The organism is Vibrio sp. 1580 (assembly GCF_033340055.1).
In genome coordinates, this window is record NZ_JAWOVT010000003.1 from 1 (window position 1) to 115343 (window position 115343).

The window sequence follows — 115343 nt, forward strand, 5'->3', positions numbered from 1 at the left end:
GCCGCCAGCGTTCAATCTGAGCCATGATCAAACTCTTCAATTTAAGATTTTGTTCGGCTCAATGAATACTGAACATTCCTTTCGCTAATAAATAGCAGAAGTAATGTTTGAATTGACTGTGCAGAATCTTTCGATTCAATGGTCACTTCGTATCATTGAAACCTAATTTGAAGCCTAAGCTTCTAATTGGATTATCATCAACGAGTGCCCACACAGATTGATAGGTCTATATTGTTAAAGAGCTTGCTTCATAAGCTTTGCTATCGAAGCGGAGGCGTATTCTAAGGAATTAACTTTCAGTGTCAAACACTTTTTAAAATTAATTTTTAGAAGCTTTCTTTCGCCTTATTGCCAATTGCTTTTGCGTTTCCGCTTTGCCCTGACAACGGAGGCGCATTATAGGGAGATGATTTTTCTTGGCAACCCCTTTTTAGAAAAAAACTTAAAAAAAAGCATCGAGTGATTAAATCTCACTCAAACGCTTAATTTTAGCACTCAGTTGTTAACTTCAAGTAATAAATAGGCAATCAGTATGTGTCTACCCAGCTCTCTTTAAAGCTGGTGATATCAAGATCCAGTGATTGCGCCGCTTCGATTTGCTCGATAGCCTCCAATTCTTTATTTACACTGCTCATCGTCAGTGTGTTGTTGTCTAACTCAAACACTTGGCGTTGCGTGGTGTAATAGAACTTAAGCGTAGTGAGCGCTTTTACATTGTCATTGCTCGCGGCTGCTTTAATGCTTTTTAGTTTACGAAAGATTTTGTTGTGCAGTTGCTTGAGTTTCCAAACGTACAGCACTTCTTCCATGTATGGTCGAGTTTTAATTTGATTCAATAAAGAGAGGGAAGTTGCAACTGCGAGAACGACACCAATCAAATTCCAATGGAAATTGCCCGTTGATTGTTCTGGTACGACTTCAGTGTTGCCAAACAAAACAATCAGCAAGGTACTAAAGGCAAGAGAGGAGATGGCGAGCAACGCAACAAAACCGCCAATCACAAGGTTTACTTTCTTTTTATAAATGTCTTTATTTATCTGTTTGATTTCCATATACCGCTCCTAACAGGTTACCTCTATTTTAACCAGCGCACTCCGCACGACAATCGAAGCTTTGTAAGTAAGTTCACATTTGCTATTAAACTCGCATCCCTTCCCTGCTTGGGTATATACTTCCGCGCATTCACTCTTCCTATATAGAGGCTAAATTCATGCGCTCTTTTGTTTTACGAGCTCGCGCGGCGCCAACCACCAGCAAAGCACTGTTAGAAGGTGTTGGTAATGAAGCGCATACAGAGATTCTTGCTCATACCATGATGAACACTATGTTCGTTGCTCAATCACACCGTGAAGATGTGGTTGTTCACTTGGTTTTGGAAAGCACAAAAGACTTCTCACGCACCATTACTATTCGCTCCAACGACATCACCAACATTGGCGGCTTCCATGAGTCAACCTTGATTGCAGCAGTGGCTCGCGCTTTGGATGCTTCGGTTGGTATGGGTAAAGAGCAACTTCGTGAAGTCGAACCTGGTATTACCGTTCGTACAGTGAGCTTTGAACGCCTAGTGCAAGAACTGGCAGAAGATCACCAACTATATATGTTGGATAAGAAAGGCGAATTTGTTCGTGATGCAGAAATTGGTGAAAATCCATGTTTCTTGCTAACTGACCATATACCGATGCCGAAAAAGTCTTTTAACAGCTTAAAGCGCCTTGGCACAGAGAAGATCAGCTTAGGTCCTAAGATGCTTTTCGCTTCTCAGTGTGTGGTATTGATCCACAATGAGTTGGACATACGCGAATTCTAGTTATTCACGCACACGTTGCTAGACAATGAAAGAGGACTCCATTGAGTCCTCTTTTTTGTTTCTATAGGGATGCTAAGTTTACTTACCACCAATGCTCAAACGAGCAAAACGAACGTCTGGCGAGAAGAAAGTTCGGCTATCGTTAATTAACTGAGTATCACCCACTGCCTCAACTTCTTGCAGCATCTTGTAGAAGTTACCCGCTACCGTGATCCCACGAACTGGTTGAACGCGCTCTCCATCACGGCACAAGAAGCCACTCGCACCAAATGAGAAATCACCACTCACTGCATCCGCACCAGAATGGACACCTTGAAGCTCGACTAACTCTAGGTACTCTCCCGCTTTTACTTCTGATGCACTGCTGTTGCCTGTCGCAATCACTTTGTGATTCGCTGATACGTCTAAGCTCGATTTTGCACCGCGAGCGGCACTTGCCGTCGACACTGCACCCAAATAATTCGCTGTTTGGCTATTGTGCAATAGCGTATTCAGTTGGCCATTGGCGATCAACACATTATCTTGAGTAGCGAAGCCTTCACTATCAAAACTCGCGATTGCCATACCATTTGGCATGTAAGCCGTATCAGTAAAGGTAATTAAATCACTCGCAACACGTTGACCAAGCTTGTCACCCAGTGGCGTAATGCCTTTCATCGCGCTTACGCCAGAGAAAGCACTGCCGAAAGCACCGAATAAACTTGCTAGCGCATTAATGTGGAAAATAGCAGGGTAGTTACCTGTCGCAACCGGAGCACCTTCCAGAAGATCACGAGCAAGGTTGTAGCCACCTTCGATACAGTAAGCTGGATTCAACTCATCAAAACGGCGACCAAGTGACATTCTACCCGCCATTGACTGTTTGCCGTCTTTTTCAAACAAGGTATACGCGTAACAAGTGAACGAGCGCTCGAAGTGTTGACACAATGTGCCTTGAGTATTGGCAATGATCAGTTGTGTTTCGCCATCGCTGTAACCATTGTAAGGTGCGCTAGAAGCGTGAGGCAGAGCCACTACGCCTTGCTCAAGTGCGAGAGACAGTTCAATTTTTTCATCAACCGAAGTTGTGTCTTCTTGAGCAATCTCAGCCACGTCAGTCGTGATTTGGCTGTTCACACAACTAATGGTCTGATGTTCATCTTGCTTGGAAAAGCGAGCACTTTGCAGTGCATTAGTTAGCATTAAATCCAAGCTAGGTTGCTCTAACGACTCAGAGTAGCTTGTCGCAACGCGCGCATCTTTCACAACACGAACACCCAGAACTTGGCTTGAGCTTACTTTGTACTCATCCAGCTTTCCTTGGTTCGCTTTCAGAGAAAAGCTGCTGTTGCGGTTTACAATGACGTCCGCTTCTGCACCTTGGCGTTTTGCTTCTGATAGGACGTAATCAACCGCATTAAGAAGTTGTTGTTCTTGGCTCATTAGTTACCGCCTCCTACCAGAATATTATCGACTTTCAGCGTTGGCTGACCGACTGTTGTTGGCACTGAGCCACTCACGGAACCACACATGCCCGGCGCAAGCGCCATGTCCTTACCAACCATGCTGATTTCTTTCAACACTTTTGGACCTGTGCTGATCAGCGTTGCTGTTTTCAGAGGCTTGGTGATTTTGCCATTTTCAATGAGATAAGCTTCACGAACAGCAAAGTTAAACTCACCCGTGCCCGGTTGAACCGAGCCGCCGCCCATCTTCTTCGCATAGATGCCACGTTCGATGCCTGCCAGCATATCATCAAGTGAATGCTCGCCTTCTTCGATAAAGGTGTTACGCATACGCGAGGTTGGTGCGAACTTGTAGTTTTGACGACGACCAGAACCCGTTGGCTCGTAACCTGTCTTCATGCCACCCATTTTATCGACCATGAAGCTGGTTAGCTTACCGTCTTTGATCAATTGAGTGCGCTGAGTCTTCATACCTTCGTCATCAACATGAATCGAGCCCCATTCGTTGGTCATGGTGCCATCATCGACCGCATTCACTGCGGTGTGAGCAACCATTTCGCCCATCTTGTCGTGGAATACTGAAGCTTTCTTCGCAACTGAAGTGGTTTCTAGCAAGTGACCACATGCTTCATGGAAGATAACGCCGCCAAAGCCGTTACCAATCACCACCGGCATTTCACCCGATGGACAAGCATCTGCGCCAAGTTTTACTAACGCTTGCTGCGCGATAGTTTGACCTAGCTCTTTGGCATCAAGCTGTTCACTGAATTCCCAACCAGCAAGAGCGCCAGGACCTTCCATACCAGAAGACTGCTCATTACCTTTTTGCGCGACAGTGTTACCAGCAACACGAATGTAGTGGCGAGTATCGTCAACGTGTAGACCTTCTGAGTTGAAGATAGACACTTGTTGTTCACGCTGAAGCACGCTGCCAATAAACTGGCTGATATGCTCACTCTCAGCACGTGCGGCTTGGTCAACTTTCAATAGAAACGCGATTTTTGAATCTAGGTTAGCATCCTTACTTAGCGGCATGCGGCAACCATGTTGGATTGGGTAGCGGTTCAAATTCAAAGAACCCGCTGACGCGATTTGCTCACGCTTGTCTTTTGCAGCAAGCAGCGAGGTTACGCGCTTTAGTTCGGCTTCATCTGTGCTGTTGGTGTAACCGTAAAGCACCTTATGACCGAAAAAAAGACGAATACCGATACCAAAATCGATACCCGAGTTAACCTTATCCACTTCACCAGATGCGAGCTGGACAGTGTTGGTTTGGTGATGTTCAACGAATAGTTCAGCGAAATCAGCCCCCAAAAAGAGCGCATGATCGATCACTGACTTCGCTGTTACAGAATTAAGCATGAAGTCTCCTTGCTCGATGATCGTCTTAGCCATCCTAATTAACTGTGAAAAAGTTCAACAAAGTTAAATTGGCAACACGTTAAATTTTAACAGTTTTTTAACCTTGTTTTATGCTAATCCTTGCTTAACGAGACCACGATTATTTATTAAATATTCCAGGTTCTGCTCATTCACCAGAGCGTTGCACTAGTAAATTCCACCCAGCAAACCATTTAGGTGCTTACTTTATCACTCACCTCGCATAATTGAATACTCATTATAATTACGCTCAAAAAACGTATCCCTTCCGCAATGGTCCTGCTATCATCCGAACGAAATAGTCGGGGGGCCACACGACAAGTGTTGGCTGAGATCGAAATTCGAGACCCGTTGAACCTGATTCAGTTAGCACTGACGTAGGGAACTATGCACACTTTGCCTTTCGTCGCCCCTCTTAGGTAAGCGATAGCGATCGAAAAATCGATCTATCTGCAATGGTCAAGGTCAGTTCCTATACGTCTTGTAGTAGGAGCGACCATGACGCAGCAATCACAACCTCATTCACATCAAACGCCAGCCTTGCCTACCCCTATCGTATTGACCATCGCGGGCTCAGACAGTGGTGGCGGTGCAGGTATTCAAGCTGACATCAAAGCGATGTCCGCAACTGGTAGCTTTGCCTGCTCAGTGATTACCGCCATCACCTCACAAAACACTCAAGGCGTCTCTGCGATTTTCCCAATTCCTCTCGACCATGTAGAGAGTCAACTCGATGCGGTATTCACCGACCTCAACATCGTTGCAGTAAAAGTGGGCATGCTGGCCGATTCCAACATCATCAAAGTCGTTGCTGACAAAATTAAACAATACCAGCCAAAACACCTCGTGATTGACCCTGTAATGGTGGCCACCAGCGGCGATCTATTACTGGAACAGTCGGCAATCAGCACTTTAAAAGAAGAATTGATTCCGCTCGCAGACATCATTACCCCTAACCTACCCGAAGGCGCAGCATTGACGGGTAAGCCAATGCCTCAATCAGAATCTGAAATGAACGATATGATTACCGACCTTCGTGCGCTTGGCGCCAAAGCTATTCTGCTCAAAGGCGGTCACCTTGAAGAAAATGAAAACAGCAACGATCTGCTTATCATGCAAGACAGTGCCGAGTTAATTAGCGCCAAGCGATTTCCAACCAAAAACACCCATGGCACAGGCTGTACACTTTCTTCCGCCATTGCGTCTTATCTTGGCCAAGGCAACAACCTACACAAAGCGGTGCACCTGGGTAAGCAGTACATCAGCCAAGCTATCGCGCACGCTGATGAATTGGATGTAGGTAAAGGCCATGGCCCTGTGAACCACTTTTTTGCGGGTCATACTTATGTTCGCTAACGCGATTGGCATTCAGCTTTCCGATGCTAGTCTGCGATACAAAGACAGCCAAACACCAACGCTAGCAGGGTTGAGTATGACTATTCCTGCTAATCAATGGACAGTGTTACTTGGTCGCAGTGGCTGCGGAAAAACGACGATCCTTCGTTATCTAGCGGGTTTGTTAGACGACAAAGTCGAATGGCATGGCGAGTTAACGACCACGGATGGCATCACCTTACACAAGCGTATTGCCTACATGGCGCAGCAAGACTTGTTGCTGCCGTGGTTGAATGTGTTAGACAACGTCTGCCTCAGTTCTCGATTTTCTCAAGAGCAAGCACCAGAACAAAATAAACAACGTGCACTGACTTTACTCAGCCAAGTGGGACTCGCCGATTACCCGGATGCTAAGCCAGCTCAGCTCTCTGGCGGCATGAGACAACGTGTTGCCCTTGCTCGCACTCTGATGCAAGACAAGCCTCTGGTTCTGATGGATGAGCCTTTCTCTGCGTTGGACGCGGTTACTCGCCATAAGTTGCAAACCTTGTCTGCCGAGTTACTGAAAGATAAAACCGTTGTTCTTATTACCCACGACCCACAAGAAGCGGTGCGATTAGCTCACCAACTCTATGTACTGCAAGGCACGCCTGCGCAAGCTCAGCACTTGGTTGTTCCGGATTCCAAGCCACCACGAGTTCTCGATGGAGAGTGCGCCGCGCTTCAACAAGCGATTTTGGATCAATTGGAGAAAGACTATGAGTGATATGACTCAGTACAACTCCGTTTCGGCACGTATTGGTAAAAAAGAACGCGTGACCCATCCAGCTCTGCGCTTGGTAATCAGCACAGCGGTGATCTTGGGATTGTGGCAGTTGGTTGTGGTGGTATTCGACATGCCAGGCTTCATCTTACCTTCACCAATTGAAGTGCTGGATAGATTGGTCACTCGTTACGATGTCTTGCTCAAACATACTTGGGTTACCGCGCAAGAGATCTTACTTGGCTTGGCGCTTGGATTATCGATGGGTTTGCTGTTCGCATTGCAAATGCTGATGTTCGAGCCGCTGAAGCGTTGGTTATTGCCTATTCTGATTGCTAGCCAAGCGATCCCTGTGTTCGCCATCGCGCCAGTGCTCATGCTTTGGCTGGGTTACGGTATTGCATCGAAAGTCGTCATGGCAGCGATCATCATCTTTTTCCCCATCACGACATGTTGCTATGACGGCTTACGCAATACACCAACAGGTTACCTCGATCTTGCCAAGACCATGGGCGCGTCTAAATGGCAGCTACTTCGTCATATTCAATTGCCAGCCGCCCTACCAACTTTAGCCTCAGGTATTCGTGTTGCCGTCGTTATTGCGCCAATTGGAGCAGTGGTCGGTGAGTGGGTAGGTTCAAGTGAAGGCTTGGGTTATCTGATGCTCCAAGCCAACGCTCGCATGATCATTGATGAGATGTTTGCGGCGCTGTTTATCCTAGCCGTGCTGTCTATCTCACTCTACTTCATCACCGATAAATTATTGAAAAAAGCCATCCCTTGGGAAAGCAAATAATTACAGAAAATAACCAAAGAAAATTGGGAAAGAAAAGGAAGAACCCCGTGAATAAAAACAAACTTATGAGCGCTGCTGCTCTACTCGCTTCAGTGGTATCAACCAATGTGCTTGCAGCAGAAAAAGAGATGACACTGATGTTGGATTGGTTCGTCAACCCAAATCATGGTCCTATCGTGATTGCCAAAGAGCGTGGTTACTTCAAAGAACAAGGTTTGAAGGTCAACATTCAAGAGCCGGCAGATCCAAGCACGCCACCTAAGTTGGTCGCGGCGGGTAAAGTCGACATGGCGATTTCTTACCAACCAAGCCTAACTATCGATGTCGCGGCGGGTTTGCCACTAATCCGCTCTGCGACTTTGATTGCTACGCCACTCAACACGTTGATGGTGCTGGATAACGGTAAGAATGAAAACCTTGGCGACTTGAAAGGCAAGAAGATCGGTATTGCGATCGCAGGCAACGAAGAAGCGACAATCGGCACCATGCTAGCGCAAGAAAACGTGAAGTTTTCTGACGTACAAATCATCAACGTAGGTTGGGCGCTGTCTTCGTCTCTTGCGTCTGGCAAGGTGGATGCGATTTGGGGCGGTCTACGTAACTTCGAAACCAACCAACTGGCACTAGAAGGTTATAAAGCTAAGGCCTTCTTCCCTGAAGAACACGGCGTGCCAGCGTATGACGAGTTAGTCTTCGTAGCCAATGCAAAAAACTACGACAAAGAAGCCATCAAGGCATTCAACAAAGCACTAGAGCAAGCGACCACTTACATCGTTAACCATCCAAAAGAGTCGTGGAAAGAGTTCGTGGCTTATTCACCAGACACGCTCAACAACGAGCTTAACCAACGCGCTTGGAACGACACGCTAACTCGTTTCGCTCTTCGTCCATCCGCAGTAGATCTGAAACGCTACGATGATTATGCGCAGTTCATGTATTCACAAAACATCATCGAAACACTGCCAAAAGCGAAAGATTACGTACCGAGCTTTGACTAATTCTACTGACCTTAGGACCTAAGCCTAGGGTCTTTTGATAACGAGATACTCATAATGAAATACCAAGATTTGATCGACGCTTGCCGCCAAGATTGGCAAGAATACACTGAGCATGCTTTCGTGCAGCAATTGGCGCAAGGCACTCTGGCTCAGCCTTGTTTTCTGCATTACCTAAAGCAGGATTTTCTTTTCCTAAAGCAGTACGCACGAGCTTACGCATTAGCGATCTACAAAGCACGTACTTTGGATGACATGCGCCGTGCCCTACCAAGCGTACACGCATTGCTCGATTCTGAAATCGCCCACCACGTGACTTACTGTGAGCAATGGGGACTGACAGAATCCGACTTAGAAAACGAGCCAGAAGATTTCGGCACTGTGGCTTACACCCGTTACGTATTAGATGCTGGCATGACGAGCGATCTTGTTGATCTATACGCGGCACTAGCACCATGCTCTATCGGTTATGCCGTAATCGGTAAGATGCTGATTGAAGACGAAAGCACTGTGCTCGAAGGTAACCCATACGCAAGTTGGATCAACCTCTACGGTGGTGAGGAATTCCAATCTGGTGTCGCAAAAGGTGCAGAACACTTTAATCAGTTATTGGCGGAAATCGATATCAATAGTCAGCGTGGTCAAAACCTGATTCAGGTATTCAAAACTGCAACGCGTATGGAAGTGGCATTCTGGCAACAAGGTCTAAACGCTCAGCAAGATTAATCGGAGAGTCTCATGTTAATTGAACAAATCACCCAAGCATTAACCGCAGTACGCCAGCAAAAGCCGTTAGTCGTCAACATCACTAACTACGTGGTGATGAATAACACAGCAAACGCACTATTAGCGATCGGCGCTTCTCCAATCATGGCGCACTCCAAACAAGAGATGGCAGAGATGATGTCGTTCGCTGGCGCACTGGTTATCAACATCGGTACCCTAGACAGCGTTTGGACACCGCGCATGAGCTATGCCGTAGAGCAAGCCAATGCCAACGGTAAAATCGTTGTACTCGACCCTGTCGGTTGCGGAGCAAGCTCACTACGTACCGAGACATCACGTGAGATCGCACGCCTTGCCGACAAGTTGATCATTCGTGGTAACGCCTCAGAAATCATCGGTCTCGCTGGCGAACAAGCACAAAGCAAAGGCGTCGATGCGTTAGACAGCAGCGACGCAGCACTTGGCGCAGCGAACTTCTTAGTTTCAGAGTATGGTGCAAGTGTGGTGATTTCTGGCGAGACTGATTACATCATCACGAAAGAGCAAACTGTGCAGCTAAACAACGGTCACGAGATGATGCCATACGTAACCGGAATGGGCTGCACACTAACGGCACTGACGGGTGCTTTCGCTGCTGTTGGTGATCACTCCGGACTTGCTGCCGCGGCGGTACTGGGCGTTGTGGGTGAAATTGCGGCTGAGCAAGCGCGAGGGCCAGGCAGTCTGCAAATGAACCTGTTGGATGAGCTTTACCAACTGGATGAAGAAACACTGGCAAAACGCCTAAAACTCCAAGTGAGTTAAGCTTTCTCTAACAAATACCGGCCTCTCACTCCCTGTAGATGAGAGGCCCAAAGGAAACAAAATGAACGCCTATCGTTTATATTTGGTCACCGATGACCAACAAGATTTAGCCACACTAAAGCGTGTTGTGAGAAAAGCCGTGGAAGGTGGCGTGACCATGGTACAAGTCCGCGAAAAACACGGCGATGTGCGTGCGTTTATCGAACGTGCTCAAGCCGTGAAAGACATCCTTAAAGATACCAATGTGCCTTTGATCATCAATGACCGCGTTGATGTTGCACTGGCAGTTGATGCCGATGGGGTTCACCTCGGGCAATCAGACATGCCCGCAACTATCGCTCGTGAGTTGATTGGACCAAACAAAATCCTCGGCTTATCCATCGAAAATGAAGAGCAGCTTGCAGAAGCGGACTCTCTTCCGATTGATTACATCGGCTTGAGCGCAATCTTCGCGACGCCGACCAAAACCAACACCAAGAAGTTCTGGGGTATTGATGGCTTGAAGATGGCGTTAGAGACGACTTCACTGCCGATTGTTGCCATTGGCGGCATTAACGAAAGTAACATTCCGCAACTCAGCGCCACTGGTGTTCATGGCTTAGCTTTGGTTTCAGCGATTTGCCACGCAGAAGATCCAAAAGCCGCATCGGAATATTTATTAGGGTTGATGAGCTAACCTTGCTCACGCCTGAACAAAGCGCTTATGGATGAGCGCGTTTGCCTTTCAGTACTTTCAACAACCTCTCCTTTCACAACGAAGAGCTGCAATGTCACTTTCACGCTCGAATTGACAGAGCGTTGATAAGTTTTTCACGCCAGATAACGTAAGATAAGCCCCTTATTTTCACGTGGTTGAATAACCCTCAATAAAAACAAAACGCTCTCAATGAAAACCAAAAAATATGGATTGATGATGCTCGCCTTGTTTGTTCTTGGCATCATCCCAATGTCGCTGTTTGGCTCTTATCACAATCTCACTTCACAGGTGCCGGAAAGTCTGGGTATTACTTTTACTTTGCTCACAGATTCTGCTGGTAGCAAAGGCTTTTTAATTACGTTAACACTGCTACTGCTTTCTTTATTTCGCTTTAAACCAAGTCGCATTGAGTGGATACAAAAACTCTCAATGTTAGGGTTGTTACTGGTGATTGGTTTTGCCAGCAAAACGGGGCTAAAACTGATGACAGAAAGCCCGCGTCCCTACACGGAATTGCTCGCAGCAGAACAATTGATTGAGCACCCAGACGCGTTTTATCAGTTGGATACAAAGCAGCAAGCCAACGTAATTAACCAGATTTCTGAACACGTCAGTGATTGGCGAACGCGCCATTGGCAAGGCGAGAAAGACTATTCTTTCCCATCCGGCCATACGATTTTCGTTTCGATTTGTTTGGCTTTCTTTGGCGGGTTGTTCTTACAGAACAAGTGCTATATCTCTGCACTGTCATTATGGATGTGGGGAATGAGCGTCGCATATAGCCGCTTATGGCTGGGGATGCATCGCCCTGAAGATTTAATAGGCTCAGTCTTGTTTGTCGCGATTGTATTTACTTTACTCCCGACATTTCAAATTAAGAAACAGATGCCATTTGTTTCTCTCGCTTCGCGCTAATGTGAACGATTACTAGATAAAAAAGAAGCCAGCGATTCGCTGGCTTCTTGCTTTAAAACGCTACTTTTTTCTAACCATTTCTTGGTGGTTCAAACGCTGTTAGTTCTAATTCTGGGCCAGTGTATTTTTCAATACGAACCAGCGCCGAGTTCGCCGCACAGCCGTTTGCAAGTCGAGAGGTCGGAATATCCAACGTTAACACGTTACAACCGCCGTTCTTACAAATGCCGGTTTTCGGATCCAGATCCGGCCAGCCGCCTTCATGAATACACACTGAACCTTGCTTGATTCGGTCAGTCACTTCTGCACCAACCAATACTTGGCCACGGTTGTTAAACGCACGAACTAAATCGCCCGTTTTAATACCACGCGCTTTCGCATCTTCAGGGTGAATCCAAATAGGTTCACGGTTTGCAATTGCGTACTCTTCGCGAATCTTCGCGTAGTTAAACTGGCTGTGTAGACGATGCGCTGCGTGCGCGGTCATTAGCTGCAACTCGCCGTCTTTTGCATTGCCAGTGTACTCGGTTGGTGCCATCCACGTTGGGTGTGGAGGACAGTCTTCCAACTGATAACCTTCAATGGTTTTCGAGAAGATTTCGATCTTACCACTTGGTGTACCGAGTGGATTCATGATCGGGTCTTCACGGAAATCTGCGTAACGAACAAACTGTGCGTTCTTCTCGTTCCACTTCATCTCGATCAGTTGGTTATCTTCCCAGAACTTGCTGAAGTTCGGCATTGCTACGCGAGAGCCACGGCCACCTTGTTGCGCCGCCTTGTAGAAGCCGTACAGCCATTCCATTTCAGTTTTGCCTTCGGTGTATACGTCACGGCCACCCGGAGCTAGCATCTCGGCCATGTCCGCGAATACATCGAAGTCATTACGCGCTTCACCTTGCGGCTCAACCACTTGCTTCATTGGCACCAAGTGTTGGTTACTGTAGTCACCCGTCATCGTTAAGTCGTTACGCTCGAACGATGTGGTGATTGGCAGAACAATGTCCGCGTGCTTCGCAGCCGCCGTCCAGTAAGGCTCTGAAATCACGATCAGCTCAGGCTTTTGCCACGCTTTGATCAGACGGTTGGTGTCTTGGTGGTGAGTAAAGTTCGCACCACCTGCCCACCAAATCATCTTGATGTCCGGGAACGTCAGTTCATGACCGTTATGATGGTAGGATTGACCTGGGTTTTCCAACGCCTCGACAATACGCGCCACAGGGAAGCTTTGCACCGCGCCAGACACCGCCCAGTCGTTACCCGCAGAAGAGCCACCACCCAGTGATGCCGAAATCGCAGGAAGTACGCCAGCATCACGAGCAGGGTTACCACCGTTTGAGTAGTGATAAGAGAAACCAAAACCACCGCCCGGTAAACCGATTTGACCCAACATCGTTGCCAGTGTAACCAGCATCCAGTGACGCTGCTCACCGTATTGTTGGCGCTGCATGCCCCAACCCGCCATCAGCATGGTGCGGTTTTTACTGAAGATATCAGCCAGTAACTCAAGTTGCTTCGCAGGTACGCCACAGATTTTTGATGCCCATTCTGCTGATTTTTCTACGCCGTCTTCTTCGCCCATCAGGTACGCTTCAAACTTGTCGTAACCTGCGGTGTATTTATCGAGGAAGGCTTTATCGTGCTTACCTTGTTTCACTAAGGTGTGTGCGATACCCATCATCATTGCCACGTCGGTCATTGGGTGAGGAGCAATCCACTCCGCATTCTCGCCAAAGAATTCAATGGTTTCAGAACGAACAGGGTCAATCGCAATAACCGTCTTGCCTGATTTTTTCAATTGATGGAAGAATTCAAGACCAGCACAGTCTGTTGAGCTCCACGCGATTTTTAAGGTGTTGATTGGGTTTAAGCCCCAAAGCACAACCACATCACTGTGCTCTAGCACCACTGGGTACGTGGTTTGTTGCTCGTACACTTCGATAGAGCCCACAACGTGCGGCATGATGATCTGCGCAGCACCCGTTGAGTAGTCACCCAAGTGGCCTGAGTAGCCGCCTGCCATGCTCATGTAACGTTGCAGCAAGGTTTGTGCTTTGTGCAGCACGCCACTTGAACGCCAGCCGTAAGAACCAGCAAACACAGAAGCCGGGCCATATTCTTTACGAATGCGCATGTGCTGTTCGTGGATCAGCTTGTAAGCTTCATCCCAAGACACGCGTACAAATTCATCGCTGCCGCGAACACCTTCGGGAGCTGATGGGTTTGCCAAGTAACCTTTACGAACCATTGGGTACTTAACACGCGCTTTAGTGTGCACTTGGTCAGGACCGGTGCTTTGTAGGCTATTTGGTACAGTTTGAGGCAGAGCATTGGTGGTCGAAACCAACTTACCATCTTGTACTTCACACAACATTGGGCCCATGCGGCCCGCCGTTAGAATGCCTTTGCCGCGAGCATTAGAAGACGCAACAGACATAGGTGCAAATGAAGTGAATGCCATTGCACCAGCCGCCATACCAGTGCCTTTTAGAAATCCGCGACGGGTCATATTAGTCATAATCTTATCCTTCTATTTATCGTTAGTGACCAACCACATCTTTCGCGTGGTGCTGGAAGAACTTGGTTAGAATTTCTAGGTTCTCGGCTGAAATATCAGTTCGATCACCCATACTTTTCGCTACCGGTCCCCATGCATTCACTGTGAAGTGATTTGAAGGAATTTTCGCGTGACAAGTTGCACAGTAAACGTTGTCCAACTCTTCTGCGTATGACCATACTGGTTCAAGCGTGTCAACAACTGGAGAATCAATAGCACCTGTTAGAGAAACCGCGCGCCATTCGTTGCCGTAAACATCTGCCTCAAATTCACCAGTTTCAAGCGCTTGTTGGCCTTGCTCGGTTAGCGTTGCTACGATGGCACGTTGACCTTCTCCCATGTAAAGCACTTGCTCTGCGCCTTTCATTTGGAATGCGTTCAACTTAACAGTGCGGTTGTCGCCTTCAGAGCTGATTACTTCCAACTTCGTCGTTGGGTTAATTTTACCCATCTCACCCATTGCGATTTCAGTCACAGGGTAAACAACCTTGGCATTAGGTGATGTTTTTGTGGTGAAGCTCATCAACGTTTCAAATGCCTTGCTGTCTAGCTCTGCTTCTGGTGCAAAGTGCGCCACACCTTTGTGACAATCGATACACGTTTGATCGTTCGCTTTTGCGTACTCGTGCATCTTCGCCGCATCACGTGATTGCTCAAACTCTTCCATTGCATCGAAATCATGACACGAACGACACGTCGCTGAATCATTTTCACGGAACTGAGCCCATACCGTTTCAGCCATATCTTTACGATGTGCTTCATATTTCTCTGGCGTGTCGATCTTACCTGTCACAAATTCATGGTAGATGTCTTTCGACGCGCGAATTTTGGTGATCAGGTAATCCATTGGTTCTTGAGGAATATGACAGTCAGAACATTCCGCGCGAATGCCTTTCGCATTACTGAAGTGCACTGAGCCTTGGTACTCTTTGTAAGGGGTTTCCATAGAGTGGCACGAGAGACAAAATTCAGTATCTGAGGTGTAATGCATTACTGCCGCACTCCCCCCCAAAGTTAACCAGCCCACACCAATGCCGGCAGCAACCAGCAGTGCAACATATCGTTTTTTTATTGACATAATTAGCAACACTTCCAAATAAAATGTAATTATAGGTCGCAAATTACTACTTTATGGGTAGTCCTCTCTTGATCCACATCATTTCCGTGTTGCTCTGTATGCCTCAAGTATGAAATTTTGTTATTTACATCTCAAAGATGAATATATGGCAATAATCCATTGCCTAGCCAACTATTCACCACATAAATCACTTTTATGAATGCAACTATTTGATTAAACAGATAAGAGGATGAGAGACTGAATCTCCACATTGATGCAGTAAGGACACGCATGTCAGTTTATATCGAGACGCACAGAAGCCAATTAAGACCCATCAAAGCCAGTGACTGGGAACTCTTTCAACGATTACTTTCCGAACAAGAGGTTATTGCGCTCTGTTTCGATCGTCCCAGCGAAACAGAAATAAGAGAAAAATTTGCTTCGCGATTATTACCATGGACCCCAAATAGCCAGCATTGGCTTTGCCTTGTAATACTCAATAAGCAATCAGAACAACCCATCGGCATCACTGGCTTTGCTATTGAAAACGGTAAGGCAGAGGTAGGTTACTTACTTTTGCCGGAATTTCATGGCCAACAGTTTGGAACAGAAACTCTTCAAGCGCTTCTATACTGGGCAACCTCGACACATAACATCAACCACTTTTCCGCGACGGTCACTGAAGGCAATATTGCGTCAGAGCGTGTCCTGATAAAATGTGGTTTCGAACTCATTGAGGTCATTCCAGACGCATACCAAATTGGTGGCAAACCCTACGCCGATAAAATCTACTCACTACAAAAATAAGGACGTATTTTGAATAAAGTAGTCATCATTACCGGCGCAAGCCGAGGCATTGGAGCCGCAGCGGCGAAAAAGCTGGCCGAGCAAGGCTATCGCGTTTGCGTTAATTACCGCACTCAGCAAGAGGCCGCCGACCAAGTTGTGGCAGAAATACAAGCAAACGGTGGCAAAGCGATTGCCATCGCCGCAGACGTAGCCGATGAGAAGCAAGTGCTCTCCTTGTTTGATGAAACAGAACGTGAATTTGGTGCAGTGACGCACTTGGTCAACAACGTTGGCATCCTATTTACTCAATCGCCTTTGTCAGAAATCAGCTTGGAACGCTTTCAGAAAGTAATGAACACCAATGTGAATAGCTGTTTTCTCTGCTGTCGAGAAGCGGCGAAGCGATTCAGTGCAGGCGGTGCAATTGTGAATGTCTCCTCTGGAGCGTCGCGCTCAGGCGCGCCATTTGAGTATGTCGATTACGCCACATCAAAAGGCGCGATGGATACCTTAACTAAAGGGCTCTCGCTAGAGTTGGCAGAGCGCAATATTCGCGTCAATGGCGTTCGACCTGGTTTCATTTACACTGATATGCATGCCGACGGCGGAGAACCAAACCGAGTAGATAGACTCAGCCCTCAAATTCCTCTTAAACGCGGTGGCACGGTAGAAGAAGTGGCAAATGCGATCGCTTGGCTATTAAGTGACGAAGCCTCTTATGTCACAGGATCATTTATCGATATTGCAGGGGGCAGATAGAATGCAAGTCCATATCCGACAAGCGATTCCCGATGATTTAGACGGAATTTTTCAGCTTAATTTTCAAATTAATTCACTGCATTTTGCGAATGCGCCAGAAGCCTTTGTTGCGCCTTCAGAAGCTGACCGTGAATTTCTTGCACAAGCACTAGAGAACAAAGAGCGACTCTTTTTGATTGCCGAACGCGAACAGCAAATTCTCGGCTTCTTAACCGCGATGATCACCCAAAACGACACCATCAGTTTTCTGATCAAAGACCCAATTTGTCGCGTGGGAACAATTGTTGTCGATGAAGCGCAAAAGCAGCAAGGAATCGGCCGCCAACTGCTCCAAGCCTGTGAGCAATGGGCGCGCGATGCCAATGCCACACAAGTTCGATTGGAAGTGATGGAATTCAATCAGCCAGCACAGCGCTTTTACGATAATCAAGGTTTTAAAACTAACTCACGCATTATGCTGAAACATTTGTAACGATAACGACAATTAAGCGCTTTTCACGACTAAACCCACCTAAATCGCATTTATCGATGCAATTTACCCCCTGATTTTAGAAAAAGACGATATGATGTGCGGATAAGGAGATTCGAACATGATTTATCTTTTCGATTGGGGGAACACCTTGATGGTAGATTTCCCTCACGCACAAGGAAAAATGTGCGATTGGGAACACGTAGAAGCAGTTCCTCAAGCCAGAGAAACACTGGCAATACTTTCCCAAAATCATCCCATCTACATTGCGACCAGTGCATCTGATTCCAACATGGAAGAGATTCAGCGTGCATTTGTTCGCGTCGACTTAGACCAATACTTAAATGGCTATTTTTGTTTTGCCAACCTCGGTATCGCTAAAAACCAACCTGAGTTTTATCTCGCCATCGCAAAACAGTTAGGGGTTAACGTAAGTGGAATAACCATGGTTGGCGATTTACCTCACAAAGATATTTACCCTGCGATGAAAGCGGGCGTAAACACAATTTGGTTTAACCCAACGGGCGCTGATGCACCAGCCGAAGCCATTCCTAACCAAATTCGTTGTTTATCTGAGCTTATCCCCTAACCGTTACTAACCTGCACTAATCAAGGAAGATGAATGCAAATCAGATCCATCAAGGTGAGCGATATCGCGCGCTTCACCGCGCTGTGGAATCGAGTGTACTCCGAAGGGGAATTTTTGATTTCTCCGGCACCCGATAACGCAACGCTTCGCAGAATCCTGCAACGTGTGGAAAACGAGTCCATCCCTCAGTTTGTCGCGTTTGACCGCCAAAAACTTATCGGTAGTGTTGAAATCTACCCAGCTGAGATGTGCGGTTACGAAAGAGGGCAACGCCTTCGCGTCGGTATTCTTGGTATTCACATCGACAAAAACTACCGAGGCAAAGGATTGGGGCGGAAACTATTGGCAGTCGCGATCGCACGTGGTTGGGAATTTGGTTACGACCAAATCGCACTCTACGTATACACAACCAACACACCAGCGATTGCTTTGTATGAACGGTTTGGATTTGAACATCAGGGAGAACTTGGGGAAGTGACCTTGCCAAATGGTAAAGTCTTGATGAGTCAAAAAAATGATATTGTATAAAGCGCAAAGCCGTTCGAAAAGCCCAGATTTGTAGAGTCACGATAACCGTTGTTCGCAACACTTATTCGGGGTTAACACCCTTGCGTCACATGCCCTCGAACAATTGAATCGTTAGAGGCTTGATTCACGTAGTAGAAATAGCATGCTTCTTCTGCCAGTGTGTAACCTTGCGGCCAAATGTACACCACGCGATCAACACCCGATTTATCTAAGAACTGATAATCAGGAATAGCGACAAAATGAGCACTGTTTGGGTGCTGCTGACCGATGATGCAAAAATCACTGCCTTTGCACGGCACGTCAATTTTCGAATAACCTCTGGCTGGTAGATCGATTTCTAACAAAGCTCGAATACTATCGGCACTCGCTTCTGGCATGCCTTTGCGTGTTTTGACATGTCGGTCAATGTAGTGAACGTGCTCTTGGCCGTAAGCGTTATCAATCACAGCTTGAGCATGAAAGAATTTGAGAGCCGTACCCAAAGAAGACTGAGAACTGTGCAGCATCGCAGCGTATGCTTGGCGATGAATATCGAGTAGTACTGGTAAAGCAGCTAATGCGATGAAAGCCAAAGTGGTAAGCACTATGGTGATTTCCATCAGCGTAAATCCCTTTGATTTCACGTTTCTTATCTCAACTAGCCCAAGACAATAGCCCCACATCCATGTGAGACCGAGCCAATATATCGCCAATTTTTTACGATTAAAGACCCAAAGGGTAAGAAGAGACAAACACCACGCAAACTTGAGAACAGCACCCAAAGAGCAGTGTAACAAAACGACGCTATGTGTCAGATATTAGACGACTTTTACTCTCTAGTTACTGAGTAAAGGCACATTATTTCGCACCAGACCACGACGAACATTCGTGCACATTTTGCCAAAACGACGAATCTCATCGAACTGCGGAACAATGCCGCGCTCCATGGCTGACTCCCAATAAGTGACTTCTGAATCGACCATTTCCAACAATTTCTTCGGACAGCCAATGCACTGCCCTTCTGGTCCACATACAAACGTTTCTGGTTCATAAATTGGTAGTTCCGCTTTTACTTGCTCGATGATGCTACGCATGGCGGTCATTCGATCTGGCTTTACCTTCATCATTCTGCTCCACGGATTAAGATGAAGCAGATTGTACCCACTGGTACGCAAATGTCCCTACCCAATTTAGGTATATTCTGTTTGAATCGATTTCTTTATCGTCAGATCCGGCTTTTTAACCACCAAATACACCGCCGTAGCTGCCAGTACGAAACCAGAAATCCCCATCCAATCAAATGACTCTCCAAACGCGAGCCAAGCCTGAATCGCCGTCGTTGGCGGCACCAGGTAGAATACAGAAGCTACGCTCGATGCTGCACCGTTCTTAACCATGTACAACAGCAGTAGAATAGCTACACAAGAGAGCACGACGACCAACCACAACACAGTCAAAATAAACTCCAGTTCCCACTGCACTTGCATGGTTTCAAACTGCATCGCAACGGGCAGAAACATGATGAGCGCGGCCAAATATTGCACCGTCGCACCACCGACCATATCCACTTGTTGGCAATGTTTTTTCTGATAAAGCGTCCCTAGCGTGATACCAACCAAAGCCAATAAACACAAACCAATAGCCAGCACTTTATGCTGCTCGGATTGCCACTCCATTTTGCCCATCAACACCATAGCGATACCGACAAAACCAAGAGCCAAACCCAGCCATTGCGAGGGCTTAAACTCCTCACGAACAAACGCCACCAGCAAAGCCGCGGTTAAAATCGGTTGAATACCCACCAACAACGAACTCAACCCAGCAGGCATACCCAAGGCGATAGCGAAATAAGTACCGCCCAGATAGAAACCGTGGATCAACGCACCAACTACACAGCTGTGCCAAAAATCTTTTCCTGTCGGCAACCTTCTACGCAATACCGCCACAAGAACCAAAAACAGTAAGACATTGAATGCCATACGGATAGAAAGTAGTGTCGCTGGCTCGGCATATTGCAAACCAAAACGCGCACCAACGAATCCAGAAGCCCAAAGGATGACAAATACAAAAGGGATGGCTCGGATTAACATGATCGCCTCACTCACGCTTGTTTTATGTTTTGAGATACTGCTAATGTAATTAGGTACAGTGTTTTCAAAAAGTGACAGATGGAAGTGTTTTTATGGGTACAGATTTATTGGGAAGCGGTGAAGGGAATAAGTACCTCGTGGTGGAAAAACACCTCAAACAAGCCATCAATGGTGGCGTTTATCAGGCGGATGATCGACTGCCCTCCATTCGCTCGTTGAGCCAAGAATTAAACGTCAGTAAAAATACCGTGATTCGTGCGTATCAAGAGCTGGAAGCACAAAACTTGGTTTACTCGGTTCCCAAATCGGGTTATCGAGTTAAAGTCGCCTTGCCGACCTCTCGCTCAATTCCGGATCCGACTCGCGTGGATTTGCTCTCGATCTGCAAAGAAATCCTTACTTATCCTGAATACCAAGAGCGTTTGCCTACCGGTTCTGCCCACCCAAACATTGACTCCCCCGCGATCAAAAGCTTGTACGCCGAGATCGGCCGCCACAGCCGGCAGCAAACGCATGTACCGAGCCATTACCAATTACCACCCGGTGATCACCTCTTAATCAAACAACTAGCGAAAATCACACAAGATTTGGGCACGCCAGCCAAGTTGGATGAGATCATGGTGACGCACGGCGCGCAACAAGCCATTAGCCTAGCGCTGCGCGCAACGACACAAAAAGGCGATATCGTCGCGGTGGAGTCCCCTTGCTATTTTGGCAACTTATTGATGCTAGAATCACTCGGCCTCAAAGTGGTGGAAATTCCGAGTTGCCCACGCGACGGTATGTGCCCCGAAGCCTTAGCAAAAGCAATGGCGACATGGGACATAAAAGCGATCATCGTAACGCCAAACTTCACCAATCCAACTGGTGCCATGATGCCGCTAGAAAAGCGTCAACAATTACTATTGGCGTCCGGCAATATTCCTATTATCGAAGACGATGTGTTTGGCGGGTTAAGTTATGATAAGCCATTGCCAAGCTTGAGATTGCTCGATGACAAGCAACGCGTAATTTACGTGAATTCGTTATCCAAAACGCTCGATTCGCGTTTGAGAATTGGTTGGATGTTGGCGGGGCGATATCGAGACCAAATTGAACAATATCTACTGTGTGAGAACATGGGCAGTTTGAACCTGATGCAATCCGCCGTGGCAACGTTTCTAACGTCAGGCAAGTATCGAACGCATACTGCGCGAATGGGGCGGGTTTATCAAAACAACATGCGACGATTTATCCAGATGCTTCATCAATACTTGGATGAATACGAACCTCTAAAAAATCGATACCAGATCAACGCCGTACAAGGCTCGTTCTTACTTTGGTTGCGACTGCCCGAAGACACGGACAGCTATGCGTTGTATCAAGCATGCAATAAGCACAGAATCAGCCTACTTCCCGGCACCGTATTTGGCACTCAAGGGCAATATCGGCATTGCGTACGCCTCAGCGTGGCAAACTTTGGTCATGAAACCGATTGGAGTCAAGCGATGCAAACACTGGCAAAATTGATAGCAAAGCATGCCTGTTAACTCGCTCTTGCTAAATGAACTTATGCCTACACACGCAAACACGTAACAACAAAAAACTCCACGCAAAGGTGGAGTTTTTCATATCGTCATCGCCTTCAGTGCGACTTAATTTGCCACATTCTCGCGACGTTTTCGGCTAAGTTAGCAACGTTGACGTCGGCCTCTTTCATGGCCTCAGGTAAGCTCATCGCCCTTGGTACACAAGCAAACACCGCATCAATGCCGCACTCATAAACCGCCTGATAGTTGTCGCCCACACAGCCTGCTAATGCAATGACTGGTAAATTACACTGCTTGGCGACCTGAGCAACGCCCATCGGCGTTTTGCCATGTGCGGTTTGATGATCGATTCGACCCTCGCCTGTAAATACGATATCCGCATCCGCAACATGCTGAGCAAGTTTGACCGTTTCAAGCACAATCTCAATTCCCGGTTGCAAACGTGCTGGCGTGTACCCGAGCAAGGCCGCGCCCATACCACCAGCAGCACCCGCCCCTTCACGAGTCAGTACATGCTTACCCGTCGCTTGTTCCGTCAACTCGCCAAACTTGCGCAATGCGTTATCGAGCAGAGTGACGTCTGATACGGTCGCTCCCTTTTGCGGGCCAAAGATAGCCGACGCGCCTTTGTCACCACAGAGTGGGTTATCAACATCGCACGCTACCAACACTTCACAAGTTGCTAAACGAGGGTCAAGACCAGAAATATCGATGGACGCAAGCGCCGCTAACCCGCCTCCATTTGGGGTAATTGCATGACCAGACTCATCAAGAAACGCCACCCCCAACGCGGTCAACATGCCCACGCCACCATCATTGGTAGCGCTGCCGCCCAAACCAATGATTAAGCGTTGAATACCTCTATCTAGCGCGTGTTTGATCAGCTGTCCAGTACCAATGCTACTGGTCAGTTTTGGGTCGCGAGCATCACTCGGCACAAGGTGCAGACCACTGGCCTCCGCCATTTCAATAACCGCGGTTTCGCCGTCGCCGAGGATGCCATAAAACGCTTCAACATCATTCCCTAATGGCGCGGTCACCGTTGTGAAGACTTGTTCGCCTTGAGTTGCATCTATCAAAGACTGAACCGTGCCTTCGCCACCGTCTGCGACCGGAACCGTAACAAACTCGGCATCATGCCATACGCGAGCAAGACCCGTTTTGATCGCCTCGCTCACTTGTTTGGCGGTTAAGCTTTCTTTAAATGAATCAGGTGCAATTACCACTTTCATACGTATTTCCAGAGACTTATAAGAGAACGAGGCTCAAAATGTACACCAATGCCATTGCCGTGACACCTTGAACGAGCGTAGCCATGGTTTGCGCGCGGTACGCTAAGCCCACCGACATGCGGCTAAACTGCGAAACTACCCAGAAGAAACTGTCGTTTGCATGAGAAACCGTCATCGCACCAGCACCGATCGCCATCACCGTTAATACGCGGCCCATTTCTGAATCGAGCCCCAATTGCGTAAGCATAGGCGCAACCAAAGCCGATGTGGTCACCAGTGCAACCGTTGACGAACCTTGTGCCGATTTTAGCGCAGCCGCAACGATAAATGGCATGAAAATACCCACGCCCAGCGCCGATAGCGTCGTACCCAAGTATTCACCTAGCGGCGTGGCTTTTAATACCGCGCCAAATGCGCCACCCGCACCGGTAATCAAAAGAATAGGCGCAGCAGCCGTAATACCTTGGCTGATTCGCTCGCCAAATTCTTCAATCTTGTTGTCTGATTTGAGTAGGCGAACAGAAAGGAACAGGCCAATCACTAATGCCGTTAGTGGCTGTCCTAAGAAAGTCAGAACATCAAACACAAAACCTTCGCCCAGCGGTAGGCTTGGGAATTTCGCGATAGAGCCAAAACAGATCAATAAGATAGGAACAAAAATAGGAGCGAATGCTTGGCTCGCCGTTGGCAATTTGCCGTAAGACGCTTTGAGTGCTTGCCAGTCTTGCTGAATTTCTTCTACGGCTTCAATGCCATCTGGTTCAACATGTTGGAATCGGTTCGCCCACAACATACCCGCTAACGCCGCAACCGCTGCAACAAACACACCCACACCAATCACTAAACCAAGGTTAGATTCCAGGCCTAAGTTACCCGCAGCGGCAATCGGGCCAGGAGTTGGCGGCACAAACGTGTGCGTTGCGTATAAGCCAGTTGCCAACGCCACACTCATCGCAACGCTTGAGGTTTTTAAACGCTTCGCGAGTGATTCTTTGAGCGAGTTCAGAATGACAAAGCCTGAATCACAAAATACCGGAACAGAAACGATGTAACCTATGATGCTCATAGTCAATGTTGGGAAACGCTCACCCAACACTTTGATGACCGTATCGGCCATGGTGATCGCCGCACCACTTTTTTCCAAAATAACACCGATGATGGTACCTAAAACGATAACCAAACCAATGTAACCAAGGATGCCGCCAAAGCCAGAAGCAATGGTTTTGGCAATGCTATCTGCCGGTAAGCCGTAAGCAAATGCCGCAAGGAACGCCGCGATGATCAGCGCTAAAAAGGGATGTAATTTGAATTTGGTGGTCGTGAGCACAATAAATGCGATCACCCCAAGCAGGATTAATATAAGGTTCATGATAACTCCATTTATTCTTATTTTGCTGAGCGAGTCCGTGTTGGCTCACTCAACATGTAGGGACGCATGAATTATTAATCGTTTGCTTTCGAATTCCTTTAGGCGGAGTGACAAATGATGTGGTCAAAAAATAACGCGTATTGTGCAAATGCACAACATCACGACATTTTTGAGAGCCGAGTCGCAATATAAAGCTCCGCTAACCCCACAAAATTGGTTGTTGGTAGCCCTGTTATCTCGGTGATTTTCTCTAACCGATAGCGCAGAGTGTTCCGGTGAATAAACAGCATTTTAGAGCATTCTGTTACATTGCCATTGCATTCAAACAGTGCATCTAGGGTTTTCAGTAATTGCCCAGATTTGTCTTTCTCTTTCAACCGTTTCACACCATCAATAATTTGTTCACCTTGCCAAATATCCGCCAACGGCGCTAACAAAACAGGCAAACGAAGTTCATCGAACAGGTACTTACGTTTCTCTGGGTAGAACTGCTTGCCAATAGCTAATACCTGCTTCGCACTTTGGTATGACAACGCGACATCTTTAGGCTCATTAAACAGCTGCCCTAGCGCAATGTGAAACGTATGCGAATCGTGATCGCTTAAACGCGACATCAACTTATCAATGCGCTCACTTTCAACTTGGCTATCCCACTGCTTGGCGGAATGACACGGTTTCAACACCACAATTTCATTCACTGAGACAATCGCAACTAGGTTGTTACGCTCTGGGTATTCAAGCAGCTCAACAATATTGCGCACACTCTTCATGCTTTTCGAGGCCGACGGCGTCGAGACTTCAATCACCGTTGCCACCCGTGGTTGAGTAACATCGATAGAAAGACGCATCGCCCAATCTTTCAGCTCTTCATCGGTCAATTTGCCATTGATCCAAGCCAGAATAAACTCTTCACGATGACGTCTGTCCCACTGAAATTTTTCCACCAGCGCAGCTTGCTCGATTGTTAGTTCAGCGGTCATTTTAACCAGTTTTGCAAAATCTCGGATTTTCTCCGGCTCTCCTGTGACGCCAACAATACCGACCACGTCGCCATGTAATTTCAACAACATATTGATACCGGGTTTGACACCCTGCAACGTCAAACATTGCTGCTCATTAAGCTCTAGCGAATCGCCATGATTCAGCGCCAGTACCGCGCCATCATGCACTTGCCCAACACGTTTAGGGTCGCCACTGCCAATGATGATGCCTGCCGAGTTCATCACATTCACATTGTGACCAATGATGGACATGGTTCGATCAACAATTTGTTGTGCTAAAGCGTGGTCGAGAATCACCATTTCGAGTTTCCAAATTGACCGTTTAATCACTCAATAAATCACAAATGGCAAACTATCGCGATGCTGCGGTTCTAAATAACGGAAGCAGCTCAAAGCATTATCCAATTACCCATATTTAAAAAGTGGATTAAACCTTCATTTTTAGCAGCGGGTTATATACTTAGAACAAAGGTTACCAATGCATTCTTCACTGTGCATTGATGCCACTCGTCTACCTACAGAGGAGAGATCAACATGGAGTTACGGAATAAATCGGGGGAAGTTGCAAATATTGCTGATAACCTCACTTTGAAGGAAATCACAGAAATGGGCTACACCGTAGATTTATGCGATGAAGCATTTGCTCCTGGAGAGCATTGGAAAGCGGAAGGTAAAACGCAAGGTATGGGCGAGTATCCAGAGGAGTAAACGTCCTGACGAGCCAGCGCACAAAAGCGTTCCACAAACAGAAAAACCGAGCGACTTAACGCTCGGTTTTTTACTTTTGAACTTCTTGAATAAACAAGCTCATCTCTTCAAGATAATTGCCGTTTGAGCATCCCCAGTCGGTGACCTCAATCAACTCAGTAACTAACTGTCCAGACTCATCATCTTGCACTCTCTGCACAAACGCTTCAAAACGTTCCAGTTGTGCCTGACTCTTAACGCCATGCACGGCATATTCTACAAGCAAGCCGTTGTACGTCTGCCAGCGCTGGTCGCCAGCAACATCATTGCTTAAAATCACAGAACACTTTTGTTGAATGCTTTCAACCGCATCATTTCTTGGTGGCGCGACTGTGGAACATCCAACTAAAATCGTACCTACCGCCAATAACGTAACTGTTGTCTTATTTATCATATCGTTTCCAACTGTATCGCCACGATATGGAAATCTTATTACACCTGATAAGGATCATCGATAGCGCACCGCAGATTAATTACTTAATAAACTGTAAACTCCATACCAGTCTTAACACTGCAAGCTCATAACTCCTATTAACTCACCCAAATGTAAACAAATAGTAAAATCACCTTTACGCGATGCAAAATCGACAAATGAGATTAACATTCCTTTCTCGCGACCAAGCGTGCAATAATCAACTGTCTACATAACGAAACCATTTGAAGGATCAAAATGACCGCAACGGATTACCTCAACGACCTCAATCAACGTTACCTTGCGATTCACCGCACCAAAGAAGATTTCTTTTGGGAAACTTACATGGGGATCAGCGATGACCATAATGGCTCGACGCAAGCACAAACGGCATGGACAAGCTTTTTAAGCAACGCCGAGCAAATTACTGCCATCAAACAACAGCTTGAAGCCGCGGACTCAATTACCGACCCACAAGAGAAACAACAAACCATTACGGGTCTATCTGGTTGGCTGGCGATGTTTGAATCTCACGCTATCGAGGGCGAAAAAGCACAAGCGTTGAAAAATCAGCTCATTGCCTTTGAAGCTGAGCTCTTCGAGAAAAAACAGAACCACGTACAAACATTTACCGATGAGAACGGCGAGCAAGTAGAAGGTTCACTTCCAGTATTAAGCTCAACCATTCGCACCAGCAATCATGAAGAAGTTCGCCAATCGGCTCATCAAGCGTTGCTGAACCTTGAACAATGGCTACTGCAAAACGGCTTTATTGAACTGATCAAACTGCGCAACCAGTTCGCTCGCTCACTGGGTTATGCGACTTTCTTTGATTACTCCGTGCAAAAAACGGAAAAGATGAGCACTGAGCAGCTATTCGAGATTTTGGAAGATTTCGAACAACGCACGCGAGATGCGCACCTAAACAGCTTAGAAAACTTGGCGAAAGAGAAAGGCGCAAGCGCACTAGCAGGCTACAACTTTGTTTACTCATTCGCGGGTAACGTTATGCGTGACCTTGACCCATACGTGCCGTTCTCAAAATCTCTGAGACGCTGGGTAGAATCATTTGGTCGCCTAAATATTGATTACTCTGGCGCGACGCTAACGCTGGATTTACTAGATCGCAAAGGTAAGTACCCGAACGGGTTCTGCCACGGCCCTATCCCTTCTTTCTATAATCAAGGCGAATGGGTCGCAGCGCAGGTGAACTTCACCAGTAATGCCAAACCAGACCAAGTGGGCAGTGGCTACGATGGCATTAACACGCTGTTCCACGAAGGCGGCCACGCAGCACACTTTGCGAACGTAAAAATGAACGCGCCTTGTTTCTCGCAGGAGTTTTCGCCGACGTCAATGGCTTATGCAGAAACTCAGTCGATGTTCTGTGATAGCCTGTTAACCGATGCCGATTGGCTAAAACAGTACGCACTGGATGATGAAGGGAATTCTGTTCCTGATGAGATTATTCAAGCAATGATCAACAGCCGTCAGCCATTCAAAGCTTATGAAGAACGTAGCATCTTGGTTGTACCATATTTTGAGCGCGCGTTGTATCAATTGAGCGATGACGAGTTAACGCCAGAGCGCATCACTAAGCTCGCTCGCGATTGTGAAAAGCAGATCCTTGGTTTGGAATGCAGCCCTCGCCCACTGATGGCGATTCCACATTTGCTATCCGACGAAGCGGCTTGTGCGTATCAAGGTTATCTACTCGCGCACATGGCGGTGTATCAGACCCGTGCATACTTCCTTGAGAAGTTTGGTTACCTGACGGATAACCCAGAAATTGGCCCACTGCTGGCAAAACACTACTGGCACGCAGGCAATCACTTGTCGCACAACGAAACCATTGTCAGCCTGACTGGCGAAGGCTTCAATGCCAAATACCTTGCAGACGTGTGTAACCTGTCGCCAGAACAGGCATGGGAAGTGCAGCAGAAGAAAATCGACTCACTTGTGACGCGAGAGCGAGCATCAGTCGCTTCACTGAACGCCGCGATTAAAGTCGTCGACGGCAGTAAAGAGCTGGCAAGCAACGCCATCTCTGACGAACAAATGTGTGACAATTTTGAACGTTACATCGTAGAGACTTACGGTCGATAACACGCAGAAAGCCAGGAGCTTGCCTTCTGGCTTTTTATTCTTTAGCTAATGCAATAGGAAGGAAGATCCATGTACCAAGAAGTCATCAAATTTTGGTTCGAGGAGCTATCGCCCCAAAATTGGTTTGAAAACAACCCAGAACTGGACAAGCGTATTGCATCGCGATTTGCCTCGGTATTAGAACAAGCCGCTCGTTGTGAACTGTTTAATTGGCGTGACAGCGCACAAGGACGATTGGCCGAAATCATCGTCCTCGACCAGTTTTCACGTAATGTGTATCGCAACACCCCAAAAGCGTTTGCACAAGACCCACTCGCATTAGCATTGGCTCAAGAGGCAATTCGGTTAGGTCACGACAAAGAATTAGCGCCCGAGCAGCTAAGCTTTTTGTACATGCCGTTTATGCACAGCGAATCTCGCCTCATTCATGTCCAAGCTGAAAAATTGTTTCGCGCATCAGGGCTTGAAAATAACTACGATTTTGAGCTAAAACACAAAGCCATCATCGACCAGTTTGGGCGCTATCCTCATCGCAATGCGATACTGGGAAGAAAGAGCACTCCCGAAGAGTTAGCGTTTTTGCAACAACCTGGGTCAAGTTTCTAAATAACAATGAATAATGAGTTAACCATGAGAGACCACGCAGTATGTTGGCCATGCTTGCTAAAACTAGACGGCGACGATGAGCTGATCTACACGCATTCCCAGTCCGACTTAGACTCTGAATGCGAAGCCCTCATTTTTGGGCAAGATGATTACGTTATTGACTCAAATGGCAAAACGTTCGAATTGAAAAACAATGGTTCAAACACCACTCTTTTACACCCAAAAGAACGAACGCTGTCCGTAGAAGAGGTTACGTCATTAATCCAATCGCATGAATTCAGCCTCGCGCAACGGTGCATTATCAAGATTCATTTCACCTCGGTGAGGCAAGCTGTTGAGGCCTTAGCTCACTAACTCAATCCCAACATGCATAGCATTAAATAAAATTATCATTTTTATAATTTATGATAATTTCATGTAATCAACATCACACCATATACTCTCCCACATCGAAACAAGACAACGTTCAAACACACATGTTGGGAGCAAACAAATGAAAATGAATCATGTCGGTATTATGGTCGGAGATATGGACAAAGCGGTTGAGTTTTACACGCAAGCGCTAGGTCTAAAAGTCGTTATGGGCAACACGAAAGTAATTGAAGAACGCGAAACGGCAATTGGCAGAATGTGTATTGCGGTCTTTGGGGAAGGCTTTAAAGGCTTCAACATTGCGCACCTTGTGACAAGTGATGGCATCGGCCTTGAATTATTCGAAATGAAAGAGCGTCAAGAGCGCCATGAAGTGGATTTTTCTCGCATCGGTATCTTCCATTTCTGTTTGCAGACAGACGATTTTGAAGGTGCTATCAAACGCACCGAAGCACTAGGTGGCAAAGTGCGCATGGACATCATGCGTTACCACCCAGAAGACGATAATAAGCCTGCGAAAATGGTTTACCTAGAAGACCCATTCGGCAACCTATTCGAGCTTTACTCACATTCATACGAAGAAACTTACGCTTCTGATTACGAGTAATAGCCCCATCCATATTCCAAAAGGCTAGCAATACGCTAGCCTTTTTTGTTTGCTTTGAGTTGCAGTGTTTCTGCACTCGCTCTAGCAAAAAAACATCTGGAATTTGATCATTTCTCTCACCACTTTTAAGGTCACTTTATACTTACCTCAACACAATGCAAAAAGGAGTGAAGCATGCCCACCAAAAATCCAATCGCCATCAAAGCGCTTGATCATGTTGTTTTAAGGACCTGTAACCTCGATGCTATGTTGCATTTCTATCGAGACATTTTGGGCTGCCCTGTCGAACGCGAAGTAACGGAACTTGGTTTAACTCAACTTAGGGCAGGTAACGCATTGATTGATGTGGTGACGGTGGACAGCGAGTTAGGGCAACTTGGCGGTAAGCCACCAGTTCAAAATGGTCGTAATATTGACCATTTTTGCCTGCAATTGGCGCCTTTTTCCGAGGATGAATTACTGGAATATCTGCGTGCGCGCGGCATTGAAACCGAAGAGTTTGCGAAGCGGTATGGCGCACAAGGGTTCGGTAGATCACTCTATATACATGATCCGGAAGGAAATGTCGTCGAGTTAAAACCTCAAGTGATTGATGAGTAAGCGAGTAAAAAACCTTGTTATATTCTGAAAATAACAAGGTTAACTTCTAAAATAATTATTGAAGTAAGAACATATTATTAAGTCAAAATTCTAGCTGGCTCACCTATTTTTTTCTCGCCACCATTGTTTATTTATATGTTCTTGATGAACGTAAAAACTCTCCCCCGGCATTGGCGTCAGCAGCGTTATATGTTCTTTTTGACAATGGGTAAGCAAATCTAAAATCGGTTCGTCCCAACGGTGAGTAAATAGCTCGTATGTAGCCCAATGCACGGGCAACAGTTTTTTCGCATTTAAATCGTGAAACGCTTGCACGGTATGGTGAGCCTGCATGTGCCCCCAGTTTTCGACCGGATAACCTTGGCCTTTCACATCGGCAGCCACTTCCAAACAAGCAATGTCGATTGACCCACATCGCTTTGCGATCTCGGAAAAGTGCGAATCGTAAGCTGAATCGCCACTAAAATAGAGCGTCTCTTCTTTACCTTTGATGACCCAAGAAGCCCACAAGGTCGAGTTTTTATCGAAATAAGTACGACCAGAATTATGGTTAGCGGGCGTACAAATCAGTTCGATTCCGGCATAGTGCACGCTATCCCACCAATCGAATTCCACGATGTTGTCTGCGCAAACGCCCCACTTTATCAGATGCTTGCCAACCCCTAAGGGCACATAAAACGTCACGGATTTATCAGCGTAGAAACGTATGGTCGATGCTTCTAAGTGGTCGTAATGATCGTGCGAAATCACGATCATTTCAGGAATCGGCAAACAATCTCTGGCATGGGTATTGGGAATATTGCGTTCAAACCACGCTTTTGCGATGAACGGAGAAGCGTAATCAAATACCGGATCAGTCAGAATTCGAATGCCATCGACCTCCACCAGCATGGTGGAATGGCCCAGCCAAGTAACGCGCATCGATTCACTTCTCTGCGCAAACTGCGTAGGTTGAATTGGGAAATGTGGCAGATGTTCGTTAGGACTCAATGGCGTTCTACCACCAAGATAGCTCCAACACACCTGCCAGAATGATTGCGGGCTAGGGATATTTGGCATCTCGTTTTTAACGCGGCCGTTTTCAAATTGAGGCGAGTGGTGAACACGGTGCGCCAACTGCGCATGGTAGGTTTGAGGGGAAATCAGTGAACTTGGCTTTTGTGTCTTTTGTTCACTCGTTAGGTATGTGCGCTTAAGTATCGTTTCAGACATATCGTAGTTTTGTCTCGCTTGCGAACGCTCAACAGTAGGTTTATTAAAACGTGCGTGTATGTCTATTTCGTGACCAAAATGAGGTGTAAGATGAAGATTCAGTTTCAATCAAACGTTTTCTATATTAAGGAAGCGGTTCTCAAACCTTCTGAATACTGCGTCGGTTTGAAAGGAGAAAGCTATGGTGACTTGCAGCCAATACGATTTTATTGAAATCGCCTGTATGTTTAAGCTCCCTATCGAGATCACACTAAAAAATGGTGAAACTCATCAGGGCAACGCGTTCGACACAGGCTACGACATGCAGCGACAAGAGTGCTTGTTTTTAGATATGGATGGTGAGCACACCGCCTTCCCGACTGAACAATTAGTCGCAATGCGCGCGCTCAAAACCAATCCGCATTTTGACGAAGTGACATTTGAGTAAACGTCCTTCTTTCACTGGCACTGTCCAATAAAAAACGCCTCTCAAGCTGACACAACTTGAGAGGCGTTCTCTTACACTATTCACCGGAACTTCATGTTATTCACGCGACCGAATGAAAACCAGCATCGGCATCATGATCACGAACATCACTCCCACAAGCTGGAAGGTGTGCACAAACGCGACCATTTGCGATTGCTGCTGCAACATCTGTTGGTATTGGTCTAACGCAACCGGGTCGGTAATAGAAAGCCCCTGATTGGCCGCCCAGTCATGCAAGTTAGGATTATAAGGATTAATACCCTCTCCCAGCGCATGCCATTGCTGCTGACTATCACGATATTGGAACGTGGTTGCGATAGAGATACCAAACGAACTACCAATGGTACGGAACAGATTGTAAATACTCGCCGCCGCAACAGATTGCTCTTTCGGAATCGTTAAATACGCCAAGGTGGATAGCGTCGAGAAAGTTAAACCAAGCCCCATCCCCTGAATCATACTCGGCATCACAATCCAAAATGTATCGATCTGCAGTGAGTACTGCGTCATCAAATAGCTACCAATCCCGATGCAGCTCAAGCCAAAGACTATTTTGATTCTGGGATCGAATTGCGGATTGAGCTTAATCACCAAAATCAACATCGCCGCTGACGCCAACCCACGAGGTGCCATTAATAAGCCAGTGGTTGAGACCGGATAATCCAGCAAGCTTTCCAACAGCATTGGTTGTTGAGTCGTCAGACCAAACATCGCCATCGACACCACGGCAATCATCAATGACGAGACCATAAGGTTTCGGTCTTTCAGTAGCCATAATGGCGCTATTGGACTTTTGGTTTTCCAACTGCGATAGATCCACATCACCAATCCCATTACTGCGAGCAATATCGCCGTCTGGATCATGCGTGAGTTGAGCCAGTCTTCTTCGTTCCCTTTATCCAACACAAACTGCAACGCGCCCACACCTAACGCCATGTAACCGATGATCCACCAGTCAAAGTTAGGTTTGGATTTGTTGTCGATGTGGATATAACGATAAATCAAAGAGGTACAGATCAAACCGAATGGCAAGTTGATGTAAAAAATCCAGCGCCAGTTAATGTTGTCGGTGATCACACCACCCACGACTGGGCCCAAAATAGGACCAAGCAAAATGCCGATGGAGAAAATCGCCATCGCTTTGCCTTTTTGTTCGTACGGATAAATCTGCACTAACGTCGACTGCGCCAATGGAATCACCGACGCGCCGAAAGCGCCTTGGATAATGCGAAACAGCACCATCTCTTCAAGAGACTGTGCTTGCCCACAAAGCGCACTGGCAATCACAAAACCGACCACGGCAACCAGCATGACTTTGCGTTCACCAAAGCGCGACACCCAGAAACTGGTCATCGGAATGAAGATCGCTTCCGCCATGCTGTAACCCGTCAGCACCCAAGTAATTTGGTCTGCCGTTGCGCCCAACGCGCCCATCATGTGCGATAGCGACACGTTCGCAACGGTCATATCGATTAACACCATGATGGCAGAAAGCATCACGGCAACGGTGGCAATCCCCCGTTTGTCTGCCGTAATTTGATGGCTCATTGCACGCTACTTTGCAAATCAATGGTGACTTCTGAGCTCGCACCCACGCGAAGTTGCGGCGCATCGGCCGGTACTTCTAATGCCAAACGGACAGGGAAACGCTGTTTGATTTTAACCCAGTTACCCGTTGCGTTTTCTGGTGGCATCAAGGAGAACGATGTACCACTCGCAGGCGACAGCTGCTCTACCGTTGCTTTCCAAACCACGTCTGGGTACATATCAATCACCACATCCGCATGCATGCCAGGTTTAATATGAGTAAGATCGGTTTCTTTAAAGTTCGCGCGTACCCAATAGCTGTCTTTTAAAATCACAGGGAACAACGTTTGACCCACGCTAACGACCGAGCCTACGTGCGTATTGATTTCACCGGCAATGCCATCCACTGGTGACGTAATGTCGGTGTAGCTCAAGTTCAGCTCCGCTTGCGCTAACTGTGCTGCCGCTTGTTGAACGACCGCAGCCTCTGCGCCTTCTTCACCACGGTTCGCAATGGCTTTTTCTACCGTCGCACGTGCTTGCTCTAGGCTCGCTTGGGCATTGGCGAGTTTGTTTTTCGCCGTATCTAAATCTTGGTCCGACGCCAGTTTGCGTTTCACTAGGGAATCCGTACGTTTGTACTCTACTTGCGCTTCTATCAGGTTAGAGCGCGCCGCATCTAAGCCCGCAACAGCTTCAGTTACCTGCTTATCGGCAACGTCATGTTGCTGGACCGCCAATTGGTATGCCGCTTTTGCTTGCTTCACTGCCAACAAATATGGGCGTGAATCTATCTTCAGCAGTAGGTCACCTTTGTTAACAGATTGGAAGTCTTTGACATCCACAGAAACCACTTGGCCTTTTACCTGAGGCGCTACCGACAAAATTTTTGCCCTAACGTAGGCATCTTCCGTGCTTGGGTGACTGTCTGAATACTGCCAAGACCAATACATCGCACCAAATGCGATAACACAGAGAGTAAAGAAAAGAGTTTTTACCAGATTAGATCTGGAGGAGGAATGCTTTGCGATGTCGTCGCTCATTTATATTGTCCACTTGTTCAATTATGTGATCAGTGTAGGACTTTTCGATCTTCCGACAATAAAATGATCTGCAAGGTAAAGATCCAATTTTGCATGTTGCTAAGTGGAGTAAATGATGTGCAATCAAAACGAGGATAAAAAAGAGGGGCAGTCCCCGTAACCGCCCCCAAAGTCATGCCAATAATAGTAATGTGCGTGTAACTACTGGTTTTTCTTAGAACTTGTAACCGCCGCTGATCATAAATACCCAAGGGTTAATTTTGACGTCGGTTTTTTGCTTCACTCCACCTGCTTTATAAGTTGCTTCTGTCTCAATGTTTGCGTACCACGCAGCGGCGTTGAGGAACCATTGATCGTTGATCATATAATCCACACCAATATTCGCTGCTAGACCGAATGAATCATCTAATTTCAAATCTGACAGGTCAGCGCCTTTACCCGTACTATTGAAATCTTCATCAAAGAATATGGTGTAGTTCAGACCTGCACCAACGTATGGACGGAACTTACTTTGAGACTCGCCAAAATAGTACTGCACCATTAGCGTTGGTGGTAAATGTTTGGTTTTCGCGATATCACTACCAACCAAATCTGTCGAAATGTCGTGGCTGAATGGTGTTGCTGCTAGAAGCTCTAAACTGATGTTGTCTGTGAACATGTAGCCAAACGTCAAACCAAGCTGCGTATTTGAGTCAACTTCTAACTCTTCTTGAGAACCAAGAATCTTATCACTGCTGTCATTTGGAACGACAGACGCCGCACCAACACGAAGAACGAAGTCACCTTGTTTATGAGCGAAAACACTTGGTGACACGAGTGCAGCAACCACTGCTAGACTGCAGATTGTTTTTTTCATTTTTATTTCCTTTCGTAGGGCTTCGTTATGTCGTACCCAAAGGGGTGCCTGCTAACTGATCTGAGATTTCAAGTAAACTCAGCGCCTTGAAGCACACGGGTATCTATATCTTTTTGAGCTGTGCGCAATCTAGCACATAGAAACCCTACTATTTTGATGGAAATCAATTTGTGAAAAATATAGGTTTTTTGTATGGAGAAACGCCATACCGATCAACAAATTATGCAAATCGGATACAATTCTGTAATGCAAACTGTGCGTGTGAGTTGCCATGCATACCCATAAATGCGAATCCTCTCGTTAAGGCTCGTAGCCAGCAAAAACTTTCTTCTTCCTCTACGTCTTCTATTTTCAAAAAACAACCCACTTAAAACGCTCGTTTGACCCCTTAAAATCGCGATTTGAGGGGCTTGTAAAACACTGAAATACAAGAAGTTATTTTTCTGGAAAATCAGTCACTTGGAGTGCTAGTCTGCTCGCAGCTAAGGAGAAGACATGTTAAAAACCGATCTCATTTTTGAACGAGAAAACTTTTCTCATCACGATTTTCAGAATGCCACCTTTAAAAACTGCCACTTTTATATGTGCAGTTTCGACCATGCCGATCTGCGCGATGCTAAGTTCATCGACTTTCGCTTTATCGAATCCAAAGCGCTAGAAGGGTGTAGTTTTCGCTTCGCGAACTTAAAAGATGCCAGCTTCACGAACTGTATGTTGGCGATGAGCCTGTTTAACGGCGCAAATTGTATGGGCTTGGAGCTGCGTAAGTGCGATCTCAAAGGGGCAAACTTCCAAGGTGCGAACTTTGCTAATCGCGTCAGTAACACCATGTTTTTCTGTTCTGCTTTTATTACTGGCTGCAACCTCACCTACTGTAACTTCGAGCGAGTGTTACTAGAAAAATGTGACCTCTTTGAAAACCGTTGGAACGGTGCGAACCTCGCAGGGGCAACTCTCAAAGGCTCGGATTTATCTCGCTGCGAATTCTCGCCAGAACAATGGGGAACCTTTAACGTTGAGCAATGTGATCTGACTCATGTCGAACTAGACGGGCTGGATGTGCGCCGCGTTTCTCTGTTTGGTGTTAAGATTTGTGATTGGCAACAAGAGCAATTACTTGCGCCTTTTGGACTGATCATTCTCTAAGGAAAGGCCATGAATCTTTTTAAAGACTTACCGAATAACCTCGACGAGGAAGTGTTCGAAGACCTGCTGACCCACAAAAACCTGCGTATAGAACGCATTGTCTCTACGGGGCAAACCTCGCCCGAAAGTGGCTGGTACGATCAAGAAGAACATGAATGGGTCTTGGTTCTTAAAGGAGCTGGAGAGCTGACTTTTGAATCAGATGTAGTGCAACGACTTGAGGCAGGCGATCACGTTACGATTCCAGCTCATACCAAACACAAAGTGAGCTGGACTGACCCAACGCAAGAAACCATCTGGTTGGCGGTGTTTTATCAATAAACACAAAACGATCTTAAACCAAAAAATAGGCGCGAGTTTGCTCGATACTACTAAGCCGTCACTGGCACTGTTTGATTTTGATGGCACCATCACCCGAGAGGATATGTTTAGCCTTTTCCTCCACTATTCTGCTTATGGCCTGCGCAAACGAGTAGGAAAGGTCGCTATCATGCCATTTTATGCGCTGTACAAACTCGGAGTGTTACCCGCTCGTGTTATGCGCCCTCTCAGCAGTTTTATTGCATTTTCAGGGAAAGAAACGCAGAAAATTGAAGCGATTGGCACTCAGTTTGCCCATGAAGTGATCCCGCTGTACTTACGGCCAGAAGCGATGGAAAGGCTGGCTTGGCATCAACACCGAGGCGATACCATTGTAGTGGTGTCGGCATCACTCAATGCGTATCTCAAGCCTTGGTGTGAGGCGAACGGTTACCACTTGCTGTGCAGTGAACTGATCTCAGAACAGCCAAAACTGAGTGGCTTTTACCAGCAAGGTGATTGCAGTTTAGAAAGAAAAGTCTCGCGCGTTAAGGCCGCGTTTTCGCTCGACGAGTTTGCGTCTATTTATGCCTACGGTGATACGCACGAAGACATTCCGATGCTAAAACTGGCAGACTACGCGATGCTCAACTGGAGCGAGTGGAGAGCAAGCGAATAACGATATGTGCTCTGATTTTCAAGATAATCACTCGACCAAAATGGTCGTTTTAGACTGAAAAAACAAACCCTTCTCACATGAGAAGGGTTTTACTGTTCAGGGCCCGAATAACTGGCTTAACGCCATACACCCCATTGACCCGTAGTGCCAGGTTCCTCACCAGACGTCCACCACTGGGCAGTCCATTCTTTGCCGTTGTGCGTCACCACATCACCTTGGTTGTAAACGGCTGTCTTGTCCCACAAGTTGGTTGGTTCAACTGGTGGCGTGACATCCGCTTTGATCAGTGACAACGCATAACTGAAGTCTGCACTTGGCGCTAATACTTGGTTCGCATTCACGTTGTTACTGTCGAACATGTAGTGATTCATCTCTTGATGCCAAATACCCACATACCAATCGCCCGTTTGCTGCGCATTAAATTGATCCGCAATTTCTGCCGCCCAAGTCGCCGTATTGTTTGCACTGATTGGTAGTGAAATATCGACAATTTCATTGCCTGTCGCATTAAACGTACGAAAACGGATGGTGTCACCCGCTTCTACTGGTCCGAAACCTTGCTGAACAAAGTAGCCCAGAGATGTCAGATTATTGCCCGGTTCGGTTGGATCAACAGGGTCAGTCGGTGGCGTCGTGCCCGTTCCGTTTAACGTAATGTCACTACAGTTGTAGAAACCTTCACCGGCAACATCAATGCGCTGCCAACGAGTATAAAGCACCGCATCGCCGGAACGATCAGCAGGGAAAGTCACCTGAATACGGTAGCGTTTTTCCGCATCAACATACACATCACCTGCGGTGTCGATCAGCTCTAAATCACTCCAAGTAAGAGGTTTTGAATCATCATAAGTTGGCTTGGTGAGATAGAATTCCCAGTACGATGGGTTGTGCGGCGCTTTGCCGTAAAACACCAATTCAATCTGGTTATTTGCATCTGGCGTAACATTGGTGCGCTGCCAGTTTGGAGAAGGAATGTTCAAGCCTTTCTTAGCTGCATCGCCAGCAGAACATAGCTCACCGTCGCGAACCACGGCTTTCACATGCTCCATATCTCGGTAATTTGGTACGTTTGCTGCAATTTCGCTGCGTTGCACAAACGGGTACGCACCAGATTCTTCAAAAGCCGCTTTACACGCTTGGTTAGGGATCTCGTTGGTCCAAAAGCCACCGTCTAAATAACACGTATTTTGACGAGCACTTGGAAACTCTACCCAGCCGTGGGCGTTGACGTTAAATGAGCTCAATGCGGCAACAGCGCTTAAGCTCAAAAGAGGAAGTGTTACATGTGATTTCATCGTGCATCCTTAATTTTGCTGACTCGCCGCTCTGAAACACAAGCGGTTTAAGCAAAACTAGCAGGATGGGATTATTTAGAAGGTGAGAATAAATATGGAAATTGTCAGAGTGCCATCTGCTTTCCAGCATTTGTTGTGAACCATTCTCATACTCGACTGACTCTTTCGAGTCACTTCAAATTCATGTGCCACAAAAACTGTCACTCTCGTTTGGCTATCGCTCGTCTTTTGGTGTGTCCATCACCACCATCGTTGTGATCGACTTGACGTGTTCGCACTCACCCAACACATCAGCATGGAACGCTTTATAAGCGGCGAGATCTTGCGTCTCTACGCGTATGAGATATTCGTTAGATCCCGTAATGTTGTGACATTCCACCACCTCGTTTACAAAACGCACATGCTCTTCGAAACCCAGCTGTGCCTGCTTAGAGTGCGAGGCCAAACCAATCGACACATAAGCAACAAAACCCACGCCAAGTTGCTGATTATCCAGTACTGCTCGGTAGCCTTTGATCACGCCTTTACGCTCTAAATCTTGCACTCGGCGTAAGGTGGCAGATGGAGATAAACCAACACGTTCCGACAGCTCTACATTGGAGATTCTTCCGTCGCGCTTAAGCACTTGCAATATTCTTTCGTCAAATCTATCCATGATGATGTTTCATTGCTTATTTAGTTTCTAATCATCAAATAAAAGCACAATATTGACCTCAGTTCTACTTATAGTTGTTCTTTACTTATCGAGAACTGATTCAAGGAACAATCTATGGAATATCATCAACTGGGCGCTTTGGCGTTGTTCGCTTTTGTCTCCACTTTTACGCCGGGTCCCAATAACATTATGTTGATGACCTCAGGGGCAAATGTCGGCTTTAAACGCACTATCCCACATATGTTGGGCATTACCTTTGGCTTTGGTGCCATGCTAATTTTGGTGGGCATTGGCTTGATGAGCCTGTTCCACGCATATCCAATTACACACTCCATTTTGAAAGTGTTGAGCTTGAGTTATTTGCTGTACTTGACGTACAAAATCGCCACCAGCGACAAAACCGAAGCAAAACACGATTTTCGCCCAATGTCTTTTTTAGGGGCTGTCGCATTCCAATGGGTGAACCCAAAAGGTTGGTCGATGGCGTTGACGGCCATTACGGTATACAGCAGTGGCGGTGCATGGCTCGAACTGACTTTTATCGCCGGTATCTTCTGCTTAGCTAACTTGCCATCGGTAACATTTTGGACGGCGGCAGGTATGCAATTGCAGCGTTGGTTGACCACCGATAAACGCGTTAAGGGGTTCAACTACAGCATGGCTGCGCTGTTGCTTTTGTCTACGATTCCAATGATATAAGTCTATTTTGGGTTAAAAAACGACTCACTTTACGTAATTGGGAAAGGACAGATACTGCATTTTGCTTGAGGCTTTGGCGTTAATTCACAGTGTAAATTTGTTTAAAGACGCTACCCTCTTGTTAGGGAACTTGATAATCTTTAAATGAGAAAGAGAATAATTATCGAGTAAAGTAACAATGAAAAAGAAGCCTCAACCTAAAACGCTTGTTGTCACAGACACAGAAACCATCACTCCAAACATGCAGCGCATTACCTTGCAAGGTGAGGCGCTGAGCCACTTTCCTCGTGACTGCGAAGGCAGTTACATCAAATTACTGTTTAACGATATGGGCGGCGCGGATCTGAGCATCCTGCCAGAAGACGACCGACCAATCATGCGCACCTACACTATCCGACGCTTTCATCCAGAAACCAGTTCAATCGAAGTGGATTTCGTCCGACACGTAACGCAAGATCTGCAATGCGGATTTGCAGCGCGTTGGGCAATGGCCGCGCAAAAAGGCGACACGATAAGCATCGTAGGGCCGGGTAGCATCTCCAACTTAAATACTGAGGCGGATTGGTTCTTCATGGCTGCCGATATGACGGCACTTCCAGCACTTTCTGCGAAAATTCGCACGCTGCCAGAAGAGGCCAAAGGCTACGCTGTGATCAGCGTGATGTCTCCAGCCGACATTCAACCCCTACACGCGCCAGCAGGCATGGAGTTGATTTGGCTAACTGAACAGCAAACCTTGGCTGATAGCGTTCGCGAACTCGAGTGGTTAGATGGTAACGCTTCGGTATGGTGTGCGTGTGAGTTCGATTCAATGCGTGCGCTGCGCCAATATTTCCGCAACGAAAAAGAAGTCGATCGCGAGAATATCTACATCAGCAGCTATTGGAAGCAAGGCGTGTCTGAAGATGGGCACAAAGTGATTAAACGTGAAGACGCGGAATCCAACCAATAGTGATTCATGTCTTTTCGATTCCAGCTCTCATCCTAATAAAAACGCCCGGCATCACCGGGCGTTTTAGCGACTTCAGTTGTATTAAAGTTCATGAAAACTCTAATCCGCTAGTTCCTGCGCTAAAAAGTCGATTAACAACCTCACTTTGGGCGATAAATTTCGGCTTTGTGGATACAGTGCCCAAATGCCTTCACGGTCGTCTCGGTAATCGGTCAGCACCTCGACTAGCTCACCGTTATCTAGAGCTTCTTGAACGTAATAGTCCGGCAACTGCACTAAACCCAAACCACGTTTTGCGGCGCCCATTAGCGCAAAACCACTATTGCATTTAATTCTCCCCGATACGCGCAAAGACTTATCGCGTTTATTTTCCTTAAAATGCCAATAATCGACCGAACCAACTAGGCACTGATGTCGAGCCAGTTCGGATAATGTGTGAGGCTCGCCAAATCGCTCCAAATACATAGGGCTAGCACACACGTAATTTTGACGCGACGAAAGACGCTTTGCGATCATGCTGGAATCTTGCAGGCGGCCAAGACGAATCGCCACGTCTACCCCTTGCTCTATCAAATCCAGTTTTTGATTGGTCAGAACTAAATCGAGGTCCACACGCGGGTACTTCTCCAAAAACTGATGCAAGAGCGGTGCGAGGTTCATTTCCCCATAGGTCACAGGCGCTGTCACACGCAGCAAACCTCGCGGTTCGGTTTGCATTTGCGTTACAGCAAGCTCAGCTAGTTCTAGCCCTTCGACCAAGTGTTTGCACTGCTGATAATAAAGCTGTCCAGCTTCAGACAGAGAAACTTTTCGCGTCGTGCGATGCAGTAACTTAACCGCAAGACGCTCTTCAAGTGCCGATACGCGGCGACTGATTTGTGCCACTGACGTTTTCAGTTTAGCCGCGGCAGCTGTAAAGCTGTTAGTTTCCGCTACGGCAACAAACTCGCTGACTCCTTCCCAATTCGCCATGCTGTATTCCTGTCGACCTCTTCTAGACAAATAGTGATTACATTGTTCTCGTCGAGCTACGCTTTGAAAACGGGAAAACTTTACGCGTCAGGTAACGGACGAAGTTCGTCGTATTGCGCATCAAGCTCAATACCAAAATATTCTTTCAACGCATCCAGGTAGGCTTGACCTGGCTCTAGCTCTAGCTCTATTTCTGTTAGCTCTTCATGATTGGTGCATCTGAGTGTGTAGTTAAACAACGTCACCAACCCACTTTCTGTCGCTCTAGTAGCGACTCTTGCGCTAGTAAAACGTGAATTAGGCGAAGTCGAGGTAAAGAAGTTGCTACATGCAATGTCACCAGCAAACACAAACTCTAGGTCAAAGCTGTATAGATTGTTCCACGTGTCCGTTCCATCGGTTGAAAGCACTTGGAGGAAATAACCAAACTGAGCATCTTTGACAAAACGGAAGGTTTGTAAATCCGTCTGAATCACTTGGTCAAGGATAAATGGCAATGGCGCTCGAGGGGTATTGGAGCCAAAACCCACATCGACAATCCATGTTTGTTCCTCTAACGTCACTAACGTGATTTGATGACTACGACCTGTTGGTGTACCAGACACATGTACACGCCCTAGCAAACTTCGCGCTTCAAACCCAAGAGTGTTGAGCACATCAAGCATTAAACCATTTAATTCAAAGCAGTAACCACCGCGAGAGTGGTACACGGTTTTTTGAATAATATCTTCAATCTCAACAGAGACGCCTCGCTGCAATGCGATGTCAAAATTCTCAAACGGCAGGCAACGATGCTGCGCCACGTGAATTCTGTGCAATGACTCCAAATCGGCGGGCAATTCACTAGGCAAGCCTAGCTTGGTTAAATAGGCACTCAGATCCGTCTTATTCATAATCACTCTTACTTAGCTGATGGTTTGACAGTTTTCTACTTTAGCCCCTCTATCTAACTTCAGGTCAATCACCTTTTCCATTTCCCTTCCGCTTTAAGGAGGCATCGCACTCTTTTTACACGCTCACCTTATCATTATTACGCATATGTAAAAATCATTTTCAAAATGGACGGATTATCATTTTTACTGAAACACCTAAAATGAGCACCAACAAAACGACGAAGCGCGGTAAGCAAACCTTAACTACGCTTATTACGTCACTCCATATACTGAAAATATAAAGGAAACATCCAATGTCGCTTGAAATCAAACCTGGTCAAACTCACATAAAATCAAAAGCAATGGTCGCTTGGGCTGCAGGTGAGCCGCTTAAAATGGAAGAAGTTGATGTACAACTTCCAAAAGCCGGCGAAGTGCTAGTACGCATCGTAGCAACTGGTGTTTGTCACACTGACGCATTCACACTATCAGGTGACGATCCTGAAGGTATCTTCCCTTCAATCCTTGGTCACGAAGGTGGCGGTATCGTTGAAATGGTTGGCGAAGGCGTAACAAGCGTTGAAGTTGGCGACCACGTTATCCCACTTTACACTGCTGAATGTGGTGAGTGTAAGTTCTGTAAATCTGGCAAAACGAACCTATGTCAGGCCGTTCGTGAAACGCAAGGTAAAGGCCTAATGCCAGATGGCACAAGCCGATTCTCTATCAACGGCGAAACTATCTTCCACTACATGGGTTGTTCTACTTTCTCTGAGTACACGGTTCTTCCAGAAATCTCACTAGCGAAAGTAAACAAAGAAGCACCACTTGAAGAAGTTTGTCTTCTAGGTTGTGGCGTAACCACTGGTATGGGTGCGGTATTAAACACAGCTAAAGTTGAAAAAGGCGACACAGTGGCAATCTTTGGTCTCGGCGGTATCGGTCTTTCTGCAATCATCGGTGCTCGCATGGCTGGTGCCAGCCGCATCATCGGTGTAGACATCAACGAAAGCAAATTCGACCTAGCGAAACAACTTGGTGCAACTGACGTAATCAACCCACAAAAATTCGACAAGCCAATTCAAGAAGTGATTGTTGAAATGACAGACGGTGGTGTTGACTACTCATTCGAATGTATCGGTAACGTAAACGTGATGCGCCAAGCACTTGAGTGCTGTCACAAAGGTTGGGGTGAGTCAGTCATCATTGGTGTTGCTGGTGCAGGTCAAGAGATCTCAACTCGTCCATTCCAACTGGTAACTGGTCGTGTATGGCGTGGCAGCGCTTTCGGTGGCGTTAAAGGTCGCTCTGAGCTTCCAGAAATCGTAAACCGTTACATGGCTGGTGAATTCGGCTTACAGGAGTTCATTACCCACACAATGGGATTAGCAGACGTCAACAAAGCGTTTGATCTGATGCATGAAGGTAAGAGCATCCGAACAGTTATCCATATGGATCAATAATGCTGCCTCAGGCTCTCCTTTTGGGGAGCCTGAATTCCTTCTGCTAATTAGAGAGTTTATTCATGACCATTGAAAATGTAAGCCAAGCCAAAGTGTTTGGCGGTTGGCACAAGCAATATACACACGAATCCAATGCCCTAAACTGCACCATGCGCTTCGCGATATTCTTGCCACCTAACGCAACGAAATCAAATCCCGTACCCGCGCTATACTGGCTCTCTGGTTTAACGTGTACCGATGAGAACTTTATGCAGAAAGCGGGCGCATTTCGTATGGCGGCCGAGCTTGGCATTGCGATCATTGCACCAGACACAAGTCCGAGAGGCGAAGGTATCGCTGACGACGAAAGCTATGACCTAGGAAAAGGAGCTGGCTTTTACCTTAATGCGACGCAAGCACCTTGGTCACTGCATTACTGTATGTACGACTATGTGACTGAGGAGTTGCCTGCGATCATCGAAAGTAACTTCCCAGTCTCTGACGTGAAGTCAATTTCCGGTCACAGTATGGGCGGCCACGGAGCGCTCACCATTGGTCTGAAAAGTTCAGAACAGTACCGTTCTATTTCAGCGTTCAGTCCAATCAGTAACCCAATGCAATGCCCTTGGGGACAAAAAGCCTTTACTGCTTACTTAGGCAAGGAGCTTGAAAGCTGGAAGCAATACGATGCAAGTGAACTTCTAAAACAACAACAATCACCATTACCAATTTTGGTTGATCAAGGTGATGCTGATGGCTTCTTAAATGAGCAGCTTAGACCGGAAGCGCTGATTGCTGCGGCAAAAATACACGATTCAAACCTAACCTTGAGAATGCAACCAGGCTATGACCATAGCTATTACTTCATCTCAAGCTTTATTGAAGAGCACCTCAACTTCCATGCAAAATATTTGTTTGCATAGTTAATTTAAGTAAGCTCATGAAATAAAAAATAAAGTCACCAAAACTAGGTGACTTTATTTTCTTTACGTACTAACAAATACATATCTGAATATCGATGATTTAAATATGTAAAATAATGTAACTTAAGAACAAATTCGACGTCCATTTCTCGCCTTATTAAATTCTCATTTCCGACACAGTATCTTTATTAAAAATGAAACAAAGTTGCACTAAAAACCAATTAAATACCGCGAAATCATTACGAAACTCTACCATCATCCCAATACTCTGAGCTTTTAATTAAGAAGCAACTTAATAACCTTGACGTGACGTAAACCGACAGTTATTTTTGAAACATAACGTATTATAAAATCTCATCCGGTTGGCTCTATAATTATAAATAAATTACCGCTAGCACCTTTGTCCTAGCTAAGAAAAAAGAATAAAACTCAAAAGGGCATATGATGAAAAAGATAGTCGCGCTAGGTCTGTTTTTTGTTGCGCCATTCTTGTCTGCAAATACGATCGTATTTAGTAGTAGCCAGCAGCCTAGTGTCATACTGGAACTGGAAGAGATCCAAGCTTTACCTACCACTAGCTACACGATGACATTGCCTTGGCTTCCTGCCTCGTCAGAGTTTTTAGGCGTTAAACTCAGCACGCTTCTTACACACGTCTATGGAAAGGTACCAGAGCAGGTTGATATCAGCAGCTTAAACGACTATCACTCGACATTGTCCCGACAAGATATTCTTCGATATCAACCAATACTGGCTTATCAACAAGATCAGAATTACATAAAAGTCAGGAATAAAGGTCCTTTCTGGGTGATATATCCACTCAATCTCTATCCAGAGCTAAACTACAATAAATATCATGCGCAAATGGTATGGCAAGTAAATGAAATAAAAGAAAAATAATAAGAATGAAGTTATCAGAACCCTATTCTAAGAAACAAAGAATATTGCAATATTCTACCACCAGCAAAATGCTGCTGGTGGTGTTTGCCGTTTCTTTGCTTCTCGCGAATGTCGTGCTTTTACAGCAAACACGTTCACTCTCACAAAATTTTAATAACGAACAAAAACAAGCGACTTGGTTTTTATTCCAACTCTCCAAAGAACTATCAGAACTTGTCGGCGAGGCCAGACGGTTAGATGAAAACGTATTGAATATTGACGGTGCAGAGCTTCAATACGAGTTAGCGTGGAGTCGCTTTGACTTATTGACCAGTAGCACGAAAGCCAATAAGTTCTTTTCTCGGAACAACATGCACCTTTACTTCATTAACCTTTTTGAAGAGTTCAAAGAGCTAGAAAAACAACTAGTAGAAGCTAGAACAGGTGATAGCCAAGCTGCTGCTGCATTTTATCGTTCAACTCAAACACTATATTTAGGCTTAATAGACTTCGTTAATCAAAACTTCCGTCTAAGCAGTAAAGCTTATGAAGCACAAAAAGGTCAAACCCAGCGCTTAATGCAAGCACAATATATGTTGTTTGCGACGTTCGTTTTGTCGATTATCTCTCTAACTTATTTCTTTTATCGTGAATCCCATTTTCATAGAAAATTGGCGCTCAGCGACCCTTTGACGAACCTAGGGAACCGCAATGCACTATTCATTACCCTAAACAAATTTACTCAAGAAAAAAGGCCCTTTTCTCTCTGGATTCTAGATTTAAATGGTTTTAAAGAAGTCAACGACACACACGGACACCAAGTTGGCGACACTGTACTGCGGGAAATCGCTAGGCGGCTTAATTCTATGGCACTCAATGATTTTACTGTTTATCGCATGGGAGGAGATGAGTTCGCGGTTATCCTTGAAGGTGAACATCTCAATGAAGAGAACGTACGTGAGCAGATAAATACCGTCTTTGATGCACAAATATTAAACTCCGATAAAGTCTCAACACTTTCAACAAGCATGGGCTTAGCGCAATACCCTAAAGACAGTGACAATGTTGACTTTCTTATCAGCATAGCGGATAAGCGCATGTACAAAATGAAATTTCAACGTTAAACGGTATATATGATGAGAAAGTTCATGCAAGTACTGCTTCTACTGGCAGTCATTGCGGCAGGTGTGTTGGCTTGGGTATTTATTCCATCGCACGAAACCATCGGGCAAAAAACGCTTGAGCAGGCACTCAACGACGACTACAGCCTCGTTGGACATCGAATCTACTCAACCGATCCGGATGCTGGCAACCGATTCGGCTACTTCGTATTGGCAACGGGCCAGAGCATTGAAGAGCAAGAGCCGTTTTTGGTCACTTCGGATCAGTTTATTCGCATGGAGCAAACGGGTGATAATACCTTGTCTGTGACCATCAATGGCCGTATTTACCATTATCATAACGACTTGTGGGTGCCAAAATCAGACGGGAAATTGCAACACTTTTTAGTCAGCGCAACCGCCAAGTACGTACGCTAAAACGGGAACATTACTACCCCCTCCCACCACACACACAAAAAAACAAAGCCCCGCATACACTGCGGGGCTTTTTACGTGAAGAAGAAAATAACATCGAATAAATGAGCGTTACTTCGCTAACACTTTCTCTTTAATCACTTTGAGTACCCCAGCCTCTTGGTTGCTTGGCGCAGAATAACGAGCAATTTTCTTAATCTCTTCGTGCGCGTTGGCAACCGCGTACGAATGCTCACTGACTTGCAGCATTTCGAGGTCATTGAGGTAATCACCAAACGTCATGGTTTCTGCCGGAGTAAAATTCATCGTCTCTTGAAGATGCTGAATGGCCGCACCTTTAGAGGCCTCGGCATTCATCACATCCAGCCAGATTTTTGCACTCACCACGACTTTATGCGTTGCGCCAAACTTAGCGTTCATGGTCGGAAACAGGAGCTCTTCCGAACCGTCAAAGTGACAAATTGCTACCTTAATAAACTCGTCTTCGACCTCAAGCAAATCCGGCACATATTCACAGCGGTGGTAGTACTTTTGAAATTCTTCCAGCGATTGCTGATCATGCGTTTCGATGTACGCCGAGCGCTTGCCACACAATACGATGTTCGCCCCGTCAATCTCACGAGCCGCTTTCACAATCTCCAACACTTCCGCTTTAGGAATGGTACAACTGTAGAGCTCTTTGTCTTGGTACATCACCAAGGTGCCGTTTTCAGCCACATACAACAGTCTGTCTTTGATTGGCGCGAACGTGTCTCGCAGGCTGTAATACTGACGACCAGACGCAGCGGAGAACAAAATGCCTTGCTCTTCCAGTTGCAAAAACAGATCGAAAAACTCTGGATCCAAACGACCGTACTGGTCAAGCAATGTGCCATCCATATCGGAAGCAATAAATTTGATGCAAACTTGTGACATTAACGAAAACTCTAAATGATGCTGCGAAAATATATCCATGTAAGGTACAGGATCTTGTATGAATCTCAAGTCGGGATGACGACGCTTTTCGCATTCACCAAGGGTGCTGTTTAAAGTAATCTTCACTGTGATCGATGAAAGCTCTCACCGCAGGAGACAAGTGTTTACGTGATGAATACAGCGCATAAATGTTGAGATCATTGGGCTTCCAATCCGGCAACACCGACTCAAGCTGACCCGATTTGAGATAGATATTGCTCAAGTAAGTTGGCAACATCGAAATACCCATGCCTTGTAAAGCGCCATGCAATAACGCCGTGGCCTCATTGCTGGTTAGGCGACACTCAATTCCCACCGATTCGAACTGGTCGCCCTGAGACAAATGCCACACGTGACGCTCAAAGTTTTTGTATCCCAAACAGTCGTGTGAAGATAAATCTCGCGGATGCGCGATCGCGTGGTGAGTTTGTAAATATTGCGGTGATGCTACCAACACCGATTCGCACACCGCAATCGGCTTACCAATCAAAGAAGGATCGGGATCTGACGCAATTCGGATCGCCAGATCGATACGTTGTTCGGTTAGATCACTCACTGAATCTTGCAGATCTATGTCGATATGCACTTTGGGGTGCTTTTGCATAAAACTGTTTACTACGGGGATCAACTGTGAGAATCCAAATGAAGTACTAGACGCAAGACGGATTTTTCCGGACAGCTCACCATCAGCGGCAATGTTCGACGTTAATGTATCGGCCTGTTTTAACCAGCGCTCAATCTGAGGCAAGCTGCGCTCCCCTGCGGTGGTGAGGGACACCTTGCGCGTGGTGCGGTGTAACAAACGAGTTTGCAGCCAGTTCTCCATCGCCTCTACATAACGAGTTACCATTGGCCGAGACATGTCTAACCGTTCTGCGGTCGCGGTAAAACTGCCAGAATACACCACATCTACAAATACTTTTGCTGCCGTTACTCTATCCATATATTTGCTCGAAATAAGAAATAGTGATGCACATTATTGTGTATTTTTCCGAGCGTATCAATTTCCTAATATAGCTCCCGTTCCCAAGCCATCGTCGCTTGGCCCCAAATTCTTTAGGAGCTTATTATGAAAAAATTCACTTTGATTACTGCATCCATTTTAATGGCAAGCCCTGTTCTAGCCTCTCCCCTTACTCTTGAGGTTTACAACGCCGACGGTAACAGCTTCCACGTAAACTCAACCTTGGTATACGGTGAGACTGACGCCATGGTTATCGACACTGGCTTCACCAAAGCTGACGCGATGCGCATTGCCGCTAAAGTGCTGGACTCAGGCAAAACGCTTAAAACCATTTTTATCAGCCAAGCGGACCCAGACTACTACTTTGGCGCAGAGGCCTTACACCAACAGTTCCCTGATGCGCAGATCATCACAACGCCTGCGGTTCAAAAAATTATTAAAGAGAAATTGGCTGGAAAGCTGGCGTACTGGGGACCAAAGCTTGGCGCAAACGCACCGGTAAAACCAGTGATCCCTGTCGCGTACGATAAAGCATCATTGGAGCTAGAAGGTCATAAGATTGAAATTCGTGGTAACCATGGCACATCAGCACACCGCCCTTACCTATGGATTCCAGATAACAAAGCGATTCTAGGTAACGTAGCCGTGTACTCAAACGTACATTTGTGGATGGCAGATGCCGCTGACCAGACCGCCATCAATGCTTGGGAGCAGCAACTTAGCGAGATGCTTGCGCTTAAACCTCAAGTGGTCATTCCTGGTCACATGAAAGCAGGCACAAAGCTGAACGCAGACACCATTCGCTACTCGCAACAATACTTGCAGGATTTTCAGCAAGCGAAAAAACACAGCAATAACAGCGTTCAACTCATTGACACCATGTCTGCGAAATACCCAGAAGCTCAATTGCCAATCGCGCTAGAAATCGGTGCGAAAGTGCATACTGGTGAAATGTCATGGTAACCGTGCATTACTTCTTCGATCCCATGTGTGGTTGGTGCTACGGGGCATCACCACTCATCGAAGCCTTGATGGACACCTCTCAATTTAAGGTAGAGCTTCATCCCGGCGGTATGATTGAGAAACGCGCGATTGAACCTGAATTTCGTCAGCACATCATCAACAGTGACGCTCGTATCGCAACCGAAACCGGAGCAACGTTTGGTGAAGCATATCTGCAACGCGTGAAAAGCGAAGATGCGTTTGTTCTTGATTCTTATCTACCCACACAAGCGATCTTGAGTGCGGAGAAAATGGGGCTGAATCCATGGCACATGCTAAAGGCCATCCAATCTGCGCATTATCAGCTCGGGTTAAAAGTGAATGAAGCATCGACGCTCAAAGCCATTGCAGAATCGCTAGGTTTAACAAGTGATGCGTGGGAGCAAAACATGGCGTTAAGCGAAGCCGAACTAGATGAGAGAATTCGCTCTAGCCGACAATTGATGCGACAGTTACACGTTGGTGGTTATCCAACCCTGATTGCAGAAGTAAATGGCGAGTACTTGACCTTGCCGCACTCGACCTACTACGACAAACCGGCACAGTGGAAGCTTGCATTACAAAAACTGCAATAAGCTCTTCCCCACTCGCTCTTGTTCTTAATCCAAGAGCGAGTGCCAACACCGACATGGCAATCCTGACTCAAACAGGTACAATCCTCGCTCGATTTTTTACTCGCGCGGATACCCACCATGCACTCGCCTGAACATTGTTTTACTCGTTTTACTGCTGATATTTCTGGCTATGAATTGCCAACGCAGTTTACGTTTCCGTTCTACTACACGCCGCATCCTCTTTGCGTTATGGCCGCAAAGCAATTGCAACAGCACTTATTAGCGCAAACCGACTTCGAACACGATTTTGGTTTGGTTAATGAAGAAACGGGGCGAGGCAAAATGTTTGGCGTATTGCTGGTAGAAAACCCTCAAGGCGAACTCGGATTTTTAAGTGCGTTTTCTGGCAAAATTGCTGACCAAAACTTGATTCCAGGGTTTGTCCCTCCTGTGTATGACATGCTGACCGATGAAGGTTTCTTCCGCGCAGAAACGGATGCCATCAACGCCGCCAATGCGGAGTACAAAACCTGTGCCGCGAATCCGGAATTGGCAGATCTTAAAGCGCAAATACAAGCCGACCGAGCCGCTTATCAACAAGAAGAGCAAACACAGCGCCAAGTGATGATTGACGGCCGCGCCGCACGCAAACGACAGCGTCAACAGGGCGAGCAAACACTCAATGCCGATGACCTCAAAATCTTATTGGATGAGTTGGGTAAGCAAAGTGTCGCCGAGAAAAACGTTCTCAAATACTTAAAGCAAGCGTGGGATGAAAAGCTTGCAATCAAAGAAGCGCGCTTGGCTGAGTTAGAGCAGCAACTTGCTCACCTGAAAGAGCAGCGCAAAACGCTCTCCAACGCTTTGCAGCACAAATTGCATAAACAATACCGCTTTCTAAACAACCATGGCAAAACACGCGACTTGGTGGACATTTTTGCGGACACCACAAACCCAGTTCCACCAGCAGGTGCGGGGGAATGTGCTGCGCCAAAACTGCTTCAATACGCGTTTAAACACGGATTCAAACCGCTGGCGCTGGCAGAATTTTGGTGGGGTGTGTCGCCAAAGTCTGAAGTTCGCCAACACAAAAAATTCTACCCATCGTGCAACAGCAAATGTCAGCCGATTTTGGGCCATATGATGCAAGGGCTGGATGTCGAACCTAATCCATTGGCGGAGAATTGGGCAGAAGACAAAGAACTAGAGATAATCTACCAAGACGACGCTATGGTCGTCGTCAACAAGCCCTCGGGCTTACTTTCAGTGCCTGGTAAAACTATCAAGGACTCTGCTTATACGCGCCTACAAGCGATGTACCCTGATGTGGAAGGGCCGTTTGTGATTCATCGTCTCGACATGGCGACCTCTGGCATTTTGGTGCTTGCCTTAACTAAGCGCGCGAACAAAAGTCTGCAAAAACAGTTTATGGCTCGCGGCGTACAAAAACGTTATATGGCACTGCTCGAAGGCGTATTAAACGAGCCTGAAGGGGAAATTTCACTGCCAATGCGTGGTGACCCAGACGACCGCCCACGTCAACTGGTGTGTTTTGAACACGGGAAACATGCAGAAACCTACTGGCAACTGATTGAAGTCAAAGATGGGCGCAGCAAGGTATACATGTATCCGAAAACCGGGCGTACTCACCAACTACGTGTACACAGTGCTCATCACATGGGGTTAAACATGCCGATGGTTGGTGATGGTTTATACGGCGAAAAAGCCAACCGCTTACACCTGCATGCTGAGATGCTAGAGCTGGATCATCCATACAGCAAAGAGCGCATGGTGTTCAAAGCTGAGTGCGAATTCTAACGTCTTCCCGATTTTAAATAACAAAAAGGCACTGACTATCAGTGCCTTTTTTGTTTTCTAACAACAGAATAAGCGTGATGCGCAATACCGAAAACCGTTAGCTCACCTTAAACTTGGTCCACACCTGAGAGCGCCAACGTCTTGCCATGATGATACCACGTACCCATTCATCGAGTGCGATTGCCATCCAAGCCCCTAAAACGCCATAACCCAAGTGGATGCCAAAGATGTAAGAGAAAAGCACGCCTAATCCCCACATACTCAAAATCCCCATTTGCACTGGGAACTTGATGTCACCCGCGCCTTTGAGCCCCGCGATAAAAATCAGGTTAAACACACGTCCAGCTTCGAGCAAAATTGAGCCCATGACTAACGAACTTGCCAATGCGAGTATTTCCGGTTGATCGGTAAATACGCGTAGAATCTCTTCTCTAAACAGGTAAATCAGTGTGGTTGCCGCCGTTGATGCCACAAATCCCACTAAGAAGTAGATTTGTACGCGTTTTAAAATGCTACTCACCCAACCTTTACCGATGTAGTAACCGGTCTGAATTTGCGCAGCCTGACCAATTGCCAGCGCGAAAGCAAACGAGAAACGGGCAATGTTTTGCGCATAAGTGAAAGCCGCCAACGATGCCGTCCCCATTTGCACCACAAAGTATACAATGCAGATTTGCGCCACGTTGTAAGACAGCACCTCACCCGCGTTCATGCCGCCGATTTTTAAGATCTTTTTGTAAATCTCTGCCGGTACTTGTTTCATAGTCGACATTGGTAGTTCAATGCTACTGCGAGCGAGAATAAACCATAACATTAACGTACCGATGACTTGGCTGACGACGGTTGCTATTGCTACACCTTGCACACCATACACAGGTAAACCGAATGGCTGGTAAAGCGCAATATAGTTACCAATGATGTTGAACACACCCGAGATCAAATTCACCACCATTGGGGAACGTGAATAGCCATGACTACGCAGAATAGTTGTAAAAACAACGCCAATCGTAACGTTAAACGTCATCGCACCACTTATCAGCAGATATTCATGAGCGTACTGCTCAACTTGCGCTTCCAAGCCGTAATACGGGAGTAGATATATCGCACCAAGCACGGCAATCACACTCAATAGCACACCGACGAGCACAGACAACGCAATACTCGCAACACCAACGCTCACTGACTCTTGCTCGCGTCCAGCGCCATTGTATTGGGCAATCAAAATCCCCGTACCGCTACTGACAAACGTCGAAACGATGATTAAAAAGAAGGTAATCTGCGTGATCACACCAACAGCGGATACGGCTTTGTCTGAGTAGCCACTCAGCATGAACACGTCACTGGTTCCTAAAGCCGTCCGTAGCAAAATTTCGACAAGAATTGGCCAAGCTAATGCCACGATGGACATTCGTTGGTTGATGTTTTGGCTTTTAGGCATGCTTGTAACCTTTCCTACAACTAAAAACTGCCTCACAATATTTGTGAAGCAGTTTAAAAATAGTGACTCGAACGAAGCTCGATATGAGGTTGTGATTTAGCGCGGATTCTAGTCGCATATTGGTCATAACGACAACAATATTTCGCCCTGTTTCGGAAAAATATTTCTAATGCATTTTCGAAACGACATATGCCTTGACGATACGTAGAGCAGAGATTGGTGAACAATACTCTCAATCAACGAGCACCGAACAGAATCAGGATAATCAATAGAAATATCTCCAACTAGATACATTACCTTGAGTTATCAGTCCAACCATATAGAGCCATGAAGAACCGTCATGAAAACCTGCATGCGCCACCATTCCTCTTTGAACACTCGCACCAAATCACACTGATGGCTTTGCACTAAAAATGACTGATATCACATTTGGAAACTTTGTTGTTCTATTTATCGCGAAAATACCGCCTAGAATAAGCGTACACGTTAATTAAGCAAGGATACGTAATGTCGACATTGGCTGGGGCGCGCTTAGAAGAAATGGCGGACATCCGCTCAACAAGAAAAAAGAAAATTGTCTTTTTATGCTCCAGTATCGCCGCTGCCTGTTTAACTTATGGTTCTATTGCTCAATCACTTGAGAATAACTGGGGTTTAAGCTTTTTCCATGCTTTGTGTGCCTTGGCATGCTTAGCAATCAGTTATGTAATAAAAGTCCAGCGGCACCATCAATACGCCGACTTATGGCTAAGTGCTGTCTTAATGTTCGAAGGGTTATTGTTACTTCTGTATAACGACGCTCCGTCAGGCAAAATGTTATGGCTATATCCTATTGTCGCCACTCTGGTATTAATTAATGAGTTTAAGGTCGGTCTGTTGTTCAGTGGCACCTACATTTTACTGATCTTTTTTGGGGTCGCTTTTTTAGATCGACTGCCAACAGCCACAGAAATCATAGAGCGGAGATTGATGCTGACCCTGATAGCGACCGCGTTTGTGTGTCACACGTTCTCGTATTACTACACGAAAGTCCTCAATTACATTCAAACACTGTATCGTGAGGGGATTGAGGAGTTAGCATATTTTGACCAGCTCACTGGGCTTGCCAATCGCTGGAGCTTTGAGACTTGGGCGCGCGCAAAGCTCGATGAAATCAAGCACTCATCTGATGACAGCATCACCGCATTGGTCTTTCTCGATATCGATAACTTCAAGCACATCAACGACACCTACGGGCACGATATTGGTGACCAAGTACTTCAAGCCTTCGCAACTCGATTAAAAAATAACATTCGCAACAAAGACAGAAAAACCGATAAACACGACTACTCCATCGCTCGATTTGCGGGCGACGAGTTTGTAATCATGCTTTACGATGTAAAAAGTAAAGATGACCTCGACAGCATCCTAAAACGGATCGTGAATCTGTTTCCGACAGGTTACCGAAGCTACGATATGATTAACGAGTTAACGATGAGTGTAGGTGCTGCTATCTATAAGCAAGATGCAAAGGATTTGTCTGAATTGACTCGATGTGCAGATAAAGCAATGTACGCAGCTAAACATACTGGTAAAAACCAGTACGCCTTTTATGAGCACTGCAATACGGAGGAACAGTCAACATCTGATGCACCAGCGGTACCAGAAGCTTGCTAATGACTAAGCGAACACATGCATCACCCAAAGCCCCACAACGAGGAATACGATTAACCACACTACTTGCAACGTTCTGTTCGGCTTGTCTTGCTGACGAGTGGGGTGATCTTTAAACGCACGGCCCTTCATTTTGCCCATTAAGCTCTTTCCTAGAGCACGTCGATAAAATTCACGTCTCTTATGAGCGGCATTGGCAACTTCGGTAAAGCGCTGTCTTTGCTCATTGGTGAGATCTTTGTCCTCGTAACGAGGAGGGAGATCAGAATGCTTGCGTTGTACTGCCATCACTTCCTCCCTGGTCGATGGGTACATTTTTATTAAGTATATACCCAAATAACCAAAAAGATGCGTTATAAGTGAAGCACATAGACGAAAAAACCACCCGAAGGTGGTTTTATGACGAGCAACAAATGAACGCTAGAAGTACTCACATAAATACGCAGTCGCTTCTTTCACTTGAAGCTCAAATGAAGAATTACCTTCCACTTCAAAAAACTCACCACTTTGATAAGTCGTCCAATCGCTCTCGCCAACACGCTTGACCACAAGCGCACCTTTTACAACCGTCATACGCTCTGGTGCTTGAGTACCAAACGTGTACTCACCAGGAAGCATCACACCAACGCTAACATCCTGATCTTTCTGGTTAAAGCCCAGTGATTTTACACTACCAGCAAAATAGCTATTTTCCTTAATATTCATTATTGGTTTCCTTATCAAAAGTCCGCTCTTTTTTACCTTGTTTCTTTCCGTTACTCAAGCTTTGAAAGCCATTAAACTCAACGTAATAACGCACATCCTTTGCTACTGAGCGAGAACCTCTTTTCACGAGGATTAATCAGGCGACCTAAACCGAGCAAGAAAAACTGCGAAGTAATGAATGTGAGCAAACAACAAAACCATCAATAAGATGTGTATCTGAATGTAAAAGTGGACATTAGATCATAGTTTCGTCGTCTCAATGGCGGGATTGTTTGTTTTTAAAAAGGAAGGTTTCCACCATGTTAAAAAAGTGGAGAAAATTAGATCTATGACGGACTCGACTCGCCGAAGGCGAAAAGCACGACAAGAACCAAAACTTTCATTTTTGGCTCGCCACCAATCCAAAATCCTCAAGAGTACATTTGTCTGCTTCGGGATGGGTCTGTTGACGTTTTTTGGCTATCAAATCCACCTCTCCTATCAAGACCACATTGATCCGGAAAAGGTGTACGGCGAATGGATTGAGATTGGCGCGCCACCCTACCAAACAGAACGTCTCGTTTTCACTGAAGATGGGGTATACCGAAACCATCGACTTATTACGACGGAATTTGAATTCGATGGCAAGGTCATCACGTTGAATACCGGATTAGGAAAGACCGCGTATCAGATCTCAGGCTCTCATCTTTCACCTCAAATACGCCGTATTGAGCCTCTTATTCCAGATCAGCGATTCATTCGTAAAGGATTTGAGCATACCGTTCAGGGCTCAGAAACCGGCGCAGCCTCTAAACGTCGTGCCGCGTTGAGTGAACACTTCAGCCGTGACTAGTATGTCTTCACGGCTATTTTTCCTTTCAATTCTCTTTCTATATCAATGAAACAAAGCCTTAATAAACAACAAAATAAGGCCTTCATCGCATTTAACTAACTCGTTACTGAGTAAACAATAATTTTAGTTTCTGCTGAGATTTTATAAATTATTGACTCAGTCTGACACTTTCTGTGTAACAGAGTGCGAGTTTTAGTTAAGTTCTCTCAAGTGCCTCGAAAACCGTCTTAATTTTTTTTGACGAAAAAAAACTCTCTGAAATGCTGAGTGTGATGCTTTTGCACGTGGAGTAAATCCAATCATCTTATCTGGTGCAAGAGCAGCCTATGTTCTAGGTAGAACATGAATCCAAGGATTGAGAGAGAAGTTATGATTCGATTTAACCTATGTGCAGCTGGAGTTGCTTTAGCGCTATCAGGTGCTGCAGTTGCGGCTCCAACCGCACCAAGTGTCGATATGTACGGTTCCAACAACCTTCAGTTTTCTAAAATTGAACTCGCGATGGAAACCACGTCAGGCTACTACGACATGGTGAAATACCATGAGCAAGCGAAGATCACTGTTAAATTTAACCAGTGGAGTGGCACACCTGGTGACACTTACAACGTCTATTTTGATGGTGTAAAAGTAGCAAGCGGCCCTATCACTGGTAGCCAAACAACAGCTTCGTTTGAATACGGCCAAGGTGGCTTATACCAAATGGAAATCGAAGCATGTGATGCGACAGGTTGTGCGAAAAGCGCACCAGCTGAAATCACAATTGCAGATACCGATGGTTCTCACCTGAAGCCACTAACGATGAATGTTGATCCAAACAACAAAACCTACAATACCGATCCAAGCGTCGTGATGGGTACGTATTTTGTTGAATGGGGCATCTATGGCCGTGACTACACCGTCGATAATATGCCGGTCGACAACTTGACTCACATCCTTTACGGTTTTATCCCAATTTGTGGCCCAAATGAGTCTGTGAAGTCTGTTGGCGGCAACAGTTTCAACGCGCTACAAACTGCTTGTACAGGTGTGCCTGATTATGAAGTCGTTATCCATGACCCTTGGGCTGCTTATCAGAAGAGCTTCCCACAAGCTGGTCATGAATACAGCACGCCTATCAAGGGTAACTACGCAATGCTAATGGCATTGAAACAACGTAACCCTGATCTAAAAATCATCCCATCGATCGGTGGTTGGACACTGTCTGACCCATTCTTCGATTTCGTGGACAAGAAAAACCGTGACACATTCGTCGCATCAGTTAAGAAGTTCCTGAAAACTTGGAAATTCTACGACGGTGTTGATATCGACTGGGAATTCCCTGGCGGCGGCGGTGCAGCAGCCGATAAGGGCGACCCTGTAAACGATGGCCCAGCATACATCGCACTGATGCGTGAACTGCGCGTAATGCTTGATGAATTAGAAGCTGAGACAGGCCGTACTTACGAGCTAACGTCCGCTATCGGTGTCGGTTACGACAAGATTGAAGACGTAGACTACGCAGATGCAGTTCAGTACATGGATTACATCTTCGCAATGACTTACGACTTCTACGGCGGTTGGAATAACGTTCCTGGTCACCAGACTGCGCTTTACTGTGGTTCATTCATGCGTCCTGGTCAGTGTGACGGTAGTGGCGTTGATGAGAACGGCGAACCGTACAAAGGTCCTGCTTACACAGCAGATAACGGCATCCAACTTCTTCTTGCTCAAGGCGTTCCTGCGAACAAGCTAGTACTAGGTACAGCAATGTACGGTCGTGGCTGGGAAGGCGTAACTCCAGATACGCTAACCGATCCAAACGACCCAATGACAGGTACTGCTACAGGTAAACTGAAGGGCAGCACAGCACAAGGTGTTTGGGAAGATGGCGTAATTGACTACAAAGGCATTAAGTCATTCATGTTAGGTGCAAACAACACTGGCATTAACGGCTTCGAGTACGGCTACGATGCACAAGCAGAAGCACCATGGGTATGGAACCGTACTACGGGCGAGTTGATCACATTTGATGACCACCGTTCAGTGCTAGCAAAAGGTAGCTACGCGAAGTCTCTTGGTCTTGCTGGTCTATTCTCTTGGGAAATTGACGCGGATAACGGTGACATTCTAAACGCGATGCACGAAGGTATGGCTGGTGGTGTGGTTCCTCAACCAAACCGTAAGCCAACCGCAGCCGCTGGCGCAGATCAATCGGTAACAGGTCCTGCAAATGTGATTCTAGATGGCAGCCTGTCAAAAGACTCTGACGGCACCATCGCAAGCTACGCTTGGGAACAAGTATCTGGCACAGCAGTGGTACTAACAGGTGCAAACTCAGCGAAAGCAAGCTTTGATGCAGCAGAAGTTACTGTTGAAGAGCAATTAACTTTCAAGCTGACGGTGTCTGATAACGAAGGTGCAACGGCATCTGACCTCGTTGTAGTAACAGTGAAACCAGCAGGTGTTGTTGACCCAGTGAACAACGCACCAGTAGCGCAAGTTGTTGCTCCAGCAACAGCAAACGCTGGTGACGTTGTGGTTGTAGATGCATCTGCGTCTAGCGATGCAGACAACGATACCCTGACATTCAACTGGACTCTACCTCAAGGTCTGAATGCAACGGTTGAAGGCTCTAAAGTCACGTTCACTGCTGCGGAATACCCGCAAGACACAAGCTTAAGCTTCACTGTAAGTGTGAGCGACGGTAAAGCGTCTTCATCGGCAAGCGCGACAGTGGTTGTTGCACAGCACACAACCGATCCGAACCCTGGTAATTGTGACAACGCATGGGATGCGAGCGCAGTGTACACAGGTGGTAACCAAGTGACTCACGCAGGTAAAACGTGGGAAGCGAAATGGTGGACTCAGGGTGACGATCCTAGCCAATCTGGCGAATGGGGCGTTTGGAAAGAAGTTGGCGTAGCTAACTGTAACTAATTTCAGCCTTGCAGACTTTCTGCTAAATAAACAAAGGACAGCTTCGGCTGTCCTTTTTGGATTTAACCTCTTAACGAGAAGAGCAACACCAGAGACGAAAAAATCTGAGGTGTTACTTTCAAATCGAATTAGCGCAAAACGAAGCGAGTCAATCAGTAAAAGTAAGGGTTACCAAGCACTATCGAGCAAACGGTCAAAACTACTGAAGACTTGCTCACACTTCATCACTCGACCATGCCCCTGACCTTGTGTTGTCACTAACTCAACGTTTTTAATCTCTTCAGCCGCTTTTGCCGAGACACTGTATTTGGTGAACTTGTCTTGCTCATCATGAATAATAATGGTGTGAGACGGACGCTCAGACAAACGCTTCATCGGATCAATGGACTGTAACGGATAACCAAATTGGTCTTCAACTTCTGAAACCACAGCATTAAAAAGCTTCATCGAGTAACCGGAACGTGCAATGCTACCGAATAAGTTCTCTACGTAATTTAATACCGGAGCAATAAGCAGCAAAGGCTTGTTTTCTAATTTGCTGTGCCTACACTCAAGAGCAGAAGCGGTGCCCATGCTGTGCCCAACTAGGCCAACAATATCCTCGACCGTATCCAACACATCTTCTAATCCTCTGACAAACCCCGGAATGTGCCCATACTTCCCCTCACTCTCACCATGTGCCGGGTGATCGTACGCCAAAGCAGTAAACCCTTTCGACGCAATATGTTCCATCAGTGGATAAAACTGACTTGCCGTGCCAGACCAACCATGAGTTAGCACCCAAATAGGTCCAGAGCCCAAAGTATAGGTTTTGATGATGCCTGCATGCCCTTTAATTTCACCTTTGATAAGCCCTTGAGGTTCAATATTTTTAGGTTGCGTACGAGCAGGTGTCAGAAGAAGCTTGCGCGCGGTCTTCTTTGCATGTGACGGGGCCAGTGTATGGTGTAACCGAGTACTCATGTTCACCAAACTGCGCTTAATACTGAAACGTTGCGATGTATTAAAGTAAATTTTTTCACTCATAATCATGTCCTTAACTATCAGCTTTGCACAAAATAGAACGGTCGTGCTTTTTATACTGATAAGAAAGAGCGAACTCAGCCGCTCTTTGTGATTTTATGTCTACGAATCAGGGAAGCGAATAACCGATATTAGCCTTTCCAGCGAGAAAATAAGTTGTCGATCCCTTGCCAAAACAGACGCAAGCTTTCTTGCTCACCTTTAATTGAGTAAAAAACATGCGCACTCAAATAGAGACCGTACAAATCAAACGTTGCTTGGCGTGTATCTAAGTCTGCTGCAAATTCTTGCTTCTCTTTGCCTTTCGTTATTTGGATCTCCAAATAGCTCAGCCAAGTGTCTATGGATTTACGCAGTCCGGCCTGAAGCGGGCAATCTTTATCTGCCGTATCATTCCAAGCGTCAAGAAACATACAACTTCCTTGGAATGCGTGATTCCAAGTCATCCAAGAGTCGAGCAACCCTCGAATTTTACGCTCGATATTGCCATCCCCGAGTTCTCGAGCAGGCTCAATAACCCGATCAGCGAACACTTTATTGGCGTGATCAAGCACCGATAGCTGTAAATTCAACTTCGAATTAAAGTGGGCAAACAGACCACTTTTCGACATACCGCATTGCTTGGCTAACTCTCCAATCGTAAGACTTTCTAATCCGTCTTCGCTGGCGATCTCAAAAGCCCGCTGCAGAATAAACTCTTTTGTCACTTTTCCTTTTTGCATAATCTTATTTTTAGCACGATCGTTCTTTTTTGCAATCTAGAGTTAACTGGTCTAACCATTATTCAGTGCTATTTTCGACTCACGAATCAGGTATTGATTGCGTTAATAGGTTAATAATTAAGAAGTTTGAAGTAAGTCTTAATTTTCGAAACAGCTTCAATGTAAGCGCAAGTCTGTTGACTTTTTCACGTATTACTTCAACAACAACCTGCTATTTTCACCTAAGTTTTTTATTTAGGTAAACAATGTAATGGCAAAGAAACAAAAAATAGCCAGCTTAGAGTTTGCACGTATCATTGCAATGCTTGCGATTGTGGGTTTGCATTGCCAGATGGCACTGACGTACTGGCAGTGGGATGGGATACCATGGGTTGGCTATATGCTCAACCAACTGGCTCGTTTTGCTGTTCCGCTGTTCTTTCTCATCTCGGGTTATCTAATCCAGCCGAAGTTGAGTCATTCACCTATCGATACTCTTAAGAACTACGCCAAACCGTTAATGAAGGTTTGGCTCATTTGGAGCATGATCAGTTTACTGATGCCATTCCAATGGCAGACGGTCGCTGAGGCAGGGTATCTCGCCGAAAGGCAAGGTTATTGGGGGTACTTAATGTCAACCCCGATCAATTCACTCATCGAAGGCGGACTCGTTCATCTGTGGTTTATTCCGGCTCTGGTCATTGCCGTAGCGTTAATTGCCTTTCTCGTGCATATCAATATGGTGCAACTGATACTGCCAACTGCAGTATTGCTATACATATACGGGGTCTTTGCTGGCAGTTACGCGCTCATTACCGACCTGCCAGCGCCTTTCTTTACTCGTAACGGGCCTTTTTTCAGCACGTTGCTAGTTGCTCTAGGTTATTTCGCACGAGAAGCGCAGTGGCGGTGGTCGAGAAACAATACGGTTCGATGCATTATTCTTGGCATGGCACTGCATTTTGGTGAAGCTTACTGGCTGATGCAACATGACGTCGCTTTCAACTCGCACGACTTCCTATTCGGTACCGTTATCTGGGCTGTAGGTGTCTTTATGTGGCTTTTGGCTCACCCTCATTTTGGCGACATGCCTTGGGTCTTCAAACTATCTCCTAGCGTGTTAGGAATATATGTTAGCCATCTGCTTATCATAATTGTCATGATGAATGTCGCTGGATTTATCGGGCTGCAACACCTCGCGAAAGATGTGTTTATTTATCCTGCAACAATTGTTGCAACCATACTGCTTGTGAAAGCAATCGACGCTTCACCGTTGAAAAAATGGCTCCTACGCTAAATGCATTCAGCTCTAGATATAGCTAGCTTTAACTCAAAAGGGTTAGAGCTAGCCAGTTAAAAATGAGATTTCTCTCTCACTGACCAATTTTTGACTTTCTAATCCTTCAGAATTTGCTTTCACTCACAAAAAACATTGTTCATTTCCTTTAAATTGGCTCGACTATTACAACATTGCTCATTAAACGGAGGCTGTATGTGGGCAGGTCAAGGACTCGTTCCTTTTTTAGAGATTAGTCACTGGTTAACTTACGGTTTATATGCCGCTGCGGTTTTATTCGGCGCAGCAAGCATTGCGTCACTCAGAAAATAGTGGCGCACACTATCATTTCCTAACTCCTACTGTTAATTCGAGCTCTCTCACAACTAACTCATTCATTTGTGGCTAATATTTCTCCAACCAGACAAAGGAGAAATGTCTATGCCAATCTATCCAATTGTGGCTTTCTGCTGTTTGTTGTTCTCTAGCGCCACCTTTGCTGCATCAACCAATGAACTGAATCTTGTTAATTCTGGTGTCGGTTACGCGGCTCTGATTATCTTTTCGATCGCTTACATACTGGTTATGTTGGAAGAGTATCTGAAAATGAGAAAATCCAAGCCAGTGCTGCTCGCTGCAGGGTTAATTTGGATTCTGATTGGCTACACCTTTGCTCAGCACAACCAGCCTGAAATCGCCAAATCCGCACTAGAACACAACTTGTTGGAATATGCCGAGTTGCTGCTGTTTTTGCTCGTGGCGATGACTTACATCAACGCAATGGAAGAACGCAAACTCTTCGATGCCTTACAGGCGTGGATGGTTGGTAAAGGTTTTGGATTCAAAAAGTTGTTCTGGCTGACGGGGTTTCTCGCTTTTGTCATTTCACCGATTGCCGATAACTTAACTACGGCCCTTTTGATGTGCGCTGTAGTGATGAAAGTCTCTGGTGATAATCCTAAGTTCGTCAATCTTGCTTGTATCAACATTGTTATCGCAGCCAACGCTGGCGGTGCATTCAGCCCATTTGGGGATATTACAACCCTGATGGTGTGGCAAGCTGGTCATGTCAGCTTTGCTGAGTTCATTCCGTTGTTTGTACCGTCATTGGTGAACTACTTGGTTCCCGCGTTTTTGATGTCACTGTTTGTTCCAAACACAAAACCGAATACGATTCACCAACACGTTGAGCTAAAACGCGGGGCAAGGCGTATTGTCGCATTATTCATTCTGACTATTGCCACTGCGGTCTCTTTCCACGCCTTGCTGCACTTCCCACCCGTTATGGGCATGATGATGGGCTTGGCGTACTTACAGTTTTTCGGATATTTTTTGCGTCAAACTCTTAAACACTCACTCGCAAAAAAAGCAGCTATGGCAATTGCCAATGGCGATGATCAGGCATTGAAGCGCTTAGGCTCAGTGGTTCCGTTTGATGTGTTTCATCGTGTGTCTCGAGCCGAATGGGACACCTTGTTGTTCTTCTACGGTGTTGTGATGTGTGTTGGCGGTTTAAGTTTACTTGGCTACCTCGAACTGGTTTCAAACGTCATGTACACGCAATGGAACCCAGTCTGGGCAAACGTGATGGTTGGTGTCCTATCTGCAATCGTTGATAACATTCCGGTTATGTTTGCTGTACTGACCATGGAACCAAGCATGTCGATGGGCAACTGGCTACTGGTCACATTAACCGCAGGTGTCGGGGGCAGTTTGCTTTCCATTGGCTCCGCGGCAGGCGTCGCTTTAATGGGAGCTGCGCGTGGACAATACACCTTCTTTGGCCACCTAAAGTGGGCTCCCGTCATCGCCTTGGGTTATGCCGCCAGTATTGCGGTACACTTGTGGATGAATAGCGGCTTATTTACTTAAAAGCACCGATAATCAGGCACTTAAATCGCAATATAACCTAGCGGTCAGATGGATGGTTAACGCCATCCATCACTTCAATCGCTCCCAACTCATATGGGTTGACGCCCTCTAAGCAGCCGACATTATAGCCATACTCACTCGGGTCAGAACGACGCTGATGGTGCGTATAAATACCGCACTCGCCACAGAAAAAGTGCTTCGCAGTGTGTGTATTAAATTGATACTGCTTCAAGACGTCTTCGCCTTGCACAATACGAATACCGTTCAAAGGTACAGACGCGACAATCGCGCCACGACGTCGACACATAGAACAGTCACACCGTCTCGGCTTCTCAATACCATTGGGTAACGCCAGTTCCAGCTCAACTTTTCCACAGTGACAACTCAGTCGATGTAATGTGCTGATTTGGGTGTTGCCAACTTTCTTAATCATAACTTTTCCTTGTTGTTTTTCTATCTGTGTACATTATGTTAAACAGGTTAATATCATCATAATCTCGTCCAAAAACTCGACATCCATCACTTTTCGCGACATTTTATTGGCCGATTTGTTAGTTGCTATTTTGGCGACTGTCTATCGCGTCCGTGAGACGTGTTATCTCCGGCGCGGTTTTTAAACCAAGGAAATTAATTTATGGACAAAGATCATAGCCTAAGAGAGAACCTCTTGGCTCTGACGCTCGGCAGTGCGTTGGTGTCACTTGGGGTGATATTTTTTAGCAAAGTAGGATTGCTCACTGGCGGTACGGCTGGTTTGGCGATCTTCCTAACCAAAGTGAGTGACTTCAGTTTTGGTCAGATATTTTTCGCTCTTAACCTCCCTTTTTATATTTTATCTGTGATGCGCATGGGTTGGCGCTTCACTATCAATACCTTTATTGCGGTTTCGATTGTCTCTTTTGCGGTCGATCATCTGCATCATGTGATTGAGATTTCACGAATCGAACCTTTCTATGCGGCACTTTTGGGTGGTGGGCTGATTGGAATCGGTATGTTGGTAATTTTCCGTCACAAAATGAGTTTGGGTGGCTTTAACATTCTAGCGTTGTACCTTCAGGAACGTTTTGGAGTTCGAGCGGGTAAAGTTCAAATGGCGTTAGATTGTGCCATCGTGGTGATGTCACTGTTCATTGTAGATGTGCACCTTATCGCTCTATCTGTTCTAGGTGCCATCGCAACGAACTTGATTTTGGCGATGAACCATAAACCAGGACGATACCAAGCAAAAGCGCAAGCAGCATAATCATCGCTGCATAGTCAACAACCCTAAAGCCCCCAGCCAGTCGCTCGGGGCTTTTTTCATTCAACGCTAAGATCACGTCAACGAGCTCGTTTTGCAGTGCAGCTGCATCTCTTCATCCAATTTAGCTTTATATTTCTGGCTAAGATGGAAGTGTACTTGCATCAATAAGTCATGTGCGTGGAACAGCTCAAACGCGTCGCTACCATTTTGCTGACAAATAGCCTCACAGCGCTCAGCATGCACTTTGGCTTCTTGCGGTTTATCTGCTTTAAGCAAGCTCATCGCTAAGCGATACTCTGCGCGCTCTTCTTGCATCCAACCCCCTGCCACTTTCCAATAGTCTAGCGCGAGTGTCGCTGCTTCTAACATCTTCGATTTTTCCATGCACGTGCGCTCAGCCAGCGCTTCGTACTGACATGCTAAGTTGTTTGCAGTGATCGCGATAGCGCGCGCTAATGGCCCTTCTGCATCGTTCGGCGTCATTCCTAACGCTGCCTTCACCAACCATTGACTCGCCAGTTCAAGCTGAACAAGTGCAGAAAGTTCATTCGAAATCAAAGCGTAAACTCGGCGTTGTTCTTGCTCTTCCAATAATTCCATATTGTCAGTGCCATCTACGAAATAGCGCGCAACGGCAATACTGCGTTGAAATGCCAAACTCTCGGCAACCTTGCGTTCATTAAAGTGATCTAAACAAGTAAGAAACTGTTCTGGGCACTGGAGGTGCCCAATAGCGGTATGCAGCATCAATGCGAATATTCGCTCGATTTGGGTAACGTCTTCCACCTCGCTCAGAGCCGTTTCTAGCTGAGTATAAATTTGTTCGGGATTTTCCTCGTGATGCTGCCAACACTCACTCATGAAGGCATCAAAATCCGTTTTGAAAGGCATGTCCTTATTGTCCTTTTTCTATTCGTATAACGAATATGAAACTCTACACTATCGTTACCCCTGTGTAGCACGCTTAATCCCAATATGAGAATCGCCTCACTTAAAGCGGTGTACCTTGCTCCAGCGCGAGCAAACGTTGTTTGCGCTCCACTCCACCTGCATACCCAGTCAGTTTTCCGCTTTTGCCAATAACACGATGACAAGGTACCACGATAGAAATCGGATTCTTCCCGTTTGCTAACCCAACAGCACGCACAGCTTTAGGGTTACCTATCGCATTCGCGAGATCTTGATAGCTCCACGTTTCCCCATATGGAATGGTCGTTAGTGCCTGCCAAACTTGATTTTGAAAATCAGTGCCTGTCGCTGCAAGGGGCAAGTCGAATTCGTTGCGCAGACCAGCAAAGTATTCATCCAGTTGGGTGACAGCTTGGCGCAAGACCGGATGCTGCTCGTCTCGCACCCCCAGCTCACTCGGCTTAGTGGTGCATGTTTCAAACCAAATGCCAAGTAAGCCCTCAGCGTTCGATTGGATAGTCACCGTTCCTAGTGGACTCGGCATTTCGGTATAAAATGTTTTCATGATTGATTCCATAAGTGAAACGTCGCGTAGCTTCCCCAAGGGGCCGCAGTGTGCGTATTCAGTGATGGGTAACGCTGCATCGCCTTTTTCACCACTAAGTCTTTATCTAGAAAGCAATCGGGTTGAGATTGCCCTCGCAGTTGAGCATAACTGACGGTCCAAGGTCCAATGCCTTTCAAAGTTAGCCACTGCTGGGGGTCAGATTCTGAGTTGTCCTGCATAAACTGGGCGAAGCGCACTAGCGTCTCTTTACGGCTTTGCGGCATGCGCAAAAAGCTCACGTCGGAGTTCGCAATATCACTGGGAGTCGGGAAAAAACGTTTTTCTGACTCTCCGCTAAGTGTGGCCACCAATAAGTTAAGTTGACCAATCGCCGCTTTAACCGACACCTGCTGGCCTAAAATCGCTCTAACCCCTGCTTCCCATGCATTCCATACACCAGGAATACGAATACCTTTACTCGACACGAGCCCAGGCGCGACATACTCCAAATGCTGCTCAACAGTACAAATATCAGCGTCAAGATCGAACATACGACGAATGTCAGACACCAAGTTTTGCAGCTTCGTTACGTCTTCAATTTCAAACGCCAGTTCTAAGTATCCTTCACCTTTTGTCGCTTTAAACCAGGCTTTGCTGTTATCCAAAAAAACGTTGCGCTGATAACTCTCATCACTCACTAGCTCAACCCCCTCAACCGCTCGCAAACGATAGAAGTCCAACATGTGCGACCAATTCAACTCACCTCGATAAGGTAAGGCAATTCGATTGCAACCCGCACCATCAAACTCTTTACGGCGTACTTGAGAAGGCGTTAGTTTGAGAAACTTTTGAAAAGCATCGTTAAAGCGGCGCGTACTGTTAAAACCTGATGCAAACCCCACGTCGGTGACCGACATAGAGCTGGAGTGAAGCAACTGTTTGGCGAACATTAGTTGCTGATATTGCGCATACTGCTTGGGTGACATACCTAAATACTGCTCAAACAACATACGTAAGTAACGGTCAGAAATCCCAACACGCTCAGCCAACTCAGACACCGAATGGTGATGCAACTCCCCTCTATCAATTAACGAAATCGCTCGTTGAAAGGTCGTCTCGACACCTTTCCATGCCCAAGATCCAGGCGCGCTATCAGGTCGACAGCGTAAACACGGACGATACCCTGCTTGAAGGGCTTGCGTCTTATCAGCGAAATACTCAACATTTTCTTCTTTAGGCAAATTTGCCGGGCAAATCGGACGACAAAAGATTCCCGTTGTTTTTACCGCCACATAAAATCGCCCATCAAAACGACTGTCTCGCGCGACTCGCGCCTTGTGACACTGCTCGAAGGTCAGTGAGGTATGGGGGTGAATAAACATAGTGCTTTCCTTGCTCATGCCTTTTGTCATTTATTGTTCATAGGCATCGTTCAATATAGTGTTATTGTAGCTTGCTTAAGCGCCCACAATTAGCCATTTTCGGAACTCAATATTGAGATTTATTGGCATTAGCGCTTTTGTACACTAAAGTTAGATCCAGAACATCACAACAACGTCGGCTAAAGGGAATTGGCATGGACTTACATACTTGCGTAATTGTATTAAGAAACCAAAAGGTTATTACCAGTAAATCCGTAGATCATTCTATTGGAATTATCGAACGAGACTCAGATAACGAGATCTCAGAAATTCAGATTAATGCGACGGATGGACGTAATATTCGAACTTATCACTACAACAATGTAGAGGAGTCATTAGAGAGCTTAATGAACCTCTGACGGTTTTCTTTAACACACCTTTCTCCCTTGTTAAAAGCGAAAGCAATAGAGCACAGTACATGTGCTCTTTTTTTGTTTAACAGAAAAAATGTTTATCGAAAATAATGACAGACCTTGATTTAAAACAGACAATAATCTGCAAATAAACACTCGAATATAAAAATCAAGGCATTGATTTAAATAAATAAAAACCAACTATTCAATTTTTTAGAACGAGTTTATCAAAATCCTCCCGTTATTTTTATGTTCGCCTCTACCTAAACTGTTCTCAACAGCACGGGAGCACACGCTTCCCACTCATTGAAAAGAGTCAGAGGACAGAATCATGAAAGCACTATTACAGAAAATTACCACGTCAAACGCAGGTTACAGCGCACTATCACTTCGCGTTCCAATCGGCATTATCTTTATGGCGCACGGCGCACAAAAACTATTTGGCTGGTTTGGTGGCTACGGGCTAGAAGGCACAGGTCAGTGGATGGCATCTATCGGTTTAGGTCCTGGCGTGCTCATGGCGTTACTTGCGGGCAGCGCAGAGTTCTTTGGCGGCTTGTTCATTTTACTTGGTCTGCTAACTCGACCAGCAGCGGTTGCTTTGGCGTTCACGATGGTGGTAGCGATATTCTCTGTCCACTTTGAAAATGGCCTGTTCATGGCAAACAACGGTTACGAGTTTGGCTTAGCATTACTGGCAGCAAGCGTTTCTCTGGCGTTCTCTGGCGCAGGTAAAGCAGCGTTAGATAACTTTTTAAACAAAAAGCTCTCTTAAGGAGGCCTTATGATTACGGTAAGACATGCAGCAGACCGAGGTCGAGCAAACTTTGGCTGGCTTGATAGCAAACATACGTTTTCTTTTGGTAGCTACTACGATCCTCAACATATGGGCTTTTCTGAGCTGAGAGTCATTAATGACGATGTAGTCAAGCCTGGCGCGGGTTTTGATACACATGGCCACCGTGATATGGAGATCATCAGCTATGTGTTGGAAGGTGTTATCGCACACAAAGACAGTGAAGGTAACGTCAAAACACTACCTGCAGGTGAATTCCAACTCATGTCGGCAGGGAAAGGGATTTACCACAGTGAGTACAATGCGTCGAACCAAGATACGCTGCGGTTTCTACAGATTTGGATTCAACCAAACGCATTTGGAACCAAACCAGGTTATCAGCAAAAAGATTTTGGGCGCAATCCTGGGTTAACGACTATCGCAACTCCAACTGGAGAAAACGGCACGCTACTTATTAAGCAAGATGCGACTTTGCATCAGTTAATTCTTGAGCCAAGTAGCGAACTAAACTTTGAGATTGAGTCGGGCCGAAATCTATTCATCCATCAAGTGACAGGCAGCCTTAGTGTCGACAATACCACTTTGACGGCTGGCGACGGCGCGAAGATTGAACACCAAAGTAAGGTTGTTTTGCGCAATACATCAAACGAAAGCACAACAGCCCTGTTGTTTGACTTACCATAACTATCGATTCATCGAGATAAAAACAAAGCCGCCTTGATTTCTCAAGGCGGCTTTTTCGTTTTTCTGACTTTTCATTCAACGCTATTCGTCGGAAGTGCCAGAACCAATTTGCTGAAAACTGTAAGCGGTCAGTGGATCGATCTCTTTGACAATTTCTTCCACTTGCTTAATCGCGTCTACAGACGAGCTAGCTTTACGATAGCTCAAATAGATAGGGCGACACCAATCTTCTACTCCAGACACCTTGTGAAGCTGCCCATTAGCGATAAATGGCTCCACGAGAGAGATTGGTAAGTACGCGGCTCCACCCTTCTCTAAAATAAAGTCCAATGCGATACGCGCTGTTGAAGTGCGTAAATATGGAGCCGGAATCTTAGGGTGACGTTCAGAATGCTCTGAGGAGAAACGCGTCCCCCAGTCAACGTACACATATTTGTTTTCGAAAACGGTGTCTAAAGAATCTTTCTCAGTTGATACCAGAACGAGAACAACATCTGCCACTTTTTTACAGTTAAGCTCATCAGCTTTGATCTGATCGAACGCAAATGCCATATCTAACGTGCGCTCTAGCAAGCTACGACTGAGCATCTCACGTCCCATCACTTCTGCCATGAAGCCATAACCACCAAACGAATCTGTGACGACACTTAAACAATTCTGTAAATAAGCGTCCCAAATGTTTGGCGTGCCACCTAACGTTAGTTGCAGCGCTTTGCCATCTTCAAGCGATAATTCTAGCTTCGCTTGTTGCAATGTAGTGACCATTACCTCGGCATAGCTGATTAAGCGCTCACCTGCAGAGGTCAACTTTATGTTATTTCGATCACGAATAAACAATTGCGTATCGAAGTAACTTTCCAATTGTTTGATACGTGCGCTCACAGCGGCTTGGGTAATATAAAGGTTCTCAGCAGCACGTCCAAAGTGACGAACTCTTGCCAGCTCTAAAAATGTTCGAAAGACTTTTACATCCATAAACCATCTCCTGGTTAATATAAAACCAGATTAACAACTAATTAAAATCATGACGACAAAAAAGTTTTGTTTTTCTTTTGTTAGATTTAAGCCTAATTTTCGCCGTAAGTTCACTACATTCATCAATAACGGTTACAGAGGCTGTTGACATGTCTGACACTGAATTCCGTCATGGCAAAAAACGTTTTTACGATAACGTAAAATTCCCACGCGGCTTTGCAAAGTCTGGCGATTTTACTCTTTCAGAAGAGGAAATCCTAACAATTTATGGGGATACAATGCTTGGCTTAGAGTCAGGCGAATTAACACCTGAAAACAGCGAAGAGAAACACTTCATCAAGGTGTTAGAAAACCCGGGCAAAGCAAAAACAAAACTTGAGCGTACGTGGCTAAAGTACACCCAACTTGCTCGTGGTCGCAAGCGCTTCCATACGCTAAATGGTCGTAACAAGCCTGACGCCACAGAAGAATACATTGAAGAGAGTTTGGTTGAAGACGATTAATAACCAATAACCTAGTTCTCGCCTTTTTCTAGCAGTAGGCGAAAGCTCGTTTGACTTTACTGAGCGAGCAAGACAAGCTCATTTCTTCTCCTAAAGCCCAAGGGGGCATTCTCCCAAGGGCTTTTTTAATATTTGGGTGATGACCGTTTACTTGGCGAGCGTCGCAATCTTTTTCAGAAAGCTCTCTTTCAAATGCTCTTGGTCATATTCCAAGTGATAGGTGTTGTGGAAGCCAATTTTTAGCTCAACACCATTCCCTCTCAAGAAAACGTTGTACCCATCGTAGTCAGAAAACGCTTCTACACCTTCATACATTTTACCAAATTCGGTTGGCGTACCGTTGTTCATCACACATTCGTAAGCCTGTAGTACTTTGCTCGGATCTAACTCATTTTTCATACCGAATTCCTCACTGGTTTACACATTTCAATTATGGTTAAAGAATGAGCGCCATGCCATATCTAACCCATAATATTTGAAGTTCGTGTGCGATTTCGCACTCTGTAGGTTGTTAAAAAACAAGGTTAAGTGCGAAGGCAGAACTTAATTTAGATCATAAATTTTATCTATTGATTCGTCAGTTTCATAATGCAATTTCTTTGTAAAAAATCGTCTTATAAAAGCATTTAGATATAAAAATCGTCGACAAAACCAACATTGGTTAAAGAAAAAGCAAAATTTTGACCTAAAACAATAGCAGTTCGCCATTACTTATTTTATAATGCGAATTAATGTTTCAGTACATCGTCAATTCCAATAACTAGGGGCACAAAATGAGACTTATCCCGTTAACTCGAGCAGCACAAGTAGGTAAGTGGGCAGCTGCGCATATCGCTAAGCGTATCAACGACTTTAAACCTACTGCTGAGCGTCCATTCGTTCTGGGTCTACCAACTGGTGGCACTCCTCTAGCAACCTACAAAGCCCTAATCGAGCTTTACCAAGCCGGCGAAGTCAGCTTCAAAAACGTCGTGACTTTTAACATGGATGAGTACATTGGCATCCCTGCGGATCACCCAGAATCTTACCGTTCGTTCATGTACAACAACTTCTTTAATCACATTGATATTCAAGAAGAAAATATCAACCTACTGAACGGTAACACAGACGATCACGACGCAGAATGTAAGCGTTACGAAGACAAAATTAAGTCTTACGGCAAGATCAACCTGTTCATGGGCGGCGTGGGTAACGACGGTCACATCGCGTTCAACGAGCCAGCGTCATCTCTTTCTTCTCGTACTCGCATCAAGACCCTCACTGAAGACACTCGCATTGCGAACTCTCGCTTCTTTGACGGCGATATCAACCAAGTGCCTAAATACGCGCTGACTATCGGTGTTGGTACGCTTCTAGACTCAGAAGAAGTGATGATCTTGGTCACTGGTCATAACAAAGCTCAGGCACTTGAAGCAGCCGTGGAAGGTTGTGTAAACCACCTATGGACAGTTTCTGCTCTTCAACTTCACCCTAAAGCGGTGATCGTATGCGACGAACCAGCTCAACAAGAACTGAAAGTGAAGACAGTGAAGTACTTCTCTGAGCTAGAAGCAGAAAACATCAAAGGCTTTTAACCCATAGGATGGCAGCCTAGAAACACACTAAAAATACAAAACCCGTGTTGAACACGGGTTTTTTCTTATCTGAACAGCGGGCTTAAGTCGTCAATAAGCTTTAATACCAAACTGACGAAGACGCTTAGGAAGCACTTCATCCAACTTGTCTAGTTCACTCGGTTCGACTTCGATAAGATTGAAATGATGCTGCTCATAAACAGTACGAATGGTCTCACGGTCGGCCTGAGCCATCTCCCCATCGTCACTTCCCCAAAATTGCAAATAGACTTTGCCACCTGGCAAGTAAAAATCGCTAGTGACATCTTGGTCAATCGGCAACTGACGCTCATAAGCGTGCACAACACCAGCCAAGTACAGCCAGTTGTCGATGAGCAACTCCCCCTTAGAGCGCACGTAATGCCCATCTAATGTTCGGTGCTTGGCTTCAAATTTTTGGCGAAAGCTTGAGTACGATTTATCCGTAGAATGTGACTCCGCGTCTTGCCCTAAAAACTCAATGACAGACTGCTTAAGACGCTTGTTACGCAGCACCACATCGTGCCATACGACAAAGGTATTTTGTGTTTCTTTATCGGTTCTTTGCTGCCCACCAGCGCGCACACCAGCTTCTGTGACACTCCATCCCTCTTCGGATTTGGTCAACCAACCCAGTTCACTCAAAAGCTGGTTCATGCGCTTCGCATTCAATTTCAGCTTTTCACCCAGTTGTGTCGCGCTCAATGTTTTCCCTGAGCTGGGAGTCAGCTCAATATGTAAGTTGGTCGGCCAAACGATGAACTGGCCAAATTTAGGGTGATCCACATACTCACCGCCAAACTTTGCCCCTTCTTCGGTCAAAATCCACTTTTCATCTTGGCGAACGATGTAGCCTGCACGTTTGAGATCGGCAAACAGCAGCTTAGCTTCTACCTTGCGCATTTTCGCTAATGCCGACGTCGATATTTTTTCAGACATGTGGGTACCTCATGCTGCTGCAAAATTGAACACTATGTCGTCATAGTAACGCATTGATTTCACGGCTTGAAGTCAGGCAAACAAGATTTCGTGTTACAAATAGCAAAGCCAGCGTATAGGTGCTGGCTTTGTTATTTCGGTAAAAAAGCGAATGTTATTTAATAAAAGCGATGCATCCTTGCAAAATCACTAAATTCACAATGTCGATGAAGAATGCACCGACAATTGGAACCACCATAAATGCTTGTGGTGATGGACCATATCGACTCACGATGGAGCCCATATTCATGACCGCAGTCGGTGTAGCACCTAACCCAAAACCGCAGTGTCCGCTAGCGATCACCGCCGCATCGTAGTTGCCTCCCATCATGCGGAATGTTACGTAGTAAGTGAACATCGCCAACACTGCCGACTGAATAGCAAGAATAATAAGGAATGGGATCGCAAGATCGAAAATATTCCACAATTTCAAACTCATCAAGGCCATGGCAAGAAATAGAGATAGTGCAACCGTGCCAAGAATATCAACGGTTTCTAAATCAGCCTTGCGCGCCTTCGTCACTTCCATGATGTTAGTGATAACAACACCAATAAACAGCGCATAAACAAAATCGGGAATCATTAACCACTTGATGTCAAAACTGCTTACCCAACTCTCGAGATACTTCGCGCCTGTCACGCAAAGTAGAATGATGGACAAGCTTTCAACGACTCTTTTCGCTGTGACACGATCTTCCTCATGTTCGTTGTACGTCACCAGTTCAGGGAAACTCTGATGACTTTGATTGGTGCGTCCGTATTCCGATTCCAAGTTGTGTTTGTTTAGTAGCTTTTGTGCAACAGGGCTGCCAATAATCCCGCCCATCACCAAGCCAAATGTAGCAGAAGCCATTGCCACCTCTAGAACATTATGCAAACCATACATTTCTTGAAAAGTTTGCGACCACGCAGCTCCAGTTCCATGTCCGCCAGAAAGCGTAATGGATCCGGCGATCAACCCCATGAGTGGATCTAACCCCAACGCTGTTGCTAAGGACACGCCGACCGCATTTTGGATAAGAATGTAGACCGATGCCACAACTAGGAAGATGAAAACCTTCGCACCGCCTTTAATCAGTTGGGTGTAATTTGCCGCTAAGCCAACGGTTGCAAAAAACATCAGCATAAAGACGTTTTGCAGTGGTAAATCAAAGGAGACATCCACACCATTTAAGTGCATCGTCGTGATTACGCAAGCGACCACTAGACCACCAACAATTGGCTCTGGAATATTAAATTTTTTTAAGGTTGGTAACTTGGTATTGATGAACTGCCCTAAAAACAACACGCAAATTGCGACGAGGAACGACTCCTGTGGGCCGATAGATATTACCTGATTCATGAGACCTCTTTACTCTACTCTTTCTCATTCATTGAGCACGAGCTCAACGTGAGATAGGTGCCTAAGCCAGTCAGATTGCCTCTCGAAACTTTTGTTTTCTAGGCCTCTTTGACCATCAATTCTCATCAAGTAAGAAATAAGCAGACCTAAAATTATGTTAATTATCATTCAGTGAGAATATTCATTTAAAACAGGCGATAAGTGTATTGATGGGAAGAGAAAAACAACACTTCTCAACTTATGAGAAGCAATTAATTTCCATATAAAACAAAACCTCAAAACAACGACCACATAGGTGGATATTTAGAGCGAATGAGACAGGCGGATACACTAGGTTTTAAATTATTACTTTCTCTCTAATGCACTAGGTGTTATACATATATATAACACCATCTCAACCAAGAGATTCACTCATGACTAATTGGCATGATCGCCAACCGATATTTCGACAGTTGGCAGACCAGATCACACAGCAAATACTGCAAGGTGTCTGGCAAGAAGGCGATGCTCTGCCCTCCGTCCGTAGCATCTCTGCAGATATGAAAATTAACCACCTCACCGTTATGAAAGGCTATCAATTGCTTGTTGATGACGGGCTAGTGGAGAAAAAACGCGGTCAAGGTATGTTTGTCGCTTCAGGAGCAAAGCTCAAATTACTCGCAGACGAGAAGGCACGTTTTCTTCAGCAACAAATTCCGCAGATAGCCGACACAATACAGCGTCTGGATATGTCACTCGACGAATTCATTCAACAACTAAAACCACACTTGAAAGGTGACCAATGAGCGCATTAGTCAGTGTAAACAACGTCTCCAAGCAATATCAGCAACAAGGAGAAGCACTGCATGAAGTGAGTTTCGACCTACATGCAGGACAAGTACTTGGCTTACTCGGCCATAATGGCGCAGGTAAATCAACGCTTATTAATGCCCTACTCGGTGCACATGAATATCAGGGCACTATTCGTATCAACGGATTTGAACCTATTATGCAACGCGACAAGATAATGCAGAGCTTATCCTACATCTCGGATGTCAACGTTCTGCCAGATTGGATGACCGTTGCTCAACTGCTTAACTATACCGAGGGCGTGCATCCAGGGTTCAATCGCGCCCAAGCAGATACGCTACTTCGTCAAACGGACATCAAACCTCGTGCGCGTATCAAATCTTTATCCAAAGGGATGAAGGTGCAATTACACCTCGCGATTGTGATCGCGACCAACACCCAAATCCTCATATTGGATGAACCGACACTCGGGTTAGATCTCGTGTATCGCGAGACGTTTTATCGTCACTTATTGGAATGGTTTCACGACGGCGAGCGCGTGTTGATCATCGCCAGTCATGAAGTATCAGAGATTGAGCACTTGCTGACAGATGTTCTGATTCTTAAGCATGGTCGCCCCGTTCTGCAAACCTCGATGGACAGTATCAGTGAAGACTATTTCATTCTTGAAGCCAACGACGAGCACCGCACACAAATTGAAGCGATGAACCCACTCTCGTCACAAAAAGGCCTCGGTTCAACGAAATGGTTACTCAAAGCCCAGTATGCCCAACAAGCAGAAACAATGGGCTCCATCCATGGGGTGAAGTTAGCGGATTTATTTTTAGCATTGCAGAAGGAGGCAGCGTAATGCGTTCAGTTGTCGCGATGTTGCAAAAAGAGTGGTTAGAAAACCCTCTTGTTTTACGTATTCCACTGTTTGTGTTGGCGTGTGGAGTTATTCTCTTTGTGAGTTTAATGAGTAACGACACTCTACAACACAATATGTTTTTCCAAATGAGCTTTGGTGGCGATGTCAGTGACATTCACAAAGAGCTTGGTGATGATGTCAATACGTTGATAACCGGAGGAGCAGGGCTGCTGTCTATCTTGTTAGCCGTTCAGTACTTCCCAAGAACGCTACGCAAAGAACGGGCGGAAGGCAGCATTATGTTTTGGCGCAGTATGCCTGTCAGTGACATAAAAACCCATTTAGTGAAGCTAGGATTTGGCTTATTGGTGATTCCGCTCGTCTGCTCGGTGCTCGTACTCGCTGCAAATTTAATGTTGTGGTTGCTGAACATCTCTACTGATCACCAATTGGCTTTATTGTACCGCCAAGTCTCGTTAGGTTACGTGCTGCTGCATTGGGGAGAGTTTTTAATCAGAATGTTTTTCGCCGGTATTCTGCTGTTACCGCTGGCATTAACTGCGATGGCTATTTCACAAAAAGTGAACTCACCACTGGTCATTTTGTTTATCGCCATTTATGCGCTGCGTTGGATGCCTATCGCACTTTTTGGTTTCTACGGGCTAGATCAGTTTTTCTCCGAAGTGCTTTACCTTCCGCTGCACGCCATTATTACACCAAACCCATTCAATGCCATTCCTCAAGCGGGTTGGTTAAACGTTGGCATTTACGCCTTCATTGGTATTCTTGGTTGGACAGCTAGCCTCAAGTTCAGCCGAACTATCCAATAATGCTTCGTTCAATAAACGACCAAACCAAGTCATAAAAAAACGGTCACAACCAGTGTTGTGACCGTTTTTATTTCGCCTCTAGGAGCTCATCCACTTAACTTTAACCAAGGAATGAAATGTAGCCTTGCAAGATAATTAAGTTGACGATGTCGATAAAGAAAGCGCCCACAATTGGCACCACCATAAATGCTTGTGGCGACGGGCCAAATCGGTTAACGATTGAACCCATGTTCATTACGGCTGTTGGGGTTGCACCCAAGCCAAAACCGCAGTGCCCCCCTGCAATAACCGCAGCATCGTAGTTGCTTCCCATCACTTTGAACGTAACATAGTACGTAAAGATAGCTAAGACGACAGACTGCACAGCTAAAATAACCAAGAATGGAATCGCTAGATCAAAGATATTCCATAACTTCAAGCTCATCAGAGCCATCGCTAGGAACAGAGATAGCGATACCGTACCTAACATATCGACCGTTTCGGCATCTAACTTACGAATCTTGGTCACTTCCAAGAAATTCGTAATGATCACACCAATGAATAGCGCATATACGAAGTCTGGAATCATCAGCCATGAGATTTCATACGTGCTTACCCATTGCTCGACATACTTGGCCCCAGTAACACAGATCAGTAGGAAGAAGAGTTTCTCCACAACTTTTTTCGCCGTTACTTTATCTTCTTCGTATTCATTGTAAGTCACCAACTCCGGGAATTTCTCGTGAGTTTTGGCATCTCGACCACCACGACCATACTCAGACTCTATGCTGTTCTTTTCCACCAGACGCTGCGCTACAGGGCTACCAATGATACCGCCGATGATCAAACCAAAAGTCGCTGATGCCATTGCAATTTCTAAGACGTTATCCAATCCATACACGTCTTGAAAGGTTTGTGACCACGCAGCACCTGTACCATGACCACCTGACAGAGTAATCGAGCCAGCAATTAACCCCATCAAAGGATCTAAACCGAGCGCCGCCGCAAGTGAAACGCCAACGCCGTTTTGTATGATGATGTAAAACGATGCGACAGCTAAGAAGATAAAAACCTTCGCACCTCCTTTCATCAACTGAGTGTAATTTGCGGCCAAACCAACTGTCGCAAAAAACATTAACATAAACGTATTTTGTAATGGCAAGTCGAACTCTAAATCGATGCCGTTGAAATGAAGAGCAGTAATCATGCAGGCTACAATAAGACCACCTACAATCGGCTCAGGTATGTTGAATTTCTTTAAAATCGGTAGCTTAGCATTAATAAAATGCCCCAGGAAAAGCACACTAATTGCGACCAAGAAGGACTCCAGTGCACCTACAGATATTAAATGATTCATATCGCCTCTTATTATTGTTCTCTTCATTCTCCGTAATGAATGAGTGTTAGTTTAACCTTCGTTCAATAGCAAATTTTCTCGCTTTATTGTTTCGAAAATACTCAAAAAGTTGGTGTAGATGCGCCTTAGGCTAGTTTAAGGGGCGCTCCTTAAGCGATGTGTCAGTTTTTACGCTGTTAGCAAGCCCTTAAATGTGAAAGGAGCTGATACAGCTCCTTCAAATGGCCCCTCGCAATACCTGTGCGTTATCGCTTGGGGTGTTGTGTTGTGAGTAAATTCTGGGTGACACTTTCTGAACCACTTCGGGCTCCCTTACTTAAACAGAATGTGTCAATTACTATCAAACAAAGTTCCTTCCCGTTGTAACCGTTAAACGCCGAGAGCGCGTTCAAAACAATTGGGTTTGCCTGTTCCTGTCGTAGCTTTTCAACTCTGGCTCATGGTGTATAAACGAGCCGAATCCAAGGAAACTCTCAGGCTGCAACAAACGTTTTCGTCACAACGGAGCAGGATTATAACATATCGCTGATAATTTTCTTCAATTCAGTGACATTCACCAACCCCATGGTTAAACCTTGCAATGATTAACTGCCTATTATCATTTTCACAGATAAAGATCGAAGCACAGTTACTCAGTAAGCTTCTTAGAAAACGATGCATAGCCAATAACTTCACCGCCGTTCTTATCCAAGAGGTCTTGATAAACGCCCTAGAGAACCAAGCCGCCGAAATATGCGATGTTATCATGATTGCTTTTCGAGACCGATGCCCCGACTTTGGCTAATGAGTACAACCCCAACTATGCATCAGACAAAAACATGTATAATTTTTTATACAAGTTATTCAATAACAAGAGTCCCACATGAACATTCATTCGCTTTGCCCTGCGCTATTACTCAGCGTCGTCTCATCAGCTACAGCAGCTGAAAGCATTCGTATTCAATATTCTCCCGTAGAGACAACTCATGAAAAAATCGCCCAACAATCGATTCAAAGCAGCGATGTAAACACCATCTTTGTTGAGCTATCTCAGGTCTACTTTCCATTTGATAAAGCTCTCACGCTGGTTTACGGCGGAGAAGATGGTCCAATGTATGACCCTGATACACACACAATATACGTTCCTTACACTTTTTATTTGGAGTCGCTCAATTACTTCTCCAATAATCAGTATGAAGAACGCTTCGGAAAATCCCCAAAAACAGGGGCGCTAGATACGTTATTGCACACTTTACTTCATGAAGCTGGGCATGCTTACATCGAAGATCAAAGCATCCCTGTTCTCGGAAAAGAAGAAGATGCGGTCGATAATTTTGCCACCATTTTAATGATTGACTTCCTAGAAGATGGCGCAGATATGGCCATTAGCGCCGCCGACATGTTCGCATTCGAATCCGACGACAGACCGGACTACTACGATTTTGGCGAGTACATTGACGAACACAGCTTTGATTTGCAGCGTTACTTTTCAACGTTATGTCTGGTGTACGGTAGTGATCCTGAGCAATACAAAGCCTTACTCGATGAAGTAGAAAAAGACTACCTGCGTGATCGCAAAGAGTTCTGCCAATTCAATTACGGCAACATTCGCGACAATTGGCTGCATTACTTGCAAAACAATGAACCAAAAGAAAATTCGCCACGTAAAAGCGATTAGAAAATCTCAAACAAGAAGACCGCAATGACAAAACTCACCATATTTTATGACGGAACCTGCCCGCTTTGTGCCAAAGAGATGAAGGCGCTAAAACAACGCGATTCCAAGCAGCACATCAAAACCGTCGATATCTATAGTGATGCATTCGCAGATTATCCTCAGATCGCTCCTGAACAAGCCAACACCATTTTGCACGCCCTCAACGAAAAGGGGGAGCTTCTGCTTGGGTTGGACGTGACTCATCGTGCGTGGCAATTAGTTGGTCGCGGTTGGCTCTACGCTCCACTGCGTTGGCGCCTCGTTAAACCTGTTGCTGACTGGCTTTACCTCAAATTCGCAAAGAATAGGTATCGCGTCTCATATTGGTTAACAGGGACTTCTCGTTGCAATAGTGGGTCGTGTTCACGTTAATTGTGATCCCGCTTAAAAATGCTACGACCTTCGTCTAGATTTACAAATTTCCAGTACTTCTGATTGAGTAACTCGGTTAATCTCTAAGCATTACAACAATAAGTATTAACACTTTTATCAGGCAAGCTTATTCAGCTTGTCACTTGTAACGCTGCGCCGAGAGAAGGACGTCTCTATGAATCTGACGATCAGAAAACGACTATATATCCTTTCAATAATTCCAATTCTAACTATGGCAATAGGCATGATGTGGTTCACCTACGTACAAACCACAGCCTACAACGAGCACGAGATTGAGCAAACTCGAAGTCGAATGATGGAGATGAAAAAAGCCGAACTCAAAAGCTACGTACAAATGGCGCGTTCCGCTGTCGAGCCGCTACTCGCACAAAATGCCCCACTGGAAGAGGCTCTGCCTATCTTGAAACAACTAGAGTTTGGTCAATCCGGCTACATCTTTGGTTATGATTCAAAAGGCGTTCGCGTCGTGGTGGGTAAAAACACCAAAGGCATCGGGGAAAACTTCTATAACTTGCAGGACAAGAAAGGCAATTACCTGATTCAGGATTTGTTAAAAAATGCCAAAACTGGCGAGTTCACGACTTATTACTTCCCGAAACTCGGTCAGAGTGAAGCACTACCGAAACTGAGCTACTCAGTCTTTATTCCTGAATGGGACTTGATGTTGGGAACGGGTTTCTACACGGACGATATCGACGCCATTGTGGCAGACATGGAAAAAGCCGCACACGAAGATCTCAACACCACACTGACGGCAATAGCCCTGTTTTGTGCCTCGATAACAGCGATAGTTGCAGTCTTTGCCGTATTTGTTAACCGCAGCATCATGAAACCTATTGAGCAGTTTGATGCTTCAATTCACTCTTTCGCACAAGGCGATGCAGATTTAACCGCGCGCATGGAAGAATCGAGCGTGCCGGAGTTCACGCAGCTGAGCCGCAACTTCAATATCTTCGTTGAAAGCCTGCAAGGCATCATCAAGAGTGTTAGCCATGTCGGACAAGAAGTGGTTTCAGAGACCAACGAGATGTCACAGCGTGCATCGCAAGTGGACGAGTTAGCTTCAGGTCAACGTGAAGAAACCGAACAGGTCGCTGCGGCAATGACCGAGATGACAGCAACGGCGCACGAGATTTCAAACAACGCTAACCAAGCAGCGCAATCAGCCAGAGACGCCGATGAAAACTCACAACAAGCAAAACACATTGTTGATTCAGCAGCGAACTCTGTCGAAGCGCTCGCGCTAGAAGTGTCAGAAGCCAGCACGGTGATTTCTCGTTTAGAGAGCGACGTAAAAAACATTTCTTCTTCGCTAGAGGTTATTCAAGACATCGCCGAACAAACTAACCTATTGGCACTGAACGCAGCCATTGAAGCAGCCCGTGCTGGTGAACAAGGTCGCGGCTTCGCAGTCGTTGCCGATGAAGTCCGTAAACTGGCAAGTCGCACTCAAGACAGCACAGGCGAAATTCACCAAATGATCGAGCAGTTGAAGTCTGGCTCGGATGCGGCAGTGAAAGCCATGGGTTCAAGCCAAGCGCGTGGTGAAGCAACGGTAGAAGAAGCACGAGCAGCCTCTGCCGCACTGCAAGAAATCCAAGCCGCAATTGCTAACATCATGGACATGAACACGCTTATCGCAACGGCAACTGAAGAGCAAAGCCAAGTTGGCCAAGAGATTTCACAACGTATCGAAGTCATCTCTCAACAAAGCAGCCAATCGGCACACCTTGCCAACCAAAACCGAGCAGGCAGTGGCAACCTTAACCACAAAGCCAACGAACTGTACGACTTGGTCGGTCGCTTTACGGTCTAGAGCTTTCCTCAAACACTCAACATGCAAACAGCGACGCCAAAACGTCGCTGTTTTTATTTCTGCTATCATAATGCGACTTAGCTATAATGCCGCCAACTTAGCACCCACAAGGGCAAACAAGATGATTATTATGACCACCAATTTCGGTGACATCGAAATTGAATTGAACCTAGAACGAGCGCCAGTTAGCTCAAAGAACTTCAAAAAATACTGTGAAGATGGCTTCTACGACGGCACCATTTTCCACCGCGTTATCGACGGCTTTATGATCCAAGGTGGCGGTCATACCGAAGACATGGCAGAAAAGCCAACACGCGCACCGATCGCGAACGAAGCAAACCGTGGTCTAAAGAATCTTGTTGGCACTATCGCAATGGCACGTACCGATGCACCGCACTCTGCAACGGCACAGTTCTTCATTAACTTGGAAGACAATGATTTCCTAGACCACACCGCAACGACCAACCTAGGCTGGGGCTACGCCGTGTTTGGTAAAGTGACCGCGGGTATGGATGTCGTAAACCGCATCGCGAAAGTAAAAACGACCTCTAAGCTTGGTCACGATGATGTGCCATGCGATCCAATCATTATCGAGAAAGTGACGATCAGCGAATAAACCCATTCGCCTCTGCAGAGAAATCGTCGCTATAAAACGAAGAAAGCGCCTAACGTCTGATGACTTAGGCGCTTTTTGTTTTTATGACTCAGCCGATTAGTTGGGCTTATAACGAAGTTATTGATAGAAAAGCTCAGCTTTGGCTCCAACCAAATCCAGTTCAGAGCCTTGAAAATCAGCCAGATATTCAGCAACAAGGTTGTACCCAACCCAATACCCCATGTATTTCGGCCAGCGGCTTTCATCGCTGCCAAGAAAGTAAGCGTCGAAGTTGTAATCTAAGCTGGTCAACTTGCCTTTCATCTCAGCGTAGAAAGGGCGCCAATCTTGATCTTGATTTGCTCAAACAAGGTCGGAGTGACGCCGCCATTCACCTTACGTTCGAAGTGACAAGCTAACCCTTCCATAATTAGTACATCACCAAGTGCAACGCCACTTTCTCCCGCTCGCATACGGAACAGGTGATGCAACTCATGCGCTAACACCGCAGCTAGTTCTTTCTCAATAACGTTTTTAATATCTGCACGTTGGGTATTAAGAAGAATCTCCACACGATAGGCGCTTAAGCAATAGCCACCAATCCCCGTCTGCGGTACGTCATTGCGATCAAATGGGCTAATGGTGAGGTCAATGTTGCTTAAATCAAAGTAACTAGAAAGTTGTGAGCTCAGATCATCAAGTTTCTGATGCAAATACTCAGAAATTGGAGACAGTTCTCCCGTCGCATTTAACAGGGTTACGCGATAACTCATTTATCTTCCTTGATAATGTGGCTTAAGAGCAGCGAGTTTACAGTGTAAAGAGTGAGCAGTTCTAGCGATTACATCCCTTTGAACAAACTTTGAGATGCACGGCTCACAGCGAGCTTAGTTTCTCCAACGTGAACAAACATTCTTCCAGCAAAGTCTTTGTTTACTTTGCTAATTTTGCACACTTGCACAACGCTTGAACGGTGTACTTGCCAGAACTGTTCTGGGTTAAGCTGCCCTATCAACTCTTTCAACGAGGTGCGAATCAAATACTCCTGCACTTTGCCTTGTCCTTGTTGGGCATACACAGAAACGTATTTTTCTTCCGCTTTGAAATACAATACATCAGACGTAGCAATCAGATGAATATCTTCCCCTTGCGTCGCTTTGATCCACTGAAGATATTGCGGCGTTTGTGGCGCGGATAATTGCTGCAACTGTTCTAACAGGCTGCTCATCTGCACATTACTGCTTTGTTGCTCTCGCTTAGCAAGGCGTGCTTTCACTCTTTCACACGTCGTCAGGAGGCGCTCATCCGAGATAGGCTTAAGCAAATAATCGGCGGCATTTTGTTCAAAGGCTTTGATGGCGTAATCATCGTACGCAGTAACAAACACAATCAAAGGTGGATTGGCGAGTTGATTGAGTTTTTGCGCCAATGTCATGCCATCCAAAACTGGCATACGAATATCGAGAAACGCAATATCAGGTTGGCTTTGCTCAATGGCTTGCAACGCTTGTTCACCATCGGCGACTTTGGCTATCACCTCTAGCTCTGGCCACACTTCAGCTAGGCTTTTATCAAGATGATGCCTCAATAGCGGTTCATCATCAGCAATAATGGCAGTAAACCCTGTATTCATTCCTTTCTTCCTTGATTACGATTCCATTGGCCAACTCAGGCGAACACAAACACCACCCTGAGCAGACTCACTGATAGAAACCTCTCCTTGCCCTGCGAACAAAGCTTCAACTCGCTGCTTGAGGTTACTTAAACCGACGCCAGAGCCCATGTGCCCACTAACATGATTCAAGCCAACACCCGTGTCTCTGACTTCAATCTTCAAGTTCTGTCGTTCACGCTTGATGAGCAAACTGATTTCGCCGCCTTCTCGCTTCGGCTCAATACCATGGATGATGGCGTTTTCGATTAAAGGTTGGAGCATCATCGGCGGTAATTCGGTTCTGCCTAGCCCTTCTTCCACCTCAATCTTGTAACTGAGTCGATCACCCAAACGAGTTTGTTGGATGCCTAAGTAAGCCTCAAGTAACGCCGTTTCATTGTCTATGGTGGTGTGTTCTTCGCGTGAGCTTTTGAGCGTCGCACGCAGCAGCGCGGTTAACTGTTCTAGCATTAGCTTGGCTTTATCGACATCTTGCGACATGAGCGCACTGATATTTGCCAAGGTATTGAATAAGAAATGCGGTTCAATCTGGCTTTGCATCTGCTTAAGCTGACTCAGCAACAGCGCACGATCTTGCTCTGCTTTCTCGCGCTTGATGGCTTCCAACTCTCGTTGAGCAACCGCCTCTTTCTCACGCGAGTAAAAATAGAAATAACACATACCGCTAAACAGTAATCCCATTAAGCCAACAGGGATCATATCGGAGATACCAAAATACTCTCCGAGCCAAAATTGCGCATTAATCACCCCAAACAATAAACAGGCAACAAGCGAACACACCACTTCTATCATACGCGGGATGGTTGGAAACAAACGGTCAATCAACCATGAGAAGAAGATAGCCGAATAGCCAAATCCAAAGCTAACCGCTACATGAATGTAAAATAGACCGCCCCAAACCGAGAGCGTCATTGCTGCGATAAAGAGACAAAATGCCGTGGTCACTAATAAGCTACGCGGCCATCCACTTTTCACCACTGATTTTGCTGAACACATTTAGAATTTCCCTTTGATGTTAAATACAATCATATGCTTATCATTGATTTGTGCGTAAGCAGATTGGTCGTCTCCGGTTAAAAAGCGTGCGGCAACTTCCACTTCTACACTTTGATCGCCAGTATCAATCCATTGGTAGTTAAGCCACTGCGTGACAATCACACCACCATCTTGTGGCGACAGCATCACATCCAACGTGGGGGTTACATCACTTAGCCAGCCCATATCCGCTTTGCCGTTCCATGCAGCCCATGCTTCCAAATCCCAACTCCAGTGCAACATTACGTTATGCTGAACGATATTGGCATGCTGAAACCCTTGGGCGTAGCTTGTCGCAAGTAGAGATACATTATGGTCGGGGATCTGAGAGAGTAATTCGCCACGCTCTATTGCTTGTTGCCATTCGCCTTTCGACCATGCACGGCTGTCGTACCAATATTCAGCAATCACGTTGTGTCCGGCTTGGTTTGCCCAATTCAACCCAATTAAGGCTTGGAATACGCTGCCCTGCTCCTCAACTGAAACGGGTTGGTAAAGGTCATCTTGCTGAAACTGGTAGCCGACACTTTGCTTTTGCCACAGCATGGAACCGTGCATGGCGATGGATTCATCCCACACAGCAATGGCACTGGCGCCAAGCAAACCTCGGCGCACATCATCGTAATAACCAATAAGTTGATACTCGGTGTCACCCACCAGCGCATAACGACGAATACCAACACCTTGCTGCTCTGCGGCTTGATCAAGTGCACTCTGGTCTTGTTGCCCCCAGCTTGAATCCGTTGCAATCACCGTCCACTCGCCTGCCATATCGTAGTGTGAGAGTGAAAACACACCCGCACCTTCTTCTGCTACTAAGCCAACAGGATTTTGTCGATAAGGCTTAAACAGATCCAAAGGTCGGTAGCCATAACCCACGCCCCAATCAACGCGCAACTTACCTAAGCTCACATCAAGTGTGGTTTCACCGACTTGCCACTCCCCTAGCCAAGCAAGTTCTCGAATCAGCAGTTGGTTATCAGCTTCACTCCACCAATCACTCTTTCCTTGTTGATTGAGGTACAAACCTTGGCTGTACAGAGCAAACAAGCCACTGAAGTTTTGATAGTTCACCTGCACATCCAACAGTGCATTAAGTGAATCACGAGAACTGCCCTGCGCTTGCATAAATGCGCTGTCACGCTGCTTGGCAGTTTCGTAACTGACAGCCCAATCCCACTCAAAACTCAGCTCATCATTGGCAAAAACTGGGGCTGCTGCGCCCACACACAACGACGCAGCAATCAACAAACTGGTGCTTTTGTTAAGGTTAGGCTGGTGCGATTTCATGTGATTTCCTTGCTCGTTTTCATGGATCTATTTACGGAGTTCAGGCTAAAGCTGAGTCGTATTGGCTTTCGGCAAATAGCTTGGGTTGTAGAACTTGTTATCCAGCTGCCAAGGCACGATTTCTTGATACTCGATAACGGTCTTTTTGCTCGGCTGAATGCTATCAAGCAAGGTCATCTCACTGACGTAGTCTTCACCGTTGTCGCTTGCACGTCCGTATTGCGCTTGCTTGGCGAGTTTGCCAGAGCGCAAGTAAAGATCGGCTTTGATTGGAAACGCATCTTGCTCAGACAACCATAAGTCGATCTTCTGATAACTCGCCCCTTTGGTTTTCGCGGTTAAAGCAAGGTGATAAGCCGCGACACTTTCTCCGTTCACAGCGACGGTTTCTGTCGCTTTCCATTCACCTTGATAATCTTGGCTCCACGTCAGCGTTGAGATGTCGCCGATAGACGCTTCACCAAGCAGCTTTTGCATCGGCGTAATGCGAATCGGACGGCGGCTCTTTGGCATTTGCAGCCAGTAGTTATCGCCCATCATCAGCATCTTTTGCCCGGCTTCGACTGCCGATTTGAACACCACCAACGATTCACGATTTGGACGCGTGTACACATGGTAAAGGCGGGTTTTATCTAACTCTTGGTCTTGATATAAGCGCACCAGTGACACCACTTTGGAGGAATCATCTTGCAAGCGGTAGCTGTCAGCTTTTTCAATCAATTGCGCAACTTGCTGTGCATCTAGCGCTGTTTCATTTGCACTGACATTCATGCTTGCAACGCCGCTTACCGTCAGCAGTGCAATTGGTAATAGTGATTTGAAATTAAACATAAATCAGTGCCTCCGTAATTGGCTTGTTCACCCCTTTGCGCGCCGAGAAAAACGCCGCAACCAAACAAATCATCAATACTGCAAATCCTGCGACAGCCACCAGCTCCCAAGAGAAGTAAATCGTTAATGGGTAACCTTCTGTACGTCCTGGCGGTGGCGGCATTTGCACATCCACGACCATCAGTAAGACGGTAACTAACCCTGTAAACAAAGCGCCGATTAAGCTACCAATCACCGCAAGTAACCCTGCTTCGCGCAAGAACCCAGCAATGATTTCGTGAGGGTAGCTACCAAGTGCTGACAAGGTGCCAATTTCACGGGTGCGCTCCGTTACCGACATGGTCATGGTGTTAAACAGCGCGACAAATACCACCAGTGCCATTACTGCGCCCATGATGCCGAAGATACGGTCGTACAAATCTTTAACTTTGAGATAGAAGAACGCGCGTTCTTGCCAAGGCGTAATCTCAATATCTTGATCACCAAAGTTCTGCTTTTGCTTACTCAGAACCGAAGCCACTTGTTGCTCGACTTGGGTAGTTAAACTGGTGTCGAACAGGAAGACAGATAACGCACTGACTTTGTCTGAACCGAGCAGCGATTGCGCGCTGTTGATGTGCACGTACAACTGGCGTTTATCAAGCTCTGGTACGCCGGTTGAATAGATGCCACGCACTTTGAAGTCATACGCGTTCAATGCGCCGTCGGTTGTAGTCGCCAGCAAGGTGATCCAATCGCCAACGTGCACGCTTAAGTTGTTCGCCAAATCAACACCGAGCATCACTTCTGGCTCTGCTGGGTCATAACGCGATGCATTAATGTTGGACAGCGTTTGCCCTTCACGCACGTCTAAAAACGGTCCTTTCATATCGAATTCGCGTTCGTTAACGCCAATACCGATAAAGATCGACGACTTGTTGCCGTTGGAAATCAAACCACTGAACTCAACTCGTGGCTGCACGCCTCGCACTTCGTTTAAGCCAATCAATTGCTTAGTGATGTCGTCGGCGTGAGTTAAACCGTTACTCAGTGGCATCTCTTCTTCTTTAGCGAAGTAACCCGGCGTGGTTAACGTCAGATGCCCCGTGTCACGTGCTGTCGATTCTTTCAAACTGTCGTAGGTGTACAGACCAAAACCGCCCGCACTGGTTAATGCAAACACGGCAATGGCAATGATCAACATCGACAACAAACTGCGACGGCGATTGCGTTGCAAGTTCAACCAAGCAAGGCGAACCGAAACGGGTATTAGCTTGCCCATGAAACCTCCTCCACACTTGCGTGCGTTTGGGTGATTTTGCCATCCACCAACTCAATGGTTCGATCGCAGCGGGATGCCATTCGAGGGTCGTGTGTAGCGACGATAAAAGTGGTGCCAAGCTCGTGTCCGAGCCCTTTCATAATGTCGATGACCTTGTTAGCAGTTTGACTATCAAGACTTGCGGTTGGCTCATCGGCAATCACCAATGCCGGTTTGTGCACTAAGGCGCGTGCAATTGCCACACGCTGCTGCTGACCGCCTGATAGGTTATCGGGCATATGATGAATAAACTCGCCCAAGCCAACGTGTTCTAGCATTTGTGTGGCGAGCTCGGTTTGTTCCGCTTTTGAAAAACCGTTGAGATGCAGCGGATACGCCACGTTCTCCAACGCTGTCATCACAGGCACAAGATTGAATTTTTGGAACACAAAGCCAAGCTTTTCACGGCGCATTTTCGCCGCCTGCATTTGTCCGGTTGGGTATGGGCTGCCTGCAAATGTCACCTGACCTTGGTATTGAGTATCCAGCATGCCAAGCACATTAAGTAAGGTGCTTTTGCCTGAGCCAGACGGCCCGCATAATGCCACCATTTCGCCGGCAAACACTTCACCAGACACGTCTCGCAATGCACGCACGGTTTGGCTACCAAGGGCGTAATCGCGGCTAAGTTGATTAAAAACGATCATGACGCCTCCCTAATACTTGGCTAGCAACGCTTTCGCGGTTTGCGTTTCTAGATTGCTATCACCTAACTGCTCCATTTGCGCTAACCATATTTTGGCTTGTTGAACATCTTCAGCACGCAATGCAGCTTCAATGGCGTAGCGATAAATCCAAGACGTTGCCGCGAAAGGTTGTTGGCTAAAACTCGGTTCATCGAGCAGAGAAAGGTACAGCTCATAGCCACGCTCAAAGTGATTGAACATGTCAGGCAGAGAGGTAAACGTAGTAGCTGCCATGGCGGTAGCTAGCTGGTATTCCGGCAAGCCTTGTAAGCGTTGTTGCTCTTGCAGTGGTACTGGCTGATTCGCCATTAAATCCAAGCCTTTTTGGATTGTGGCAAGACCGCGCTCGGTGAACTTCATCTTGTTCCAAGGCATAAACGCCTCACGACCTTGCAACGTCTCCGCACTGCCCAAGTAAACCAAGGTCACCGGCGTTGCGCCCTGCTCTTCGAGTTGTTTGGATAGTTCGCCATAAACAGTATCAACTAAGCCAGAGTCACCCTGTGCTGCTTGGTTGAATTGACTGAGTGTGCGCTCGCTTGGGTTAGCCAGAGCCAGATTGCTGCTAAGTGCAAATGCGGCGATAAACGTACTTGCCAGTTTAAGAGCTTTGATTGAGCGAGATTGAGAAACCATCATGTACTGTCCTTAGTTGAACGTGATTTGATGGTTTCAGATTAAGGGAGAAGATCGCACGCTGCTTTTGCATGCGACCAATGGCAGTTATGCAGAGTGAATGGTATTGAGAGAGGATGAATGACATTCACTTAAACAGAAAATACAATTCCGCTCATTCGTAACTCTACATTTTTACGGCAGTCACAATAAAAACACTGGCTTAAAATCTGAGGCTAGTGTATTTATCCATCCCACAGCTACCCATAACAGACAGTGTCGCACTCTCCTTTCTTACACACCTTTGCATGGTGTCTGTTGTTTCGAAATCGAGATTCTTAGCATCGGAATAGTTTGAACTCTTCGAGTTTTAGTTGTTTTCGCACTCAAAATAGGTGCGTTATTAGGTCGTTGAAAATGAATAAGCGTTATTTCCCAAGAGTTGATTTGCCACTGCTAATGGCGATCATTCCGATCATGCTGTTAAGTTCGCTCACTCTCTGGAGTGCCAGTAGCTTTAATGAGGCGATGCTCTTCAAACATTTGGCGCGCTGCGGACTGACATTAGTTTGTATCTTGGTCATGTCCTCGATTCCAGCGTCCAGCTATCAGCGCTCAGCTCCATATCTCTACATTATTGCGGTTGCTCTGCTACTTGCTGTCGCTTTATTTGGTGATAGCACCAATGGCTCTCAACGTTGGCTCGATATCGGCTTCTTCCGCTTTCAACCGTCTGAGCTAATCAAACTTTCCATTCCAATCATGATCGCCTGGATGCTGCATATTGAAGGAGGTCGACCAGACAGTCGGAAAATTGCGTTTTGCTTACTTATTACAATGATTCCTGCCGGGTTAATCGCGCTACAACCGGATTTAGACGGTGCAGTTTTTACCGTCATTTATGCATTGTTCGTTTTGTTTTTGGCTGGCATGAGCTGGAAAATAATATGCGGGTTTATTGCGAGCATTTTAACGTTAGCACCTATTTTATGGTTCTTCGTTATGGAAACCTATCAAAAGAGCCGTGTAACACAGTTCTTGCACCCTGAGTCCGATCCACTGGGTTCGGGCTACCAAATCATCCAATCTTTGATTGCGATTGGCTCAGGCGGTATGAAAGGCAAAGGTTGGATGAATGCAACGCAGGGAACACTTGGCTTTATTCCAGAAAGTCATACGGACTTTATTTTTTCGACCTATGCGGAAGAATGGGGCTTTGTTGGCAGTTTAGTCTTACTCGCATTGTACTTGTTTATTACTGCACGCGTTATGTTGCTTGCATGTCAGTCTGACCACTTTTTTAGTCGGCTGGTAAGTGGCGCATTAGCGATGAGCTTTTTTCTGTATGCTTTTATCAATACGGGCATGGTGAGTGGCTTGTTGCCAGTAATGGGTAGCCCACTTCCCTTCTTTAGCTATGGCGGCACGGCGATGCTAACTCAAGGTATCTGTTTTGGTGTAATCATGTCGCTGTGTTATTCCAAATATCGTAACGCATAGCGTTGCTTGAGAAAAAGCGATCAAAAAAGGCTTCCCTAAGGAAGCCTTTTTACAACGATATGAGCGAATTAATTACAGCTCTGCGTTGTGGTAAACCTGCTGAACATCATCACAGTCATCTAGAAGATCTAGGAATTTCTGGAATTTCTCAGCATCTTCACCCGATACAGGCGTATGAGTTTGCGGAACGAATGTGATTTCTTCAACATCGATCGTTAGATCTGGGAATGCACCGTTAAGCGCAGTTTTTGTTTTGAAGAATTCTGTGTGAGGTGCGAATACAGTGATAACACCGTCTTCTAGCTCAACGTCAGTAACGTCTACGTCTTCCATCATTAGCGTTTCTAGGATGATTTCATCATCGTCGCCTTTGAACTGGAATACCGCTTGGTGATCGAACATGTGAGAAACCGAGCCCTCAACACCAATTTTCGCACCGACTTTCACAAAGCATTGGCGTACATCTTGGAAAGTACGGTTGCCGTTGTCTGTTAGACAGTCAACGATAACGCTAGTACCGCCAGGGCCGAAGCCTTCGTAACGTGCTGGAGTGTAGTCTTCACCACCGCCACCGTTCGCTTTGTCGATCGCTTTATCGATAACGTGCGCAGGAACTTGGTCTTTTTTCGCTTTTGCGATCAGGTGTTTCAAAGACAAGTTCATGTCTGGATCACCACCACCGTTTTTCGCGCACATGTAAATTTCTTTACCGTATTTGGAATAAACTTTAATTTTCGCGCCTGCAGTTTTCGCCATAGAGGCTTTGCGCACTTCAAAACTTCTTCCCATCGGGATGTCTCTCTAAATTCAAATTTAATGCGAAGGATTTTAGCAAAAAGCGAAACCTTTTCAATTTCGCTTAGCAAAGGAATAGGGAGGTTACCTCATTCGTCGCATTGGATTGAACCATTGCCACGGTTCGCGTTAAGCGACACCCATTACTCGTTTGTACTTTTCGACCGATTGCTGGAAAAACGCCTTTTCATCAGCATCGTTAATCTTGGACAACTGTTCTTCTATTGCTTCAGGACCAGATTTGGCCTCTCTGAGCTTCCAAACCAAAAACGACGCCTGCTTATCCAGTTCGATTTTGTTTTTTTCGTCAGGCGGCAATAGGGATAGATTAAACGACATTCACAGCCTCAAGGTACTTTAAATACTAGCCGGGCACTATATCACACAGAGTTACAATTACAGAATAGAAACGCACTTAACTTGATCGATTTCAAGTTAACTATTTAGGCACAGCGCTGATTTTCAGTGCTTTTGGTAAATGCTGTTCGAATATTTGTTGTAATCGAGTCTTGGTAACGGGTTTAGCCACGAACTCGTTCATCCCGACATCGAAGCAATGTTGCTGATCCTCTTTAATGACATTGGCACTTAGCGCAATAATTGGAACGTGTTTCCCCCACTCTCCCATTTTTCGAATTCGCTCCGTAGCAATAAACCCATCCATCACAGGCATTTGGCAGTCCATAAAAATCAAATCGAAAGGCTGCTGATCACACAGCTGCAATGCTTCTTCGCCATGGTTGGCGACACTCACTCGCACACCCAGTTTTTCTAACATGATGCGAACTACCTTCTGATTGACGATGGTATCTTCAACAACCAATACCCAAGGTTTATCATTATCTTGAGGGCTGATTTCGTTGTCTTCCGCTTTCCGGAAATCTAATACATTAAGTTGGTCGGTATAGGTCGATTGCGCATTTATTACAGCAACAGGAATCGAAAATTCAAAACAGCTTCCCAGCCCAAGCTCACTTGTTAGTTGTATTTCCCCTCCCATCAAGTTAACCAACTGTGCAGCTATCGCCAAACCAAGCCCTGTCCCACCATACTTTCTGGTGGTACTACCATCAGCTTGTTGGAAGCGTTCGAAGATTGCTTGTTGGTGCTCTTTCGCAATACCAATACCAGAATCCACAACTCGAAACCGGATATGAGCGGTCTCTCCATCAAGTCGAGATAACGCTACAAGAAGCTTCACATGGCCGCGCTCGGTAAATTTAATCGCGTTGCTCAACAAATTGTTCAGAACTTGTTTCAATCGTGTGGCATCACCTTGCACTTCCGTTGGCAAGTGAGGATCAATATCGCTGAGCAGCTGTAAGTTTTTCTGCTTGGCTTTGACACTATGTAAACTGATGACATCGTCAAGTAGCTCGCGAAGATCATAGCTCGTGTATTCTAGCTCTACTTTGCCAGCTTCAACTTTAGAGAAGTCCAAAATGTCGTCGATGATCGTCATTAGTGAGTGAGAAGAACTGTCAATGATCTCTACAAACTCTTTTTGCTGGGGATCGAGGTCGGTGTCATTGAGCAACGACGACACACCAATAATGCCATTCATCGGTGTGCGGATCTCATGACTCATAGTGGCAAGAAACTCACTTTTCTTACGATTAGCGACTTCTGCCCTATCGCGTTCAGCCTCTAACTCAGTCTGGTGCTCTTTCACTTTCTCAACACTTCGGTTGTATTTCTCTGCCAAAACACTCACTTCATCAAAGCACCATCGTTTAGGGAGAGTCACTTTACTCGGCACTGTACCGCCACGAAAATCGCTCACCGCACCAGACAGCAATTGTAACGGATTGACCAACAAGCGAAACGCCACCCAAAGAACACCAATGATGAGGACAAGAATTTTGATCGCTTCTGTCGTAAGTAGAAAAAAGAACTGCTGCCAAAGATCTTCATATATCGCGCTAAGATCCGATTGAACCGTTAATATCGCGAGATCATACGTTTTATCGCCGACCCGATACTGCATCGGCCAGCTTCTCTCGACAACATCCTCAGAAAGCGCCGAACCTAATTCAATGATAACTTCGTCTTCACTAGCAATACGTAAGTAGTCCACCGAGGGCATACGCATTGCACCTTGAGCTTGTGTCAGCAACAGCTCCCTATCCTCTACCCACAAACTCGCAGAAAAGCTCGATAAATAGCTAGACTCAACCTGCTTTAATTCAACATCTAAATGGGCTAAATCTTCGTGAAAAACTCGATATAAGCTCACTGTAGAAATGATGACCGTAAAGATTAAACTCAACGTTAATACCGCCAACATAAGTTGGTTGCCGATACTAAAACGACGTTGAGATCGCTCTTTTTCATCCATATGAAACCGCTCCGATAAACTTGCGCTACTCTAAATATAGCTACGCACAAATAATAATCGAGGATACGATGAAAAGACTTCTACTTAGATTGGCTTTTAGCTTAATTGTTGTAAGTTCTCATGTGACCGCAAATCAAGTGAACTATTACGTCATTGCTGAACAAGCTCGACCATTTCAAATTGAACAACAGGGACAAATGCACTCCGGAATTGTGACCGATATCGTCAGCGCTATCTTCGCGGAGTCGGATTACCAAGTGAATTATCATACTTATCCATTTAAACGTATGATTTCCATATTGGAAGAAGGCGCTGAGCCAAACTGGTTAACTTATGGCAGCCCGAACTGGGGCAAGGTGCAGTCGGAAAATTTATCTGAGGAGCCCATTTACACTGTAAAACATGTACTGGTGTCGAGTAGCGAGAAGCCTTTAGAATTCAAAAATATGGATACCATGCATGGTCGTTCTATTGTATTACTGCTGGGGTTTGATTATCCAAATTTAACACCGTTCTTTGAAAATGGCAGTGTCAATGAAATGCGTGTGAAAGACTACAACGCCGCATACCGAGTGATAAGCCGAACCCCTGGAGATACAGCTTTTGTCGAGATGGAATCCCGAGTCCTTTACAACTTAAAGAGACTCAATTTGCCGTTAGAGAATTTTCAGATACAGCCTTTCAGCTCGGTTATTCCTGACTACTCAATCTACCTGGCTTTTTCACCTCAAATGCAACCAGAAACTCAAAATTACATCAATACACGACTCGTTGAATTAAAAACCTCAGGGGAAATTGATGAAATCATTCAAAAGTATCAATGAATCAACTCATTAACAAAAACGCCAACGATGATACGTTGGCGTTTTTGTTTCTGGGAAATCTGTAGCACTTACTTAATGTGGTTAACAAACTTAGGATCAAACATGTGCCCCAATTTACTCGCCTTGGTTTGCAGGTAATGTTGATTACTTGGGTTATTCCCTTCTTGTAATGGCACTCGTTCAATGACGTTAATATCAACCGCTTTTAAGGCGGCGAGCTTGCGTGGGTTATTCGTCATTAGACGCACAGCGTCAATCCCCAAATGCTCTAGCATTCCTTTACAGAACGCGTAATCACGCATATCAGCGGCAAAACCTAAACGCTCATTTGCTTCCACGGTATCTGCGCCATCATCTTGTAAGTGATAGGCACGAATTTTATTAATCAAGCCGATTCCACGCCCTTCTTGACGTAAATAAAGCAGCACGCCACATCCCTCTTTGACGATGTTTTGTAGCGCTCTATTAAGCTGAAAACCACAGTCACAACGCGTGCTAAATAGAGCATCTCCGGTAAGACACTCCGAATGCAACCGAATAAGTGGAGCTGCACTTTTTGTTGGCTCACCATAGACCAGAGCAAGATGCTCTTTATTTGTCGCGGCTTCAATAAAGCCGTACATCATAAATGTGCCCCACTGGGTGGGCAATTTGGCTTTATCGATAAACTTCACGAGATTGTAAGGCTCAACATGTCTCAGCTCTGCCCGCACATTCATCAGAATCTCTCCTAGATGATTTTCTCCTTTACCATCTCCCCCGTCTCCCCAAAAGGCATCTTTATGAGAATGCTCTGTTAGGCAAGCGTTACCCGTTCTCATTAATTGCTGCGCTAATGGTGGATTTTGTAGAAACTTTTCCCTAACGATGAAAGCCATAACAGCCAACTTTATATCGTCCCAATCGCTTCTGACAAAGTGTTCGTATTTACGGCTTAAAGCAAACGCTTCATCAGGGGTGCTTGCGTGCTGAATTTTACTTTGCAACTGAGCATCGAGAAACTTTTGGGCTTGGTAATAATGTTCGCTGGTGGGCCAAGTTTGGGAGGAGATATTGACTGGGGCATGGCAAAAATTTGAGAGAAAACCGTGGGGCTCATCGGGCTCATAAAAAAGGATTTGATCAACCATACTTGCGCTCCTTGCTTTGTGGTTGCGATAATCAACAAAAAGCATATCGCTACTGATATATCTAGTAACACAAGGTCAGATTGTCAAACTTCTTCGGGACGGGACGTGAGTGTGAAACTCGTGCTTTTGAGGCGCAAGACAGATAAATGGAGGTTTTGAATAAGAGAGTAATAGAGTGAAAAAATAAAAAGGGCAGTCCGTCGACTACCCTATGGGTTGCTAAACCAACCTGAGGCGATCAATGTATCAAGCCAAGCTCCCTTGCTTCTTCAATGGTCAACCCACTTTCACGGATCTCACGTAACGCTTCAATGCGTCTTCTGGCTTCTGCTGATTTCACTGTTTTCTCTGGCTTCACAACGGTTTCCTCATCAGGTAATTCCCATTTGTGAGCGATGTTGGTCATCTCGTCATGGTCGATAGAATTAATGGACATATTTCCTCCGAACACACCATGTTTTCGATGCGTAATCTATAGCAAAACCGGAACAAGGTGGTAAGAAAAACTGTAGGGAAATGTGACCCCTCCCGCCCTTTCGTTAACTCCTTAATAGATTCATCATTTAAGTTTTGCCAAGGGACAAATTTACGATTAAATTTGAGTAATTACCCCTACGAAAAGTGTGCTGATCTAGCTCTCAATTCTGCTCTTCTTTAGTTTTATCAACGACGCATTACACCACTTCCTGTTTCACCTAACTTTCGAGTCACTTCACTGATTCATAGCTTGATACTTTCTAAAAACCGCCACACCTGATAATGATAATAATTATCTTTTAGATTGATAAGGTGTTTATATGGATGGTATTAACTTAAGTCATGCATACCACAATGACCCGGTCATCCAGATCCGAGATTTGTGCGTCGATTACATCACTGATAATGGTGATTTTAATGCGGTAAAGTCCGTCAGCTTTGATATCGGCAAAGGCGAAGTATTTGGTCTTGCCGGTGAATCTGGATGTGGTAAAAGCACAATCGCATTCTCAATAAATCGTCTTCATAAGCCGCCAGCGTTCATTTCTGGCGGTAAAATATGGTTTGATGGCAAAGATATCCTTAGTATCTCAGACTCTGAACTGACCGCTCTAAGGTGGAGTGAAATCGCCATGGTGTTCCAGAGCGCGATGAACTCACTCAACCCTGTCTTAACGATACAAGAGCAATTTGCAGATGTGTTACGACACCATCAAGGCCTCACTAACGCTCAAGCAAAAGATAGAGCAGAAAAGTTGTTGGACTTGGTCAATATTCCTCGAGAACGCTTAGCAGAATATCCTCATCAATTTTCAGGAGGAATGCGTCAGCGCTTGGTGATAGCCATTGCTTTGTCTCTAAATCCAAAACTGATCATTATGGATGAACCCACAACAGCATTAGATGTAGTGGTACAGAGAGAAATTTTACAGCAAATTTATCAGCTTAGAGATGAGTTCGGTTTTTCAGTCCTCTTTATCACTCATGACCTGGCACTCATGAGCCAACTATGTGATCGAATTGCAATCATGCGTCACGGAGAAATCGTCGAAGTCAATCGAGCATACGATATACGCAATCATCCTCAACACCCCTACACGCAAAAGCTATGGGCTTCTTTCCCAAACATCCATGACGTCCACAAACAACCAGAGTTACAAGGAGCGTAACCATGAGCCAGCCTATCATCCAAATGAAAAATGTGATTAAAGAATTCAAAGTGGGCGGTGGTTTAGCGAAAGAGGAAACCTTTCGTGCGCTTCAAGGAGTGACTTTTGATCTGTACGCAGGAAAAACCTTGGCTTTGGTTGGAGAGTCAGGCTGCGGTAAGAGTACTTGCGCTCGTTTAATAACCAAAGTCTATCCTGCAACGGAAGGCGAGATCCTTTTCAATGGCACTGACATAAATGAGATCACGTCACGATCGGCTCTACAAGAATATCGCAGTAAAGTACAAATGGTGTTTCAAGATCCGTTTGGCTCTCTCAATCCAACTCATACCATTCGCCATCACCTAACACGTCCTTTAAAAATTCATAAACAAGTCAAAAACGAGCGCGACATCCCAGCCCGCTTGGAAGAGCTTCTAAAGCTGGTGGAACTACCTGAAGAGACATTGAATAAGTTCCCTCACGAACTCAGTGGTGGGCAACGTCAGCGAGTAAACTTAGCAAGGGCTTTAGCGGTAGGTTCGCAAATCATTCTTGCGGATGAGCCTACGTCTATGCTGGATGTTTCTATTCGCTTGGGAGTGTTGAATTTAATGCAACGAATGAAGCAAGAACTGGGAATTGGTTTTTTATACATCACACATGATCTGGCGACTGCGCACTACATCGCGGAAGAAACCGCAGTAATGTACAAAGGGCAAATCGTTGAATGGGGCGACACTCATTCAATACTTAAGAATCCGCAGCATCCTTATACTAAGCTGTTGATTTCTGCCGTTCCTGATCCTGACTTACCTTTTGGTAACTTAGTGAAAAATGAGCCAAACTATTCGATAGATGCCGATGAAATTCGTCAACGTAGCAGCATAATTGTCGACGAATTTGATCAAATAGGGCCAAATCACTATGTAAAACAATGGACTGAGGCAGCGTAATGGATTTGAGTACTTGGCAAGATCAAATCGCCATGTGGTACGAACAGCGGAAACATGATCAAGTAGAAAAATTGGAAACGATCTTATATCAGGTGCCTGATGACGTGTTTGGACCCGAATTGAGTGATCTTCAAAGTAAAGCGATTGCTTGCTGGTTGGATGGATGTTTACGCGTGTTTCAACATGCAAGCTACCAAGACCCTCAGAAAGCATATCAAACCTTGCTTTATACGAGTGCAAAGCTTGAACAAGCAGCATGCCAAGTCTCGACTGATATTCTGATCAAAGATTGGTGTTTGAGACGACTTCAGCATCTCACCGTTGTGGCGTTAGAGTTTTGTAATCAGCAGTGTGATCAAAACAAGTGGCAGGAACAAGCCCATAGCTTAATCGAATCACATGTTGCGTTGATGCGTTCATTACATTGGAATGAACCCAAGAAGCATGATCAAGGTTTACCTCATTAGTCCGGAAAAATGATCAAGGCTTAATTAGCGGAATTTTAGGCAAAAAAAAGCGAGTTTCCTGAGGAGAAACTCGCGAAGTCTATTCAGAATGAATGTAACAATATGAGCCAATCTATTAATCATCAGAAAGGACAAAAGGTTGTCTATTCGGGATAAATAGTAGTATTAGGCTTGGCTTCTAATGTCAGTGGTTTGTAAGAGTTAAGTCTGTTTTTTATCATCGAAAGACATTGTTACATTTCAAACCGATACATCACACCTATAGCTTGATACACATCAAGCGACACTTTTAAATCGCCATTTCATCCAAGGCACGAAATACCATTTCATCCATGTGACCATCGAAGATTTGACGACAAACTTTCCGACGCACCGCTAACCCCGCAATCAAGCGCTCGATGGTAAGATGCTTAACATCGTTCTGGGTGTTAAACAGCTCGACGGTTTTACTTAATGTCTCATAAGGAATCGGCTCATCCCCTACCCTTAGCCAATCGAGCTTCTCTATGTAATCTGAGCACTCTTCTTTGATTGAGGCATAGGAGTGCCCTGTCATCGCAGACAAAGCCGTTATACTGCGTTCTAGAGCCTCTGGTGAGGTATATTTAGATAGAGTAATGGTGATCTCATCAGCATTGATCTCTACCAAATGTTTTCTTTGCTTCACGCGTCGCCCTAAATTTCCTCTTGGAGACGGTGCTTTGCGTTGAATGGGCTCAAATTCGCCGTCTATGATGCCTGAGAGCTCCTCAAGCTGTTGTCGGGTTACCATCTCATTACGAAGTGGATTTGGCAGCGTAGGCGCCATGTTACGCTTTCCTGCGTTGGTCGTTCGCGCTCGCGAGTAACGTAAGACCTCTTCGACATCACATTTGATGTCGATCTGGTAGTCCATCACTTTGTCATTTTCGATCATGGTTTCGATCGTCAGGTGATAACCCCACAAATTAACGACGAATAGATCATCATTCCCTTTTCCATCAGACAACCGCTTTAGTTCTCGGATCAGATCCATGGAGAAACGTCGCCATTCAATGTTACGTGCAAGTTTCTGGTTTAACTCACTCAGTAGCATGCAATCCGTGTGACGACGAACCATGCGACTACGGAAGAAAGAGTACAGTTGAAACACCAAAGTATGTTGTTTCAAGATCTCTGGTGGGAACAAGAAGAAATAATCGCGTGTTAGTAGTTCTTCGTAGAACGACGGTTCCCACACCAAGATGTATAAGTTGGGTTTAATACGAATTTCGCCATCACTGCCCTCAACGGGCGCTTCTTCTGAAGCCGTGATGGTACGGGCTAAGAAGCGGAAGCGGTCACTCTTAAAGCCTTCGGGCATGTTTTCACTTAGCCAACGTCCAGTAAGTTCATGGAGCTGAAAATCAGTGAATTCAATGCGATCAATGCTATCGCGAATGGAATCACGAGCTGGGCCACTGTCTTTTTTGCCTCTGAGCGACAAAATATCAGTGATGTATAGCGGCGTTTTGTTTGGTACGTGAGCCGCATCAAGCTGATACTGATCTTTGTGATGATCATGGTACTGAACTGTTAACGTGAAGAGAGCGAACAGGGTCATGAGATCATCCACAGTCATGATATTTTTGGATGATCGCGTCTCAATAACGGCTTTTGTGCCAGAGATCGACACCATGGATTTCTGATAACTTTTTCGAGTTCTTGGTGGCGCAAGTGCTTGGTCAATTATCCCAGCCCAATTTGTTGGAGATACAACAAATTGATCGGCTTCATCTTTCATCGTGGGAGGTGTGTTTAACCCGTGCTCATTCAACAAACGTTTGTTTACTTGAGTCTGAGCCAATGCTTTCGAACGTTTTTGTTTCTCGTTCTGGCGAACTTTGTCGGTAACAAGACTTGTTGCTCCCAACACAGATATAAGCTGATTGGGATTCACAAATTTGTGTAGCATCGTTTTACCAGCAAGTCCCTCTTCAAAACGCACTGGAGTTTGAGTAAATAAACCAATATTTACTGCCGCGCGCAAACGTTGTTGCAGGGCTGCACGTGTGAGTTGCCCATCTGTTGCTTCCACAATCTCTGTGGTTGAAACCAAACCATCCTTGCTGCTGAAGCCTCGTAATGAGATCAGATTAAGCAACTCTAAGATGCTTTTAGTCACCCCTTTGAAATGTTGGTACTGCTCTACCCAATCCGCAGAGGATTCATGTACCTCAAAAAGATGGCCATCTTTGTGGCTTCTCGGTGCTTTAATCAGAATTTTTTCATCAGCCGTCATTTTAGATCCAGATCACACTAGCCGTAGTTGTGCTATGGTTCCGAAGAATAAAGAAAAACAGATCATAAATAAAGAAAAAAGATTGTTTTTTAAATAACTGATCTTTTTGATTAATCTGATCTTAATTGATTATATGATCTAATGATCTGGCTTGGAATTTTCCTCTAAGTTTTTGTTCTATAAGGCTATTATTTTCATGTATTTCGGAACTATGATCATAAGAAGTCTGAAAGTATGATCAACAATAACCTGAAAGCATGATCATATTTATTCGTAAGCATGATCATTAAGGTTATGAAAAGATGATCAAAAGAGTCTTGAAACGATGATCATGATGTTTTTACAGGTTATCCACAGATGCAGTATTTAATAATGATCTTCACGATGATTATATTGTGCATTGGTAATGTTATTTATACTCGGATCGATGATCAAGAGCCAATATATCTATCGTTCTGGCGCCCATATTGATGAGATATCACTCATCTGATTAAAATACATTCAAGTCGCTCATATTTAGAAGTAAATCCTAGTCTCTGCTTATTTACAGGAAGCATGATCATGAGAGTGTGATTTATCATAGCAACTTGCGCAATTTCATTGTTCCGGCTTCTATACCGTCAATTTCTGCTCAATCCCCCATTCTGTCTGCACTCAACCGTAAATCAGAGAAGAAAACTCATGCTTCCGAGAGATTCTAAGGCTTGATCATATTTCCGATTAATGGATCTTATTTTATTTGCGTGTTTACACCGTACTCTGCTCAATTTTGCCATGATCATGCTTTCGGATTTGTTTATTAACACGGAAGCATGATCATAAGTATACCTTGATCATACTTCCATAGATGTTTCGCTGGAACTACCCTATTTTGTTCGGAGACATGATCAAGGTGTTCAGGTCTTTATTGTTCCGATATTACTTACTATTTTTCGTTTAAATTAGGTTGGTCTAACATAATCCGTAATTTAGCTTAAGATTATAATCGTTCCGGTAGAAAATTGATTTACATTGTAAATGAGTGACGCTGTAACACTTTTTATTTTTAAGTTTAGGTGTCCACTTATGAGAAGATTATTTGATTAAAAATAGTTATCTTTTTGACCATAAATCATAAAAGCGTCGATTTGGGTGTTTTTTTATGTGATGGTTATTCAAAATGTTCGTGCACCTTTTTGTTGTTTTTGGTCTTTACTGCTGTACAATTGAAATTATAAATCCTTCCAACGGAATTTGGCATGAAAAGAGAAAAAACGATTGAAAACCTTCTTGAGTTAGCGGAGCTGACTCAGCAGGTTCAAGCTGACCGTATTGAAATTGTTTTAGAAGAGCGAAGCGATAACTACTTCCCACCAATGTCGAAAGCGATGATGGAAACCCGTTCTGGTCTAACTCGCCGTAAGCTCGACGACGCGATTGGTAAAATGGAAGCCGCTGGGCATCAATTTACCAAAAACAACGCGAATCATTATTCAATTACGTTAGAAGAAGCACACATGCTCATGGATGCGGCTGAAGTGCCTAAATTTCATGAGCGTAAAAAGAATTCAGGTAACAAACCTTGGATTATTAATGTGCAGAACCAAAAGGGCGGTACAGGTAAATCAATGACCGCGGTTCATTTAGCGGCATGTTTAGCGCTAAATTTGGATAAACGATACCGTATTTGTTTAATCGACTTAGACCCACAAGGCTCGCTACGTTTATTCCTCAACCCGCAAATCAGCATGGCAGAGCATGATAATATCTATTCTGCGGTAGACATTATGTTGGGTAACGTGCCTGATGGTGTGGAAATTGACAGTGAATTTTTACGTAAAAACGTATTGCTGCCAACGCAATATCCGAACTTAAAGTCGATTTCAGCATTTCCAGAAGACGCGATGTTTAATGCGGAAGCATGGCAAACGCTATCTGAAGACCCATCACTCGATATCGTCCGTCTGCTGAAAGAGCAACTGATTGATAAAATTGCTGATGACTTCGATATCATTATGATTGATACCGGTCCACACGTTGACCCATTAGTATGGAATGCGATGTATGCATCAAATGCCTTGCTAATTCCTTGTGCGGCTAAGCGTCTGGACTGGGCTTCAACAGTAAACTTCTTCCAGCATTTGCCTACGGTATATGAAATGTTCCCGGAGGACTGGAATGGTCTTGAGTTTGTTCGCTTGATGCCAACCATGTTTGAGGACGACAATAAGAAGCAAGTTTCTGTTTTAACTGAAATGAACTATCTTCTAGGTGACCAAGTTATGATGGCTACTATTCCTCGTAGCCGTGCGTTTGAAACCTGTGCCGATACCTACAGCACAGTATTTGATCTGACAGTAAGCGATTTTGAAGGCGGTAAGAAGACACTAGCTACCGCGCAAGACGCTGTTCATAAAAGCGCACTGGAATTAGAGCGTGTGCTGCACTCTAATTGGCCGTCATTGAATCAGGGGTAATAAGTAAATGGCTTTGAAAACGTCTGAATTAAACGCGAAATTATTTGGCAAAACGAATAAGCGTCGTGTTGTGACTCCGCAAGAGGCGCAAACTGCGGCAAAAGAGAAAGCTCAAACGATTGAACTAGCAGTTGCAGGTGAAAATATTGTTCAGTTTGAACTTGTGCGTATTCCTGCAAATAAAGTTGCGACAGAAACAACAGTATTTGTTGATAACGCTCGTGAGCAATCGTTCTTAAACGAACATGCTTTATCTGATGTTTTAGTCACACTCAAAGAGCGTGGCCAACAATATCCAGCGGTGGGTCGTAGAACTGAAGATGGCAAGATTGAAGTTTTAGATGGTAGCCGTCGTCGCATGTCTTGTATCCTCGCTGAACAAGATTTTTTGGTTTATGTTGCTGACAACATCAATACTGACCATGCTAAGTTTTTGTCTGATGTGGCAAATGCTCACAAACCGCTCTCTTTATACGAAAAAGGTAAAGAGATGCAGGCTAAGCTTGATAGTGGTGAAGCTGAGGATCAGAAAGCATTGGCAAAAATGTTCCAGTGCAGTGAAGCGTTGGTAAGTGGCGCTTTAAAAGCCGCAGCATTACCGTTAGAACTGCTTCAAGCGTATCCGAATGTTGGCGATCTCGGTCGCCCAACAATCGTGAAACTGCACAAACAGTTTTCAACGCTAACGCCAGAGCAGCAGCAAGAGCTGTTAGATAAATGTCGCTCTAGCGAAGGGTTTTTATGGCAGCGAAGCACAGCTCAAGGCGTTGCTCGTCTGACAAAAGAAGTCACGGAAAGCATCGAAAATTGGATTACTGAACTTGCACCAGCAAAACCTGGTAAGAAGACGGAAAAAGTCGACTTAGTTAAAGGTCGAGCAAGCTATAGCCGAAAAGGTAGCAGCCTGGCGTTGAACTTGAAGAAAGTTGACGACAGCTTAATGGAAGAGATTCTTGCGTTTGTACAAACCAAACTGCAATAACAAATGATGATTGAATCAACCGCCTCCGGGCGGTTTTTTTATATCTGAGAAGCGTCAAATTAAAGATGTGATACCATTACGTCAGTTCAACGTTGGATAGACAAAATGCAGACACAATCTGATTTCCTTTCATCACTTCAACATCAAGCTCACCAATCTTTCCAAAGGATTGGTGTTGTCATTCAAGGCGAGGCTTCTTGGCAAAATGCGTTGATGTCAGAGTTCCATAAAACGCAGCGCCATCAACGTTGGTTTTCTGTTGGTGATTTTGGTTTGAAAAACGTATCCAGTGTTTCGTCTAAACAAGGGCACATGTTGCTAGGCAGAGAGTGTGACGTTCTATTGTTTGATGCTCGAAATGGCTTTGACGCAAATAGTTTTACCGCTGCGCTTGGCTCATTGGTTGGCGGCGGTTTTCTTATTGTCATTACTGAGCCGCGACAAACTGCGAATTTTGCTCAGCAATGGATGCACAAACAATGGGAGAAGCTCGTTGTTATTGAGCAAGACAAACCATTGCCAACGGCTCCAGACATCAAGCAAGCAGAAAAAGAAAGCCACTACACGGAACAAGAACATGCCATTTCTCTAATTGAAAAGGTGGTGACAGGACATCGAAAGCGACCGTTAGTTTTGACCGCTGATCGTGGGCGCGGAAAAACAAGTGCTCTCGGCATCGCGTGTGCGAGCTTATTACAGCAGAAGCCACTTAGAATCTTAATTACGGCACCATCTATAAAAGCCGTTGAGCCTGTTTACCAGCATGCTTTGCGGCTACTTCCTAATGCGCAGCGTATTAGGAAGGACAGATTAGAATCAGGGCAGGGATCCATTCAATTCATTGCTCCAGATGAACTATTATTGAGTCGACCTGAATGTGATTTGTTACTTGTCGATGAAGCGGCTGCAATTCCAGTTCCTATGCTCAAAAGCATTACCGAACATTATCATCGACTCGTTTTTTCTACGACTATTCACGGTTATGAAGGTTGTGGCCGGGGCTTTACGATTAAATTTGTTGATTGGCTTCAGAAACAGCGTTCGGGAATGAAAACATGGCACATGACACAGCCCATCCGCTGGAGCATGAATGATGCGCTCGAATCATGGCTCTATGACGCGTTTTTGTTGGATGCGGAGTTAACGCACCATCAACTTAACCAGGTCGACTCAATTTCCCTTTCTAAAGCCGATAAGAACAATTTGATATCGCAGCCTAGTTTGCTGCGTGAGTGCTTCGCTCTTTTGGTGAATGCTCATTATCAGACCTCTCCGAATGATTTGATTCACCTTTTGCAAGACGACAACAGTCAGCTCTATTTTGCTAAGCAAGATAATGCGGTTGTGGGGGTGATATTAGCGGTCGAAGAGGGTGGGCTTGACGCTGAATTGGTTGAAGAAATCCAGCTTGGTAAGCGTCGTCCTAAAGGACACTTAGCCCCAATTACGATTGCAAACCACCTAGGATTCCCGAATGTCGCGAATCTATCGACGCTGCGAGTCATGAGAATTGCGGTTCATCCAGCATTGCAAGGCAAAGGCATTGGTCAAAAAATTCTGCAGCAACTTGAGCAAATGGCTGCTAAACACATTGCCTACTTATCCACGAGTTTTGGTGCGACGGAAGAGTTGCTCTATTTCTGGCGACAATCGAACTTCCGTACAATTCGCTTAGGGTCAATGCGCGATGCTGCTAGCGGTTGTTATTCAGTCTTGATGGTCAAACCTTGTGATTCCCAACAGACGGTTTGGGTCGACCAATCTCAGGCGCTATTTGAAGAAATGTTGTCTAACAATGTGGCTGACGTCTATCCAAAATTAGAAGCCCCTATTTTTCGAGCTCTATTGCCGCAACCTTTGGGAATGAGTCCACTTCATCCCGCTAAATTATTACTAATTGAATGTTATGCTGATGGTGGTAACAGTTATGAGTCTGTGTCTGTGTGGCTTCAGCAGTGGTTACTTAACTTAGGTTTGAACTCCGCTTCCGACTTGATGATCAGTAAGCTTTTTCTTAACCGTAGTTGGACTGAATGTGCTCAGCAATTTGGTTTACCTGGAAGAAGGCAAGTTGAGCAGCAGTTAAGGGACGAAGTAAAGCACATTTGGAGCGATTTACACTGTAAACAATAAAGAGGAATTTACACTGTAAATGAAATTATTGGGAGCTGATTTTACACTGTAAATCCAGCTCCTTTTTGTTTCAGCGTGTATTTTGATTGAGCTTTAGGCTAAATCGAGTTTTCTCTTAATATCCTGTTTAACCGTTATTGATGGATTACTTTCTTTAGTGACGTGAGCCCTATAATAAGAAATGCGAGGTTTGTTCAGAAAACGGATTTGGTTAGACTGAGAGTGTTGATGGGAAGCAAAGTGGTAAGGGTATGTGGAAGCTGTGTCTTGAGTTATCTGAAGATAAGACCAAGGTGATAGCCCGTCTTCCGGGAGAAGTGGACCTCGGTGGTGAGCTAAATCAAAATGAATTAAACGAGCAGCTCGTCGCAATGAACGCTGAAAGGATGTTTGTTGTTGAGGGGGAAGTCGTGAGATTCATTAACTGCGCCAAAGAACGTAAAGCCGAAGCTTACGAAGGCATCGTCATTGCGGAAAAACGCAACGCGCAAGTTGAGGTTGAATTATCGAATAATGACATGCTCGCCAGTATGAACGTTGTCGGCGCGTACGGAGGTCGAGGCTTACGTGGCCCCGAGATTGTTCAAGCCCTTGCTCAAGCGCGAGTTTCGAAAGGCATCAACAAACTGGCTTTGAAGAAAGTGTTGGTTGTCAGCACTCAGCTCAAACCCGGCGAAACTTTTTCTCAACCTGTAGCGGTTGGTAAGCAACCTATCAAAGGCAAAGACGCTCTTTTTACTCCTCTCGTTAAAGACATCACCAAACGCATCCTCAAACCCAAAGACGGCCAATCTGCTAGCGACAAAATTGATTTACGTAACCTCGGTGAAACTATCGCGGTTGACGTAGGCGATGAGGTGATGCGCCGCACGCCTGCGACCAAAGGTACGCCAGGTTTTACTGTTCAAGGGCGAGTGATTCCTCCACAAGCTGGAAAAGACAGCCCAATGAAGCCAGGCAAGGGCACCGAGATATGCAAGCACGACCCAAACCTATTGATCGCATCGGTATCCGGTACGCCTCTGATTAAAGACAAAACCATCGAAGTTGATAACGCACTTTGCCTCAATAGCGTTGGCGTGAATACAGGTCACGTGAAATTTAAAGGGAATGTGATTATCGGTGGCAACATTGAATCCGGAATGATTGTTAAAGCTACGGGCTCTATTACTGTAGGCGGCTTCATTGAATCGGCTGACGTACAAGCGCAAGACGACATTCAAGTTGGTAAAGGGATCATTGGCCACACCGTGAGTGATGGCCAGCCAAAGAGTTGTCACGTCAAAGCCAAAGGTTCGATTCGCGCAAGCTACGCCCAATATTGTGATTTGCAAGCCGGAGAAGATATTGAATTGGCGGTGCACAGCATGAATAACGATATTGTTTGTGGGCGCAATCTGACGGTGCTGGATGCGAACGGTAGGAACGGCACGCTCAGCGGCGGAGATGCAAAAGTCGGTGACAAAGTGGTGTGCTTGCAATTGGGTGTAGAAGGCGACACCGCCACTAAGGTAGAAGCGTTCGCGCGCTATTCTGCATTTAAGGAGCGATTAGCAGAGCTAAAAGATCAATACAAACGCGCTCAAGAAGGCACGATGGATGTGATTCGCAAAGAGCTCGAATTTAAGAAACGTCCTAAAGCCGAACGTACCGACGAAGAACAAGCTCAGATTGATGTGATGAAAACACAAAACAACGAGCAGCTTGAAGCGATAAAGCAAAAGCTAGAACAAACGGAACATGACTTTGAAGTCGCGTTAGAAGAAAATATTGTCGAAGCCAAAGAGCGTGTCTTCACTCGCGTGACGGTGCAGTTTGGCGACGAGCAAGTAACGACAAAGCGTACTCATGGCGGTTGTTCGTTCCGTTTCAATCAATACGAAATTAAAGTCTCGGCGAACTTGGAAGAAGAGGACGTCGCTGCGGTTTAAGCTTTCTTACTCACTGAGCCCACACGTCGCAACAAGATGTGTGGGCTTTTGTTTATATACAAATCGACAATGTGCTCTTGATAGTAGTCCGCAAGCGCACCGACTTGGCTGCTACACATTACTTTCATTGCTTGTTTAATGTGTTCTATTGGCCAGTTCCACCATTGGATATTGAGTAGAGTTTCAATCTCTTTATCGCTGAATCGTTGACGTACGACTTGGTTGTTTCCAACCACCACCGAATAAGGTTGCACGTCTTTCGTCACTACGGTGCGTGCTCCGATGACGGCTCCATCGCCGATGTTTACTCCGGGCATGATCATCGCCTCGCTGCCAATCCAAACATCGTTCCCCACCACCGTGTCTCCGGCACGCTCGAAACCGTCTTGCACGCCTTCTCCAAATTCTTCAGGAGAGAAGGGGAAGGTTGAAATCCAGTCAATGCGATGACCTTGGTTTCCTGCCATCATGAAGGTGGCTCCAGAAGCGATGGAACAAAACTTGCCAATGATTAATTTGTCGATGCTATCGGGTTCTCTACTTTGCCATTCTTGAAGTGTGACGGGGTCACCCAACAAGTAGCGTACTGCTTGCTCTTCGAAGCTTTTTTGATGATAGAAGCCCGAGTAATAGCTGTAATCGCCAACGATGATATTGGGATTAGTGATGTGATCTTTAATGACTTGACCTTTTAACCACGTGTCGAAAACACTCATAACTCATCCTTTCAAATTTAGGTTGTACAGAGTTTAGTGGCTTTCTATTATTTCCAGTAGTTTGATTTTAGAGATTCAGAATTACTTTATGGAAATAAAATGGCTCAGCTACGTACCACTTTACGTCGCTTTGTGCGAGGAGCGAAGTATTACTGGTGCAGCAAAGCGACTGAATTGTTCGAATGCGCATGTAAGTCGGCAACTTAAACAGCTTGAAGACATATTGTCGGTGCAGCTTATTCAGCGAACTACGCGCCAGTTTAATTTGACTTACGATGGTTTGCGGTTTTATCAGCAGGTAAAGCAACTGCTCGAAGGCGCTGAGCAGATCAATGAGCAAGTCATGGCAAACGAGATCGTATCGGGAAAATTGAGAATAGCGGCGTCCGCTTCTTTCGGAGCTGCGTTACTCAGCCAAACATTGATCGAGTTTCGATTGCAACATCCACAAGTGAGCGTCGAAGTGATCTTCACAGAGACACCTCTCGACTTGATTGAGGCTGGGTTTGATATCGCATTCTACTTTACCGATACTCCCCCAGAGGGATACGTCGGCCATCAGCTACGCACTTTACACTGTAAACCGATCGCTCATCGCTCGTATTTAGCTGATAAACCAAATGTAAGTACGCCAGAGGAGCTTGGTGACTTAGAGCACATCCTTTATAAAAGTCGTGACTTGGTGTTAGACAAGTGGACGTTTACGCATAAGCAAACTCAACAGCAGTGCAGAATTGAGTTAGAAAGTACGCTGAGTTTTAATCTTGTCCAGTCCATGTTGGATGCTACTTTGGCTGGCTGTGGTGTAGCCATGTTAGATGAATTTGCACTGGCTAAACTCGAACCTGCACAAAAAGAACAACTCGTGATCTTACTGCCAGAATGGCAAACGGATGCGATTTTGCCGCTTTATCTGCTTTACCCAAAACGTGAGCACTTACCAAGAAGAACGCGAGCGTTCATTGATCACTTTAGGAACATATATTCTGTCGGCGAATAGCGACAACAAACTTAGCAACAATTGAGGAAGCAAAGGAATGCGAAAACACTGTCACCAGTTTTCCTGATGCAGGCGTGTTGGTCAAAACAGGTAACGAAGAAAACATATTACGAGGGTGAGCTTCTTCAAATCAGCATTAAAGGCAATAACTACTGACCGGACACAGAAGAAGCTCATGGATTCAGCTAACTTACATTAAGTATCGTGCTTACAGCTCGTAACGTAGACCTAAGTGGTAGTAGCTTTCGTCTGCGTGCGCACCGCCAAACGAGACTTCTTGTCCATTGCTGTAGCCACGCGAGCCGTTACGATCAACGTAGTTTGTGTAGATAGAAGAACGAGGCGTCAGTTTGTATTGCACTTCTAGCGTTGTATCTTTCAGCTCTAGCTCGTCACCATCACTGTTTTCTAAAGAACGATAACCAGCACGCAGTACCCATTTGTCATTTACACTGTAAACCGCCGTTAGTTCCATCACTTTGTCGGTACTGGTTTGTGAGTAATAGCCCTCTAGTTCATCTTCCGAGTACAACGCACCCAACATCAAATCACCTAGGTAGTAACGCGTACCTGCGCCCCAGAATGTGTAATCGGTGTCGTTGCTTTCACGTGCATCACCTTTATTCTTCTGCATCGCTATCACTGGTGCCAAGGTACCCAAATTCCCCATGTCTAGCGTATAACGCAGTGCAGCGTTGTAACCGTAGTCGAGCTCAGAAGTGTTGTTTCCTAAAATGTACGCGACAGAAAAATCGACATTACCTAGGCTGTTTTGATATTGCAGCGTGCCATCTTGACGGAAAACTTGCGTCGCGGTTTTGTCGACTTTATTCGCTTGGCGCGCCATAGAAACATCGGAAGAGGCGAACACATCACCAATGTCGGTAAACATAATCAATCCAGATGCCACGCGACCACCAGTAAT

Annotated in this window: 114 protein-coding genes, 1 pseudogene and 1 riboswitch (1 of these 116 running past the window's edge); of the genes and pseudogenes, 63 read left to right on the plus strand and 52 right to left on the minus strand. The window is 45.6% G+C overall.

Annotation, left to right across the window (positions count from 1 at the left end):
* Positions 1-527: 527 nt before the first annotated feature.
* The gene (locus R7093_RS05305) at positions 528-1052 is read right to left on the minus strand and encodes a DUF3087 domain-containing protein (RefSeq protein ID WP_047102521.1); all 525 of its coding nucleotides are present in this window, start codon (positions 1050-1052) and stop codon (positions 528-530) included.
* 158 nt (positions 1053-1210) lie between these two features.
* Between R7093_RS05305 and trmY the strand changes: the two genes are divergently transcribed.
* Complete coding sequence (trmY, locus tag R7093_RS05310; protein ID WP_017634347.1) at positions 1211-1810, plus strand: tRNA (pseudouridine(54)-N(1))-methyltransferase TrmY; 600 nt, start codon at positions 1211-1213, stop codon at positions 1808-1810.
* 78 nt (positions 1811-1888) lie between these two features.
* Here trmY and R7093_RS05315 read toward each other — a convergent pair whose 3' ends face one another.
* Positions 1889-3232 (minus strand): TldD/PmbA family protein, encoded by a 1344-nt coding sequence (locus R7093_RS05315; RefSeq protein WP_047102520.1) that lies wholly within the window; start codon positions 3230-3232, stop codon positions 1889-1891.
* Entirely contained in the window at positions 3232-4617 is a 1386-nt protein-coding gene (locus R7093_RS05320) for a TldD/PmbA family protein (protein WP_047102519.1), read from the minus strand. The genes R7093_RS05315 and R7093_RS05320 overlap by 1 nt, the downstream gene beginning before the upstream one ends.
* Before the next feature lie 311 nt (positions 4618-4928).
* A riboswitch (TPP riboswitch) is annotated at positions 4929-5036 on the plus strand.
* 97 nt (positions 5037-5133) lie between these two features.
* Between R7093_RS05320 and thiD the strand changes: the two genes are divergently transcribed.
* The 8 genes from thiD (at position 5134) to R7093_RS05360 (ending at position 11666) form a co-directional block, all read left to right on the plus strand.
* The gene (thiD, locus tag R7093_RS05325; RefSeq protein ID WP_047102518.1) at positions 5134-5991 is read left to right on the plus strand and encodes a bifunctional hydroxymethylpyrimidine kinase/phosphomethylpyrimidine kinase; all 858 of its coding nucleotides are present in this window, start codon (positions 5134-5136) and stop codon (positions 5989-5991) included.
* Positions 5981-6736 (plus strand): ABC transporter ATP-binding protein, encoded by a 756-nt coding sequence (locus R7093_RS05330; RefSeq protein WP_017634350.1) that lies wholly within the window; start codon positions 5981-5983, stop codon positions 6734-6736. Before thiD ends, R7093_RS05330 begins: the two co-directional genes overlap by 11 nt.
* Positions 6729-7529 carry an ABC transporter permease gene (locus R7093_RS05335; protein ID WP_047102517.1) on the plus strand — a complete coding sequence of 267 codons (801 nt, stop codon included), beginning with the start codon at positions 6729-6731 and terminating at the stop codon, positions 7527-7529. The genes R7093_RS05330 and R7093_RS05335 overlap by 8 nt, the downstream gene beginning before the upstream one ends.
* Before the next feature lie 47 nt (positions 7530-7576).
* Positions 7577-8527, plus strand: coding sequence for an ABC transporter substrate-binding protein (locus tag R7093_RS05340; RefSeq protein WP_005374293.1), 951 nt, complete (start codon positions 7577-7579; stop codon positions 8525-8527).
* A gap of 54 nt (positions 8528-8581) precedes the next feature.
* Complete coding sequence (gene tenA / locus R7093_RS05345; RefSeq protein WP_047102516.1) at positions 8582-9250, plus strand: thiaminase II; 669 nt, start codon at positions 8582-8584, stop codon at positions 9248-9250.
* A gap of 12 nt (positions 9251-9262) precedes the next feature.
* Entirely contained in the window at positions 9263-10054 is a 792-nt protein-coding gene (thiM, locus tag R7093_RS05350; RefSeq protein ID WP_005374295.1) for a hydroxyethylthiazole kinase, read from the plus strand.
* Between the two features lie 61 nt (positions 10055-10115).
* The gene (thiE, locus tag R7093_RS05355) at positions 10116-10730 is read left to right on the plus strand and encodes a thiamine phosphate synthase (protein WP_005374296.1); all 615 of its coding nucleotides are present in this window, start codon (positions 10116-10118) and stop codon (positions 10728-10730) included.
* 210 nt (positions 10731-10940) lie between these two features.
* A complete protein-coding gene (locus R7093_RS05360) occupies positions 10941-11666 on the plus strand; it encodes a phosphatase PAP2 family protein (RefSeq protein ID WP_005374297.1) in 726 nt (241 codons plus the stop codon).
* Between the two features lie 70 nt (positions 11667-11736).
* On the opposite strand, the gene R7093_RS05365 is transcribed toward R7093_RS05360, so the two are convergent.
* Together R7093_RS05365 and R7093_RS05370 are read right to left on the minus strand one after the other, a co-directional pair.
* The gene (locus R7093_RS05365) at positions 11737-14184 is read right to left on the minus strand and encodes a trimethylamine-N-oxide reductase 2 (RefSeq protein ID WP_047102515.1); all 2448 of its coding nucleotides are present in this window, start codon (positions 14182-14184) and stop codon (positions 11737-11739) included.
* Between the two features lie 22 nt (positions 14185-14206).
* Positions 14207-15301 (minus strand): NapC/NirT family cytochrome c, encoded by a 1095-nt coding sequence (locus R7093_RS05370; protein ID WP_047102514.1) that lies wholly within the window; start codon positions 15299-15301, stop codon positions 14207-14209.
* Positions 15302-15571: 270 nt separating this feature from the next.
* Between R7093_RS05370 and R7093_RS05375 the strand changes: the two genes are divergently transcribed.
* The 5 genes from R7093_RS05375 to R7093_RS05395 all read left to right on the plus strand — a co-directional run bounded on the left by R7093_RS05375 (position 15572) and on the right by R7093_RS05395 (position 18414).
* Positions 15572-16087 carry a GNAT family N-acetyltransferase gene (locus R7093_RS05375; protein WP_047102513.1) on the plus strand — a complete coding sequence of 172 codons (516 nt, stop codon included), beginning with the start codon at positions 15572-15574 and terminating at the stop codon, positions 16085-16087.
* 9 nt (positions 16088-16096) lie between these two features.
* Positions 16097-16828, plus strand: a complete 732-nt coding sequence (locus R7093_RS05380; protein WP_005383319.1) for a glucose 1-dehydrogenase — start codon at positions 16097-16099, stop codon at positions 16826-16828.
* Position 16829: 1 nt separating this feature from the next.
* The gene (locus tag R7093_RS05385; protein WP_047102512.1) at positions 16830-17300 is read left to right on the plus strand and encodes a GNAT family N-acetyltransferase; all 471 of its coding nucleotides are present in this window, start codon (positions 16830-16832) and stop codon (positions 17298-17300) included.
* Between the two features lie 118 nt (positions 17301-17418).
* Positions 17419-17886, plus strand: coding sequence for an HAD family hydrolase (locus R7093_RS05390; RefSeq protein WP_047102511.1), 468 nt, complete (start codon positions 17419-17421; stop codon positions 17884-17886).
* 33 nt (positions 17887-17919) lie between these two features.
* Entirely contained in the window at positions 17920-18414 is a 495-nt protein-coding gene (locus R7093_RS05395; protein WP_318146544.1) for a GNAT family N-acetyltransferase, read from the plus strand.
* A gap of 71 nt (positions 18415-18485) precedes the next feature.
* Here R7093_RS05395 and R7093_RS05400 read toward each other — a convergent pair whose 3' ends face one another.
* The 3 genes from R7093_RS05400 to R7093_RS05410 form a co-directional block, all read right to left on the minus strand.
* The gene (locus tag R7093_RS05400; protein ID WP_254901939.1) at positions 18486-19076 is read right to left on the minus strand and encodes a type II secretion system protein; all 591 of its coding nucleotides are present in this window, start codon (positions 19074-19076) and stop codon (positions 18486-18488) included.
* A 153-nt stretch (positions 19077-19229) separates the two neighbouring features.
* Positions 19230-19517, minus strand: coding sequence for a hypothetical protein (locus R7093_RS05405; protein WP_005374318.1), 288 nt, complete (start codon positions 19515-19517; stop codon positions 19230-19232).
* A gap of 66 nt (positions 19518-19583) precedes the next feature.
* Positions 19584-20483, minus strand: a complete 900-nt coding sequence (locus R7093_RS05410) for a DMT family transporter (RefSeq protein WP_047102508.1) — start codon at positions 20481-20483, stop codon at positions 19584-19586.
* Between the two features lie 92 nt (positions 20484-20575).
* On the opposite strand from R7093_RS05410, the gene R7093_RS05415 reads away from it, so the two are divergent.
* Positions 20576-22012 (plus strand): PLP-dependent aminotransferase family protein, encoded by a 1437-nt coding sequence (locus R7093_RS05415; protein ID WP_005383306.1) that lies wholly within the window; start codon positions 20576-20578, stop codon positions 22010-22012.
* 95 nt (positions 22013-22107) lie between these two features.
* Here the strand turns inward: R7093_RS05415 and R7093_RS05420 are convergent, their stop codons facing one another.
* The 3 genes from R7093_RS05420 to R7093_RS05430 form a co-directional block, all read right to left on the minus strand.
* The gene (locus R7093_RS05420; RefSeq protein WP_042522351.1) at positions 22108-23244 is read right to left on the minus strand and encodes a glycerate kinase; all 1137 of its coding nucleotides are present in this window, start codon (positions 23242-23244) and stop codon (positions 22108-22110) included.
* A 16-nt stretch (positions 23245-23260) separates the two neighbouring features.
* On the minus strand, positions 23261-24613 hold the full coding sequence (locus R7093_RS05425; RefSeq protein WP_005391886.1) for a GntP family permease: 1353 nt from the start codon (positions 24611-24613) through the stop codon (positions 23261-23263).
* A gap of 158 nt (positions 24614-24771) precedes the next feature.
* On the minus strand, positions 24772-25914 hold the full coding sequence (locus tag R7093_RS05430; RefSeq protein ID WP_005374330.1) for a sugar diacid recognition domain-containing protein: 1143 nt from the start codon (positions 25912-25914) through the stop codon (positions 24772-24774).
* A gap of 234 nt (positions 25915-26148) precedes the next feature.
* Between R7093_RS05430 and R7093_RS05435 the strand changes: the two genes are divergently transcribed.
* Positions 26149-26322 carry a hypothetical protein gene (locus R7093_RS05435; RefSeq protein WP_005374332.1) on the plus strand — a complete coding sequence of 58 codons (174 nt, stop codon included), beginning with the start codon at positions 26149-26151 and terminating at the stop codon, positions 26320-26322.
* 70 nt (positions 26323-26392) lie between these two features.
* Here R7093_RS05435 and R7093_RS05440 read toward each other — a convergent pair whose 3' ends face one another.
* Positions 26393-26755 carry a hypothetical protein gene (locus tag R7093_RS05440; protein ID WP_318146545.1) on the minus strand — a complete coding sequence of 121 codons (363 nt, stop codon included), beginning with the start codon at positions 26753-26755 and terminating at the stop codon, positions 26393-26395.
* Positions 26756-27031: 276 nt separating this feature from the next.
* Between R7093_RS05440 and R7093_RS05445 the strand changes: the two genes are divergently transcribed.
* From R7093_RS05445 to R7093_RS05465, 5 genes are all read left to right on the plus strand, one after another.
* A complete protein-coding gene (locus tag R7093_RS05445; RefSeq protein WP_318146546.1) occupies positions 27032-28879 on the plus strand; it encodes a M3 family metallopeptidase in 1848 nt (615 codons plus the stop codon).
* A 69-nt stretch (positions 28880-28948) separates the two neighbouring features.
* A complete protein-coding gene (locus R7093_RS05450) occupies positions 28949-29485 on the plus strand; it encodes a DUF924 family protein (protein WP_064369523.1) in 537 nt (178 codons plus the stop codon).
* Between the two features lie 24 nt (positions 29486-29509).
* On the plus strand, positions 29510-29839 hold the full coding sequence (locus R7093_RS05455) for a DUF4144 domain-containing protein (RefSeq protein WP_213906615.1): 330 nt from the start codon (positions 29510-29512) through the stop codon (positions 29837-29839).
* A 139-nt stretch (positions 29840-29978) separates the two neighbouring features.
* The gene (locus R7093_RS05460; RefSeq protein WP_025768760.1) at positions 29979-30464 is read left to right on the plus strand and encodes a VOC family protein; all 486 of its coding nucleotides are present in this window, start codon (positions 29979-29981) and stop codon (positions 30462-30464) included.
* A 174-nt stretch (positions 30465-30638) separates the two neighbouring features.
* A complete protein-coding gene (locus tag R7093_RS05465) occupies positions 30639-31064 on the plus strand; it encodes a VOC family protein (protein ID WP_017634369.1) in 426 nt (141 codons plus the stop codon).
* A 99-nt stretch (positions 31065-31163) separates the two neighbouring features.
* Here R7093_RS05465 and R7093_RS05470 read toward each other — a convergent pair whose 3' ends face one another.
* Positions 31164-32276: an MBL fold metallo-hydrolase gene (locus R7093_RS05470; RefSeq protein WP_318146580.1), complete on the minus strand. Its 1113-nt coding sequence runs from the start codon at positions 32274-32276 to the stop codon at positions 31164-31166.
* Positions 32277-32457: 181 nt separating this feature from the next.
* On the opposite strand from R7093_RS05470, the gene R7093_RS05475 reads away from it, so the two are divergent.
* Positions 32458-32703: a Rho-binding antiterminator gene (locus R7093_RS05475; protein ID WP_005374351.1), complete on the plus strand. Its 246-nt coding sequence runs from the start codon at positions 32458-32460 to the stop codon at positions 32701-32703.
* Between the two features lie 96 nt (positions 32704-32799).
* Here R7093_RS05475 and R7093_RS05480 read toward each other — a convergent pair whose 3' ends face one another.
* The 3 genes from R7093_RS05480 to ompW all read right to left on the minus strand — a co-directional run bounded on the left by R7093_RS05480 (position 32800) and on the right by ompW (position 36168).
* The gene (locus tag R7093_RS05480; RefSeq protein ID WP_006740970.1) at positions 32800-34290 is read right to left on the minus strand and encodes an MDR family MFS transporter; all 1491 of its coding nucleotides are present in this window, start codon (positions 34288-34290) and stop codon (positions 32800-32802) included.
* Positions 34287-35312, minus strand: coding sequence for an HlyD family secretion protein (locus R7093_RS05485; RefSeq protein WP_149191658.1), 1026 nt, complete (start codon positions 35310-35312; stop codon positions 34287-34289). The genes R7093_RS05480 and R7093_RS05485 overlap by 4 nt, the downstream gene beginning before the upstream one ends.
* 214 nt (positions 35313-35526) lie before the next feature.
* Positions 35527-36168, minus strand: a complete 642-nt coding sequence (ompW, locus tag R7093_RS05490; RefSeq protein ID WP_017634373.1) for an outer membrane protein OmpW — start codon at positions 36166-36168, stop codon at positions 35527-35529.
* Between the two features lie 495 nt (positions 36169-36663).
* Between ompW and R7093_RS05495 the strand changes: the two genes are divergently transcribed.
* The 3 genes from R7093_RS05495 to R7093_RS05505 are packed head-to-tail and all read left to right on the plus strand — an operon-like array spanning position 36664 to position 38293.
* On the plus strand, positions 36664-37314 hold the full coding sequence (locus tag R7093_RS05495; RefSeq protein WP_318146547.1) for a Qnr family pentapeptide repeat protein: 651 nt from the start codon (positions 36664-36666) through the stop codon (positions 37312-37314).
* Positions 37315-37323: 9 nt separating this feature from the next.
* Positions 37324-37635, plus strand: coding sequence for a cupin domain-containing protein (locus R7093_RS05500; protein ID WP_047725283.1), 312 nt, complete (start codon positions 37324-37326; stop codon positions 37633-37635).
* 37 nt (positions 37636-37672) lie between these two features.
* On the plus strand, positions 37673-38293 hold the full coding sequence (locus tag R7093_RS05505; protein ID WP_203345505.1) for an HAD-IB family hydrolase: 621 nt from the start codon (positions 37673-37675) through the stop codon (positions 38291-38293).
* 116 nt (positions 38294-38409) lie between these two features.
* Here R7093_RS05505 and R7093_RS05510 read toward each other — a convergent pair whose 3' ends face one another.
* Together R7093_RS05510 and R7093_RS05515 are read right to left on the minus strand one after the other, a co-directional pair.
* Positions 38410-39588: a lytic polysaccharide monooxygenase gene (locus R7093_RS05510; protein WP_213963998.1), complete on the minus strand. Its 1179-nt coding sequence runs from the start codon at positions 39586-39588 to the stop codon at positions 38410-38412.
* Positions 39589-39802: 214 nt separating this feature from the next.
* Positions 39803-40243, minus strand: coding sequence for an Lrp/AsnC family transcriptional regulator (locus tag R7093_RS05515; RefSeq protein WP_005374369.1), 441 nt, complete (start codon positions 40241-40243; stop codon positions 39803-39805).
* A 114-nt stretch (positions 40244-40357) separates the two neighbouring features.
* On the opposite strand from R7093_RS05515, the gene R7093_RS05520 reads away from it, so the two are divergent.
* Together R7093_RS05520 and R7093_RS05525 are read left to right on the plus strand one after the other, a co-directional pair.
* Positions 40358-40942, plus strand: a complete 585-nt coding sequence (locus R7093_RS05520) for a LysE family translocator (protein ID WP_062730858.1) — start codon at positions 40358-40360, stop codon at positions 40940-40942.
* A gap of 178 nt (positions 40943-41120) precedes the next feature.
* Complete coding sequence (locus tag R7093_RS05525) at positions 41121-41894, plus strand: siderophore-interacting protein (RefSeq protein ID WP_062730859.1); 774 nt, start codon at positions 41121-41123, stop codon at positions 41892-41894.
* A gap of 99 nt (positions 41895-41993) precedes the next feature.
* On the opposite strand, the gene R7093_RS05530 is transcribed toward R7093_RS05525, so the two are convergent.
* Positions 41994-42866, minus strand: a complete 873-nt coding sequence (locus tag R7093_RS05530; RefSeq protein ID WP_017633836.1) for a LysR family transcriptional regulator — start codon at positions 42864-42866, stop codon at positions 41994-41996.
* Between the two features lie 80 nt (positions 42867-42946).
* Entirely contained in the window at positions 42947-43759 is an 813-nt protein-coding gene (locus tag R7093_RS05535) for an arylamine N-acetyltransferase (RefSeq protein WP_318146548.1), read from the minus strand.
* A 293-nt stretch (positions 43760-44052) separates the two neighbouring features.
* Between R7093_RS05535 and R7093_RS05540 the strand changes: the two genes are divergently transcribed.
* From R7093_RS05540 to R7093_RS05560, 5 genes are all read left to right on the plus strand, one after another.
* Complete coding sequence (locus R7093_RS05540; protein WP_017633834.1) at positions 44053-45201, plus strand: S-(hydroxymethyl)glutathione dehydrogenase/class III alcohol dehydrogenase; 1149 nt, start codon at positions 44053-44055, stop codon at positions 45199-45201.
* 62 nt (positions 45202-45263) lie between these two features.
* Complete coding sequence (fghA, locus tag R7093_RS05545) at positions 45264-46103, plus strand: S-formylglutathione hydrolase (protein WP_318146549.1); 840 nt, start codon at positions 45264-45266, stop codon at positions 46101-46103.
* Positions 46104-46547: 444 nt separating this feature from the next.
* Positions 46548-47003, plus strand: coding sequence for a hypothetical protein (locus R7093_RS05550; RefSeq protein WP_005374384.1), 456 nt, complete (start codon positions 46548-46550; stop codon positions 47001-47003).
* A gap of 5 nt (positions 47004-47008) precedes the next feature.
* A complete protein-coding gene (locus R7093_RS05555; protein ID WP_005383270.1) occupies positions 47009-48106 on the plus strand; it encodes a GGDEF domain-containing protein in 1098 nt (365 codons plus the stop codon).
* A 24-nt stretch (positions 48107-48130) separates the two neighbouring features.
* Positions 48131-48520 carry a hypothetical protein gene (locus R7093_RS05560; protein WP_017633832.1) on the plus strand — a complete coding sequence of 130 codons (390 nt, stop codon included), beginning with the start codon at positions 48131-48133 and terminating at the stop codon, positions 48518-48520.
* Positions 48521-48628: 108 nt separating this feature from the next.
* Here the strand turns inward: R7093_RS05560 and R7093_RS05565 are convergent, their stop codons facing one another.
* Both R7093_RS05565 and R7093_RS05570 read right to left on the minus strand, forming a co-directional pair.
* On the minus strand, positions 48629-49432 hold the full coding sequence (locus R7093_RS05565; RefSeq protein WP_042522338.1) for a Cof-type HAD-IIB family hydrolase: 804 nt from the start codon (positions 49430-49432) through the stop codon (positions 48629-48631).
* Positions 49433-49526: 94 nt separating this feature from the next.
* Positions 49527-50414: a LysR family transcriptional regulator gene (locus tag R7093_RS05570; RefSeq protein WP_005383264.1), complete on the minus strand. Its 888-nt coding sequence runs from the start codon at positions 50412-50414 to the stop codon at positions 49527-49529.
* 126 nt (positions 50415-50540) lie between these two features.
* Between R7093_RS05570 and R7093_RS05575 the strand changes: the two genes are divergently transcribed.
* From R7093_RS05575 to R7093_RS05585, 3 genes are all read left to right on the plus strand, one after another.
* Positions 50541-51398, plus strand: coding sequence for an MBL fold metallo-hydrolase (locus R7093_RS05575; protein WP_186585544.1), 858 nt, complete (start codon positions 50541-50543; stop codon positions 51396-51398).
* Positions 51392-52012, plus strand: a complete 621-nt coding sequence (locus R7093_RS05580) for a DsbA family protein (protein ID WP_047102496.1) — start codon at positions 51392-51394, stop codon at positions 52010-52012. The genes R7093_RS05575 and R7093_RS05580 overlap by 7 nt, the downstream gene beginning before the upstream one ends.
* A gap of 117 nt (positions 52013-52129) precedes the next feature.
* Positions 52130-53809 (plus strand): RluA family pseudouridine synthase, encoded by a 1680-nt coding sequence (locus tag R7093_RS05585; RefSeq protein ID WP_047102495.1) that lies wholly within the window; start codon positions 52130-52132, stop codon positions 53807-53809.
* 97 nt (positions 53810-53906) lie between these two features.
* On the opposite strand, the gene R7093_RS05590 is transcribed toward R7093_RS05585, so the two are convergent.
* Positions 53907-55247 carry an MATE family efflux transporter gene (locus R7093_RS05590; protein ID WP_017633826.1) on the minus strand — a complete coding sequence of 447 codons (1341 nt, stop codon included), beginning with the start codon at positions 55245-55247 and terminating at the stop codon, positions 53907-53909.
* Positions 55248-55754: 507 nt separating this feature from the next.
* On the opposite strand from R7093_RS05590, the gene R7093_RS05595 reads away from it, so the two are divergent.
* Complete coding sequence (locus R7093_RS05595) at positions 55755-56903, plus strand: GGDEF domain-containing protein (RefSeq protein WP_025768745.1); 1149 nt, start codon at positions 55755-55757, stop codon at positions 56901-56903.
* A 3-nt stretch (positions 56904-56906) separates the two neighbouring features.
* Here R7093_RS05595 and R7093_RS05600 read toward each other — a convergent pair whose 3' ends face one another.
* Positions 56907-57188 (minus strand): hypothetical protein, encoded by a 282-nt coding sequence (locus tag R7093_RS05600; protein WP_005374405.1) that lies wholly within the window; start codon positions 57186-57188, stop codon positions 56907-56909.
* A gap of 132 nt (positions 57189-57320) precedes the next feature.
* The gene (locus R7093_RS05605; protein WP_005383244.1) at positions 57321-57605 is read right to left on the minus strand and encodes a pyrimidine/purine nucleoside phosphorylase; all 285 of its coding nucleotides are present in this window, start codon (positions 57603-57605) and stop codon (positions 57321-57323) included.
* 328 nt (positions 57606-57933) lie between these two features.
* Between R7093_RS05605 and R7093_RS05610 the strand changes: the two genes are divergently transcribed.
* Together R7093_RS05610 and R7093_RS05615 are read left to right on the plus strand one after the other, a co-directional pair.
* Complete coding sequence (locus R7093_RS05610; protein ID WP_005374408.1) at positions 57934-58437, plus strand: DUF2850 domain-containing protein; 504 nt, start codon at positions 57934-57936, stop codon at positions 58435-58437.
* Positions 58438-58806: 369 nt separating this feature from the next.
* On the plus strand, positions 58807-61353 hold the full coding sequence (locus R7093_RS05615; RefSeq protein WP_318146550.1) for a glycosyl hydrolase family 18 protein: 2547 nt from the start codon (positions 58807-58809) through the stop codon (positions 61351-61353).
* A gap of 168 nt (positions 61354-61521) precedes the next feature.
* Here the strand turns inward: R7093_RS05615 and R7093_RS05620 are convergent, their stop codons facing one another.
* Positions 61522-62379, minus strand: coding sequence for an alpha/beta hydrolase (locus tag R7093_RS05620; RefSeq protein ID WP_047102493.1), 858 nt, complete (start codon positions 62377-62379; stop codon positions 61522-61524).
* Between the two features lie 128 nt (positions 62380-62507).
* Positions 62508-63098 carry a TetR/AcrR family transcriptional regulator gene (locus tag R7093_RS05625; protein ID WP_047102492.1) on the minus strand — a complete coding sequence of 197 codons (591 nt, stop codon included), beginning with the start codon at positions 63096-63098 and terminating at the stop codon, positions 62508-62510.
* A 250-nt stretch (positions 63099-63348) separates the two neighbouring features.
* Between R7093_RS05625 and R7093_RS05630 the strand changes: the two genes are divergently transcribed.
* Together R7093_RS05630 and nhaD are read left to right on the plus strand one after the other, a co-directional pair.
* The gene (locus tag R7093_RS05630; protein WP_017821037.1) at positions 63349-64374 is read left to right on the plus strand and encodes an acyltransferase; all 1026 of its coding nucleotides are present in this window, start codon (positions 63349-63351) and stop codon (positions 64372-64374) included.
* 420 nt (positions 64375-64794) lie between these two features.
* The gene (nhaD, locus tag R7093_RS05635) at positions 64795-66225 is read left to right on the plus strand and encodes a sodium:proton antiporter NhaD (RefSeq protein ID WP_017633821.1); all 1431 of its coding nucleotides are present in this window, start codon (positions 64795-64797) and stop codon (positions 66223-66225) included.
* 37 nt (positions 66226-66262) lie between these two features.
* Here the strand turns inward: nhaD and R7093_RS05640 are convergent, their stop codons facing one another.
* A complete protein-coding gene (locus tag R7093_RS05640) occupies positions 66263-66658 on the minus strand; it encodes a GFA family protein (RefSeq protein ID WP_025768738.1) in 396 nt (131 codons plus the stop codon).
* Positions 66659-66859: 201 nt separating this feature from the next.
* Between R7093_RS05640 and R7093_RS05645 the strand changes: the two genes are divergently transcribed.
* Positions 66860-67468, plus strand: a complete 609-nt coding sequence (locus tag R7093_RS05645) for a YitT family protein (RefSeq protein WP_005374427.1) — start codon at positions 66860-66862, stop codon at positions 67466-67468.
* A 72-nt stretch (positions 67469-67540) separates the two neighbouring features.
* Here the strand turns inward: R7093_RS05645 and R7093_RS05650 are convergent, their stop codons facing one another.
* The 3 genes from R7093_RS05650 to R7093_RS05660 form a co-directional block, all read right to left on the minus strand.
* Positions 67541-68359: a hypothetical protein gene (locus R7093_RS05650; RefSeq protein ID WP_047102491.1), complete on the minus strand. Its 819-nt coding sequence runs from the start codon at positions 68357-68359 to the stop codon at positions 67541-67543.
* Positions 68360-68459: 100 nt separating this feature from the next.
* Positions 68460-68942, minus strand: a complete 483-nt coding sequence (locus R7093_RS05655) for a methylated-DNA--[protein]-cysteine S-methyltransferase (RefSeq protein ID WP_005374431.1) — start codon at positions 68940-68942, stop codon at positions 68460-68462.
* Positions 68939-70306: an AlkA N-terminal domain-containing protein gene (locus tag R7093_RS05660; RefSeq protein ID WP_047102490.1), complete on the minus strand. Its 1368-nt coding sequence runs from the start codon at positions 70304-70306 to the stop codon at positions 68939-68941. The genes R7093_RS05655 and R7093_RS05660 overlap by 4 nt, the downstream gene beginning before the upstream one ends.
* A 194-nt stretch (positions 70307-70500) precedes the next feature.
* On the opposite strand from R7093_RS05660, the gene R7093_RS05665 reads away from it, so the two are divergent.
* The 3 genes from R7093_RS05665 to R7093_RS05675 all read left to right on the plus strand — a co-directional run bounded on the left by R7093_RS05665 (position 70501) and on the right by R7093_RS05675 (position 72178).
* Complete coding sequence (locus tag R7093_RS05665; RefSeq protein ID WP_017633816.1) at positions 70501-70704, plus strand: hypothetical protein; 204 nt, start codon at positions 70501-70503, stop codon at positions 70702-70704.
* A 325-nt stretch (positions 70705-71029) separates the two neighbouring features.
* On the plus strand, positions 71030-71473 hold the full coding sequence (locus tag R7093_RS05670) for a DoxX family protein (protein WP_005374434.1): 444 nt from the start codon (positions 71030-71032) through the stop codon (positions 71471-71473).
* 9 nt (positions 71474-71482) lie between these two features.
* Positions 71483-72178, plus strand: a complete 696-nt coding sequence (locus R7093_RS05675) for a pirin family protein (protein WP_047102489.1) — start codon at positions 71483-71485, stop codon at positions 72176-72178.
* Positions 72179-72259: 81 nt separating this feature from the next.
* Here R7093_RS05675 and R7093_RS05680 read toward each other — a convergent pair whose 3' ends face one another.
* Positions 72260-73153 (minus strand): LysR family transcriptional regulator, encoded by an 894-nt coding sequence (locus tag R7093_RS05680; protein ID WP_005374436.1) that lies wholly within the window; start codon positions 73151-73153, stop codon positions 72260-72262.
* Between the two features lie 149 nt (positions 73154-73302).
* Here R7093_RS05680 and R7093_RS05685 point away from each other — a divergent pair, with 149 nt between their 5' ends.
* Positions 73303-73656, plus strand: coding sequence for a DUF413 domain-containing protein (locus tag R7093_RS05685; RefSeq protein ID WP_005374439.1), 354 nt, complete (start codon positions 73303-73305; stop codon positions 73654-73656).
* 147 nt (positions 73657-73803) lie between these two features.
* On the opposite strand, the gene R7093_RS05690 is transcribed toward R7093_RS05685, so the two are convergent.
* Positions 73804-74055 (minus strand): DUF3081 domain-containing protein, encoded by a 252-nt coding sequence (locus tag R7093_RS05690; RefSeq protein ID WP_005374440.1) that lies wholly within the window; start codon positions 74053-74055, stop codon positions 73804-73806.
* Positions 74056-74429: 374 nt separating this feature from the next.
* On the opposite strand from R7093_RS05690, the gene nagB reads away from it, so the two are divergent.
* On the plus strand, positions 74430-75230 hold the full coding sequence (nagB, locus tag R7093_RS05695; protein WP_005374441.1) for a glucosamine-6-phosphate deaminase: 801 nt from the start codon (positions 74430-74432) through the stop codon (positions 75228-75230).
* Positions 75231-75320: 90 nt separating this feature from the next.
* On the opposite strand, the gene R7093_RS05700 is transcribed toward nagB, so the two are convergent.
* Entirely contained in the window at positions 75321-76187 is an 867-nt protein-coding gene (locus tag R7093_RS05700) for a hypothetical protein (protein ID WP_005374442.1), read from the minus strand.
* A 154-nt stretch (positions 76188-76341) separates the two neighbouring features.
* A complete protein-coding gene (gene gltS, locus R7093_RS05705; protein ID WP_017821044.1) occupies positions 76342-77568 on the minus strand; it encodes a sodium/glutamate symporter in 1227 nt (408 codons plus the stop codon).
* A gap of 413 nt (positions 77569-77981) precedes the next feature.
* Here gltS (R7093_RS05705) and R7093_RS05710 point away from each other — a divergent pair, with 413 nt between their 5' ends.
* From R7093_RS05710 to R7093_RS05720, 3 genes are read left to right on the plus strand one after another with little or no spacing between them, the layout of a single operon-like run.
* The gene (locus R7093_RS05710; protein ID WP_005374444.1) at positions 77982-78353 is read left to right on the plus strand and encodes a GntR family transcriptional regulator; all 372 of its coding nucleotides are present in this window, start codon (positions 77982-77984) and stop codon (positions 78351-78353) included.
* Positions 78350-79207, plus strand: a complete 858-nt coding sequence (locus tag R7093_RS05715; protein ID WP_005383221.1) for an ABC transporter ATP-binding protein — start codon at positions 78350-78352, stop codon at positions 79205-79207. The genes R7093_RS05710 and R7093_RS05715 overlap by 4 nt, the downstream gene beginning before the upstream one ends.
* The gene (locus tag R7093_RS05720) at positions 79207-80037 is read left to right on the plus strand and encodes a membrane protein (protein WP_047102488.1); all 831 of its coding nucleotides are present in this window, start codon (positions 79207-79209) and stop codon (positions 80035-80037) included. The genes R7093_RS05715 and R7093_RS05720 overlap by 1 nt, the downstream gene beginning before the upstream one ends.
* A 100-nt stretch (positions 80038-80137) precedes the next feature.
* On the opposite strand, the gene gltS (R7093_RS05725) is transcribed toward R7093_RS05720, so the two are convergent.
* On the minus strand, positions 80138-81373 hold the full coding sequence (gene gltS / locus R7093_RS05725) for a sodium/glutamate symporter (RefSeq protein ID WP_005374448.1): 1236 nt from the start codon (positions 81371-81373) through the stop codon (positions 80138-80140).
* A gap of 862 nt (positions 81374-82235) precedes the next feature.
* Here gltS (R7093_RS05725) and R7093_RS05730 point away from each other — a divergent pair.
* The 4 genes from R7093_RS05730 to R7093_RS05745 all read left to right on the plus strand — a co-directional run bounded on the left by R7093_RS05730 (position 82236) and on the right by R7093_RS05745 (position 85894).
* Positions 82236-83030, plus strand: a complete 795-nt coding sequence (locus R7093_RS05730; protein ID WP_005374451.1) for a DUF4344 domain-containing metallopeptidase — start codon at positions 82236-82238, stop codon at positions 83028-83030.
* A 24-nt stretch (positions 83031-83054) separates the two neighbouring features.
* Positions 83055-83441, plus strand: coding sequence for a thiol-disulfide oxidoreductase DCC family protein (locus tag R7093_RS05735; RefSeq protein WP_047102487.1), 387 nt, complete (start codon positions 83055-83057; stop codon positions 83439-83441).
* Positions 83442-83616: 175 nt separating this feature from the next.
* Entirely contained in the window at positions 83617-85278 is a 1662-nt protein-coding gene (locus tag R7093_RS05740; RefSeq protein WP_025768726.1) for a methyl-accepting chemotaxis protein, read from the plus strand.
* A gap of 121 nt (positions 85279-85399) precedes the next feature.
* Positions 85400-85894, plus strand: a complete 495-nt coding sequence (locus tag R7093_RS05745; RefSeq protein ID WP_005374458.1) for a peptidylprolyl isomerase — start codon at positions 85400-85402, stop codon at positions 85892-85894.
* Positions 85895-86011: 117 nt separating this feature from the next.
* Here R7093_RS05745 and R7093_RS05750 read toward each other — a convergent pair.
* From R7093_RS05750 to R7093_RS05785, 8 genes and pseudogenes are all read right to left on the minus strand, one after another.
* Positions 86012-86646: pseudogene (locus R7093_RS05750) on the minus strand (DUF2268 domain-containing putative Zn-dependent protease).
* Between the two features lie 68 nt (positions 86647-86714).
* On the minus strand, positions 86715-87506 hold the full coding sequence (locus tag R7093_RS05755) for a LytR/AlgR family response regulator transcription factor (RefSeq protein ID WP_047102486.1): 792 nt from the start codon (positions 87504-87506) through the stop codon (positions 86715-86717).
* Positions 87507-87521: 15 nt separating this feature from the next.
* On the minus strand, positions 87522-88544 hold the full coding sequence (locus tag R7093_RS05760) for a sensor histidine kinase (RefSeq protein WP_047102485.1): 1023 nt from the start codon (positions 88542-88544) through the stop codon (positions 87522-87524).
* Positions 88545-89873, minus strand: coding sequence for a hypothetical protein (locus R7093_RS05765; protein ID WP_047102484.1), 1329 nt, complete (start codon positions 89871-89873; stop codon positions 88545-88547).
* A 45-nt stretch (positions 89874-89918) separates the two neighbouring features.
* A complete protein-coding gene (locus tag R7093_RS05770; RefSeq protein ID WP_047102483.1) occupies positions 89919-90704 on the minus strand; it encodes an outer membrane lipoprotein-sorting protein in 786 nt (261 codons plus the stop codon).
* A complete protein-coding gene (locus R7093_RS05775; RefSeq protein WP_047102482.1) occupies positions 90697-91965 on the minus strand; it encodes an ABC transporter permease in 1269 nt (422 codons plus the stop codon). Before R7093_RS05775 ends, R7093_RS05770 begins: the two co-directional genes overlap by 8 nt.
* Entirely contained in the window at positions 91953-92651 is a 699-nt protein-coding gene (locus R7093_RS05780) for an ABC transporter ATP-binding protein (RefSeq protein WP_005374479.1), read from the minus strand. The genes R7093_RS05775 and R7093_RS05780 overlap by 13 nt, the downstream gene beginning before the upstream one ends.
* Positions 92652-92660: 9 nt before the next feature.
* Entirely contained in the window at positions 92661-93329 is a 669-nt protein-coding gene (locus R7093_RS05785; RefSeq protein WP_005383200.1) for a hypothetical protein, read from the minus strand.
* Positions 93330-93722: 393 nt separating this feature from the next.
* Here R7093_RS05785 and rodA point away from each other — a divergent pair, with 393 nt between their 5' ends.
* Positions 93723-94805, plus strand: a complete 1083-nt coding sequence (gene rodA, locus R7093_RS05790; protein WP_017821057.1) for a rod shape-determining protein RodA — start codon at positions 93723-93725, stop codon at positions 94803-94805.
* A gap of 72 nt (positions 94806-94877) precedes the next feature.
* Here the strand turns inward: rodA and R7093_RS05795 are convergent, their stop codons facing one another.
* The 3 genes from R7093_RS05795 to R7093_RS05805 all read right to left on the minus strand — a co-directional run bounded on the left by R7093_RS05795 (position 94878) and on the right by R7093_RS05805 (position 97938).
* A complete protein-coding gene (locus tag R7093_RS05795; protein WP_005374482.1) occupies positions 94878-95594 on the minus strand; it encodes a YebC/PmpR family DNA-binding transcriptional regulator in 717 nt (238 codons plus the stop codon).
* 135 nt (positions 95595-95729) lie between these two features.
* Positions 95730-95939: a DUF3283 family protein gene (locus R7093_RS05800; protein WP_005374484.1), complete on the minus strand. Its 210-nt coding sequence runs from the start codon at positions 95937-95939 to the stop codon at positions 95730-95732.
* Between the two features lie 100 nt (positions 95940-96039).
* Positions 96040-97938: an ATP-binding protein gene (locus tag R7093_RS05805; RefSeq protein ID WP_042522309.1), complete on the minus strand. Its 1899-nt coding sequence runs from the start codon at positions 97936-97938 to the stop codon at positions 96040-96042.
* 68 nt (positions 97939-98006) lie between these two features.
* On the opposite strand from R7093_RS05805, the gene R7093_RS05810 reads away from it, so the two are divergent.
* Entirely contained in the window at positions 98007-98762 is a 756-nt protein-coding gene (locus R7093_RS05810; RefSeq protein ID WP_005383196.1) for a substrate-binding periplasmic protein, read from the plus strand.
* A 68-nt stretch (positions 98763-98830) separates the two neighbouring features.
* Here the strand turns inward: R7093_RS05810 and ribA are convergent, their stop codons facing one another.
* Both ribA and R7093_RS05820 read right to left on the minus strand, forming a co-directional pair.
* Positions 98831-99892, minus strand: a complete 1062-nt coding sequence (ribA, locus tag R7093_RS05815) for a GTP cyclohydrolase II (RefSeq protein ID WP_005374492.1) — start codon at positions 99890-99892, stop codon at positions 98831-98833.
* A 238-nt stretch (positions 99893-100130) separates the two neighbouring features.
* Positions 100131-100328 carry a PA3496 family putative envelope integrity protein gene (locus R7093_RS05820; RefSeq protein WP_005374493.1) on the minus strand — a complete coding sequence of 66 codons (198 nt, stop codon included), beginning with the start codon at positions 100326-100328 and terminating at the stop codon, positions 100131-100133.
* 361 nt (positions 100329-100689) lie between these two features.
* Between R7093_RS05820 and R7093_RS05825 the strand changes: the two genes are divergently transcribed.
* Genes R7093_RS05825 through R7093_RS05835 form a run of 3 tightly spaced genes read left to right on the plus strand, consistent with a single transcriptional unit; the run spans position 100690 to position 102940 of the window.
* Entirely contained in the window at positions 100690-101538 is an 849-nt protein-coding gene (locus R7093_RS05825) for an ABC transporter ATP-binding protein (protein WP_005374497.1), read from the plus strand.
* A gap of 2 nt (positions 101539-101540) precedes the next feature.
* Positions 101541-102473, plus strand: coding sequence for an ATP-binding cassette domain-containing protein (locus R7093_RS05830; protein WP_017821873.1), 933 nt, complete (start codon positions 101541-101543; stop codon positions 102471-102473).
* Complete coding sequence (locus R7093_RS05835; protein ID WP_047102478.1) at positions 102473-102940, plus strand: hypothetical protein; 468 nt, start codon at positions 102473-102475, stop codon at positions 102938-102940. The genes R7093_RS05830 and R7093_RS05835 overlap by 1 nt, the downstream gene beginning before the upstream one ends.
* A 289-nt stretch (positions 102941-103229) precedes the next feature.
* Here the strand turns inward: R7093_RS05835 and R7093_RS05840 are convergent, their stop codons facing one another.
* Positions 103230-105200: a replication initiator protein RctB domain-containing protein gene (locus tag R7093_RS05840; RefSeq protein ID WP_017635223.1), complete on the minus strand. Its 1971-nt coding sequence runs from the start codon at positions 105198-105200 to the stop codon at positions 103230-103232.
* Positions 105201-106438: 1238 nt separating this feature from the next.
* On the opposite strand from R7093_RS05840, the gene R7093_RS05845 reads away from it, so the two are divergent.
* The 4 genes from R7093_RS05845 to R7093_RS05860 all read left to right on the plus strand — a co-directional run bounded on the left by R7093_RS05845 (position 106439) and on the right by R7093_RS05860 (position 112702).
* Positions 106439-107656 (plus strand): AAA family ATPase, encoded by a 1218-nt coding sequence (locus R7093_RS05845; protein WP_005374503.1) that lies wholly within the window; start codon positions 106439-106441, stop codon positions 107654-107656.
* A 7-nt stretch (positions 107657-107663) separates the two neighbouring features.
* A complete protein-coding gene (locus R7093_RS05850) occupies positions 107664-108638 on the plus strand; it encodes a ParB/RepB/Spo0J family partition protein (protein ID WP_005374504.1) in 975 nt (324 codons plus the stop codon).
* A 105-nt stretch (positions 108639-108743) separates the two neighbouring features.
* A complete protein-coding gene (locus R7093_RS05855; protein ID WP_047102477.1) occupies positions 108744-110771 on the plus strand; it encodes a tRNA(Met) cytidine acetyltransferase TmcA in 2028 nt (675 codons plus the stop codon).
* Positions 110772-111022: 251 nt separating this feature from the next.
* Entirely contained in the window at positions 111023-112702 is a 1680-nt protein-coding gene (locus R7093_RS05860) for a DUF342 domain-containing protein (RefSeq protein WP_005464872.1), read from the plus strand.
* On the opposite strand, the gene catC is transcribed toward R7093_RS05860, so the two are convergent.
* Positions 112699-113418, minus strand: a complete 720-nt coding sequence (gene catC, locus R7093_RS05865) for a CatB-related O-acetyltransferase (RefSeq protein WP_238787301.1) — start codon at positions 113416-113418, stop codon at positions 112699-112701. The two genes, R7093_RS05860 and catC, sit on opposite strands and share 4 nt — an antisense overlap.
* Positions 113419-113506: 88 nt before the next feature.
* Between catC and R7093_RS05870 the strand changes: the two genes are divergently transcribed.
* Positions 113507-114418 (plus strand): LysR family transcriptional regulator, encoded by a 912-nt coding sequence (locus tag R7093_RS05870; RefSeq protein ID WP_193284808.1) that lies wholly within the window; start codon positions 113507-113509, stop codon positions 114416-114418.
* A 208-nt stretch (positions 114419-114626) separates the two neighbouring features.
* On the opposite strand, the gene R7093_RS05875 is transcribed toward R7093_RS05870, so the two are convergent.
* Positions 114627-115343: the 3' portion of a porin gene (locus R7093_RS05875; RefSeq protein ID WP_033907247.1), read on the minus strand. It continues 339 nt past the right edge of the window; the window shows 717 of its 1056 coding nt (coding positions 340-1056); its start codon lies beyond the right edge, outside the window; it ends in the stop codon at positions 114627-114629.

Bases quoted from the DNA above. Each gene is read 5' to 3' on its own strand.
- R7093_RS05775 (WP_047102482.1), bottom strand. From the start codon at position 91,965: ATGGGCAAGCTAATACCCGTTTCGGTTCGCCTTGCTTGGTTGAACTTG.
- R7093_RS05395 (WP_318146544.1), top strand. From the start codon at position 17,920: ATGCAAATCAGATCCATCAAGGTGAGCGATATCGCGCGCTTCACCGCG.
- R7093_RS05410 (WP_047102508.1), bottom strand. From the start codon at position 20,483: ATGTTAATCCGAGCCATCCCTTTTGTATTTGTCATCCTTTGGGCTTCT.
- R7093_RS05460 (WP_025768760.1), top strand. From the start codon at position 29,979: ATGAAAATGAATCATGTCGGTATTATGGTCGGAGATATGGACAAAGCG.
- R7093_RS05495 (WP_318146547.1), top strand. From the start codon at position 36,664: ATGTTAAAAACCGATCTCATTTTTGAACGAGAAAACTTTTCTCATCAC.
- R7093_RS05840 (WP_017635223.1), bottom strand. From the start codon at position 105,200: ATGACGGCTGATGAAAAAATTCTGATTAAAGCACCGAGAAGCCACAAA.
- R7093_RS05660 (WP_047102490.1), bottom strand. From the start codon at position 70,306: ATGTTTATTCACCCCCATACCTCACTGACCTTCGAGCAGTGTCACAAG.
- R7093_RS05850 (WP_005374504.1), top strand. From the start codon at position 107,664: ATGGCTTTGAAAACGTCTGAATTAAACGCGAAATTATTTGGCAAAACG.
- R7093_RS05820 (WP_005374493.1), bottom strand. From the start codon at position 100,328: ATGTCCATTAATTCTATCGACCATGACGAGATGACCAACATCGCTCAC.
- R7093_RS05390 (WP_047102511.1), top strand. From the start codon at position 17,419: ATGATTTATCTTTTCGATTGGGGGAACACCTTGATGGTAGATTTCCCT.
- R7093_RS05535 (WP_318146548.1), bottom strand. From the start codon at position 43,759: ATGAATAAGACGGATCTGAGTGCCTATTTAACCAAGCTAGGCTTGCCT.
- gltS (WP_005374448.1), bottom strand. From the start codon at position 81,373: ATGAATCATTTAATATCTGTAGGTGCACTGGAGTCCTTCTTGGTCGCA.
- R7093_RS05860 (WP_005464872.1), top strand. From the start codon at position 111,023: ATGTGGAAGCTGTGTCTTGAGTTATCTGAAGATAAGACCAAGGTGATA.
- R7093_RS05305 (WP_047102521.1), bottom strand. From the start codon at position 1,052: ATGGAAATCAAACAGATAAATAAAGACATTTATAAAAAGAAAGTAAAC.
- R7093_RS05470 (WP_318146580.1), bottom strand. From the start codon at position 32,276: ATGTCTGAAACGATACTTAAGCGCACATACCTAACGAGTGAACAAAAG.
- R7093_RS05770 (WP_047102483.1), bottom strand. From the start codon at position 90,704: ATGTTTAATTTCAAATCACTATTACCAATTGCACTGCTGACGGTAAGC.
- R7093_RS05525 (WP_062730859.1), top strand. From the start codon at position 41,121: ATGAAAAAGAAGCCTCAACCTAAAACGCTTGTTGTCACAGACACAGAA.
- R7093_RS05510 (WP_213963998.1), bottom strand. From the start codon at position 39,588: ATGAAATCACATGTAACACTTCCTCTTTTGAGCTTAAGCGCTGTTGCC.
- catC (WP_238787301.1), bottom strand. From the start codon at position 113,418: ATGAGTGTTTTCGACACGTGGTTAAAAGGTCAAGTCATTAAAGATCAC.
- R7093_RS05610 (WP_005374408.1), top strand. From the start codon at position 57,934: ATGACGGACTCGACTCGCCGAAGGCGAAAAGCACGACAAGAACCAAAA.
- nhaD (WP_017633821.1), top strand. From the start codon at position 64,795: ATGCCAATCTATCCAATTGTGGCTTTCTGCTGTTTGTTGTTCTCTAGC.
- R7093_RS05730 (WP_005374451.1), top strand. From the start codon at position 82,236: ATGAACATTCATTCGCTTTGCCCTGCGCTATTACTCAGCGTCGTCTCA.
- R7093_RS05500 (WP_047725283.1), top strand. From the start codon at position 37,324: ATGAATCTTTTTAAAGACTTACCGAATAACCTCGACGAGGAAGTGTTC.
- R7093_RS05520 (WP_062730858.1), top strand. From the start codon at position 40,358: ATGGAATATCATCAACTGGGCGCTTTGGCGTTGTTCGCTTTTGTCTCC.
- R7093_RS05430 (WP_005374330.1), bottom strand. From the start codon at position 25,914: ATGGTGATTCTCGACCACGCTTTAGCACAACAAATTGTTGATCGAACC.
- R7093_RS05475 (WP_005374351.1), top strand. From the start codon at position 32,458: ATGGTGACTTGCAGCCAATACGATTTTATTGAAATCGCCTGTATGTTT.
- R7093_RS05625 (WP_047102492.1), bottom strand. From the start codon at position 63,098: ATGCAAAAAGGAAAAGTGACAAAAGAGTTTATTCTGCAGCGGGCTTTT.
- R7093_RS05685 (WP_005374439.1), top strand. From the start codon at position 73,303: ATGTCTGACACTGAATTCCGTCATGGCAAAAAACGTTTTTACGATAAC.
- R7093_RS05735 (WP_047102487.1), top strand. From the start codon at position 83,055: ATGACAAAACTCACCATATTTTATGACGGAACCTGCCCGCTTTGTGCC.
- R7093_RS05415 (WP_005383306.1), top strand. From the start codon at position 20,576: ATGGGTACAGATTTATTGGGAAGCGGTGAAGGGAATAAGTACCTCGTG.
- rodA (WP_017821057.1), top strand. From the start codon at position 93,723: ATGAATAAGCGTTATTTCCCAAGAGTTGATTTGCCACTGCTAATGGCG.
- R7093_RS05485 (WP_149191658.1), bottom strand. From the start codon at position 35,312: ATGAGCGACGACATCGCAAAGCATTCCTCCTCCAGATCTAATCTGGTA.
- trmY (WP_017634347.1), top strand. From the start codon at position 1,211: ATGCGCTCTTTTGTTTTACGAGCTCGCGCGGCGCCAACCACCAGCAAA.
- R7093_RS05785 (WP_005383200.1), bottom strand. From the start codon at position 93,329: ATGATGGTTTCTCAATCTCGCTCAATCAAAGCTCTTAAACTGGCAAGT.
- thiE (WP_005374296.1), top strand. From the start codon at position 10,116: ATGAACGCCTATCGTTTATATTTGGTCACCGATGACCAACAAGATTTA.
- R7093_RS05780 (WP_005374479.1), bottom strand. From the start codon at position 92,651: ATGATCGTTTTTAATCAACTTAGCCGCGATTACGCCCTTGGTAGCCAA.
- nagB (WP_005374441.1), top strand. From the start codon at position 74,430: ATGAGACTTATCCCGTTAACTCGAGCAGCACAAGTAGGTAAGTGGGCA.
- R7093_RS05645 (WP_005374427.1), top strand. From the start codon at position 66,860: ATGGACAAAGATCATAGCCTAAGAGAGAACCTCTTGGCTCTGACGCTC.
- R7093_RS05650 (WP_047102491.1), bottom strand. From the start codon at position 68,359: ATGCCTTTCAAAACGGATTTTGATGCCTTCATGAGTGAGTGTTGGCAG.
- R7093_RS05615 (WP_318146550.1), top strand. From the start codon at position 58,807: ATGATTCGATTTAACCTATGTGCAGCTGGAGTTGCTTTAGCGCTATCA.
- R7093_RS05700 (WP_005374442.1), bottom strand. From the start codon at position 76,187: ATGTCTGAAAAAATATCGACGTCGGCATTAGCGAAAATGCGCAAGGTA.
- R7093_RS05755 (WP_047102486.1), bottom strand. From the start codon at position 87,506: ATGAATACAGGGTTTACTGCCATTATTGCTGATGATGAACCGCTATTG.
- R7093_RS05710 (WP_005374444.1), top strand. From the start codon at position 77,982: ATGACTAATTGGCATGATCGCCAACCGATATTTCGACAGTTGGCAGAC.
- R7093_RS05530 (WP_017633836.1), bottom strand. From the start codon at position 42,866: ATGGCGAATTGGGAAGGAGTCAGCGAGTTTGTTGCCGTAGCGGAAACT.
- tenA (WP_047102516.1), top strand. From the start codon at position 8,582: ATGAAATACCAAGATTTGATCGACGCTTGCCGCCAAGATTGGCAAGAA.
- R7093_RS05550 (WP_005374384.1), top strand. From the start codon at position 46,548: ATGAAAAAGATAGTCGCGCTAGGTCTGTTTTTTGTTGCGCCATTCTTG.
- R7093_RS05335 (WP_047102517.1), top strand. From the start codon at position 6,729: ATGAGTGATATGACTCAGTACAACTCCGTTTCGGCACGTATTGGTAAA.
- R7093_RS05595 (WP_025768745.1), top strand. From the start codon at position 55,755: ATGTCGACATTGGCTGGGGCGCGCTTAGAAGAAATGGCGGACATCCGC.
- thiM (WP_005374295.1), top strand. From the start codon at position 9,263: ATGTTAATTGAACAAATCACCCAAGCATTAACCGCAGTACGCCAGCAA.
- R7093_RS05405 (WP_005374318.1), bottom strand. From the start codon at position 19,517: ATGAAGGTAAAGCCAGATCGAATGACCGCCATGCGTAGCATCATCGAG.
- R7093_RS05400 (WP_254901939.1), bottom strand. From the start codon at position 19,076: ATGTGGGGCTATTGTCTTGGGCTAGTTGAGATAAGAAACGTGAAATCA.
- R7093_RS05435 (WP_005374332.1), top strand. From the start codon at position 26,149: ATGGAGTTACGGAATAAATCGGGGGAAGTTGCAAATATTGCTGATAAC.
- ribA (WP_005374492.1), bottom strand. From the start codon at position 99,892: ATGGTTGATCAAATCCTTTTTTATGAGCCCGATGAGCCCCACGGTTTT.
- gltS (WP_017821044.1), bottom strand. From the start codon at position 77,568: ATGAATCAGGTAATATCTATCGGCCCACAGGAGTCGTTCCTCGTCGCA.
- R7093_RS05560 (WP_017633832.1), top strand. From the start codon at position 48,131: ATGCAAGTACTGCTTCTACTGGCAGTCATTGCGGCAGGTGTGTTGGCT.
- R7093_RS05385 (WP_047102512.1), top strand. From the start codon at position 16,830: ATGCAAGTCCATATCCGACAAGCGATTCCCGATGATTTAGACGGAATT.
- R7093_RS05555 (WP_005383270.1), top strand. From the start codon at position 47,009: ATGAAGTTATCAGAACCCTATTCTAAGAAACAAAGAATATTGCAATAT.
- R7093_RS05810 (WP_005383196.1), top strand. From the start codon at position 98,007: ATGAAAAGACTTCTACTTAGATTGGCTTTTAGCTTAATTGTTGTAAGT.
- R7093_RS05825 (WP_005374497.1), top strand. From the start codon at position 100,690: ATGGATGGTATTAACTTAAGTCATGCATACCACAATGACCCGGTCATC.
- thiD (WP_047102518.1), top strand. From the start codon at position 5,134: ATGACGCAGCAATCACAACCTCATTCACATCAAACGCCAGCCTTGCCT.
- R7093_RS05670 (WP_005374434.1), top strand. From the start codon at position 71,030: ATGAAAGCACTATTACAGAAAATTACCACGTCAAACGCAGGTTACAGC.
- R7093_RS05720 (WP_047102488.1), top strand. From the start codon at position 79,207: ATGCGTTCAGTTGTCGCGATGTTGCAAAAAGAGTGGTTAGAAAACCCT.
- R7093_RS05760 (WP_047102485.1), bottom strand. From the start codon at position 88,544: ATGTGTTCAGCAAAATCAGTGGTGAAAAGTGGATGGCCGCGTAGCTTA.
- R7093_RS05585 (WP_047102495.1), top strand. From the start codon at position 52,130: ATGCACTCGCCTGAACATTGTTTTACTCGTTTTACTGCTGATATTTCT.
- R7093_RS05620 (WP_047102493.1), bottom strand. From the start codon at position 62,379: ATGAGTGAAAAAATTTACTTTAATACATCGCAACGTTTCAGTATTAAG.
- R7093_RS05830 (WP_017821873.1), top strand. From the start codon at position 101,541: ATGAGCCAGCCTATCATCCAAATGAAAAATGTGATTAAAGAATTCAAA.
- R7093_RS05330 (WP_017634350.1), top strand. From the start codon at position 5,981: ATGTTCGCTAACGCGATTGGCATTCAGCTTTCCGATGCTAGTCTGCGA.
- ompW (WP_017634373.1), bottom strand. From the start codon at position 36,168: ATGAAAAAAACAATCTGCAGTCTAGCAGTGGTTGCTGCACTCGTGTCA.
- R7093_RS05655 (WP_005374431.1), bottom strand. From the start codon at position 68,942: ATGAAAACATTTTATACCGAAATGCCGAGTCCACTAGGAACGGTGACT.
- R7093_RS05690 (WP_005374440.1), bottom strand. From the start codon at position 74,055: ATGAAAAATGAGTTAGATCCGAGCAAAGTACTACAGGCTTACGAATGT.
- R7093_RS05450 (WP_064369523.1), top strand. From the start codon at position 28,949: ATGTACCAAGAAGTCATCAAATTTTGGTTCGAGGAGCTATCGCCCCAA.
- R7093_RS05630 (WP_017821037.1), top strand. From the start codon at position 63,349: ATGGCAAAGAAACAAAAAATAGCCAGCTTAGAGTTTGCACGTATCATT.
- fghA (WP_318146549.1), top strand. From the start codon at position 45,264: ATGACCATTGAAAATGTAAGCCAAGCCAAAGTGTTTGGCGGTTGGCAC.
- R7093_RS05605 (WP_005383244.1), bottom strand. From the start codon at position 57,605: ATGAATATTAAGGAAAATAGCTATTTTGCTGGTAGTGTAAAATCACTG.
- R7093_RS05590 (WP_017633826.1), bottom strand. From the start codon at position 55,247: ATGCCTAAAAGCCAAAACATCAACCAACGAATGTCCATCGTGGCATTA.
- R7093_RS05715 (WP_005383221.1), top strand. From the start codon at position 78,350: ATGAGCGCATTAGTCAGTGTAAACAACGTCTCCAAGCAATATCAGCAA.
- R7093_RS05515 (WP_005374369.1), bottom strand. From the start codon at position 40,243: ATGGATAGATTTGACGAAAGAATATTGCAAGTGCTTAAGCGCGACGGA.
- R7093_RS05665 (WP_017633816.1), top strand. From the start codon at position 70,501: ATGGACTTACATACTTGCGTAATTGTATTAAGAAACCAAAAGGTTATT.
- R7093_RS05320 (WP_047102519.1), bottom strand. From the start codon at position 4,617: ATGCTTAATTCTGTAACAGCGAAGTCAGTGATCGATCATGCGCTCTTT.
- R7093_RS05805 (WP_042522309.1), bottom strand. From the start codon at position 97,938: ATGGATGAAAAAGAGCGATCTCAACGTCGTTTTAGTATCGGCAACCAA.
- R7093_RS05455 (WP_213906615.1), top strand. From the start codon at position 29,510: ATGAGAGACCACGCAGTATGTTGGCCATGCTTGCTAAAACTAGACGGC.
- R7093_RS05420 (WP_042522351.1), bottom strand. From the start codon at position 23,244: ATGAAAGTGGTAATTGCACCTGATTCATTTAAAGAAAGCTTAACCGCC.
- R7093_RS05640 (WP_025768738.1), bottom strand. From the start codon at position 66,658: ATGATTAAGAAAGTTGGCAACACCCAAATCAGCACATTACATCGACTG.
- R7093_RS05600 (WP_005374405.1), bottom strand. From the start codon at position 57,188: ATGGCAGTACAACGCAAGCATTCTGATCTCCCTCCTCGTTACGAGGAC.
- R7093_RS05360 (WP_005374297.1), top strand. From the start codon at position 10,941: ATGAAAACCAAAAAATATGGATTGATGATGCTCGCCTTGTTTGTTCTT.
- R7093_RS05580 (WP_047102496.1), top strand. From the start codon at position 51,392: ATGGTAACCGTGCATTACTTCTTCGATCCCATGTGTGGTTGGTGCTAC.
- R7093_RS05835 (WP_047102478.1), top strand. From the start codon at position 102,473: ATGGATTTGAGTACTTGGCAAGATCAAATCGCCATGTGGTACGAACAG.
- R7093_RS05370 (WP_047102514.1), bottom strand. From the start codon at position 15,301: ATGTCAATAAAAAAACGATATGTTGCACTGCTGGTTGCTGCCGGCATT.
- R7093_RS05855 (WP_047102477.1), top strand. From the start codon at position 108,744: ATGCAGACACAATCTGATTTCCTTTCATCACTTCAACATCAAGCTCAC.
- R7093_RS05870 (WP_193284808.1), top strand. From the start codon at position 113,507: ATGGAAATAAAATGGCTCAGCTACGTACCACTTTACGTCGCTTTGTGC.
- R7093_RS05480 (WP_006740970.1), bottom strand. From the start codon at position 34,290: ATGAGCCATCAAATTACGGCAGACAAACGGGGGATTGCCACCGTTGCC.
- R7093_RS05575 (WP_186585544.1), top strand. From the start codon at position 50,541: ATGAAAAAATTCACTTTGATTACTGCATCCATTTTAATGGCAAGCCCT.
- R7093_RS05440 (WP_318146545.1), bottom strand. From the start codon at position 26,755: ATGATAAATAAGACAACAGTTACGTTATTGGCGGTAGGTACGATTTTA.
- R7093_RS05570 (WP_005383264.1), bottom strand. From the start codon at position 50,414: ATGGATAGAGTAACGGCAGCAAAAGTATTTGTAGATGTGGTGTATTCT.
- R7093_RS05765 (WP_047102484.1), bottom strand. From the start codon at position 89,873: ATGAAATCGCACCAGCCTAACCTTAACAAAAGCACCAGTTTGTTGATT.
- R7093_RS05745 (WP_005374458.1), top strand. From the start codon at position 85,400: ATGATTATTATGACCACCAATTTCGGTGACATCGAAATTGAATTGAAC.
- R7093_RS05375 (WP_047102513.1), top strand. From the start codon at position 15,572: ATGTCAGTTTATATCGAGACGCACAGAAGCCAATTAAGACCCATCAAA.
- R7093_RS05845 (WP_005374503.1), top strand. From the start codon at position 106,439: ATGAAAAGAGAAAAAACGATTGAAAACCTTCTTGAGTTAGCGGAGCTG.
- R7093_RS05315 (WP_047102520.1), bottom strand. From the start codon at position 3,232: ATGAGCCAAGAACAACAACTTCTTAATGCGGTTGATTACGTCCTATCA.
- R7093_RS05795 (WP_005374482.1), bottom strand. From the start codon at position 95,594: ATGGGAAGAAGTTTTGAAGTGCGCAAAGCCTCTATGGCGAAAACTGCA.
- R7093_RS05445 (WP_318146546.1), top strand. From the start codon at position 27,032: ATGACCGCAACGGATTACCTCAACGACCTCAATCAACGTTACCTTGCG.
- R7093_RS05540 (WP_017633834.1), top strand. From the start codon at position 44,053: ATGTCGCTTGAAATCAAACCTGGTCAAACTCACATAAAATCAAAAGCA.
- R7093_RS05680 (WP_005374436.1), bottom strand. From the start codon at position 73,153: ATGGATGTAAAAGTCTTTCGAACATTTTTAGAGCTGGCAAGAGTTCGT.
- R7093_RS05800 (WP_005374484.1), bottom strand. From the start codon at position 95,939: ATGTCGTTTAATCTATCCCTATTGCCGCCTGACGAAAAAAACAAAATC.
- R7093_RS05425 (WP_005391886.1), bottom strand. From the start codon at position 24,613: ATGAACCTTATATTAATCCTGCTTGGGGTGATCGCATTTATTGTGCTC.
- R7093_RS05365 (WP_047102515.1), bottom strand. From the start codon at position 14,184: ATGACTAATATGACCCGTCGCGGATTTCTAAAAGGCACTGGTATGGCG.
- R7093_RS05465 (WP_017634369.1), top strand. From the start codon at position 30,639: ATGCCCACCAAAAATCCAATCGCCATCAAAGCGCTTGATCATGTTGTT.
- R7093_RS05740 (WP_025768726.1), top strand. From the start codon at position 83,617: ATGAATCTGACGATCAGAAAACGACTATATATCCTTTCAATAATTCCA.
- R7093_RS05565 (WP_042522338.1), bottom strand. From the start codon at position 49,432: ATGTCACAAGTTTGCATCAAATTTATTGCTTCCGATATGGATGGCACA.
- R7093_RS05675 (WP_047102489.1), top strand. From the start codon at position 71,483: ATGATTACGGTAAGACATGCAGCAGACCGAGGTCGAGCAAACTTTGGC.